The sequence below is a fragment of the Flavobacterium sp. genome (genome assembly GCF_046296355.1).
In the GTDB taxonomy this organism is placed as follows: domain Bacteria; phylum Bacteroidota; class Bacteroidia; order Flavobacteriales; family Flavobacteriaceae; genus Flavobacterium.
The window spans coordinates 292,724-408,066 of the sequence record NZ_JBKBLM010000001.1 but is presented as its reverse complement, the minus strand read 5'-3'; the positions used below and the strand labels follow the sequence as shown (position 1 = coordinate 408,066).

The 115,343-nt window shown below is 37.5% G+C and carries 100 protein-coding genes, 2 tRNA genes and 1 riboswitch (2 of these 103 running past the window's edge); of the genes, 49 read left to right on the top strand and 53 right to left on the bottom strand.

Going from position 1 to position 115,343, the window contains the following annotated elements:
- The 6 genes from ACK4HO_RS01905 to ACK4HO_RS01880 all read right to left on the bottom strand — a co-directional run.
- On the bottom strand, positions 1 to 399 hold the 5' portion of the coding sequence (locus tag ACK4HO_RS01905) for a TonB-dependent receptor (protein WP_409661767.1). Its footprint begins 1,788 nt before the window's first position; 399 of the gene's 2,187 nt are visible here — the first part of the coding sequence; its start codon is at positions 397 to 399; its stop codon lies beyond the left edge, outside the window.
- 78 nt (positions 400 to 477) lie between these two features.
- Positions 478 to 571: riboswitch (TPP riboswitch) on the bottom strand.
- Between the two features lie 35 nt (positions 572 to 606).
- A complete protein-coding gene (gene arfB / locus ACK4HO_RS01900) occupies positions 607 to 1,008 on the bottom strand; it encodes an alternative ribosome rescue aminoacyl-tRNA hydrolase ArfB (RefSeq protein WP_409661764.1) in 402 nt (133 codons plus the stop codon).
- A complete protein-coding gene (locus ACK4HO_RS01895; RefSeq protein ID WP_409661761.1) occupies positions 998 to 2,599 on the bottom strand; it encodes a DUF4301 family protein in 1,602 nt (533 codons plus the stop codon). Before ACK4HO_RS01895 ends, arfB begins: the two co-directional genes overlap by 11 nt.
- On the bottom strand, positions 2,566 to 3,183 hold the full coding sequence (pnuC, locus tag ACK4HO_RS01890) for a nicotinamide riboside transporter PnuC (RefSeq protein WP_409661758.1): 618 nt from the start codon (positions 3,181 to 3,183) through the stop codon (positions 2,566 to 2,568). The genes ACK4HO_RS01895 and pnuC overlap by 34 nt, the downstream gene beginning before the upstream one ends.
- Complete coding sequence (locus tag ACK4HO_RS01885) at positions 3,183 to 3,896, bottom strand: geranylgeranylglyceryl/heptaprenylglyceryl phosphate synthase (RefSeq protein WP_409661755.1); 714 nt, start codon at positions 3,894 to 3,896, stop codon at positions 3,183 to 3,185. The genes pnuC and ACK4HO_RS01885 overlap by 1 nt, the downstream gene beginning before the upstream one ends.
- Positions 3,896 to 4,555, bottom strand: coding sequence for a 4'-phosphopantetheinyl transferase family protein (locus ACK4HO_RS01880; protein ID WP_409661753.1), 660 nt, complete (start codon positions 4,553 to 4,555; stop codon positions 3,896 to 3,898). The genes ACK4HO_RS01885 and ACK4HO_RS01880 overlap by 1 nt, the downstream gene beginning before the upstream one ends.
- Positions 4,556 to 4,695: 140 nt before the next feature.
- Between ACK4HO_RS01880 and ahcY the strand changes: the two genes are divergently transcribed.
- Positions 4,696 to 6,012 (top strand): adenosylhomocysteinase, encoded by a 1,317-nt coding sequence (gene ahcY / locus ACK4HO_RS01875; RefSeq protein ID WP_409661750.1) that lies wholly within the window; start codon positions 4,696 to 4,698, stop codon positions 6,010 to 6,012.
- A gap of 520 nt (positions 6,013 to 6,532) precedes the next feature.
- On the opposite strand, the gene rpmA is transcribed toward ahcY, so the two are convergent.
- Together rpmA and rplU are read right to left on the bottom strand one after the other, a co-directional pair.
- Positions 6,533 to 6,793, bottom strand: coding sequence for a 50S ribosomal protein L27 (gene rpmA / locus ACK4HO_RS01870; protein WP_121311976.1), 261 nt, complete (start codon positions 6,791 to 6,793; stop codon positions 6,533 to 6,535).
- 19 nt (positions 6,794 to 6,812) lie between these two features.
- Positions 6,813 to 7,253: a 50S ribosomal protein L21 gene (gene rplU / locus ACK4HO_RS01865; RefSeq protein WP_121311977.1), complete on the bottom strand. Its 441-nt coding sequence runs from the start codon at positions 7,251 to 7,253 to the stop codon at positions 6,813 to 6,815.
- Between the two features lie 225 nt (positions 7,254 to 7,478).
- Here rplU and ACK4HO_RS01860 point away from each other — a divergent pair, with 225 nt between their 5' ends.
- Positions 7,479 to 8,804, top strand: a complete 1,326-nt coding sequence (locus tag ACK4HO_RS01860) for a M16 family metallopeptidase (RefSeq protein ID WP_409661746.1) — start codon at positions 7,479 to 7,481, stop codon at positions 8,802 to 8,804.
- Between the two features lie 13 nt (positions 8,805 to 8,817).
- Entirely contained in the window at positions 8,818 to 10,872 is a 2,055-nt protein-coding gene (locus ACK4HO_RS01855; RefSeq protein ID WP_409661743.1) for a M16 family metallopeptidase, read from the top strand.
- A gap of 50 nt (positions 10,873 to 10,922) precedes the next feature.
- Here ACK4HO_RS01855 and ACK4HO_RS01850 read toward each other — a convergent pair whose 3' ends face one another.
- Positions 10,923 to 11,789 (bottom strand): DMT family transporter, encoded by an 867-nt coding sequence (locus ACK4HO_RS01850; protein WP_409661741.1) that lies wholly within the window; start codon positions 11,787 to 11,789, stop codon positions 10,923 to 10,925.
- A gap of 111 nt (positions 11,790 to 11,900) precedes the next feature.
- On the opposite strand from ACK4HO_RS01850, the gene ACK4HO_RS01845 reads away from it, so the two are divergent.
- A complete protein-coding gene (locus ACK4HO_RS01845; protein ID WP_409661738.1) occupies positions 11,901 to 12,278 on the top strand; it encodes a heavy-metal-associated domain-containing protein in 378 nt (125 codons plus the stop codon).
- A gap of 97 nt (positions 12,279 to 12,375) precedes the next feature.
- Here ACK4HO_RS01845 and gldD read toward each other — a convergent pair whose 3' ends face one another.
- Genes gldD through mutY form a run of 4 tightly spaced genes read right to left on the bottom strand, consistent with a single transcriptional unit; the run spans position 12,376 to position 15,797 of the window.
- The gene (gldD, locus tag ACK4HO_RS01840) at positions 12,376 to 12,945 is read right to left on the bottom strand and encodes a gliding motility lipoprotein GldD (RefSeq protein ID WP_409661736.1); all 570 of its coding nucleotides are present in this window, start codon (positions 12,943 to 12,945) and stop codon (positions 12,376 to 12,378) included.
- A gap of 6 nt (positions 12,946 to 12,951) precedes the next feature.
- A complete protein-coding gene (locus ACK4HO_RS01835) occupies positions 12,952 to 14,247 on the bottom strand; it encodes a gliding motility-associated protein GldE (RefSeq protein WP_409661734.1) in 1,296 nt (431 codons plus the stop codon).
- Positions 14,248 to 14,272: 25 nt separating this feature from the next.
- Complete coding sequence (locus ACK4HO_RS01830) at positions 14,273 to 14,710, bottom strand: single-stranded DNA-binding protein (protein ID WP_409661732.1); 438 nt, start codon at positions 14,708 to 14,710, stop codon at positions 14,273 to 14,275.
- 46 nt (positions 14,711 to 14,756) lie between these two features.
- The gene (gene mutY, locus ACK4HO_RS01825; RefSeq protein WP_409661729.1) at positions 14,757 to 15,797 is read right to left on the bottom strand and encodes an A/G-specific adenine glycosylase; all 1,041 of its coding nucleotides are present in this window, start codon (positions 15,795 to 15,797) and stop codon (positions 14,757 to 14,759) included.
- A 103-nt stretch (positions 15,798 to 15,900) separates the two neighbouring features.
- Between mutY and ACK4HO_RS01820 the strand changes: the two genes are divergently transcribed.
- Positions 15,901 to 16,224, top strand: coding sequence for an HU family DNA-binding protein (locus ACK4HO_RS01820; protein WP_262886121.1), 324 nt, complete (start codon positions 15,901 to 15,903; stop codon positions 16,222 to 16,224).
- 388 nt (positions 16,225 to 16,612) lie between these two features.
- Positions 16,613 to 18,160: an Rne/Rng family ribonuclease gene (locus tag ACK4HO_RS01815; RefSeq protein WP_409661726.1), complete on the top strand. Its 1,548-nt coding sequence runs from the start codon at positions 16,613 to 16,615 to the stop codon at positions 18,158 to 18,160.
- A gap of 171 nt (positions 18,161 to 18,331) precedes the next feature.
- Here the strand turns inward: ACK4HO_RS01815 and ACK4HO_RS01810 are convergent, their stop codons facing one another.
- A complete protein-coding gene (locus ACK4HO_RS01810; RefSeq protein WP_409661723.1) occupies positions 18,332 to 19,084 on the bottom strand; it encodes an SIMPL domain-containing protein in 753 nt (250 codons plus the stop codon).
- Between the two features lie 48 nt (positions 19,085 to 19,132).
- Positions 19,133 to 19,576 carry a nucleoside deaminase gene (locus tag ACK4HO_RS01805; protein ID WP_409661720.1) on the bottom strand — a complete coding sequence of 148 codons (444 nt, stop codon included), beginning with the start codon at positions 19,574 to 19,576 and terminating at the stop codon, positions 19,133 to 19,135.
- 37 nt (positions 19,577 to 19,613) lie between these two features.
- On the opposite strand from ACK4HO_RS01805, the gene ACK4HO_RS01800 reads away from it, so the two are divergent.
- The gene (locus ACK4HO_RS01800) at positions 19,614 to 21,407 is read left to right on the top strand and encodes a 1-deoxy-D-xylulose-5-phosphate synthase (protein ID WP_409661842.1); all 1,794 of its coding nucleotides are present in this window, start codon (positions 19,614 to 19,616) and stop codon (positions 21,405 to 21,407) included.
- Here the strand turns inward: ACK4HO_RS01800 and ACK4HO_RS01795 are convergent.
- The 10 genes from ACK4HO_RS01795 to ACK4HO_RS01750 form a co-directional block, all read right to left on the bottom strand.
- Positions 21,404 to 22,738: a deoxyguanosinetriphosphate triphosphohydrolase gene (locus ACK4HO_RS01795; protein ID WP_409661717.1), complete on the bottom strand. Its 1,335-nt coding sequence runs from the start codon at positions 22,736 to 22,738 to the stop codon at positions 21,404 to 21,406. The genes ACK4HO_RS01800 and ACK4HO_RS01795 overlap by 4 nt on opposite strands.
- A 55-nt stretch (positions 22,739 to 22,793) precedes the next feature.
- Entirely contained in the window at positions 22,794 to 23,246 is a 453-nt protein-coding gene (locus ACK4HO_RS01790; protein WP_409661714.1) for a GNAT family N-acetyltransferase, read from the bottom strand.
- 1 nt (position 23,247) lies between these two features.
- On the bottom strand, positions 23,248 to 23,769 hold the full coding sequence (locus tag ACK4HO_RS01785; RefSeq protein ID WP_409661711.1) for an RDD family protein: 522 nt from the start codon (positions 23,767 to 23,769) through the stop codon (positions 23,248 to 23,250).
- Between the two features lie 5 nt (positions 23,770 to 23,774).
- The gene (locus ACK4HO_RS01780; RefSeq protein ID WP_409661709.1) at positions 23,775 to 23,999 is read right to left on the bottom strand and encodes a hypothetical protein; all 225 of its coding nucleotides are present in this window, start codon (positions 23,997 to 23,999) and stop codon (positions 23,775 to 23,777) included.
- A gap of 92 nt (positions 24,000 to 24,091) precedes the next feature.
- The gene (locus ACK4HO_RS01775; protein ID WP_409661706.1) at positions 24,092 to 26,524 is read right to left on the bottom strand and encodes a ribonucleoside-diphosphate reductase subunit alpha; all 2,433 of its coding nucleotides are present in this window, start codon (positions 26,522 to 26,524) and stop codon (positions 24,092 to 24,094) included.
- Between the two features lie 128 nt (positions 26,525 to 26,652).
- Positions 26,653 to 27,630 (bottom strand): ribonucleotide-diphosphate reductase subunit beta, encoded by a 978-nt coding sequence (locus ACK4HO_RS01770; protein ID WP_409661703.1) that lies wholly within the window; start codon positions 27,628 to 27,630, stop codon positions 26,653 to 26,655.
- Positions 27,631 to 27,974: 344 nt separating this feature from the next.
- Positions 27,975 to 28,490: a hypothetical protein gene (locus ACK4HO_RS01765; protein WP_409661701.1), complete on the bottom strand. Its 516-nt coding sequence runs from the start codon at positions 28,488 to 28,490 to the stop codon at positions 27,975 to 27,977.
- Positions 28,491 to 28,555: 65 nt separating this feature from the next.
- Positions 28,556 to 31,954: a hypothetical protein gene (locus ACK4HO_RS01760; RefSeq protein ID WP_409661698.1), complete on the bottom strand. Its 3,399-nt coding sequence runs from the start codon at positions 31,952 to 31,954 to the stop codon at positions 28,556 to 28,558.
- Positions 31,955 to 32,052: 98 nt separating this feature from the next.
- Positions 32,053 to 33,306: an aspartate kinase gene (locus tag ACK4HO_RS01755; protein ID WP_409661695.1), complete on the bottom strand. Its 1,254-nt coding sequence runs from the start codon at positions 33,304 to 33,306 to the stop codon at positions 32,053 to 32,055.
- The gene (locus ACK4HO_RS01750) at positions 33,306 to 33,779 is read right to left on the bottom strand and encodes an N-acetyltransferase family protein (protein ID WP_409661692.1); all 474 of its coding nucleotides are present in this window, start codon (positions 33,777 to 33,779) and stop codon (positions 33,306 to 33,308) included. The genes ACK4HO_RS01755 and ACK4HO_RS01750 overlap by 1 nt, the downstream gene beginning before the upstream one ends.
- Before the next feature lie 263 nt (positions 33,780 to 34,042).
- Between ACK4HO_RS01750 and fbp the strand changes: the two genes are divergently transcribed.
- Complete coding sequence (fbp, locus tag ACK4HO_RS01745; RefSeq protein ID WP_409661690.1) at positions 34,043 to 35,050, top strand: class 1 fructose-bisphosphatase; 1,008 nt, start codon at positions 34,043 to 34,045, stop codon at positions 35,048 to 35,050.
- 76 nt (positions 35,051 to 35,126) lie between these two features.
- Here fbp and ACK4HO_RS01740 read toward each other — a convergent pair whose 3' ends face one another.
- Positions 35,127 to 35,558 (bottom strand): TerB family tellurite resistance protein, encoded by a 432-nt coding sequence (locus ACK4HO_RS01740; protein WP_409661687.1) that lies wholly within the window; start codon positions 35,556 to 35,558, stop codon positions 35,127 to 35,129.
- Positions 35,559 to 35,719: 161 nt separating this feature from the next.
- Here ACK4HO_RS01740 and ACK4HO_RS01735 point away from each other — a divergent pair, with 161 nt between their 5' ends.
- From ACK4HO_RS01735 to ACK4HO_RS01725, 3 genes are all read left to right on the top strand, one after another.
- Entirely contained in the window at positions 35,720 to 36,313 is a 594-nt protein-coding gene (locus ACK4HO_RS01735) for a HupE/UreJ family protein (protein WP_409661685.1), read from the top strand.
- 132 nt (positions 36,314 to 36,445) lie between these two features.
- Positions 36,446 to 36,874: a deoxycytidylate deaminase gene (locus ACK4HO_RS01730; RefSeq protein ID WP_409661682.1), complete on the top strand. Its 429-nt coding sequence runs from the start codon at positions 36,446 to 36,448 to the stop codon at positions 36,872 to 36,874.
- 20 nt (positions 36,875 to 36,894) lie between these two features.
- The gene (locus tag ACK4HO_RS01725) at positions 36,895 to 38,463 is read left to right on the top strand and encodes a S41 family peptidase (RefSeq protein WP_409661679.1); all 1,569 of its coding nucleotides are present in this window, start codon (positions 36,895 to 36,897) and stop codon (positions 38,461 to 38,463) included.
- Positions 38,464 to 38,466: 3 nt separating this feature from the next.
- Here ACK4HO_RS01725 and ACK4HO_RS01720 read toward each other — a convergent pair whose 3' ends face one another.
- From ACK4HO_RS01720 to ACK4HO_RS01710, 3 genes are all read right to left on the bottom strand, one after another.
- Positions 38,467 to 39,075, bottom strand: coding sequence for an FAD-dependent oxidoreductase (locus ACK4HO_RS01720; RefSeq protein WP_409661677.1), 609 nt, complete (start codon positions 39,073 to 39,075; stop codon positions 38,467 to 38,469).
- A 113-nt stretch (positions 39,076 to 39,188) separates the two neighbouring features.
- Positions 39,189 to 39,386, bottom strand: coding sequence for a hypothetical protein (locus ACK4HO_RS01715; RefSeq protein WP_409661674.1), 198 nt, complete (start codon positions 39,384 to 39,386; stop codon positions 39,189 to 39,191).
- A gap of 38 nt (positions 39,387 to 39,424) precedes the next feature.
- A complete protein-coding gene (locus ACK4HO_RS01710; RefSeq protein WP_409661672.1) occupies positions 39,425 to 40,000 on the bottom strand; it encodes a MarC family protein in 576 nt (191 codons plus the stop codon).
- A gap of 85 nt (positions 40,001 to 40,085) precedes the next feature.
- On the opposite strand from ACK4HO_RS01710, the gene ACK4HO_RS01705 reads away from it, so the two are divergent.
- Positions 40,086 to 40,658 carry a DUF3109 family protein gene (locus ACK4HO_RS01705; RefSeq protein ID WP_409661669.1) on the top strand — a complete coding sequence of 191 codons (573 nt, stop codon included), beginning with the start codon at positions 40,086 to 40,088 and terminating at the stop codon, positions 40,656 to 40,658.
- Positions 40,659 to 40,692: 34 nt separating this feature from the next.
- Here the strand turns inward: ACK4HO_RS01705 and ACK4HO_RS01700 are convergent.
- The 3 genes from ACK4HO_RS01700 to ACK4HO_RS01690 form a co-directional block, all read right to left on the bottom strand.
- Positions 40,693 to 40,767 (bottom strand) — tRNA-Ala (locus ACK4HO_RS01700).
- On the bottom strand, positions 40,744 to 40,989 hold the full coding sequence (locus ACK4HO_RS01695) for a GIY-YIG nuclease family protein (RefSeq protein WP_409661666.1): 246 nt from the start codon (positions 40,987 to 40,989) through the stop codon (positions 40,744 to 40,746). Before ACK4HO_RS01695 ends, ACK4HO_RS01700 begins: the two co-directional genes overlap by 24 nt.
- Positions 40,990 to 41,026: 37 nt before the next feature.
- Positions 41,027 to 41,100: transfer RNA gene (locus ACK4HO_RS01690), tRNA-Ala, on the bottom strand.
- Positions 41,101 to 41,276: 176 nt separating this feature from the next.
- Here ACK4HO_RS01690 and ACK4HO_RS01685 point away from each other — a divergent pair.
- Genes ACK4HO_RS01685 through ACK4HO_RS01670 form a run of 4 tightly spaced genes read left to right on the top strand, consistent with a single transcriptional unit; the run spans position 41,277 to position 43,466 of the window.
- The gene (locus tag ACK4HO_RS01685) at positions 41,277 to 42,041 is read left to right on the top strand and encodes an enoyl-CoA hydratase/isomerase family protein (protein WP_409661663.1); all 765 of its coding nucleotides are present in this window, start codon (positions 41,277 to 41,279) and stop codon (positions 42,039 to 42,041) included.
- A 3-nt stretch (positions 42,042 to 42,044) separates the two neighbouring features.
- Complete coding sequence (locus tag ACK4HO_RS01680; RefSeq protein WP_409661660.1) at positions 42,045 to 42,218, top strand: hypothetical protein; 174 nt, start codon at positions 42,045 to 42,047, stop codon at positions 42,216 to 42,218.
- Positions 42,219 to 42,256: 38 nt separating this feature from the next.
- Positions 42,257 to 42,709 (top strand): 6-pyruvoyl trahydropterin synthase family protein, encoded by a 453-nt coding sequence (locus ACK4HO_RS01675; RefSeq protein ID WP_409661657.1) that lies wholly within the window; start codon positions 42,257 to 42,259, stop codon positions 42,707 to 42,709.
- 4 nt (positions 42,710 to 42,713) lie between these two features.
- Positions 42,714 to 43,466, top strand: coding sequence for a UDP-2,3-diacylglucosamine diphosphatase (locus ACK4HO_RS01670; RefSeq protein WP_409661654.1), 753 nt, complete (start codon positions 42,714 to 42,716; stop codon positions 43,464 to 43,466).
- Position 43,467: 1 nt separating this feature from the next.
- Here ACK4HO_RS01670 and recJ read toward each other — a convergent pair whose 3' ends face one another.
- From recJ to ACK4HO_RS01655, 3 genes are all read right to left on the bottom strand, one after another.
- Positions 43,468 to 45,156 (bottom strand): single-stranded-DNA-specific exonuclease RecJ, encoded by a 1,689-nt coding sequence (gene recJ, locus ACK4HO_RS01665; protein ID WP_409661651.1) that lies wholly within the window; start codon positions 45,154 to 45,156, stop codon positions 43,468 to 43,470.
- An 81-nt stretch (positions 45,157 to 45,237) separates the two neighbouring features.
- Entirely contained in the window at positions 45,238 to 45,915 is a 678-nt protein-coding gene (rsmI, locus tag ACK4HO_RS01660; protein ID WP_409661648.1) for a 16S rRNA (cytidine(1402)-2'-O)-methyltransferase, read from the bottom strand.
- Complete coding sequence (locus ACK4HO_RS01655) at positions 45,916 to 46,833, bottom strand: hypothetical protein (RefSeq protein ID WP_409661645.1); 918 nt, start codon at positions 46,831 to 46,833, stop codon at positions 45,916 to 45,918. It abuts the gene before it with no gap.
- 198 nt (positions 46,834 to 47,031) lie between these two features.
- Between ACK4HO_RS01655 and ACK4HO_RS01650 the strand changes: the two genes are divergently transcribed.
- From ACK4HO_RS01650 to ACK4HO_RS01620, 7 genes are all read left to right on the top strand, one after another.
- Positions 47,032 to 47,652, top strand: a complete 621-nt coding sequence (locus ACK4HO_RS01650; RefSeq protein ID WP_171221445.1) for a thymidine kinase — start codon at positions 47,032 to 47,034, stop codon at positions 47,650 to 47,652.
- 4 nt (positions 47,653 to 47,656) lie between these two features.
- Positions 47,657 to 50,101 (top strand): bifunctional UDP-N-acetylmuramoyl-tripeptide:D-alanyl-D-alanine ligase/alanine racemase, encoded by a 2,445-nt coding sequence (locus ACK4HO_RS01645; protein ID WP_409661641.1) that lies wholly within the window; start codon positions 47,657 to 47,659, stop codon positions 50,099 to 50,101.
- A gap of 75 nt (positions 50,102 to 50,176) precedes the next feature.
- Positions 50,177 to 50,593 carry a large conductance mechanosensitive channel protein MscL gene (mscL, locus tag ACK4HO_RS01640; RefSeq protein ID WP_409661638.1) on the top strand — a complete coding sequence of 139 codons (417 nt, stop codon included), beginning with the start codon at positions 50,177 to 50,179 and terminating at the stop codon, positions 50,591 to 50,593.
- Between the two features lie 168 nt (positions 50,594 to 50,761).
- Positions 50,762 to 51,751 carry an aspartate-semialdehyde dehydrogenase gene (locus ACK4HO_RS01635; protein ID WP_409661635.1) on the top strand — a complete coding sequence of 330 codons (990 nt, stop codon included), beginning with the start codon at positions 50,762 to 50,764 and terminating at the stop codon, positions 51,749 to 51,751.
- A 93-nt stretch (positions 51,752 to 51,844) separates the two neighbouring features.
- The gene (locus ACK4HO_RS01630) at positions 51,845 to 52,198 is read left to right on the top strand and encodes a hypothetical protein (protein WP_409661632.1); all 354 of its coding nucleotides are present in this window, start codon (positions 51,845 to 51,847) and stop codon (positions 52,196 to 52,198) included.
- A gap of 58 nt (positions 52,199 to 52,256) precedes the next feature.
- Complete coding sequence (locus tag ACK4HO_RS01625; protein WP_409661629.1) at positions 52,257 to 54,464, top strand: TonB-dependent receptor; 2,208 nt, start codon at positions 52,257 to 52,259, stop codon at positions 54,462 to 54,464.
- Positions 54,465 to 54,590: 126 nt separating this feature from the next.
- Positions 54,591 to 54,965, top strand: a complete 375-nt coding sequence (locus ACK4HO_RS01620; protein ID WP_409661626.1) for a DoxX family membrane protein — start codon at positions 54,591 to 54,593, stop codon at positions 54,963 to 54,965.
- A 52-nt stretch (positions 54,966 to 55,017) separates the two neighbouring features.
- Here ACK4HO_RS01620 and mtgA read toward each other — a convergent pair whose 3' ends face one another.
- Positions 55,018 to 55,698: a monofunctional biosynthetic peptidoglycan transglycosylase gene (gene mtgA / locus ACK4HO_RS01615; RefSeq protein ID WP_409661623.1), complete on the bottom strand. Its 681-nt coding sequence runs from the start codon at positions 55,696 to 55,698 to the stop codon at positions 55,018 to 55,020.
- A 3-nt stretch (positions 55,699 to 55,701) separates the two neighbouring features.
- Positions 55,702 to 56,817, bottom strand: coding sequence for an NAD(P)/FAD-dependent oxidoreductase (locus tag ACK4HO_RS01610; protein WP_409661620.1), 1,116 nt, complete (start codon positions 56,815 to 56,817; stop codon positions 55,702 to 55,704).
- Between the two features lie 215 nt (positions 56,818 to 57,032).
- Here ACK4HO_RS01610 and ACK4HO_RS01605 point away from each other — a divergent pair, with 215 nt between their 5' ends.
- Both ACK4HO_RS01605 and ACK4HO_RS01600 read left to right on the top strand, forming a co-directional pair.
- A complete protein-coding gene (locus ACK4HO_RS01605) occupies positions 57,033 to 60,206 on the top strand; it encodes a reprolysin-like metallopeptidase (RefSeq protein WP_409661617.1) in 3,174 nt (1,057 codons plus the stop codon).
- Positions 60,207 to 60,598: 392 nt separating this feature from the next.
- Positions 60,599 to 61,069 (top strand): DUF6252 family protein, encoded by a 471-nt coding sequence (locus ACK4HO_RS01600; RefSeq protein ID WP_409661614.1) that lies wholly within the window; start codon positions 60,599 to 60,601, stop codon positions 61,067 to 61,069.
- A gap of 108 nt (positions 61,070 to 61,177) precedes the next feature.
- Here ACK4HO_RS01600 and ACK4HO_RS01595 read toward each other — a convergent pair whose 3' ends face one another.
- From ACK4HO_RS01595 to ACK4HO_RS01585, 3 genes are read right to left on the bottom strand one after another with little or no spacing between them, the layout of a single operon-like run.
- On the bottom strand, positions 61,178 to 63,046 hold the full coding sequence (locus ACK4HO_RS01595; protein ID WP_409661612.1) for an OmpA family protein: 1,869 nt from the start codon (positions 63,044 to 63,046) through the stop codon (positions 61,178 to 61,180).
- A gap of 20 nt (positions 63,047 to 63,066) precedes the next feature.
- Positions 63,067 to 63,987, bottom strand: a complete 921-nt coding sequence (locus ACK4HO_RS01590; RefSeq protein ID WP_409661609.1) for a type IX secretion system membrane protein PorP/SprF — start codon at positions 63,985 to 63,987, stop codon at positions 63,067 to 63,069.
- 38 nt (positions 63,988 to 64,025) lie between these two features.
- Positions 64,026 to 70,598, bottom strand: coding sequence for a choice-of-anchor J domain-containing protein (locus tag ACK4HO_RS01585; RefSeq protein ID WP_409661606.1), 6,573 nt, complete (start codon positions 70,596 to 70,598; stop codon positions 64,026 to 64,028).
- A 190-nt stretch (positions 70,599 to 70,788) separates the two neighbouring features.
- On the opposite strand from ACK4HO_RS01585, the gene hflX reads away from it, so the two are divergent.
- A complete protein-coding gene (hflX, locus tag ACK4HO_RS01580; RefSeq protein WP_409661603.1) occupies positions 70,789 to 72,009 on the top strand; it encodes a GTPase HflX in 1,221 nt (406 codons plus the stop codon).
- Between the two features lie 3 nt (positions 72,010 to 72,012).
- Here the strand turns inward: hflX and ACK4HO_RS01575 are convergent, their stop codons facing one another.
- A complete protein-coding gene (locus ACK4HO_RS01575; RefSeq protein ID WP_409661600.1) occupies positions 72,013 to 72,795 on the bottom strand; it encodes a THC0290_0291 family protein in 783 nt (260 codons plus the stop codon).
- Positions 72,796 to 73,060: 265 nt separating this feature from the next.
- Between ACK4HO_RS01575 and gdhA the strand changes: the two genes are divergently transcribed.
- From gdhA to ACK4HO_RS01550, 5 genes are all read left to right on the top strand, one after another.
- A complete protein-coding gene (gene gdhA / locus ACK4HO_RS01570; protein WP_409661597.1) occupies positions 73,061 to 74,404 on the top strand; it encodes an NADP-specific glutamate dehydrogenase in 1,344 nt (447 codons plus the stop codon).
- A gap of 124 nt (positions 74,405 to 74,528) precedes the next feature.
- Positions 74,529 to 76,820: a two-component regulator propeller domain-containing protein gene (locus tag ACK4HO_RS01565; protein WP_409661594.1), complete on the top strand. Its 2,292-nt coding sequence runs from the start codon at positions 74,529 to 74,531 to the stop codon at positions 76,818 to 76,820.
- Between the two features lie 81 nt (positions 76,821 to 76,901).
- The gene (gene recO / locus ACK4HO_RS01560; protein ID WP_409661591.1) at positions 76,902 to 77,615 is read left to right on the top strand and encodes a DNA repair protein RecO; all 714 of its coding nucleotides are present in this window, start codon (positions 76,902 to 76,904) and stop codon (positions 77,613 to 77,615) included.
- A 130-nt stretch (positions 77,616 to 77,745) separates the two neighbouring features.
- The gene (ileS, locus tag ACK4HO_RS01555; RefSeq protein ID WP_409661588.1) at positions 77,746 to 81,147 is read left to right on the top strand and encodes an isoleucine--tRNA ligase; all 3,402 of its coding nucleotides are present in this window, start codon (positions 77,746 to 77,748) and stop codon (positions 81,145 to 81,147) included.
- Positions 81,148 to 81,159: 12 nt separating this feature from the next.
- On the top strand, positions 81,160 to 81,540 hold the full coding sequence (locus ACK4HO_RS01550; protein ID WP_121312043.1) for a TraR/DksA family transcriptional regulator: 381 nt from the start codon (positions 81,160 to 81,162) through the stop codon (positions 81,538 to 81,540).
- A 56-nt stretch (positions 81,541 to 81,596) separates the two neighbouring features.
- Here ACK4HO_RS01550 and ACK4HO_RS01545 read toward each other — a convergent pair whose 3' ends face one another.
- Positions 81,597 to 82,844, bottom strand: a complete 1,248-nt coding sequence (locus tag ACK4HO_RS01545) for an LVIVD repeat-containing protein (protein WP_409661585.1) — start codon at positions 82,842 to 82,844, stop codon at positions 81,597 to 81,599.
- A 186-nt stretch (positions 82,845 to 83,030) separates the two neighbouring features.
- On the opposite strand from ACK4HO_RS01545, the gene ACK4HO_RS01540 reads away from it, so the two are divergent.
- Entirely contained in the window at positions 83,031 to 83,660 is a 630-nt protein-coding gene (locus ACK4HO_RS01540) for a lipoprotein signal peptidase (protein WP_409661582.1), read from the top strand.
- Here the strand turns inward: ACK4HO_RS01540 and ACK4HO_RS01535 are convergent.
- Together ACK4HO_RS01535 and ACK4HO_RS01530 are read right to left on the bottom strand one after the other, a co-directional pair.
- Complete coding sequence (locus tag ACK4HO_RS01535) at positions 83,629 to 84,216, bottom strand: 5-formyltetrahydrofolate cyclo-ligase (protein ID WP_409661579.1); 588 nt, start codon at positions 84,214 to 84,216, stop codon at positions 83,629 to 83,631. The two genes, ACK4HO_RS01540 and ACK4HO_RS01535, sit on opposite strands and share 32 nt — an antisense overlap.
- Positions 84,194 to 85,447, bottom strand: coding sequence for a pyridoxal-dependent decarboxylase (locus ACK4HO_RS01530; RefSeq protein WP_409661576.1), 1,254 nt, complete (start codon positions 85,445 to 85,447; stop codon positions 84,194 to 84,196). Before ACK4HO_RS01530 ends, ACK4HO_RS01535 begins: the two co-directional genes overlap by 23 nt.
- Positions 85,448 to 85,552: 105 nt before the next feature.
- Here ACK4HO_RS01530 and uvrC point away from each other — a divergent pair, with 105 nt between their 5' ends.
- The 11 genes from uvrC (at position 85,553) to ACK4HO_RS01475 (ending at position 99,992) form a co-directional block, all read left to right on the top strand.
- Positions 85,553 to 87,352 carry an excinuclease ABC subunit UvrC gene (gene uvrC / locus ACK4HO_RS01525; protein WP_409661573.1) on the top strand — a complete coding sequence of 600 codons (1,800 nt, stop codon included), beginning with the start codon at positions 85,553 to 85,555 and terminating at the stop codon, positions 87,350 to 87,352.
- Between the two features lie 9 nt (positions 87,353 to 87,361).
- A complete protein-coding gene (locus ACK4HO_RS01520; protein ID WP_409661570.1) occupies positions 87,362 to 89,575 on the top strand; it encodes a patatin-like phospholipase family protein in 2,214 nt (737 codons plus the stop codon).
- Positions 89,576 to 89,664: 89 nt separating this feature from the next.
- The gene (locus tag ACK4HO_RS01515; protein ID WP_409661567.1) at positions 89,665 to 91,140 is read left to right on the top strand and encodes an amino acid permease; all 1,476 of its coding nucleotides are present in this window, start codon (positions 89,665 to 89,667) and stop codon (positions 91,138 to 91,140) included.
- Positions 91,141 to 91,498: 358 nt separating this feature from the next.
- On the top strand, positions 91,499 to 92,656 hold the full coding sequence (locus ACK4HO_RS01510) for a homogentisate 1,2-dioxygenase (RefSeq protein WP_409661564.1): 1,158 nt from the start codon (positions 91,499 to 91,501) through the stop codon (positions 92,654 to 92,656).
- A 53-nt stretch (positions 92,657 to 92,709) separates the two neighbouring features.
- Positions 92,710 to 93,870, top strand: a complete 1,161-nt coding sequence (hppD, locus tag ACK4HO_RS01505; RefSeq protein ID WP_409661561.1) for a 4-hydroxyphenylpyruvate dioxygenase — start codon at positions 92,710 to 92,712, stop codon at positions 93,868 to 93,870.
- Positions 93,871 to 94,156: 286 nt separating this feature from the next.
- Positions 94,157 to 94,933: a DUF3108 domain-containing protein gene (locus tag ACK4HO_RS01500; RefSeq protein WP_409661558.1), complete on the top strand. Its 777-nt coding sequence runs from the start codon at positions 94,157 to 94,159 to the stop codon at positions 94,931 to 94,933.
- Entirely contained in the window at positions 94,933 to 95,868 is a 936-nt protein-coding gene (locus tag ACK4HO_RS01495) for a tryptophan 2,3-dioxygenase family protein (protein ID WP_409661555.1), read from the top strand. Before ACK4HO_RS01500 ends, ACK4HO_RS01495 begins: the two co-directional genes overlap by 1 nt.
- A 9-nt stretch (positions 95,869 to 95,877) precedes the next feature.
- Entirely contained in the window at positions 95,878 to 97,116 is a 1,239-nt protein-coding gene (locus tag ACK4HO_RS01490; protein ID WP_409661552.1) for a peptidoglycan DD-metalloendopeptidase family protein, read from the top strand.
- A 94-nt stretch (positions 97,117 to 97,210) separates the two neighbouring features.
- Positions 97,211 to 98,854: a glucose-6-phosphate isomerase gene (gene pgi / locus ACK4HO_RS01485; RefSeq protein ID WP_409661549.1), complete on the top strand. Its 1,644-nt coding sequence runs from the start codon at positions 97,211 to 97,213 to the stop codon at positions 98,852 to 98,854.
- Positions 98,855 to 98,936: 82 nt separating this feature from the next.
- Complete coding sequence (locus tag ACK4HO_RS01480; protein ID WP_187659011.1) at positions 98,937 to 99,359, top strand: hypothetical protein; 423 nt, start codon at positions 98,937 to 98,939, stop codon at positions 99,357 to 99,359.
- Positions 99,360 to 99,443: 84 nt separating this feature from the next.
- Entirely contained in the window at positions 99,444 to 99,992 is a 549-nt protein-coding gene (locus ACK4HO_RS01475) for a septal ring lytic transglycosylase RlpA family protein (protein WP_409661546.1), read from the top strand.
- Here ACK4HO_RS01475 and ACK4HO_RS01470 read toward each other — a convergent pair whose 3' ends face one another.
- Positions 99,993 to 100,460, bottom strand: a complete 468-nt coding sequence (locus tag ACK4HO_RS01470; protein ID WP_409661839.1) for a CYTH domain-containing protein — start codon at positions 100,458 to 100,460, stop codon at positions 99,993 to 99,995.
- Between the two features lie 90 nt (positions 100,461 to 100,550).
- On the opposite strand from ACK4HO_RS01470, the gene ACK4HO_RS01465 reads away from it, so the two are divergent.
- On the top strand, positions 100,551 to 102,578 hold the full coding sequence (locus tag ACK4HO_RS01465; protein WP_409661543.1) for a recombinase: 2,028 nt from the start codon (positions 100,551 to 100,553) through the stop codon (positions 102,576 to 102,578).
- Position 102,579: 1 nt separating this feature from the next.
- Positions 102,580 to 103,662: a DNA polymerase IV gene (dinB, locus tag ACK4HO_RS01460; protein WP_409661540.1), complete on the top strand. Its 1,083-nt coding sequence runs from the start codon at positions 102,580 to 102,582 to the stop codon at positions 103,660 to 103,662.
- A 51-nt stretch (positions 103,663 to 103,713) separates the two neighbouring features.
- On the opposite strand, the gene ACK4HO_RS01455 is transcribed toward dinB, so the two are convergent.
- The 6 genes from ACK4HO_RS01455 to ACK4HO_RS01430 form a co-directional block, all read right to left on the bottom strand.
- The gene (locus ACK4HO_RS01455) at positions 103,714 to 104,478 is read right to left on the bottom strand and encodes a Bax inhibitor-1/YccA family protein (RefSeq protein WP_409661537.1); all 765 of its coding nucleotides are present in this window, start codon (positions 104,476 to 104,478) and stop codon (positions 103,714 to 103,716) included.
- 43 nt (positions 104,479 to 104,521) lie between these two features.
- Positions 104,522 to 105,952 carry a pyruvate kinase gene (pyk, locus tag ACK4HO_RS01450; protein ID WP_409661533.1) on the bottom strand — a complete coding sequence of 477 codons (1,431 nt, stop codon included), beginning with the start codon at positions 105,950 to 105,952 and terminating at the stop codon, positions 104,522 to 104,524.
- A 5-nt stretch (positions 105,953 to 105,957) separates the two neighbouring features.
- Positions 105,958 to 106,443, bottom strand: coding sequence for an IPExxxVDY family protein (locus tag ACK4HO_RS01445; RefSeq protein WP_409661530.1), 486 nt, complete (start codon positions 106,441 to 106,443; stop codon positions 105,958 to 105,960).
- Between the two features lie 114 nt (positions 106,444 to 106,557).
- Positions 106,558 to 107,301, bottom strand: coding sequence for a ribonuclease III (rnc, locus tag ACK4HO_RS01440; protein ID WP_409661527.1), 744 nt, complete (start codon positions 107,299 to 107,301; stop codon positions 106,558 to 106,560).
- A gap of 6 nt (positions 107,302 to 107,307) precedes the next feature.
- Positions 107,308 to 108,561: a beta-ketoacyl-ACP synthase II gene (fabF, locus tag ACK4HO_RS01435; RefSeq protein WP_409661524.1), complete on the bottom strand. Its 1,254-nt coding sequence runs from the start codon at positions 108,559 to 108,561 to the stop codon at positions 107,308 to 107,310.
- Between the two features lie 179 nt (positions 108,562 to 108,740).
- On the bottom strand, positions 108,741 to 108,977 hold the full coding sequence (locus ACK4HO_RS01430; protein WP_007137004.1) for an acyl carrier protein: 237 nt from the start codon (positions 108,975 to 108,977) through the stop codon (positions 108,741 to 108,743).
- A 175-nt stretch (positions 108,978 to 109,152) separates the two neighbouring features.
- On the opposite strand from ACK4HO_RS01430, the gene ACK4HO_RS01425 reads away from it, so the two are divergent.
- The 4 genes from ACK4HO_RS01425 to ACK4HO_RS01410 all read left to right on the top strand — a co-directional run bounded on the left by ACK4HO_RS01425 (position 109,153) and on the right by ACK4HO_RS01410 (position 113,329).
- Positions 109,153 to 109,722, top strand: a complete 570-nt coding sequence (locus ACK4HO_RS01425; RefSeq protein ID WP_409661520.1) for a phosphoribosylglycinamide formyltransferase — start codon at positions 109,153 to 109,155, stop codon at positions 109,720 to 109,722.
- 2 nt (positions 109,723 to 109,724) lie between these two features.
- Positions 109,725 to 110,207 carry a ribonuclease HI gene (gene rnhA, locus ACK4HO_RS01420; protein ID WP_409661517.1) on the top strand — a complete coding sequence of 161 codons (483 nt, stop codon included), beginning with the start codon at positions 109,725 to 109,727 and terminating at the stop codon, positions 110,205 to 110,207.
- A gap of 76 nt (positions 110,208 to 110,283) precedes the next feature.
- On the top strand, positions 110,284 to 111,210 hold the full coding sequence (locus tag ACK4HO_RS01415; RefSeq protein WP_409661514.1) for a PfkB family carbohydrate kinase: 927 nt from the start codon (positions 110,284 to 110,286) through the stop codon (positions 111,208 to 111,210).
- Between the two features lie 220 nt (positions 111,211 to 111,430).
- Positions 111,431 to 113,329: an amidophosphoribosyltransferase gene (locus ACK4HO_RS01410; RefSeq protein ID WP_409661512.1), complete on the top strand. Its 1,899-nt coding sequence runs from the start codon at positions 111,431 to 111,433 to the stop codon at positions 113,327 to 113,329.
- 602 nt (positions 113,330 to 113,931) lie between these two features.
- Here the strand turns inward: ACK4HO_RS01410 and ACK4HO_RS01405 are convergent.
- Together ACK4HO_RS01405 and ACK4HO_RS01400 are read right to left on the bottom strand one after the other, a co-directional pair.
- The gene (locus tag ACK4HO_RS01405; RefSeq protein ID WP_409661509.1) at positions 113,932 to 114,540 is read right to left on the bottom strand and encodes a superoxide dismutase; all 609 of its coding nucleotides are present in this window, start codon (positions 114,538 to 114,540) and stop codon (positions 113,932 to 113,934) included.
- A 101-nt stretch (positions 114,541 to 114,641) separates the two neighbouring features.
- On the bottom strand, positions 114,642 to 115,343 hold the 3' portion of the coding sequence (locus ACK4HO_RS01400; protein WP_409661506.1) for an MFS transporter. 504 nt of this gene lie beyond the right edge of the window; the window shows 702 of its 1,206 coding nt (coding positions 505-1,206); the start codon falls outside the window, past its right edge — the gene reads right to left on this strand; its stop codon occupies positions 114,642 to 114,644.

Below are 115,343 nucleotides of genomic sequence, written 5' to 3'. Positions count from 1 at the left end.
AGTGCCTTGACTTTCGCTGTCGTTAAACGGAATGCCGTTTAAAGTCACGTTGATTCGCGAACCATCAGCGCCACGAACCCTCATGTAAGTGTAGCCAACACCATTTCCGGCATCGGTAGTGGTTACTACTGACGGTAGATAATTGAGTAAAATGGGAATGTCTTGCCCTAAATTTCGAGGGGCGATTTCTTTCTTGGAAAGATTAGTAAAAGTAATTGGATTTTTGCCTTTCGCCCTAACCGCCGAAACCGTGACTTCTTCGAGCTGGTTGACTTTGGTGGTGTCTTGTTGCTTTTCCTGAGAGAAAGAGGCAATGGGCATTAGGCAATAGGCAATAGGAAAAATGATTTTACTGCGTACGTTGTACTTCGTAAATCGTAAATTGAATAAAATTTTCATTCGTAACATTTTACGAATAAAAGGGGTAATTATTCTTGGTTAAAAATTAAATTGATACTCTCGACAGGACAAACGTGCACTTTTGTCTTATCTAATCCCTAAACAGCATTACCTGTTCCAGGTTCGTTGGGTATAATCTCAGCTCGTTATTTAGAGCACCCCTTTGAGACGAGGCAAAGGTAAGAAAGATTATTAGAATATTAAATTTTAAAAATGTGGTTTCCTTCTGTTCTGCTTGATTTCGGAAAGATTGCGTTTGGCTTTGATTCTTTTTTCGATGACTGAACGCGGAATTTTAGTCGCTTTTCTTTTCTTCGGAACAATTAGAGATTTATTGATTAGTTCCAAAAAGCGTTTGGTCACTATGGTTTTGTTTTTGAGTTGGCTTCGGTCTTCGTCGCAGTTGAGGATTAAAATTTGTTCCGAAGTTAATCGGTTGTCCAATTTATCCAAAAGCCATTCTTTTTCTTCGACTGTAAGTGCTTGTGAATTTTTTAAATCAAAAGTCAACACCACTTTAGAAGAAACTTTATTGACGTTTTGTCCGCCTGCACCCGAACTTCTTACAGCCTTAAATTGAAGTTCTGTTAGGATTATATCAGTTTTCATATTGGGGTTGGTGTGCCGGTTTAAGCAAGTCATTGACTGTTTTCACAGGATTGAAAGTAACCAAAGGCACTTCGACAAAAACGGTTATCCATTTGGCCATGGCGCCATTCCACAATCCCGGTAATTCGTAGCCTTTGATGTCTTTGCCTCTGTTGTTTTTGTGCACAATAAAACCCGTGCTGTGGTCAACAAATTGGTTCAAATCAAACTTTTTTCCTTGATAGTTTTTGATGGCACAAACCAAATCCACCGGATTGAAATGAGTCGATTTGGCCATAATCTCATGTTGTTCTGCATTGTGGCTATCCACTTGAGAACTTTCAACAATTTGTAACGAAACATTGCCTTTAAAACTTCTTACCCAAAATGGTCCACCGCCGGGTTCGCCTTCGTTTTTTACCATACCACAAATGCGAATCGGTCGGTTTAATTTGTTTTTAATGAAGTCAATTTTATTGTCTAAAGTATATTTATAGAAGTCTTCCAACACATCAATATTCAGCTTTTGCTTCATGAAATCGATTGTAGTTGCTATATTTTCTTCTTTCAAATCTTTGTTATCAATAGCCTTTAGAATTTGGAAAACCTGCTCTTGTAAATCTAATAAAATGCCCGCTAAACCTTTTTTGTAAAGGGTAATTTCTTCGATGTGATTTTGAATTACATTGTCGATGTTTTTGATAAAAATGACATCAGCATCCAGATTATTCAAATTATTAATCAGTGCGCCATGTCCGCCCGGACGGAAAGTTAATTCTCCCTTTTCATCACGAAACGGTTGGTTGTCCTGATTGACCGCAATAGTATCCGTACTTTTATCCTGATACGAATAAGTGACATTTAACTCGGTATTCGATTTTGATTCGACTTTGGTTTTTACGGCATTAATAATCTTTTGAAACAAAACTTCATGATTTTCAGAAACCGTAAAATGCAAATGGGAAACCGAATTGGATGTGGCATAAAAAGCACATTCGTTCAAATGTTCCTCAACCGGTGTAGCGATATGATCAGCATATTTATGAAAATCCAGCACCGCTTTGGGTTTGTTGGCAAAATCAAAAGAATCGGTGGCCAACATCAATTTAATGAAGTGATAACTTTTCTCGTGGGTTTCCAGCGAATAGTAATTGGGATGAAGGGTTTTAAGTTTAGATTTTATTTCGTCGTAGAAAGCAAATTTTTCTATTCCGGCCAAAAAAATTGGTAAATTCTTGTCTTTTTTTCGGTTGATGTAAGCATTAATGGTTTCGTTTTCGTGGTCGAATTCGATTAAAAACTCGTTCAAAAATTTAAACATCCTACTGGCCGCACCGGAAGCCGGAACAAATTTTTTCAGCTTAAGATTGGATTTATTTTGGTCAAAAAAAGAAGCTTGTTTTTGGAATTCTTCGATTGTCAATTTTACAATTCCGTCGTCAATCATGGCAGGTCTTTCCAAGTAAATTTTAGGAATTCCGGATTGAAACAACAAAAGTTCGCCTTCAATTTTATCCAAAGAAATACCTTGCGCTTTGATTTGTTCAAAGTCGGTCGAGGTAAATCCGTATTTCTTGGCTAAGCTTTCTTTTCTTGTAAAGTTCTCTTCCATTCTAAATAGCCGTAAATGGCAATGATTGTAAAAATTAAATATTGGATACTGGTAAACGAATAGCCTTTGGCAAAATACATCGGGATAGAAATAACATCACCAATAATCCACAAAATCCAATTCTCTATTTTTCGTTTGGCCATCAGCCACATTCCCACAAAGAAAATTCCCGTTACGAATGTATCAGCATAGGATGTCCAGTGGGTAAATTTATCAAAAATTGTGTAAACGGTGACCACAAAAAGAATAGTTAACACAAATATGATGATTGACCATTTCTTTTCTGACAAAGTCATTCTTGAAATAGGATATTCCACTACGTTATCTTTTTTTCTTGTCCAATAATACCACCCGTAAATACTCATGATGTCATAGTAAAAATTAATCATCATATCGCCCAACAATGACCATTTCCACAATAAATAAACATAAATCGTCGTATTAATTATTCCGGTAGGAAATACCCAAACATTGTCTTTTTTGGCAAACCATACACTCAATAATCCGAAAAATATAGCTACCAACTCCAATACAATTTCGTGTGTTGGATAGCTTTTATATTGGGAAAATAAAAATTCGAGCATTAGTCAAAAAAGTTTAAGTCATTTTCAAATGCCGTTCCGATAACGACCATGTCGGCGCCGGCTGTAAAGGCTTCTTCGATTCCGTTTTTGGAACGAATACCGCCGCCAACAATCAACGGCACAGTAATTCTCTTTGAAACGGTTGCAATCATTTCTAAAGGAACGGCTTTTTGTGCACCGCTTCCGGCTTCGAGGTAAATTAATTTGTTTCCGATGTACTCTCCGGCTTTAGCGGTTTGTGCTGCGTAATCGAAGTTATTTCGGTCTAATGGTTTGGTTTTGCTGACTCTTTCTACAGCAGTTTCGTTTCCGCTTTCAATAAGAATATAGCCGGTTGAGATGATTTCTAAATTGGTTTTTTCTAAAAGGGGAACCGCGTCAATTTGGTGTTCAATTAAATACTCCGGATTTCTACCGGATAATAATTGCAAAAACAAAATACCATCGGCTTCGGCGGAAATTTGGGTTGAATTTCCGGGAAACAGCAGTATTGGCAAACTTGTTTTTTGTTTAAGCAAAATAACCAATTCGTCTAAATGATTGCCTTCAAACGAACTTCCACCAACTAAAATGTGGGTTGCCGGCGATTGATTGATTTTAGTCACTAAATCGGTCGCTTTTTCTAAATCCAATTTATCAGGATCGAGAAGAATGGCTAATAACTTTTGATTATCGGATTTAGCTTGGCGTATTTCTTGGTAAATGTTCTTCATTATTTCTTTTCACCCGAGGCAAAGCCGAACGGAACGGAGTTAAAAGCGCAGACAAAGACATAGTTTTCGATAAAATCAAAAAGGATGTCAAAGTTTTCTACTTTGTTATTGAACCGCAATTCGACGGTACATTTTTTATCCGCCAAGTTAAAATCACTTTCAAAGATATCGTCTTTAAAGCTGATGCCGATTTCGTTTTTAATTTTAAAAACCGATTCTTTGATGCCCCAAACTACGGTGGCTTTTCTCAACAAATCTTCTTCAGAAAGGTTTACCAAATGCGAAATATCCATAAATCTGGGTGCGAGTTTTGCAGTTTTGTCTTTTAGGATTTCCAAATCGGCACCGATATTGACATCACTGACTACAATCACAGAAAATTCATTAGAATGTGAGATGGAAATGTGTTTGCCATCTTTTAAGTGTGGCTTTCCAAATTCGTCGTAATACAAATCAAAATCATTGTAACCGGCTTCCATCAGCAATCTTCTTACGCTGAGAAAACCTTTTTGGTGGCTTTCGGCTTTCATGCCTTCTACTCTGGCTAAGGAAACATCTTTTAACGTTACACTGCGAAAAAGTTCATCGAAAGTTTCGGTGATTTTCCAAACGTATAAATCCGTGGTTTCGTTTAAAGCTTTGATTTTTAGTAGCGGCATGGGTAATTTTTAAATTATCTGTTTGTTTTTCAGAAAATTAAGTAGCTAAACAATTCACAAAAAAGTAAAAAACGTTTTTTTAATTCTATCCTATTATGTAATTTTGCACCACAATTTAAAAAAACAAATATACATAATAGATGAGTACACAAACATTACCTTTTGTAGCTTACAAAGTTAAGGATATTAACCTTGCAGCTTGGGGAAGAAAAGAAATTGAATTGGCGGAAGCTGAAATGCCGGGATTAATGGCACTTCGCGCTGAATATGGTGCAAGCCAACCTTTAAAAGGTGCTCGCATTGCCGGATGTCTTCACATGACTATCCAAACGGCTGTTTTAATTGAAACCTTAATTGCTTTGGGTGCAGAAGTTACTTGGTCATCTTGTAACATTTTCTCTACTCAAGATCAAGCTGCTGCGGCTATTGCTGCTGCGGGAATTCAAGTGTATGCTTGGAAAGGTTTGGATGAAGAGTCTTTTGACTGGTGTATTGAGCAAACTTTATTCTTTGGTGAAGACAGACAACCATTGAACATGATTTTGGATGATGGTGGAGATTTAACGAATATGGTATTCGACCGTTACCCTGAATTAATTCCGGGAATCAAAGGTTTATCAGAAGAAACTACTACAGGAGTTCACCGTTTGTACGAAAGAATGAAAAACGGAACGTTATTCATGCCGGCTATCAACGTAAATGACTCGGTTACTAAATCTAAATTTGACAACAAATATGGTTGTAAAGAATCAGCTGTAGATGCTGTTCGTCGTGCTACCGATATTATGTTGGCCGGAAAAAGAGTAATCGTTTGTGGTTACGGTGATGTTGGTAAAGGAACTGCGGCTTCTTTCAGAGGTGCAGGTTCTATTGTTACCGTTACTGAAATCGATCCAATCTGTGCTTTACAAGCGGCTATGGACGGTTTTGAAGTGAAAAAATTAAACACGGTTATCAAAACTGCCGATATCGTAATTACTACTACAGGAAATAAAGATATCGTTATGGGAAGCCACTTCGAGCAAATGAAAGACAAAACTATCGTTTGTAACATTGGTCACTTTGACAACGAAATTGACATGGCTTGGTTGAACTCAAACTATGGTAATACTAAAGTTGAAATCAAACCACAAGTAGACAAATATACCATCAACGGAAATGATATTATTATTTTGGCTGAAGGTCGTTTGGTAAACTTAGGTTGTGCAACCGGTCACCCAAGTTTTGTAATGAGTAATTCATTTACTAACCAAACTTTGGCACAAATTGAGTTGTGGACTAACAGCGAAGCTTACAACAACGAAGTGTATATGTTACCAAAACATTTAGATGAAAAAGTAGCGGCTTTACACTTGGCTAAATTAGGCGTAGAATTGGAAACTTTAAATGACGAGCAAGCAGCTTATATTGGCGTTGCGGTTGAAGGACCATACAAACCTGAGTATTATAGATACTAATCTGATATTAAATTTCAGATTTTAAATATTAGATATAAACCCTTGCTGAGAAGTGAGGGTTTTTTTATTGGCTGATGTAAAGAAAATATTTATACTGAACACAATTTATCCTTAATAATTCTGTGTCAAAAAATTTACTTTTAAAAATTTGACACAATATCTGTGGCAAAAAAAGAATTTTGGAAATTTTGACACAATTTGTGTTTCGAAATACATTCTGAAATTAAAATTAGAACAAAACCCTTGTAGTGATTTTTGGGACGATATTCCAGACACATAAGACAAATCCTAGTTAGCCCCGACCTGCATGCTGGCAGACAGGTTGTAGCTAACTAACATGTAGCGCGAAAAGCGGGAATATGGAAACCAAGAAAGCTCGAACGTTTCGCTCCTAAAACAAAAAACCCGACTCATATGAATCGGGTTTTGTATTTTGATAAGAGTTTGTTCTTATGCTTCGAAAGATTTGATATTAAGAGGAGGAAGCCCAGTGGGCTTCAGGTATACAAGCTTAGCTTGTTTACGCCTCAAAAGGGATCACAGAAACAAATGATTTGTTGTCTGATTTCTTTTGGAATTTCACTACTCCGGCAACCTTTGCATGTAAGGTATGATCTTTACCCATGTAAACGTTTTCTCCCGGATTGTGTTTAGAACCTCTTTGTCTAACGATGATATTCCCAGCAATAGCAGCTTGACCACCATAAATCTTAACACCTAAACGTTTCGATTCTGATTCTCTACCATTCTTAGAACTACCGACACCTTTCTTGTGAGCCATGACGTATAAGTTTTAAATATTAGTTGTTTTCTTCTGTTGCTGGAGCTTCAGTAGTTGCTTTTTTCGCTTTTGGCGCTTTTGGCTCTGCTGCTGCTTTTTCAGCTTTTGGTTCTGTAGCTTTCTCAGCTTTAGCCGCTTTTTTACCGCCGGTTGCGCTGATACCTTCAATTACAATTTGAGTAAGATACTGTCTGTGACCGTTTCTTTTCTTGAATCCTTTTCTTCTTTTCTTTTTGAAAACGATTACTTTGTCTCCTTTTAAGTGTTGTAACACTTTGGCTTCTACTGAAGCACCTTCTATAGCTGGGGCGCCTAAAGTAATGTTGCCATTGTCGTCTAATAAAAGAACTTTGTCAAAAGAAACTTTTGAACCTTCTTCATTAGCCAAACGGTGAACATAAACCTTTAAGTCTTTGCTAACTTTAAATTGTTGCCCTGCTATCTCTACGATTGCGTACATAACAATGATGTTTAATTAATTTTTTAAGTGTGCAAATATACTACTATTTCTTTTACACGCAACTGTATACTGAAAAAAGTTTGTCGCTATCCTTCAAGGAATTAGACTTGGCAACAGAAATTTGGATAATTCTAAAGATTTTAGAGAAAAAAAAGTATTTTTGGTGTAACAAAATTAAAGGTTAGTTAACTAACAAAACAATCAACGAAAAAATTTCAATTTTTTATGAAAAAATCATTAATTGCTTTAAGTTCATTGCTTATGCTTGGAGGAACAGCGCATGCTCAAAAGGTAGCTTTTGAAGAGTACGATTTGCCTAATGGGCTTCACGTAATTTTACACAATGACCCATCAGCACCCGTAGTAATTACCTCAGTAATGTACCACGTAGGATCTAAGGATGAAAACCCTGAAAGAACAGGATTTGCTCACTTTTTTGAACATTTATTATTCGAAGGAACCGAAAACATCAAAAGAGGCGAATGGTTCAAAATTGTAACTTCTAACGGAGGAACAAACAACGCCAACACTTCAGAAGACCGAACGTATTACTTTGAAGTTTTCCCTTCTAACAACACCGAATTGGGATTGTGGATGGAATCAGAAAGATTAATGCATCCGGTAATCAACCAAATTGGAGTTGACACCCAAAACGAAGTAGTAAAAGAAGAAAAAAGACTACGCGTTGACAACCAACCTTACGGGCAATTAATTGCCGAGGTGAAGAAAAACATGTTTAAAAATCACCCTTATCGTTGGGCGCCAATTGGCTCAATGGCTCATTTAGATGCTGCAACTTTAGAGGAATTTCAAGCCTTTAACAAAAAGTTCTATACCCCAAACAATGCGGTTTTAGTTGTTGCAGGCCAAATTGACATTGCGCAAACTAAAGCATGGATTGAAAAATATTTCGGCCCAATCCCAAGAGGTGTTGAAATCAAGAAAGAAACTTTCGTTGAAGCGCCAATTACTGAAACAATCAAGGCAAGATACGAAGACCCAAATATCCAAAAAGAAATGGTTGTGGCTTCTTACAGAACGCCATCAATGAAAACGCGTGAGGCCAGAGTTTTGGATATGATTTCTACTTATTTAAGCAACGGAAAAAGTTCAAAATTGTACAAGAAAATTGTTGACGATAAGAAAATGGCTTTGCAAGTAGGCGCTTTCAATTACTCTCAAGAAGATTACGGACAGTACATCCTTTTCGGAATGCCGCAAGGCGAAAATACTTCGGCTGATTTAATCCGTGAAATTGATGAAGAAATTGTAAAACTTCAAACTGAATTAATCACAGAGAAAGACTATCAAAAACTACAAAATATTTACGAAAGTAATTATGTAGACAATAATGCCAGCGTTGAAGGTGTAGCTGAAAACTTAGCCACATTCTACTTGTTGTATGGTGATGTGAATTTGATTAACACCGAAATTGAAATGTATCGCACTATCACTCGTGAAGAAATCAGAGATGCCGCCAAAAAATATTTAAATCCTAATCAACGTTTGATTTTGGATTATGTTCCGGCCAAAGACAAAGCTCAAAACTAAGACTCAAAGTATCATGAAAAAAACAATTATAGTATTATCAAGCTTGTTTTTAACTTTAACTATGCAAGCACAAGACAGAACGCAACCAAAACCAGGTCCGGCGCCGACTATCAATATCAAAAAACCTGAGACTTTCTCTTTGCCAAACGGCTTAAAAGTTTTGGTAGTTGAAAACCATAAGTTACCGAGAGTTTCTTTCAATTTAACTATTGACAACACACCTTATGCTGAAGGCAACAAAAAAGGGGTTGACGATTTAACCAGTAGCTTAATCGGAAACGGTTCTACTAAAACTCCTAAAGACGCTTTCAATGAAGAAATTGATTTTCTTGGCGCTAATATTAACTTCTTTTCTTCAGGAGCTTCGGCCAGTGGTTTGTCAAAACACTCCAAAAGAATTTTAGAATTGATGGCGGAAGGTGCTTTGATGCCTAACTTCACTCAAGAAGAATTTGACAAAGAAAGAGACAAATTAATCGAAGGTTTAAAAACCCAAGAAAAAAGCGTTACCGCTGTAGCCGGAAGAGTAGAAAGAGTTTTAGCTTATGGCAAAAACCATCCTGCCGGAGAATATTTATCAGAAGAAACCATCAACAATGTTTCATTGGCAGATGTTAAAACAAACTACAGTACTTATTTCGTTCCTGAAAATGCTTACCTAGTAGTAGTTGGTGATGTTAAAACCAAAGACGTAAAGAAAATGGTAACGAAATTATTCGGTTCTTGGACTAAAGCTATGGCGCCAAGATTGACTTATTCAAACCCAACTAACGTTCAATATTCTCAAATTAACTTTGTGGATATGCCTAACGCTGTTCAATCTGAAATCACTATTTTAAATACTGTGAATTTAAAAATGGGCGATCCTGATTTCTTCCCGGTAATCTTGGCTAACCAAGTTTTTGGTGGAGATTTCAACAGTTATTTGAACATGAATTTGAGAGAAAAACACGGCTGGACATACGGTGCACGCTCAAGTGTTGGTTTCGATAAAAATATATACAGCACTTTCAAAGCCAATACCCAAGTTAGAAATGCGGTGACTGACAGTGCCGTTGTAGAAGCTTTAAATGAGTTGAAAAAAATCAGAACCGAAAGAGTAGCTGATGATGTTTTAAGTAATGTAAAAGCAGGATATGTGGGTCGTTTTGTAATGCAGGTTGAAAAACCGGCTACTGTGGCTCGTTACGCTTTAAACATCGAAACAGAGGGTTTACCGGCTGATTTCTACGAAAACTATATCAAAAACATTAATGCCGTTACTCCTGAAGATATCCAAAGAGTAGCAAACAAATATTTCTTAGCCGATAACTTAAGAATATTAGTAGTTGGAAAAGCTTCTGAAGTACTAACGGGATTGGAAAGCTTAAAAATTCCAATTTTCTACTTTGATAAATTTGGTGTTCCTACTGAAAAACCGGCTATGAAAAAACCGATTCCTGCCGGCGTAACTGTAAAAACAGTAGTTGATGCTTATATCAATGCTATTGGTGGAGACAAAGCGGTTAAATCCGTAAAATCTATAGCTTCTGTTGGTTCTACTAAAATTCCTCAAGCGCCAATGCCTTTGTCTTACAATTCAAAAATTGATTCAAAAGGCAGAATGATGATTGAATTATCAATGGCTGGAATGGGCTCGTTAATGAAACAAGTCGTTAATGGCGATTCCGGTTACATGATGCAACAAGGACAGAAAAAAGTTTTAGAAGGTGAAGATTTAACTAAAATGAAAGAAAGTGCCGTGATGTTCAACGAAACATTATTGCCAACCAAAGCCGGCGTAACAGTTACCGGTATCGAACCAATGAACGGAAGCGATGCTTACACCGTTGTTGATGGTGATACAACTCATTACTTTGATGTGAAAACCGGTTTAAAAACAGGCGAAGCAACCACAGAAGATCAAGGTGGACAAAAAGTAACCAGAGTAACTTCTTATAACGATTACAGAGATGTAAAAGGCGTTAAAGTACCTTTCAACACTATTATGAATGTTGGTTTCGAATTAGACATCAAAATGTCTGAAGTAAAAATCAACGAAGGCGTTTCAGATGCCGATTTTCAATAGTTGAAATTTATATAGATTAAAAGAAAGACCGTTAGCAATAGCGGTCTTTTTTATTTCTTACTTGAAAGATAAACACCAATCAAAATAACAAAAGCTCCAATAAACTGAACCGGTGTCAACATTTCGTTGTCTAACAATCCCCAAAAGAAAGCCACTACCGGAATCAAATAAGTAACCGATGTAGCAAAAACCGGTGAAGAAATCTGTATCAATTTATAAAAAAGCACATTGGCAATTCCGGTTCCAATGATGCCCAAAATAGCGACAAATATCATAGCATGTTGGACTTCTTGCAAAGAAACTACCGAAAAGAAATCGGTAAAAGACAAAACGATTAAAGCCGGAAATAGCATCACTAAAAAGTTTCCAACCGTTATGGTTAAAGGTTTTAAATCGGATAAGTATTTTTTGATGAAATTTACATTCATTGCATAACAAATCGAAGCAATCAACACCAAAATCGTATACCAATAATTCTGATTCGGATGATGCGAAGCACCGTTAAAAATAAGCAACATCGTTCCGGAAAAACCAATCACAACGCCTATAATTTGGGTTCGCTTAAAGTCTAAACCGAAAACAATCGCTCCCAAAATCAAAGTGTTTAAAGGTGTCAACGAATTGAGTATCGAACTCACGGAACTACTGATTTGGGTTTGCGCCACGGCAAAAAGATACGCAGGTATAAACGTGCCGAATAGTGAAGTCAATGCTATAAACTTCCACTTGTGTAGCGGAATCGTCATCAGATTTTTAAACCCGATTATCAAAAGAAACAAAGCACAAAAAATAATTCGCAGCGAACCCAATTGAAACGGATTCAAACTTACCAATCCTTTTTTGATTAAAATAAATGAGCTTCCCCAAATTAGGGCAAGTACAATTAAAATAATCCATTTGAACTGTTGCGTCTTCATGTGTAAATATCAGACTTCAAATTTTGTAATTATTTTAAGAATAATAACTTTAATTTTTATTTATTTTTGTCCACACAAACAAGCAATTAAGAATTAAAAAATACAAACACCATGAATTTCACCAAATCATTAGTAACCTTGGGTATCGCCTCAACCATGCTTCTCAGTTGTAAAGATACCGCAAGTAAACCTGCCACTGATGACAACAAGGAAGAAGTTACCGCAACCGAACAAAAAGCTCCGGCTGTAGCAGCCAAACCCGAAACGGCAAGTTTTAAAATAGAAGGAATGACCTGTTCAATGGGTTGTGCCAAAACCATTGAAAAAGAATTAGCGGAAATGAACGGCGTACAAAAAGCAACGGTAGATTTTGACAAAAAAGAAGCCACTGTTGAATTTGATGCCGCGGTTTTAACTCCGGAAAAATTATTTGCAACGGTAGAAGCTACAGGCGACGGGACAACTTATAAAGTAGTTGCTGCAAAGTAAAACAGCAGCAGCATAAACAAAAAAGGAACTCAATTGAGTTCCTTTTTTTATTTAGTTTGCTTCGCCAGTTCGCTTCGCTCGTGCCGCTCCGTTCTGCCTAACGGCCTTGGGTCCATTGAATCGTTTCCATCAATTGCTGCATGTCGTTTTTGATGTAATCTGCGGCCGGCATAATCGAGTCAAAATTGGGCTTAGCATAAAAATAAACCGAACCGGTTACAAAATGCTTGAGACTGTCAGTAGCATAAAATTGCGCATTGGTTGCCGCATTTCCTCTAACTTGATAAAACATTCCGTATACTTTCTTATCTGGATTAATATAAGGTTGTTCCAAAATATCATCGGCTTTGATTACGTGTTCATAGGTTAATTTTTGTGCATCTCTCAACAATTTATTGATGTCGCCGTTTACCGTTTTATACGTCAAATAAATGGTCGCTTTCATTTTTGGATAATTGATAGAGAAACCACAATTTTTATCTTCTTTGATAATGGCATCTTCATTGATGTCAAAAGCAACCGGACAATGATTACTAAATGAGGCATATTGCGCTACCGGATAATCCAATCGCAATTGGCTGGCCGGTTTTGGTAACGCATCATCTTTGCAAGCTGTAAAACTTAATAGCAAAACCACCGTTAAAAAACCTATTATTTTATTTGTCATTATTTTTTATTCAAGCGTTACTTTTAGTTGTTTAATCCTTTTTTTGTCGACGGTTTCTATCGTAAATAGTACTCCTGAGAAATGAATTTTTTGCCCTTTTTTCGGAAAATTTCCGAGTATTTCCAAAATGAATCCGGCCAAGGTTTCCGCTTCTCCTTTTCGCTCTTCAAAAGCTTCTTCATCAACCGCTACAATTCGATAGAAGTCTTTGAGATTGATTTTGCCCTCAAAAAGGAAATTCTTATCGTCAATTTGGGAGAAATTAATGTTTTCATCATCAAACTCATCCGAAATATCACCCACAATTTCTTCGATTATATCTTCCAAAGAAACCAATCCTGAAGTGCCACCATATTCATCGACTACAATTGCTAAATGACTTTTCATGCGTTGGAAATCTTTGAGCAAATCGTCGAGTTTTTTATTCTCGGGCACAAAAAACGGCTCGCGCATTAATGCATTCCAATCAAATTCCTTTTTGTGAATATGCGGAATCAAATCTTTCACAAAGAGTATGCCTTCAATTTGGTCGATGCTTTCTCGGTAAATCGGAATTCTAGAATAGCCTTTGTCTACAATTTTAGGATAAATATCAATAAAGGTTTCTTCTATTTCGAGCGCAAATATATCAATTCTCGGGCTCATCACTTGCTTAGTATCAGTGTTTCCAAAAGAAACTATGCCTTCTAAAATTTTCTGTTCATCTGAAGTGGTGTCATCCGTTGAGGTCATTTCCAAGGCTTGCGACAATTGGTCAACCGAAATATTTGATTTTTGCCTTCCTAGTTTATCATGCAAGTAATTTGAAACTGAGCGCATCGGTAAACTAATTGGCGAAAGCAATTGATCTAAAATATACAAGGGTTGTGCCATGCAAATAGCAAACTTGACATTGTTACGACTGGCATAAACTTTGGGCAAAACTTCACCAAAAAGTAAGATTAAAAAAGTGATTAGAATAACCTCAACTACAAACTTAATCAAAGGAGATTCAATGGAGGCAAAGATTGAATTCCCTACAAATGAAAAAATAATTACCACACCAATATTGACAAAGTTATTGGCCAATAATAATGTAGCCAATAATTTTTTAGGTTTTTGTAAAAGTCGCGAAATTAAATTGGCTTTTTGTTGGTTTTCGTTGGCCAATTTGCTCAAATCTTTTGGCGAGAGCGAAAACAAAGCCACTTCAGCTGCCGAAACCATAGCCGAACAAAACAGCAGGAAAACAATTCCTAAACTTCCAAAAAGCAGGTTGACATCTAAAGTATCGAGAAAAGTTAAACCGGGCTCGGGGTCCAATGTTGTATAGGTTAGTTAAACAATATCAAAACGGCAAATCATTTTCAGGATTGGCTGAGTTAGGCGCTTCAAAAGCCGCCGGTTTTGAATCTAAATTTTGTGGAGGTTTCACGCCTTCTACTTCTTTTTTAGTGGTTAAAAAAGTAAATTCTGTCACTTGAATTTCCGTAGTGTACTTTGTAGTGCCGTCTTCAGCTTGCCATTGGCGCGATTTGATTCTTCCCTCAATGTAGATTTTATCGCCTTTGGATAAGTATTTTTCACAAATTTCCGCAGCCTTGTTTCGCACCACTAAATTGTGCCATTCGGTCGACGTTATTTTTTCGTTTGTTTGCTTGTTGATGTAAACCTCATTAGTAGCCAAAGGAAAACGCCCGATGCAATTACCACCTTCAAAATAGTGCATTTTCACTTCATCACCAAGGTGACCTATCAGCATCACTTTATTTAATGTCCCGTTCATCTTTCTACTAATTAGTTTCCCTCAAATTTACAATTTTTTTTAAAAACTAAAACCTTTCTTTTTCAATAAAATTAAAAATTACGATTGGAAATGGCATTTTCTTTACTGATTCCCAGTTAATTCCGTTTTCAAGTTTTCCTTTCACGCCTATTCTCCAAAAATTGATGTTTAAATGTTGGTGCGTCAATTTATGCACCGTCGTTTCCGAATTGTACCAATTAATATCCAGCACTTGATTGGTCACAAATTGTTGGTTTTGCATCAATTCCAATAACTCTCTCTCGGTTAATTCGCTTTCGGTTTCTAATAACGGAAACTCATATAAATTGTGCCAAATGCCTTTTTGAGTGCGTTTTTGTAGTAAAGTGTTCTCGCCTTCATCAGCAAAAACCAAGTAATTAAAATGACGTGTTCTCACTTTTACTTTTTTCGATTTCACCGGAAGCATCGCTACTTTCTTCTTTTGCAACGCCGCACAACTGCCATTAAAAATACAATTCCCGCAATCCGGATTTTTGGGTGTGCATTGTAATGCCCCGAATTCCATGATGGCTTGGTTGAACAAATTGGCTTGCCCTTTTGGCAATAATTCAGCGGCTAACAAGATGAACTCTTTTTTAGCACCAGACGAAGCAATATCGGTTTCCACGTCAAAGTAACGCGACAATACTCTATAAACATTCCCATCAACTACAGGAACGCTTTCATTATAAGAGAACGACGCAATCGCTGCGGCAGTGTATTCGCCAATGCCTTTTAGTTTTAACAATTCGGCATAGCTTTTCGGGAATTCTCCGTTGAATTCAAACGCAACTTGTTGGGCTGTTTTGTGCAAATTCCGTGCTCTCGAATAATAACCCAAACCTTGCCAGAGTTTCAGCACTTCTTCTTCGGAAGCATTTGCCAAATCAAAAACGGTCGGAAACGCATCGGTAAAACGCAAAAAATAAGGTAATCCTTGTGCGACTCTTGTTTGTTGCAACATGATTTCGGACAACCATATAAAGTAAGGATTGACGGTATTTCGCCAAGGCAAATCGCGCTTGTTTTGTAAATACCAAAGGATTAATGATTTAGAGAAATTCATAGCGGAATTTAGGTTTACAAAAATAAATCTTTATGTGATTAAATTTTAATAGATTATGCTTGAAATATTGTTTTTTTAATTCATATATTTGCAACCTCAAAAAATTACACATAATATTAAAATACGAAAGAAAATGACGAAAGCAGATATCGTAGCGAAGATTTCAGAAAAATTAGGTCTTGAAAAAGGAGATGTTCAAGCAACAGTTGAAGCATTTATGGAAGAAGTGAAAACTTCTTTAGAAACTGGTGACAATGTTTATTTAAGAGGTTTTGGTAGCTTCATCATCAAAACAAGAGCTGAAAAAACAGGAAGAAACATTTCCAAAAACACTACTATCAAAATTCCTGCTCACAACATTCCAGCATTCAAACCTGCTAAAGTATTTGTAGAATCAGTTAAAACAAACACTGAAGTAGCAGTATAAACTTATTTATTAATCACAAAAAGACGAACTTATGCCAAGTGGTAAAAAAAGAAAGAGACATAAGGTAGCTACTCACAAACGTAAAAAGAGAGCGAGAGCTAACCGACACAAAAAGAAAAAGTAGTTCTAAACTACTTTTCTTTTTTTAAAAAAAGTTCATTGAAATCGAAAATTAGTAATCAGTGGTCAGTATTCAGTAATCAGTTTTACTGCCTACTAAAAACTGCCAAGTGAACACTAATCTTTCACCGGGTAATAAACAATACCTGTTAAAATGTTTAATCCATCTGCGCAGAAGTTAAAAGTTAGAAGTTAGAAGTTGGGAGTATTATACCTACAACCGATAACAAACAACCGATAACCAAAAGTGCGGATAAAAATTTACAACATGAATAAAGAATTAATCATCCGTAGTGGTGAAGATGCTGTAGATTTTGCCTTATTAAAAGATGGAAAACTAATTGAATTACACAAACAGGAAGACACAAGCAACTTTCAGGTAGGTGATATTTTTATCGCCAAAATCAGAAAACCGGTTGCCGGTCTAAACGCGGCGTTTGTAAACGTAGGCTTTGAAAAAGATGCCTTTTTACATTACCACGATTTAGGACCAAACTTAGCTTCTTATTTAAAATTCATAAAACTTGTAAGCGCAGGTAAACTAAAAGATTTCTCCCTAAAAAACTTCCAGTTTGAGAAAGAGATTGATAAAGATGGTACGATATCAGACATTCTGAGTGCCAATCAATCGGTATTAGTTCAAGTAGTCAAAGAACCTATTTCTACCAAAGGACCAAGAATCAGCACGGAGCTGTCATTCGCGGGAAGATTTGTAGTGTTGGTTCCGTTTTCCGATCGCGTTTCTATTTCGCAAAAAATAGAATCCAAAGAAGAAAAAGACCGTTTGAAAAAACTAGTACAATCTATCAAACAAAGGGGTTTTGGTGTTATTGTGAGAACAGTAGCAGAAGGCAAAAGCATAGCCGAATTAGAAAAAGATTTGCAGAACTTAATGAATAGATGGACTGCAATGAGTAAAAAATTACCAACTGCTCATCATCCGTCCAAGATATTGGGAGAGCTTAACAAAGCGTCTTCTATATTACGAGATGTATTCAATGATACTTTCACGAGTATTCAAATTGATGATGAAGAGTTGTACCAAGAAACAAAGGACTATTTAGCCGAAATAGCTCCCGAGAAACAAAAAATAGTGAAGCTTTATCAGTCGAAAGACGTGCCATTGTTTGAGAAATACCATATTGAGCGACAAATCAAAACTTCATTTGGGCGCACCGTATCCATGAGTAAAGGAGCTTATTTAATTATAGAGCACACCGAAGCTTTACACGTTATCGACGTGAATAGCGGGAACCGTTCTAACAAAGCTTCTAACCAAGAAGATACCGCACTCGAAGTGAATATGATAGCCGCTGCCGAAATCGCCAGACAATTGCGTCTGAGAGATATGGGTGGTATTATTGTAGTCGATTTTATCGATATGCAAAATCCAGACAATCGCCAAGTGTTGTTCAACTTCCTTAGAGAAGAAATGAGCGACGACAAAGCCAAACACAAGATCTTACCGCCGAGTAAATTTGGATTAGTTCAAATCACTCGCCAACGCGTAAGACCTGAAGTTAATATAGAGACCAGAGAAGAAAATCCGAACAATTTGAGCGGCGATGTAGATGCGCCAATCCAAATTATCGATAAGATTAATTTCTCCCTCGAAAAGATTATCAAAGACCACAAAAATGTGAAACTTAACGTTCACCCTTTCGTGGCAGCATACCTTAAAAAAGGTTTTCCATCATTGCGTTCAAAATGGTTTTTTGAACACAAAAAATGGGTGAAAATCATACCTCGTGACGCTTACACGTATTTGGAATATCATTTCTTTGATGAAAAAGGAAAAGAGATTTCAGAAAAATAAAAGAAACCGCCTTTCGTGAGATTGGCGGTTTTTTTGTGTTTTATTTGGAGCTAATCCGGCTATACGTTGCAATCTTTTTCGTCAGCACTAAAGGGTCTCAATCATAAACCCGAAAGACGAAAAAGGATTTCAACTGCTATCCGGGCTAGGGGTTTTGCTTTTTTAAGAACTTTAATCTAATTCATATTCGAGTCGAACCGTAATACGAGCTGTTTTATTTTTACTGTAAGTGTCGTTGATGCCGCCATAACTATCATCTTCTGTGGAGCCTTGACCTGTAATTTGGAAAACACCCATACTGGCTCTTTTAAGTTTCCCTAAATCACCATCGGCTGTCTTAACAATTTTGGTGGCGCGTTCGTTGGCATCTTTGGTAGCTTTTTCAATTAAACTTTGCTTTAAACTTGGCAAATCAGAAAAAGTATACTGAATAGTATTAGAAGACAATTCGATTCCGGAGTTTACCAATTCAGAAGTTTTACTTGACACACTTTCTATCCTTTTCATTAAATCGGCATTCTTTTTGGCAGAAAACGAAATGGTTTGTGTTGCTTGATACCCATCGAAAACTTGTTCGTAACGGGTTTGGTTGTCAATGCCTTCGCTTCTAACTTCTCTGAATTTTTTTTGAAAATTTACAGCTCCAAAACTAAACTCATTCGATTTAAATCCTTTTCCCAAAAAGAAATCAGAGACAATTTTCTGGTCGGAAACAATTTTGTTGTAAGCCGTTTTAATATCAAAACTAGTGGTGGTAAAACTACCTGACCACAAAATTTCATCAGAGACAAAGTCTTTTGTCCCCAATCCGATTACGGTAATCGAATCTAAATTCTGGTTTCTGGTTTGGAATGATTTTCCTAAAATCCATGCGGTAATAATTATGGCTATTCCAATAATTATTGATGAGCTTACTTTATTCATTGGTTTGGTTTTATTAAGTAACGTAAAAAAGTGGTAATTATTATAAATCTATTTTCGCCTTTCTGCAAAAAAGCGTAACATCAAATCTGAAGCTTCTTGAGCCAAAACACCTTTAATCACCTCGGTCTTAGGATGAATGGTTGTTCCCAATGCCTGAAACCCTCGCTGCTCATCCGAAGCACCGAAAACCACTTTGGAAATTTGGCTCCAGTACAACGCACCGGCGCACATTTGACACGGCTCTAAAGTGACGTATAAAGTACAGCCTTTTAAGTATTTGCCACCGATAAAATTCGCCGCCGAAGTAATGGCTTGCATCTCGGCATGTGCGGTGACATCATGGAGCATTTCGGTGAGATTGTGCGTTCTGGCAATCACTTTATTATCGATTACAATGACGGCTCCGACCGGAATTTCGCCTTTTTCAAAAGCCAGTTCGGCTTCCTGTAAAGCTTTTTTCATAAAATACTCGTCGGTGAAAGGGTTTTCCATGAAACAAAAATACAATTTCAATTCGTACATTTGTCCCATGTCCAAAAAATTGCTCCAACATATTAATAATCCGGTTGATTTGCGAAAACTAGACGTCGCTCAATTGCCTGAAGTGGCGAAGGAGTTACGCGAGTTTATCATTGATATTGTTGCAGTAAAAGAAGGACATCTTGGTGCCAGTTTAGGTGTAGTCGAATTGACGATTGCTTTGCATTATGTTTTTGATACGCCCAATGATTTACTCGTTTGGGATGTTGGCCATCAAGCTTACGGACATAAAATTTTGACAGAACGCAGAAAAAAATTCGATACCAATAGACAGCTTGGCGGACTTTCAGGTTTCCCTAAACGCAGCGAAAGTGTTTATGATACTTTTGGCGTAGGCCATTCTTCTACGGCAATTTCTGCGGCTTTGGGCATGGCGATTGCGTCCCAATTGAAAGGCGAAAACAAACACCATATTGCGGTAGTTGGCGATGCTTCAATTGCGAGCGGAATGGCGTTTGAAGGTTTGAATCATGCCGGCGTGACCGATGTAGATTTGTTAGTGATTTTAAATGACAATGCTATCGGAATTGACCCAAGTGTCGGCGCTTTGAAAAACTATTTGACCACCGTTAAAGAAGGCAAAAACCCTAAGCAGAACAACATGATTAAATCGCTGAATTTTAATTATTCGGGTCCGATTGACGGTCATGATTTACCTGCCTTAATCAAAGAATTAGAACGACTCAAAAAAGTAAAAGGACCCAAGTTTTTACACATCATAACCACCAAAGGCAAAGGGTTACAAAAAGCCGAAGAAGACCAAGTAAAGTATCACGCACCGGGGAAATTTGATGCGGCTACTGGAGAAATTCACAAGAAATCAGAAGAGCATTTGCCTCCGAAATTCCAAGATGTATTTGGACTAACCTTAGTAGAATTGGCGAAAGCCAACCCAAAAATCATTGGTATCACGCCTGCAATGCCAAGCGGAAGCTCGATGAAATTTATGATGGACGCTTTTCCGAAACGCGCTTTTGATGTTGGTATTGCTGAGCAACATGCCGTTACGCTTTCCGCCGGAATGGCGACACAAGGCATGGTCGTTTTTTGCAACATTTATTCGACTTTTTTACAACGCGCTTATGACCAAGTGATCCACGATGTGGCTTTGCAAAACCTGCCGGTGATTTTTTGTTTGGACCGAGCGGGATTGGTTGGTGAAGACGGTGCGACACATCACGGGGTTTTTGACATTGCCTATTTGCGTTGTATTCCGAATATGATGATTTATGCGCCTAAAGATGAAATTGATTTACAAAACATACTTTATACCGCTTCATTAGGATTGAAGCATCCGATTGCGATTCGTTATCCACGTGGTCGTGGGAAAAATGCGGATTGGAAATTCCCTAGCGATTTTCAAAAAATGGAACTTCGGAAAGCGCAGAAGTTGAAAAAAGGCAAAAAAGTGGCGATTCTTTCAACAGGAACCATCGCTTATAATGTTACTGCAGCTTTGGCTGAAATAGAAGATGACGGTCATTTTGCACACTATCATTTTGGGTTTGTCAAACCTTTAGACGAAAAGAAACTACACAAAATCTGTGATAAATTCTCCACTATTATTACTGTGGAAGATGGCGTGACAACCGGAGGATTTGGTAGCTCAATCCTAGAATTTGCGGCCAAAAACGATTATGTCAACGAAATTTTCCTTTGTGGCGTTCCCGATTATTTTATCGAACACGGTACAGTGGATGAACTCCAACAATTTTGCAATATTGATGTGGATGGTTTGAAATCGCTTTTTTCTACTTTATTGGAAGAAGAGGAAGAGGATTAAGCCGTAACAATCTTATTCAACTCCACCGCTTTTCCGTCGGTTAGCATTGAGATGTAATGGCAAATGTGGAGCAATCTTTCGTAGAGACTTTCTTTTTCCAAATGGTGTTTTTCGGGTAGAATCTTCATTAATAACTTATCGTAATTTGTGGCTTTTCCGTCATAGGTATTGTTGTACGCCGTGATGAATTTGTCCAACAAATTATTGATGATTTGGTAACCCGACAATTCTTTTTCGATGACTTCTCGACTTTGGTAAATGTTCTTTACGCTGAGTTTGATGATATCGTCCATTTGGGCTTTGTACTTGCTTTTATCAGTCAGGGCAAAATGGAATTCGCCTTTAAGAATGGCTTCTTCGTTTTCGATAAACACGCGAACGGCATCGTTGATTAAGTTGCCAATCGCCAACGCACGCAAATAACTGATTCGGTCTTCTTTGGTGGTTAACGTTTGGTATTTCGCCGCATCGATGGTGTCTTTTACCAATTTGATTAAATATTCCAACGCATAATCTTCGGAAACTAAACCTAAATTAATGCCGTCTTCAAAATCGATAATCGTGTAGCAAATATCATCGGCAGCTTCGACTAAAAACGCTAACGGATGTCTTTCATAACCCACATCTTCATCGGTTTTATTTGAAATCATGCCTAATTCTTCGGCAACTTCTTTGAAAAAAGCGACATCTGATTGGAAGAAACCATATTTTTTATCGGCTATATTTTTAGTGGGTTTTTTAGGCAGACTTTCCTTTGGGTATTTGGTAAAAGCGCCAAGCGTGGCATAAGACAACCGCAAACTGCCTTCAATTCCGGGACGCGAACTTGTTAAGACCGAAAACCCATTGGCATTGCCTTCAAAATCGACTAAATCTTGCCATTGTTTTGGCGTTAACTGGTCTTTGTATTGTTGGCCTTTACCAATCGCAAAATACTCACCGATGGCTTTTTCACCTGAATGTCCGAATGGCGGATTGCCAATGTCGTGTGCCAAGGCTGCAGCGGCGACAATCGCTCCGAAATCGTTCATGTGGTACCCGTGGATTTCTTTGAGATATGGGTATTTTTCAATGATTTTTTTACCGACTAATCTTCCGATGGAACGACCAACGACTGAAACTTCTAAACTGTGCGTCAAACGTGTGTGAACGAAATCGGTTTTAGATAACGGAATGACTTGGGTTTTATCTTGTAAACTGCGGAAAGCCGACGAAAAGATAATACGGTCATAATCGACTTCAAAGCCCAGACGCGTGTCATCTTGTTCGATGCGCAATCTTTTGCCGGTATCGCCTTGGCGTTTTAGAGATAAAAGTTGTTCCCAGGTCATATAATATTAAATTTTAGATTTTAAATATCAGATATTAGTCTCTCAAAAATACAGTTTAATTTAGACTTTTCTTCATGCAGACACTGTTTTCCACGCCGATGTATTGCCCAAAGTTTTCTGTGATTTCGTAGCCTAGCTTTTGGTACAAACCGATAGCATCTTTTTGCAGGTAACCGGTTTCGAGTATAGAGAATTTATAGCCTTCTTCTTTGGCCCAAAGTTCCAGTTCGGTTAAAATGGTTTTGGCGATACCTTTGCCACGGTATTCAGGTAATGTGTACATGCGTTTGATTTCGGCGGTTTGGGAGTTGTATTCTTTGTAAGCACCAATGCCAACCGCTACATCATTTTCATAACAAATCAAGGCGTTTTTGAGCAAATTGCTTTTATTAAATTGGGCATAAAATTCGTGGTCATCGCCATCGAGAATTCGCAAATAAGCATCGAGTTGGATGACTAAATCCCCGAAATCTTTATTATCAGAAGTGGTTCTAACAATGGATGTCATCTTATTCTTCGTTAGGGTTTGATTTTGAACTATAAAACAATCGTTTTTCTTCTTCAAGCCTTCTTTTGTCTACCACAAAGGTTTTTGAAATACGGTCGTGCCAGCCTTGAGCTGACGATCCCATAAAGAATGATATTACGAATGGCAACCAAATAAGTGGAATCAATCGACTGAGTGAACGAACTAAAATTTTCTCATGATTAGGTTTTTCTCCGTTTTCATCGACAACCATGGTTTGGGTCACTAATTTGCCAACCGTACGCGCTGTAAATATTTCAAAAAAATTATAGTAAAATAGGGCAATACAAGCCGTAAAAGTATATTGCAGCAACATGCTTTTCTCAAAATTGACTATAAAATCCTTGTTCCCATTGGCTTCCGCATTGGCTACAAAGAAACCCAAAACAACAACCAACAAAGCAACCTGCATTATGGTGTCGACCAGCAAATTCAAAAACCTTTGTCCGTGAGAAGCCAAAATTTCTTCGGTTACCAAGAATGGTTTTCGTACATTTTGTTCCATAATGGTTACTCCTTTTGGTTGGCCAAAAAGAAATTTCTCGATTTCTTTGGGTATTGATTGTAACTCTTATCACTTGGGTTGGCAATCACCGTTTTGATATTGATTTCGTCTCCGAGTTTGAAACTCGCTTCGGTGTATTTATAATCCAATAAATATTCGCCACAGAAATAATTGCCGTTTTCGTCTTTTTCTATGATGCCGGTGTAAACCCCTTTTTTTTCTTTTGACATGATGCTTTTATTAATATTTCCAAAAGTAGTTAAAATGAAAACAGCTATCAAATTGACAGCTGCTTTTCTATATTCTTTATTCTATTCTCTAATTACGACCCACACATTTCGCAATCATCACCACCATTTGCGGCAGCGGCTCTGGCTTGTTCTACCATGGCGGCGAAATCTTCGGCGGTCATTTCTCCGGTTTCGTTTGGTGCTATTACTTCAACGCCTACTGCTTCCGGTTCAGATAAGATTGGTTCGGCTTTTTTGTCGTTGTTCAAAGTAAACTTGATTGCATCCACCGCAGCTTTAGTTCTTAGGTAATACATACCGGTTTTCAAGCCGCTTTTCCAAGCGTAGAAGTGCATTGACGTTAGTTTCGCATAGTTGGCATCTTGCATAAACAAGTTCAACGATTGTGACTGGTCAATAAAATAACCTCTGTGTCTTGACATATCGATAATGTCTTTCATTGACATTTCCCAAACGGTTTTGTACAGTTCTTTTAAGTCTTCCGGAATTCTGTCGATGCCTTGAACTGAACCATTGTTGCGCATGATTTCTTGTTTCAAGGTTTCGTCCCACAAACCTCTTTCTACTAAGTCCATCAACAAGTGTTTGTTGACTACGATGAATTCTCCCGACAATACACGACGCGTGTAAATGTTAGAAGTGTAAGGTTCGAATGCTTCGTTGTTTCCAAGGATTTGTGACGTAGAAGCGGTTGGCATTGGCGCTACCAATAATGAGTTTCTAACACCATGTTTTACCACTTCTTTGCGCAAGCTTGCCCAATCCCATCGGCCTGATAATTCTTCGTCTTTAATGTTCCAAAGGTTGTGTTGGAACAAACCTTCCGAAATTGGCGAGCCTTTAAAGCTTGAGTATGGTCCTTCTTCTTTGGCCATTTCCATAGATGCGGTTACGGCGGCGAAGTATAAGGTTTCGAATATTTCTTGGTTCAATTGTTTCGCCTCATCGCTGGTGAACGGCATTCTCAATAAGATGAAGGCATCGGCCAAACCTTGTACGCCTAATCCAACCGGACGGTGACGCATGTTAGAGTTTTCGGCTTCTTTTACCGGATAGTAATTTCGGTCGATTACTTTATTTAAGTTGCGGGTTACGCGTTTGGTTACGTTGAATAACAATTCGTGGTCGAATTTGTTGTTGTTGACAAACATTGGCAACGAGATTGAAGCCAAGTTACACACTGCAATTTCGTCTTCCGAAGTGAATTCCATGATTTCGGTACACAAGTTAGACGAACGAATGGTTCCCAAATTCTTTTGGTTCGATTTTCTGTTCGCGGCATCTTTGTACAACATGTATGGTGTTCCGGTTTCGATTTGTGATTCGAGAATTTTCTCCCAAAGTTCACGTGCTTTAACCGTTTTTCTTCCTTTTCCTTGTGCTTCGTAAGAAGTGTACATCGCTTCGAATTCGTCACCGTAAACGTCGCATAATCCCGGACATTCATTTGGACACATTAAGGTCCAATCCGCATTTTCTTCTACGCGTTTCATGAACAAATCGGATGTCCACATGGCGAAGAACAAATCACGCGCACGCATTTCTTCTTTTCCGGTGTTCTTTTTCAAGTCGAGGAATTCGAAGATATCGGCATGCCAAGTTTCTAAGTAAATGGCGAAACTTCCTTTTCTTTTTCCGCCGCCTTGGTCAACGTAACGCGCTGTGTCATTGAATACACGTAGCATTGGAACAATTCCGTTGGAAGTTCCGTTTGTGCCTCTGATATAAGAACCTGTGGCGCGAACATTGTGAATTGATAAACCGATTCCGCCTGCTGATTGCGAAATTTTCGCGGTGTTCTTTAACGTGTCGTAAATACCATCGATACTGTCATCTTTCATCGATAACAAGAAACAAGATGACATTTGTGGTTTTGGTGTTCCGGCGTTGAATAACGTTGGTGTGGCGTGGGTAAAGAATTTTTTCGACATTAAGTCGTAAGTTTCGATTACCGAATCTAAGTCGTTTAAGTGAATTCCAACCGACACACGCATTAACATGTGTTGCGGACGTTCTACGATTTTACCGTTAATTTTCAATAAATACGAACGCTCTAGGGTTTTGAACCCAAAGTAGTCGTAGTTGAAATCGCGGTTGTATATGATGTGTGAGTTTAAAAACTCGGCATTTTCCTGAATAACTTGGTGAACCTCATCTGAAAGCAATGGTGCTTGTTGGTTGGTTCTTGGATTAACGTAATGGTACATTTCATTCATCGTTTCCGAGAATGATTTGTTGGTGTTTTTATGTAAGTTGGAAATAGCAATACGAGCGGCTAATTGTGCATAATCCGGGTGCGTTACAGTCATAGAGGCAGCGGTTTCAGCGGCTAGGTTATCTAATTCTGAGGTGGTTACTCCGTCATACAAACCTTCGATAACTTTCATCGCTACTTTTACAGCGTCTACCAATTCATTTAAACCATAGCATAGTTTTTTAATTCTATCTGTGATTTTGTCAAACATTACCGGTTCTTTGTGACCGTCTCTTTTTACTACGTACATAAAATTTTGTTTTGTGAAATAGGGAATCCCTTCGCTACTTCGAGTTACTTGTTTTGTTTTTGTTAATCCCTTAACTTCCTATGAAACTTTCGCTTCACAGAAAATTTCAAAAAAAATTTGAAATATTTTTAAAAATCAGCGTCGAAGCTAATTTTTTGGTCATCGGTATCTTTTGACATTACGCCGGCTTTTTGGTATTCGGCCACGCGTTTTTCAAAGAAATTGGTTTTTCCTTGTAGCGAAATCATGTCCATGAAATCGAAAGGATTATTAGAATTGTAGACTCTTTTGCAACCTAATTCTACAAGTAATCTGTCGGCTACAAACTCTAAGTATTGCGTCATTAAATTGGCGTTCATCCCGATTAAACTTACCGGAAGTGATTCCGTAATAAATTCTCTTTCGATAGTCAAAGCGTCGGTGATAATTTCGGTGATTCTGGCTTTGGATACTTTGTTTACCAAATGGTGGTTGTGTAAATGCACGGCGAAATCACAGTGAACACCTTCATCACGCGAAATCAATTCGTTTGAGAAAGTCAAGCCCGGCATTAAACCGCGTTTTTTCAACCAGAAAATCGAACAGAATGCGCCTGAAAAGAAAATACCTTCTACGGCTGCAAAAGCGATTAATCTTTCGGCGAAGGAATCGGAACTAATCCATTTCATAGCCCAATCGGCTTTTTTCTTTACGGCCGGAAATACGTCAATGGCGTTGAACAATTGGTTTTTTTCGGCTTCGTCTTTTACGTAAGTATCAATTAAAAGCGAATAAGTTTCGCTGTGGATGTTTTCCATCATGATTTGGAAACCATAGAAAAACTTGGCTTCCGGATATTGTACTTCGTTTACGAAGTTTTCGGCTAAATTCTCGTTTACGATTCCGTCAGAAGCCGCAAAGAAAGCCAAAATGTGTTTAATGAAATACTTTTCATCACCACTCAATTTGTTATTCCAGTCTGATAAATCTTGGTGCAAGTCGATTTCCTCGGCTGTCCAAAAACTGGCTTCCATTTTTTTGTACCAATCCCAAATATCATGGTGTTTGATTGGGAAAATAACAAAGCGGTTTTTGTTTTCTTGTAATATTGGTTCGATAGCAGCCATTTTGAAATTATTATTTTGATTGTTGGGGAGATTTTATCTAAAATCTGTCTGTTACAAAGATTGTCAAACCAAACGGAAAATGAAAGTCAAACTTATTCACAATCGGCTCTAGTTTTTAACAAATCTGTGTTTTGTTTAACCTTTTTGGATAATTTTTAACTAATTGATTTACAGTTCTTTAATTTTTTAAAAAACGTCAAAAACCCCTAAAACAAAGGAAGTTAAGAATTTACTGATAGCGGTTTTTTAACATACAACCTCTTCTGAAAAATAATTTTTTGGCATAAAAAAAGAGCGGTTTTTCCGTTGAAAAAACCGCTCTCTGCAAAGTGTACATTTATTTCTTATTTGTCTTCCGAAATATAGGTTTTATTACCATTAGAGTTAATATAATACTTTCCTCCTCTTGGCCCGGTATACACTTTTTTACCGTTATAGGTTCCGGTTACCTTGTCTTTATTCTTTTTGGGTGCTTTTTCATTGGACACTCTTTCTTTTACCGTTTTTTTGGCTTTTGCCTCTGATTTATTGGCAGCGGCTTTGGCTTTTCCGGCGGCTGATCTTTCTTGTCCTCTTGCTGAAGCGTTATTCGATTTTGATTTATAGCGTTTGTCAACGGTACCATCTTTCTTTAATGGCGCATTGGCTTTTTTATAGCGTTCGTCAGGTGTTCCGTCTTTTTTCAATTTAACGCCTAAAGTTTCTTTTGCTTTGGTTGTTTTAACGGCTTCGGTGACTTTTGGCTTTGTTGTTTTTTCTTGCGCCTTGGTCTTTTTAACCGCATCGGTGATTTTTACTTCCTGAGCAAAAATGGTGTTGGAAAAAACAAACATCATACACAATAAAATTACTTTTTTCATAATGCTTAATTTATTAGTTTATTGATTTAAAATTACAAAAAAAATTAAAACAAAAACCGTTCCACTTAAAAAAAGGCTCTCAATTGCACATTCCCGGTATGGATGGTTTGACTGGTTTCTGTTTTTCTGCCTTGGTAGTTGATGTTGATGTCTAAAAATTGGGTCAAATTCTTTTGCAGCAACAATCTCCAGGTTAAATTCTTGCCCGGTTGTAATCCTTCTAACATTTGGAAAGCCACGGGCAATAAGGCATTACCAAGAAATTTATTGTCATATAAAGAAAACTCACCATTCATGGTAAACTTCTTTTCGCTGGCAAAAGAGAATGAAGTGCCGAAGCGACTTTGCTTCAATTGCTCTGAATTACCGATTTGATTTTCTTTGTTTTGGTATTCGAAGAAAATATCCCAACTGGCATTTTTATTGAACAGATAAGAGATTTTAGGATTGACTTGGTAAGCTTTGACTTCAAAATTTTTGGCGACATAATTTTCAGAGAAAAGTGCAGTCTTTGTAGTTTTGGTACCCAAATTAAACAACCAAGTTTTTTTGACCAGATGCGTGTACTGCAATTGATGCGATTTGTTTTCGCTTTCTTGCGAGCCTACTGAAAGCAAGGTTTGAAGCTCGTTTTGGGTAAAAGTATAAGTCGTTGAATGCCTTTGTTTGCCTCGATTGTAAAACAAACTATTTCGGAAACTAGTATTCAATCCCAATAAATTTTCATCGTCTTTGGAAAACGGATTTAAATCGAAATTGTCTCCGTTTCGGCGAATTTTTCGCTCTATTAAAAAAGAAGTTTGATTGTAGAAATGGGACAGCGCTTTTTTAAAACCCTTTGCATTTTGCCATTGTATCGGATTTAAAGTCAGTGATTGTGAAAATTTATTTTGGTGGGTTTTGACAAAAATCTGATTGGGTAAAAATATCCGAACATACCGCGCTTGGTCAGGAAACGGAGCGATTTCAAACTCTTGAAGTTCCTGAATGCCATTGCCGTTGTAGTCAATCCAAGTGTAAACGCCTTGTCCGGGTTCGACTTCCAGATAAGTGAATTCTTGTTGGGCAATCGTTCCCGAAGTAGTTTCATAAGCCGTTGTAACTTGGGCAAATTGTTTAAAAAATTGGTCGTTGTATAACAATCTTGAATTTAATGACGGTTCATTTCCGCGAATAGCATCTTCAAATTTTAAGTTTCTGTAGTTAACAAATAAAGACAAGTTGGTTTTGTCATTTTGAATCAATCTCGATTTCAAATAATAGGATTGTGAAGTGTTTACCTTTTGCAATAAACCATTTTGCAAACTGTCGTTCGCGCGTTGCAAATAGCCCAATTCGACAAAAACCTTAGTGCTATCGCCACGACCGACAAAAGCTCCATATTCGGTAAATCTTTGGCTTAAAGCTGACAATTGATTTGTTGTGACCAATCTTTCTTTGTTGTCTTCCAAACGCAAACTACCGCCAATCCAGTTCTTTTTGAAATGATAGCGCGCTTGTGATTGGTTTCGAATAAAAGTTGACTTCGCATAATCGCCATCGCTATTTAAAATACTGGTGTTTTGCAATAAATTCCAATCTTTGAGTTTAAAAAACCCATTCACCAAATGACGATTACCGACAAAGCTTTGGGAGAAATCCAATTTTTCAAATTGATAAGTCAGCTTTCCTTTTTCCGGTAATGTAAAGTCCAATCCGTTAATAATTAAACTCTGATTGCCTTTGAAAGTAGTCAAATTCCAATCTCGGTTAAACTCAATATTGAACAAACGCTCAATCGTTCTGAAATCTTCCTGTACAAATTGGTAATTGCCAAACGCATCGATTTGCCATTTTTTACTAAACAACCTTTGTTTAAAATTCAGTTTTCCGGCTACACCTTTATTATTAGCATCGTCAAGGGAAGAAAAAAGGTTTTGGTCGTTATTGCTTACGCCGATTTCAAAATCAACCAACGTTTTTTCATTCGGATTGTATTTTCCTAAAACCGTTGCAATTTGGATTTTCGTTGGAGCAACTAATCTTGTAATCGGTTCGTAATTTCCTTGTGGTATTCCGGCTATTGGCTCAACATATTGGTAAATTTTGCCAATGGCCGCCGTGTTACTTAAAATATAATTGCCCAAATTGTTTCCAACTAAAGTAAACCTGACATTGTACAATTCATCCTCGGGATTATTCGAATATTCAAAAACTTCAACTGTATTAACGAAGACTTTTTTGTACAAAATTTTATTCTCAGAATACGTATCCAAATACGCTGACGGCGCATTCATTAGGTTGACATTGTCGCCGGCATTCGCCAAAACACTGACTTGTTCGGGTGACAAGCTTTGTTGCAACGGTTGGTTTTTGACATCATTTTCAGAATAGAGATATCCGCCTAAACTCCAATTTTTCGAAGTATAATTGGCGCCGCCGTAAGTCACAAATCGGGTATAACTTCTATCGGAATATTGGTATTCGATGACGATTCGCATTTCGGAAGTAATCGGAAATAATGACGTAAACGTGATTTCTCCGGCATTGTAATCGATGATGTAATCGTTGTTTTCGCCGCGTTTTTTCAAAATACCGTTGACATAAACGCGTTCCGATCCCGAAATCACCAAGACATACAATTCGCCATTATTGCCTCTTAATTTATACGGACCTTGATTGCCTTCTTGTCCGGTGAACGCACTTTTGGCATATTGTCCGCGAACCAAGGCTGCGGCTGCAAAAATTTCGGTTTTGTTTTCTTCGCCGCCAAATGTGAATCTCGTAGACAATCCTTGTACTTTTTTGTTGAAATTCAGAAACCGCGATTGTCGGTTTTCAAGAAATAAATCTCCGGCGCGGATGTTCCATTTGTCGGTAAATAATTCGATGAAGATTTGGTCAAACTCATCCAGCTTTTGCGAATATCCATTGTCCTGTAAAGGAATATTTGAATCCTGAATCGAAGCCCGAAGCGAGACTCTATCTGAAATTTTTCCGGTGATTTGCAAATCGAGATTAGACGTTACTGAAGCATTTTGATTGTTGCCGACGGTGACGCCACGAGTGATACTTCCGGAAGTGTTTAAACCTTCAAACGGTACAAACTTTTTGACCGAACGATCAATTTTATAAAGATTGCCGGCTTCGTTGGGTACAATTTTACTTTGGTCATAAATGCTGTAAGTTTTGGTAAGATGCTCAGGATATTTAAAATACCGAATGGTCAAACTGTCTGTGGAAATGAAACCATTTTTGAAAAACAATTTCCCGGTTTTAAAATCGACTTTGTAGAAAGCAGTGTCTATTTCTTTGCCTTCACGATTCAGCAATTTGAAAAAACTCGGGCTGATGCTAACTTTTTCAATAGCAATCGTGTCTTTGGAAACGGCAACTTTTTTAGTTTGGTACAACGATTTGATTTCCTGAGCCGAAAGACAGGAAAAACCGAGAAGTATCAATAATAATAGCCCTTTTTTAAACATATCATTTATAACGTAAAAATAGGCTTTTTAATATAAAAAAACCGCGAACACACTATATTTTCGGCATTCGCGGTTTTTCATGTTTATTTTTTCTTTGCTTACTCTTTCGTTACCACTTGCATGGTTTCTCTTGAAATTTGTTTTAAAAGAACCGTTTTCCCTTTCTCCACCATTTCGGCTGCTTCTTTGTTGAAGTGACGAATCGTATATAAGGAAACATTTTCGTTATAAGCTACCTTGAATTTTTTAGACAAAATGGCTTTCAGCTCATTAAAGTTGCCGAATTTATCTTCGATACTTACCGAAAAACTGATGGCTGAATTCTGAATCAAACTCACTTTCATTTTATATTGATGAAACAAGGCGAAAATCTCGCTGATGTTTTCTTCCATGATAAAAGAGAAATCGATAGACGATAACGAAATCAACAATTGGTCTCTTTTTACAATATAACATGGCGTTTGCGGCTCTAAATCTTTTCCTTTGGAAACACTTGTGCCCGGCAATAGCGGATTGATAAACGATTTTACATGCAACGGAATTTCTTTTTTCTGAAGTGGTTGCAAAGTTTTCGGGTGAATAACGGTTGCGCCGTAAAACGCTAACTCGATGGCTTCGCGATAGGAAATTTGGTTTAACAATATCGCATTTTCAAAATATCTCGGATCGGCATTCATCACACCCGGAACGTCTTTCCAAATGGTTACACTTTCGGCATTTAGGCAATACGCAAAAATCGCAGCCGTATAATCGGAACCTTCTCGACCTAAAGTGGTAGTAAAATTATTCTCATCCGAACCTAGGAAACCTTGGGTAATATTGAGGGATTTTTTCTTTATCCCTTTTGAAATTAACTGTTGGGTTTTTTCCCAATCAACATTCGCATCGCGATAAGTATTGTCGGTTTTGATAAAATTTCTAACGTCAATCCAATTGTTTTTTAAACCGGCTTGCGCGAAATAGTAGCTTACAATCGTAGTCGAAAGAATCTCACCATAACTTACCACTTGGTCATAAACATAGTTATAATTCGGCGATTTGCTGCTTCGGATAAAATATTCTAAATCGGCAAAATGACTGTTTACCGCAAAGTAAACATCGTGTTCTTCATCTTCGAATAAATCCATCAAAATTTGGTAGTGGTACTTCTTGACTTCTTGTAGCGAAGAATGCAATTCATTCGACTTTTCGAAATAATTCTTGATAACTACTTCTAAAGCATTAGTGGTCTTTCCCATGGCAGAGATGACCAAAAGCGTGTCTTCGTGACCTACTTTTTCTAATACACTAAATACGTTTTTAATACCTTCAGCATCTTTAACGGATGCTCCCCCAAATTTGAAAATTCTCATTATAAATTAGTTAAATATTCATTTATTCCTTGTTCGTCCATTTGAACAACGTCCCAATCTTCTAAGACTTTCGCCCCCGATTTTTTATAAAATTCTACTGCCGGTGTGTTCCAGTCTAAAACATTCCATTCGATTCTTCGAACGTTATCTGCTTTGCCTTGTTCCATGATTTTGGCATACAAGGCTGAGCCCAAACCGGTACCGCGCATTTTTTCTTTGACAATCAAATCCTCCAAATGTATGGTTCTTCCTTTCCAAGTCGAATAGCGGTAATAATACAACGCCATCCCGACAATCTCGCCTTCAACCTCAGCTACAAAAGTGGAAAACAACGGATTTTCTCCAAAACCATCTCGCTCTAAATCGGCTACGGTTACTACAACCGCATCGGGTTCTTTTTCAAAAACGGCCAATTCTCGGATTAAATCCAATACAGCTTTCATGTCGGCTTTGGTTCCTTTTCGGATATTCATTTTTTATTTTTTAAGTATTTGGATTTTAACCACATAGAAACATAGCGTTTCCCGTTTTAAAATTATAAAGCTCCGCTTTTAACATAGTAAACAAACACTACGCATAAAAAAACTTAATCAAAATCAATCCAATTCCTATGACGCTATGTGCTGAAAAGTGCTTTTATTTTTTGCAAAAATACAATTTATAATTTCTTTGCGAAATAGATTTTTTCTTTGGCAAATTTAGCGATATTTGCAGCCACAACTACAACGATTTCGTAATGGAAGAACGCAACAAAACCTTAGGTGAATTTATCATCGAAAAACAAGAAGAATTCAAGTATTCTTCAGGAGAATTATCCCGTATCATCAACTCCATCCGATTGGCCGCCAAAGTGGTGAATTACAAAGTAAACAAAGCCGGTTTGGTCGATATCGTTGGTGCAGCCGGAGACCAAAATATCCAAGGCGAGGACCAACAAAAGTTGGATGTTTACGCCAATGACGTTTTTATCCAAACCTTAATCAACCGCGAAATTGTCTGCGGTATTGCTTCTGAAGAAAATGACGATTTTATTACCGTGGCCGGTTCCGATAAAACGCACAGCAATAAATATGTCGTTTTGATGGATCCATTAGATGGTTCTTCTAATATTGATGTGAATGTTTCGGTAGGAACTATTTTTTCGGTTTATCGAAGAGTAACGCCTGTTGGAACGCCTGTTACTTCAGCCGATTTTTTACAACCCGGAACACAACAAGTCGCTGCCGGTTATGTAATTTACGGAACCTCTACGATGTTAGTTTACACGACAGGTCACGGCGTTAACGGATTTACATTAAACCCGGCGATTGGAACGTTTTATTTATCGCATCCTAATATGCAGTTTTCTAAAGACGGCAATATCTATTCTATTAACGAAGGCAATTATGTGCATTTTCCTCAAGGCGTAAAAGATTATTTAAAATACTGTCAGCTCGAAGAAGGAGACCGTCCTTATACTTCGCGTTACATAGGAAGTTTGGTTTCCGATATTCACCGAAATATGATTAAAGGCGGCATTTATATTTATCCGACCAGTTCGAAATCTCCTAACGGGAAACTGCGTTTGCTATACGAATGCAACCCAATGGCATTCATCACCGAACAAGCCGGCGGAAAAGCCTCCGATGGTTTTGGCAGAATCATGGAAATCAGCCCGATAGAATTGCACCAACGCGTGCCTTTCTTTTGCGGAAGTTACAATATGGTAGAAAAGGCTGAGGAGTTTATGGCGAAATATGTTTAAGTAGCTGAGTGACTGAGTAAAAATAAGAAGCCTGAATCAATGATTCAGGCTTCTTATTTTTGTATTTACTAAATTATTACTTATTCATATGTGTCATTTCATATACAAATGTATCCGAATCCACATTCATCACTAATAATGACAAGGCTTTGTCAACAATGTAAGGTACATTTCCCGGAGTAAAACCTAAAGCCAAAGCAAACTTGGTCAAAATTTCTTTTTGTTTTGCTCCAATAACGTGGTCTGCATAAACCATACGCGATAAATCATACAAACGCTCTAATCTTTGCGAATGCAAATAAGGCGGATTGATTGGGTATTTTAAAGGATTTTCTAAAATCTCTTCATATTCTGCTGTGGATATTTCTAAACGCGAAGCCAATTTGTCTAAGAACTCTTTTTCTTCTTTGCTCATATCGCCATCGGCAATAGCTACTCGAACAATAGCCGAAAAATGCCCTTTGTTTCTGCTTTTAAACTCGCTATCAAATAAATCTGAAATTGACATAATGTTATTGGTTTTAATCCTGCAAATATAAGCCAATTTCCTTTTTTAGAAAACCAATTCTCAAAATGTTTTTCATCGATTTTAGGATTAATTTTTAAGGCTCAATTAAAATTAATTGTAAGTTTACGTTCCAAACCACTAAACAAAACAACCAAACTACAATGTCAGATTTCTGGATATACTTCAATCTCGGATTAAAACATGTGCTTGATATTTTTGCCTACGACCATGTTTTATTCCTTTTAGCCTTAACTGTTCCGTATGAATTCAAATCGTGGAAAAGAATTTTAATTCTCGTTTCCCTTTTCACTTTGGGCCATACTTTAGCGCTTTTCCTTTCAGTTTTTAACATCATAACCATAAAGTCCGAAATCGTCGAATTCCTTATTCCAATAACCATCTTAATTGCGGCTTTATATAACATTATCATTTCCGGAAAATCAAGCAAACAAAGCACCATCACTTTTATTGGCATATTGACCGTTTTCTTTGGAGTTATTCATGGCTTAGGCTTTTCAAATTATTTCAATACTATTTTATCGGGAAAACCAACGGACAAATTATTACCGCTTTTCGAATTCGCTCTCGGCATTGAAGTTGCGCAAATCATCGTCGTATTAGCCGCTTTACTTTTGGCTTACGTAGTTCAAACCCTTTTGAAATTCTCTAAACGCGACTGGATTTTAATCATTTCCGCCTTTATCGTCGGTGTCGTAATTCCGATGATTTTACAAAGTGAAATTTGGGTTAAATAATTGTTCAGAAGCGAAAGGTTTAGGTATATTTGCTATCCATTCCTGCCTGCCGGCAGGCAGGTTCCCGCTATTCGCGCTACACGGTAGCTAGCTTCTATCGGGGCTGGGAGAAAAACCATTTGATTTTCTGTTATGAAAGAAGCCAAACAAAAAAAATACGACGTTGCCTACCTCAGAATTGCTGCCGAATGGAGCAAATTGTCTTATTGCAAACGCAAACAAGTCGGCGCCATCATTGTCCGCGACAGAATGATTATTTCCGACGGTTACAACGGAACGCCATCCGGCTTTGAAAACTGTTGCGAAGACGACGAAGGGTTAACCAAATGGTACGTTTTACACGCCGAGGCCAATGCGATTTCTAAAGTCGCGCGTTCTACTCAAACTTGTGAAAACGCGACTTTATACATCACGCTTTCGCCCTGTAAAGAATGTAGTAAACTCATTCACCAATCGGGAATCAAACGTGTAGTTTTTAAAAACGGCTATCGCGATGAATCGGGTTTAGATTTCTTAAGAAAAGCCGGTATTGAAGTAACTCAAATCGAAAATTTAGACTAATTTTTATTATCATTCGTCCAATGAAATCTAAGGAAAAATACTTGCCTTTATTGCTGTTCTCTTGCGTGGCCTTGGGAATCATCATTGGTGGTATGCTCAATTTTCCGAAACGAACACTTTCCAAACAAAACGCCAGCAAAGCCAAGATCGAAAAACTAATCGACTTCATCAATGACGAATATGTAGATGATGTCAATTCCGATTCTATTGTTGACTTAACGGTGAACAGTATTTTGGCCAATCTTGATCCGCATTCGGTTTATATTCCGCCGAGCGAACAATCTTCGGAAGCCGAATTGATGAAAGGTGATTTTGTTGGGATTGGCGTCAATTTTTATATGTTTAACGACACGGTAACGATTGTGAAACCATTGGAAAACGGTCCGGCCGAAAAAGCAGGAATCTTAGCCGGTGACCGCATTTTATACGCCGATAAAGACAAACTTTTCGGAAGAAAATTACCAACCGATAGTTTGTTCAACAAATTAAAAGGCGAAGAAGGCTCGAGCGTTTTATTGACCATTTATCGAAAAAGCACCAACAAAAAACTAAAAATTCCGGTAATTCGCGACGTAGTTCCGATAAAAAGTGTGGACACTTATTTGAAACTTAACGCCACAACCGGTTACATCAAAATCAATCGCTTTGCCGAAAATACTTATGACGAATTCCGAGTAGGCTTGGAAAAACTGAAAAAGCAAGGCATGAAAACCTTGGTCATTGATTTGCGCGACAATGGCGGTGGTTATTTAGAAAAAGCCGTTGAAATAGCCGATGAATTATTGAAAGACAAAGAGCTAATCGTTTTTACCAAAAACAAAAGAGGTGAAATCAACAAAACTTTTGCCACCGAACAAGGCATTTTTGAAACCGGAAGAGTCTATGTTTTAATCGATGAAAACTCGGCTTCTGCCAGCGAAATTTTAGCCGGTGCAATTCAAGACAATGATAGAGGAACTATCGTAGGTCGTCGTTCTTTCGGAAAAGGCTTAGTGCAACGCGAAATGGATTTTGCCGACGGTTCGGCCGTTCGTTTAACCACTTCCAGATATTACACCCCAAGCGGTCGCTCAATTCAAAAACCTTATGTCAAAGGCCAAGGCGAAGCCTACAGCCACGATTATGAAGCGCGTTTTGAAAACGGGGAATTATACGCCAAAAGTAAAATCAAAGTCGCGGATTCTTTAAAATTCAAAACCAAAAAAGGGAGAATCGTTTATGGCGGCGGCGGCATCGTTCCGGATGTATTTGTGCCTTTGGAAGTGAAAAAAGGGGAGGAAAGTTTGGCCTACATTTTAAGTTCAGGCTTGGTGAGTCATTTTGTTTTTGAACAATTAGACAATAACAGAACTGCTTTTAAAGGCGTAAAATTTGAGGCTTTTTTGACCAAAATGCAACAAGACAACACCACTGTTTCTAAATTCGAAGGTTACTTAAAAGATGCCGGTTTGGAAATGTCTTTGGCTAACAATAAAGCTTTGGTGAAAAAATTCTTAACCGCTGAATATGCCCGACAACTTTTTGGTGAAGACCAATATTATCAAATCATTTTAAAAGATGATTCGATGTTAAAATCGATTTTGAAGTAAATTTTACTTTTTAATACTATCGTGCACTTGTACATGAATTCCACCATTCCATAAAGTTAGAATATCGGTTGCCACAGCCGCGCCACTTCCGGCAGCTATAGCTAATTGGCTTCTCCAACCGGCTAAAGTTCCGGTAACGAAGATTCCTTCAGCTACTCTATGGTCAGTATTTTTGAGTTGGATACGGTTTTTCTCTGGAATCACTTTTTGATGCGGTATTACAAATTTCTCTAAACCTTCAATCGTAAAAGGATTTCCGGCACCAATTCCGATGACAACGATTTTAGTGTGATAAGTATGTTTATTGGTGATAACGGTAAAATTTCCGGCTTCGCCTTCAATTTTCATTACTTTTTCGCCTGAAATTTGGTCGATATGCGGATACAATTGGTTTAAATGATCAACGCTTTCCTCAAGTAATTCTGAACCCAATTTTCCGGCGGAAATGCCATAAGCATTATTAAAAAGAGCATCTTGTAATGAGGAAGCTTTTTGATGAACGATGATGCCTATTTTTTTATCGGTAACAAAAGGTTTGTTTTGGGCCGAACCTAAAATCAAAGCACAAGACATGCCCGAAACGCCACCACCAATTATCAAAACATCATACATAACTTGGAAAATTTGAAATTAAAAATGGCAAATTCCAAAAAAGCTTCAAAATCAAAATGTAAAGTCCCGAACATTTGAATTTTGAAATTTCCTTTTTGGAATTTGAAAAACCCTTAGTTTTTTAGTTTGTCTTCGATTTTCTTGGACATTCTAAAAATCAAAAGAATTAAGACCGCACAAAATGAAGCGGCTATACCTATTAAAGCTACCATGCTGTCGCCATCAAAGGGATTGCTAAAATCAAGTAAATAAATATTGACCAATATCAGTGCAACGGCAAGAAATATAAGTATGTTGGTAAAAATTTTCATGTGATAAATTTATAGCGCAAAAATACTAATTTTTGGGGTTATGCAAATAATCCTTTAACATTAGCCGCAAATAATTTAACAGCAATCGCCAATAAAACCACGCCAAAAACCTTTCTAACGATGCTTAACCCGTTTTTACCCAACATTTTTTCAATTTTATAAGACGATTTTAACACGGCATAAACTAAAATGATGTTCAACAAAATGGCAATGATAATGTTAATCGATTGGAATTCGGCACGCAAAGAAAGTAAGGTTGTCATCGTTCCGGCTCCGGCGATTAAAGGAAAGGCAATCGGAACAATCGAAGCGGAAGTAGCAGCTTCATCTCGGTATAATCTTATGCCTAAAATCATTTCTAAAGCCAAAAAAAACAACACAAACGAACCGGCAACCGCAAACGAATTGACATCAATTCCGATTAATTTCAGAATTTCTTCTCCCACAAAAAGAAAGGCAATCATGATTCCGGCCGAAACCAAAGACGCTTTCTCCGATTGAATATGACCAAACTTTGTTCTCAAATCAATAATCACGGGAATACTTCCGACGATATCAATCACGGCAAAAAGTACCATGGTGGCAGTTGCTATTTCTCTAAAATCTAAATTCATAACGTTTATTTTTTGCAAAATTAGGTTTTTAATAATTCACTTAAGCCAATTTTCATTTGTACTTTTGCATTCTTAAAATCAGATCATGTTTCAATTAGGCAAAACCATAGTTTCAGAAGACATCCTAGAAAAAGATTTTGTGTGCAACCTTTCGGCTTGTCACGGCGCTTGTTGTGTGGATGGCGATGCCGGTGCGCCTTTGAGTAAAGAAGAAACCAAAATTTTGGAAGAAATCTATCCGAAAGTAAAACCGTTTCTGCGTAAAGAAGGTATCGAAGCCATAGAAAGATTAGGCACTTGGGTTGTCGGAACCGACCAAGATTTGGAAACCCCTTTGATTGACAATAAAGATTGTGCTTATGTAATTTTCGACGGAAAAACGGCACTTTGCGGTATCGAACAGGCCTACAACCAAGGCATCATCAATTGGAAAAAACCGGTTTCGTGTCATTTGTATCCAATCAGGGTTAAAGATTTTAGCGAATTTGCAGCAGTAAATTATGACCGTTGGGACATTTGCAGCGATGCTTGTACGCTTGGAAAAGAACTTCAAGTTCCGGTTTATAAATTCGTCAAAGAAGCATTGATTCGAAAATTTGGCGAAGATTGGTATGCTGAATTGGAAAAAGTAGCGGAAGACTTGAAAAATGGAAAATAAAAAAAGGCGAAATCAAATGATTTCGCCTTTTTCGTGGAGAATATCGGATTCGAACCGATCACCTTCCCGATGCAATCGGGACGCTCTAACTCTTGTCAATTAAATTTTCAATGTAAACCCTACTCTTCATCTTCTTAATTTGCATTTCTCGCTGATAAGCTTCACTTCTAGAAGAAAATGTTTCTGAATGTTTTAACGTCCAATCTTTAGCCGACTTTGTGTATTTACTTCTACTATTTAAATGGTCATCAAGTCGCTCCTCAATATTTTGACAAGAGCCAACGTAGTATTTATTTAATGATTCGGAATAAATGATATAGATGTAAAACATATTAAAAATAAAAAAGTCCCGATAAATCGGGACTTTGTGGAGAATATCGGATTCGAACCGATCACCTCTTGCCTGCCAGGCAAGCGCTCTAGCCAAATGAGCTAATCCCCCAATATTTTAAATTAACTAAAGTCACATTCCCGATTACCATCGGGACGCTCTAGCCAAATGAGCTAATCCCCCATTTTTTTTTGAGACGACAAATATATAATTTTATAGAAACAAAAAGCAATTCCAACCCTATCTTTTTTGAGATTTGTTGTAAATTTACCTTAAATATCTATTTTATGTCTGCCGAAAATACCAACGGGTTTATTGAAACCCAAATTGAGAATAAAATCGCGACGATTACCTTCAGTCATCCGGCGAGCAATTCTTTTCCTAGTGATTTATTGCAAAAACTCACGGAAGAATTAAACGCTTTGAGCAAAAACAATGAGGTTAATGTCATTATTCTGCAAAGCGAAGGCAAGACTTTTTGTGCCGGTGCTTCTTTTGACGAATTGCTTTCTATTACCGATTTTGAAACCGGAAAAAAATTCTTCTCAGGCTTTGCCAATGTGATTAATGCAATGCGCAAATGCTCGAAAATCATCATTGGAAAAATACAAGGAAAAGCGGTTGGCGGTGGCGTTGGTTTGGCTTCAGCCTGTGATTTTGCTTTTGCTTACCAAGATGCTTCAATTAAATTATCCGAAATAGGCATCGGAATCGGGCCGTTTGTGATTGAACCGGCGGTTTCGAGAAAAATAGGAAAAACAGCCATGACACAATTGACTTTGCAACCTAATAATTGGCAAACTGCCGATTGGGCTATTGAAAAAGGTTTGTATGCCGATATTTTTGATAGTTATGGGGATTTAGATGAAAATACTTTGGCTTTCGCCAAAAAATTAGCAAGTTATAATCCGGAAGCTTTGGCTGAAATGAAAAAAGTCTTTTGGGAAGGCACTGAAAATTGGGACCAACTTTTATATGAACGTTCGGCTATTTCAGGCAAATTAGTCCTTTCTGATTTTACCAAAAATGCTTTAAGCGAATTTAAAAAATAAATTATGACCCTTATTTCTCTTATTCAGCAAGTCAATATCGATGAAAAAATAAAAAATGCTCCGGATAATGGTTATTTAATCGGCATTTGGATTGGTTATGTTTTACCTTTTGTTGTTCTGGTAGGCGTTGCTTATTTGATGTACAGCCGAGCTAAAAAAAGACAAAACGACCTGTAGCAATATTTTACTAAATTTGCCCCGTAAAAATATCTTTCATGAGTAACATCAGAATCACTAAACAATTTTCTTTCGAAACCGGACACGCACTTTATGGCTATGACGGCAAATGCAAAAACGTGCACGGACACAGCTATAAATTGTCGGTGACAGTAATTGGCCAACCCATTACTGATACTTCCAATGTAAAATTCGGGATGGTAATTGACTTTTCTGATTTGAAAAAAATAGTGAAAGAAGAAATTGTAGATATTTTTGACCATGCCACCGTTTTCAATCAAAACACACCACATATCGAACTGGCGGCCGAATTAAAATCGCGCGGACATCATGTGATTTTGGTCGAATACCAACCAACGAGCGAAAATATGGTAACCGATTTTGCCCAAAAAATAAAAAGCCGTTTACCGAAAGACATTCTTTTGCATTCGCTTAAACTTCAAGAAACTGAAACTTCATTTGCCGAATGGTACGCTTCGGATAACGAATAAAAACATGACGATTTCACCTAACAAAAAAATATACTTCGCTTCCGACCAACACTTTGGTGCACCAACGCCCGAGTTGAGTTTTCCTCGTGAACAAAAGTTTGTCGCTTGGTTGGATGAAGTCAAGAAAGATGCTTATGCTATTTTTCTTTTGGGCGATTTGTTTGATTTTTGGTTCGAATATAAAACGGTTGTGCCCAAAGGCTTCGTTAGAGTTTTAGGAAAACTGGCCGAAATTCGTGACAGCGGCATTCCAATTTACTTTTTCGTAGGCAATCACGATTTGTGGATGAATGATTATTTTCAAAAAGAATTAAACATTCCGGTTTACCACGACAATCAAGAATATATTTTTAACGGAAAAACGTTTTTAATTGGTCACGGCGATGGAAAAGGTCCGGGCGATAAGGGTTACAAACGCATGAAAAAAGTCTTTACGAGTCCGTTTTCGAAATGGCTCTATCGTTGGTTACATCCGGATATTGGCGTGAAATTGGCCCAATATTTATCGGTAAAAAACAAACTGATTTCAGGCGAAGCCGATGTAAAATTCTTAGGCGAAGAAAACGAATGGCTGGTGCAATACGCCAAACGCAAACTCGAAACCAAACATTACAATTACCTCATCTTTGGCCACAGACATTTACCAATGGTTATCAAAGTAGGCGAAAACGCTGAATATGTAAATCTGGGCGATTGGATTGGGTACTTTACTTATGGAGTTTTTGACGGCGAGAATTTTGAGTTGAAGAAATATTAATTTACCTCAAATCCTTCAATCTCAACTGAACCGAAACCTTTCCATTGAATTCATTTTCATCAATACAATAAACGGCATCAAACGGATTTTGATTTTTAACCAAGTTTAATTTTTTGCCTAAACCAAAACCAATTGCTCCAAAACCTTGGCTTCCGTTTTGTTTTACGAATAGTTTTAAATGGTCGTCATCTGCACCGATTCCTTTGGCGTAACCCGAATCTTTTAATCCTTTGGACATAAAAACTGGCGTCATATTTTGCGGACCAAAAGGTTCAAACTGATTCAGAATTCTAATTAGTTTTTCACTGATATCGGTCAGGTTTATTTCCGCATCAACCGAAATCTCTGGTGTCAATAAATCGGGAGGAATGGTTTGTTCTACAGTTCGCTCAAACGCTTCTTTGAAAGCGGCATAATTTTCTTCTTTCAAGGTCATTCCTGCGGCGTACATGTGTCCGCCAAATTGTTCCAAATGTTCTGCACACGCTTCTAAGGCATTATAAATATCAAAATCTTTTACCGAACGCGCTGAGGCTGCGAGTTTGTCACCGCTTTTGGTAAAAACAACCGTCGGGCGATAGTAAGTTTCGGTCAATCGCGAAGCCACTATTCCAATTACGCCTTTGTGCCAACTTTTGTTGTAAACCACGGTTGTAAATTTTTCTGTTTCCTGATTTATTTCTATTTGATCCAGCGCTTCAGTAGTAATTTGTTTGTCTAGATCCTTTCGGTCACTGTTGTGTTGTTCAATTTCTGAAGCGAAAATTTCTGCCTGATCTAAATCATATTCCGTCAGTAAAGCCACGGCTTCATTGCCATGCTTAATTCTTCCGGCTGCGTTAATTCTCGGTGCAATGATAAAAACGACATCGGTAATCGTCAACACTTTTTTCTTTACATTCTGAATTAATGCTTTAATTCCCGGACGAGGATTTGCATTAATCACTTCCAAACCAAACTTAGCTAAAGTGCGGTTTTCACCGGTCATTGGAACGATATCGGCAGCAATCGCTGTGGCTACCAAATCCAAATAAGGAATCAAATCTTCCATCGTTTGGTTTCTGTTTTGTGCCAAGGCTTGAATTAATTTAAACCCAACACCACAACCACACAATTCGTCATAAGGATAATGGCAATCTTGTCGTTTTGGGTCTAAAATCGCAAAGGCTTCGGGCAGAAATTCACCCGGACGATGGTGATCACAAATGATAAAATCGATGCTTTTTGCTTTGGCATAAGCCACATGATCAATAGATTTAATGCCACAATCCAAAGCGATAATCAATGAAAAACCATTGTCATCGGCAAAATCAATCCCTTTATACGAAATGCCATAACCTTCCTCATAACGATCGGGAATGTAAGTTGCCACATTAGGATAATAGCTTTTTAAATAACTCGACACCAACGAAACCGCCGTCGTACCATCAACATCATAATCTCCAAAGATCAAAATATTTTCGCCATTCGCAATCGCTGTTTCAATTCGGTTCACGGCTTTGTCCATGTCTTTCATCAAATATGGATTATGCAAATCCTCTAAACTCGGTCGGAAAAATTGACGCGCAGCTTCATAAGTTTCCACGCCTCTTTGAACCAAAAGGGTTGCGACAAGTTCGTCCACTTTTAATTCAGTAGCCAATGCTTTTACTTTATTGAGAGAAGGTTTTGGTTTTAAAGTCCAGCGCATGTTTAATTATGAATTGAAAATTATGAATCATCAAACAAATATATAAAAAATACTACAAAAAAAATTTAAATGTAAGAAAAATTACTTTAAACTTTTACCGCCAACTACCGTTACGATTTCTCCTTTTGGTGGTTTATTTTCAAAGTGTTTTAAAACCTCAGCGGCTGTACCGCGAATGGTTTCTTCGTGTAGTTTTGATAATTCTCTGGAAACGGAAACCGGTCGGTCTGCGCCAAAATATTGTACAAATTCGGCCAAAGTTTTGACTAATTTGTGCGGTGAAACATAAAAAATCATCGTTCGGGTTTCTTCGGCTAGCGCCAAATATCGAGTTTGTCTGCCTTTCTTTTCAGGTAAAAACCCTTCGAAAACGAATCGGTCATTGGGCAAACCACTATTGACCAATGCCGGTACAAAAGCTGTTGCGCCGGGCAAACAATCGACTTCAATATTATTTTCAACGCAAGCTCTTGTCAATAAAAATCCGGGGTCAGAAATCGCCGGCGTTCCGGCATCGCTAATCAAAGCAATAGATTCTCCGGCTTGCAAACGCTTGACCAAATTTTCTACCGTTTTGTGTTCGTTATGCATATGATGACTGTGCATATGCGTTGAAATGTCAAAATGCTTGAGGAGTTTTCCGCTGGTGCGTGTGTCTTCGGCCAAAATTAAATCGACTTCCTTCAAAACTTTAATCGCTCTGAAAGTCATGTCTTCTAAATTGCCAATTGGCGTTGGAACGATGTAAAGTTTGGACATTTACGCGAATTTTTTCTCCACAATAGCCATAAAACGCTCGACATACTCTTCTTTACCGGTCCAAAAATCATAGTCGGGAATGATCATTTCATTCAAGAAATCTTTGGCTTCTTCTAAATTGTCAAAGGTATTCAATTGCGAAATTACGCGGTTAAAGTCTTCGTTGCTTTCGCCAAAAAGATTGTTGACAAACGCGACTCTGTCATTCAACCCGATTTCCATGGTTTTGCCAAAAGCGCTGTTTAAAGATGTGGCTTTAGGCTCGGTTGCTTCTTTGGTTTCTGTAACACTTTCTGTAGAGAAAAGCGAAACTTCATTGGGTTTAACAAAAACAGGGTCGACATAATTTTCGCCCAATAAATCTTCCAACGCTACATGTTTGGTTTCGGGTTTTACTTCAGAAGCTATTTCTGCTGGCTCAATCTCTTCTTCCGTTTCGTCTTCCGCCAATTCAAAAATAGGTTTGAAAACCGGTTCTTCTTCGTCAGTTTCCGTCACAACTTCTTCCTCCATTTCTTCCTCCAAAATAGGTTCCACTTCTTCTTCGGCTTCTTCTGAAACTACTGCTTCTTCCACTTCTTCAATGTCTTCCTCAGAAACCACTTCCGCCTCTTCTTCAGTTGCCACAGTAGCTTCCGGTTCCGCTTGTATTTCAACAACCGGTTCTTCAACAGGTTTTACTTCCAAAACCGCTTCTTGTGGCATTTCGTCTAAGTGTTGCTCTAATTTTTCTTCCAAAACCGCAGCGTCAACCTCGTTTTTTACCGAATCGAAATTGTCTTGGTAAAACTTTAAAACGGTTAGTGTTTCGTATAATTTTTGGGTTTCTTTATACAATTGATCAACTTCCGATTTGTTTTTCAGTTTCAAAATTCGGTGGGCAATGCTGATTAATTCGGATTCTAATCTTTTTTTCATCTTTTAGAAATTATTTGGAACAAGCTAGAGTTTTCTTTAAATTTTCTTCCGTTTCATTTATTTAACCTTGGGAAGAAGTAACCTTAATTAAAATTTTTCTACATTTGAATCGACGTAAAAATAGAAAAAAATGATGTCGGTTTGTTTTCGTTACAAAGTAATAAAAACTATTCATTTTTAGCGCAAGAAAAATACAAAATGTTTCTCGAAAATACAGTAAATCATAAAGAACAATTTGGTTGGATTGAAGTCATCTGCGGATCGATGTTTTCGGGTAAAACAGAAGAGCTCATTCGCCGATTGAAAAGGGCTCAATTTGCCAAACAAAAAGTCGAAATTTTCAAACCTTCCATCGATACGCGCTACGATGAGGAAATGGTTGTTTCCCACAATAAAAATGAAATTCGTTCGACTCCGGTTCCGGCTGCCGCCAATATTAGAATTTTGGCACAAGGTTGTGATGTAGTCGGGATTGACGAAGCGCAGTTTTTTGATGACGAAATTATATCGGTTTGTAACGATTTAGCCAATTCGGGAATCAGAGTGATTGTTGCCGGATTAGACATGGATTTTAAAGGCAACCCTTTCGGGCCAATGCCTGCTTTGATGGCGACTGCCGAATATGTGACCAAAGTCCACGCCGTTTGCACCCGAACGGGCAATTTAGCCCATTACAGTTTCAGAAAAAATGACAACGAAAAATTGGTCATGCTTGGTGAAACCGAAGAATACGAACCTTTGAGCCGCGCTGCTTATTTCAATGCCATGCGCGAAAACATGGTGGTAAAAGACGCCGAAAACCTATCTAAAGAAGAATAACTCCTTGATACAAACCTTACGAAATATCATTCCCATCATCAAGGCCAATTGGATCGGCCAAAATGATGTAGCCGTTATTGACGCGATTTCTATTGACAGTCGCTCATTGCAAAATGGCGAAAACACTTTGTTTTTTGCCATTTCCGGACCCAATAATGACGGTCATTCTTATATAGAAGAATTGATTGAAAAAGGCGTAAAACATTTTGTGGTAACCCATATTCCCGAAAATGTAAGCGGAAAAGCTAACTTTTTGGTAGTTGAAAATACACTGGAAGCTTTGCAGAAATTCGCTTCTTATTACCGAAGTTTATTCGATTTTCCAATTATCGGAATCACCGGTAGCAACGGCAAAACCATCATCAAAGAATGGCTGAATTTTCTATTAAGTCCGGATTATAACATCATCCGCAGTCCGAAAAGTTACAACTCACAGGTAGGTGTTCCATTATCGATTTTAGGCATCAATGAAAAACACAATCTCGGAATTTTTGAAGCCGGTATTTCGACGACCAATGAAATGGAAAAACTCCAAAAAATCATTCGCCCAACGATTGGTATTTTGTCCAATATCGGTTCGGCACACGATGAAGGTTTTCCCAGCGTAGCTGAAAAAATTAAAGAGAAATTAAAGCTTTTTACTTCGGTAAATGTTTTGATTTTGAACAAGAATAAAACCATTAATGCGTTTGTAAACCAAAAAATAAAAACTTTCAGTTGGTGTTCAGACGATAAAAGTGCGGATGTTTATATTACCAAAAAAAACATCGGCGATTTAACCGAATTGCAAGTCACTTATAAAGAAGATACTTTCCCGATTGTCATTCCTTTTCAAGACCAAGCTTCGGTGGAAAATGCGATTCATTGTATGATGGTGATGTTGTATTTTGGGTACAACCAAAAAGTCATCCAAACCCGAATGGCGCAATTGTATCCGGTAGAAATGCGTTTGAAAGTCAAAAACGGAATTTACAATTGTACGATAATCGATGACAGTTACAGTTCCGATTTTCAGTCGTTGAAGATTGCTTTAGACTTTTTGGAACACCAAAAACAACACAAAAAGAAAACCCTAATTCTTTCCGATATTTTCCAAAGCGGATTGAATAATGAAGAATTATATTCTCAAGTTTCGCAATTGATCATTTCGAACAAAATTACCCGTGTGATTGGCATTGGCGAGACCATTTCTCAATACAAAAGCAAGTTTATCAACAGTGTTACTTTCAAAAATGTAGTCGAATTTGCTCAGTCATTTGACCGATTGAATTTTGAAAACGAAACCATATTGGTTAAAGGCGCGCGTGATTTTCATTTTGAAGAAATCGTCTCGATGCTCGAAGAGAAAACGCATGAAACCGTTTTGGAAATCAACCTCAACGCAGTCAGTCACAATCTTAATTTCTTTAAATCGAAATTGGCTCCGAAGACTAAAATGATGGTCATGGTGAAAGCTTTTGGTTATGGCAATGGCGGATTTGAAATTGCGAAATTATTAGAGCATCACAAAGTCGATTATCTCGGTGTGGCTTTCGCTGATGAAGGAATTTCATTGAAAAGTGCCGGAATTTCGGTGCCGATTATGGTGATGAATCCTGAGACGACGAGTTTTTCGGCTATCATTCAACACAACTTAGAACCTGAAATTTATTCGATTAAAGGGTTGAAAGCTTTCCTGAAAATTGCCGAGCAAAAGAAATTAAAGAACTACCCCATTCATATTAAAATCGATACCGGAATGCACCGTCTGGGTTTTGAAGAAGAAAATTTAGCCGAATTGATTTCGATTTTAAAAAGCAACGAAACCGTTCAAATTAAAAGTGTCTTGTCTCACATGGCAACGAGTGATGATTTGAAACATGATGCCTTTGCTAAATCTCAAATTGCTTTGTTTGAAAAACTGTCTGCTCAATTGCTTTCGGAACTTAAAATTAAACCGATTCGTCATATTTTAAATACTTCCGGCATTTCCAATTATCCCGATGCACAATACGACATGGTTCGTTTAGGCATTGGTTTGTATGGGATTTCCAACGATGAAGAAGAACAAAAATACTTGGAGAATGTGGGTACTTTAAAATCGGTTATTTCTCAAATCAGAACGATTGACCAAGGTGAAAGCGTCGGTTATGGCAGAAGATTTATCGCGAATGACACAACCAAAATCGCCACAATTCCTATTGGTTACGCCGATGGCATTCGCAGAAGTTGGGGCAATGGTGTTGGTTATGTAGTTATCAATAACAAACAAGCCAAAATCATAGGCAGTATTTGTATGGACATGCTAATGGTTGATGTTACTAACATCGATTGTAAGGAAGGTAATTCGGTGATTATTTTTGGCGAAAATCCACCTGTGAATCATATGGCTAATCAATTAAATACGATTCCGTATGAAATTCTGACCAGCATTTCTCAAAGGGTTAAGCGAATGTTTTTTCGAGAATAGTTTTTAAAAAAAATTAGAATATGATATTTTTTTAACTAATTTAGTATCACTATAACCATTTAAAACAAATTAATTATGGGATTTTTTAGCGATTTCAAAGCGTCTTTGATGAAAGGCGACGTATTGAGTTTAGCCACTGCAGTTGTTATTGGAGCTGCTTTCGGAAAAATTGTAGGTTCTGCTGTTGATGATGTCATCATGCCAATTGTTGGTTTAATTACTGGTGGTGTTGATTTTACAACCAAGTTCATCACACTAGACGGTAACAGTTATGAAACTTTAGCCAAAGCCAAAGAAGCCGGTGCTGCTGTGATTACTTATGGTAATTTAGTCCAAGCCATTATCAATTTTATCATTATTTCGTTGTTCATTTTTGTGATTTTAAGAGCTGCTGAAAAAGCCAAAAAGAAAGAAGAAGCCGCTGTTGCTGCTCCTGCCGGACCAACACAAGAAGAATTGCTTACTCAAATTAGAGATTTGCTTAAAAAGTAGTACCGCTACATTATATATTCTAATTAAACCGCTTCTTAATAGAGGCGGTTTTTCTTTTGGAAAACAACTGCTTTTAGAATTCAGTAATTTTTATAGTAAAAACTAAAGCAGAAGTGGTTTTCTGATTACTTTTGTACTTCAAATTTTATTAAATCTAAAATATTTATTATGAAAGTTGCTGTAGTAGGCGCAACCGGTATGGTTGGCGAAGTGATGCTTCAAGTATTAGCGGAAAGAAATTTTCCCGTAACCGAATTAATTCCCGTAGCTTCTGAGAAATCAGTGGGTAAGGAAATCGAATTTAAGGGTAAGAAGTATAAAGTAGTGGGTTTACAAACAGCAGTAGACATGAAGGCAGACATCGCTTTGTTTTCGGCTGGTGGCGAAACTTCTTTAGCTTGGGCACCCAAATTTGCTGAAGCAGGAACCACGGTAATCGACAACTCATCTGCTTGGAGAATGGATCCGACTAAAAAACTAGTCGTACCTGAAATCAACGCTTCTGAATTGACCAAAGAAGATAAAATCATTGCCAATCCAAACTGTTCGACTATTCAAATGGTAATGGTTTTAGCGCCATTACATAAAAAATACAACATCAAACGTGTCATTGTTTCTACTTACCAATCCATTACCGGAACCGGTGTGAAAGCAGTGCAACAATTGGAAAATGAATACGCAGGCATTAAAGGCGAAATGGCTTATAAATACCAAATTCACCGCAATGCGATTCCACAATGCGACAGTTTTGAAGACAATGGTTACACCAAAGAAGAAATGAAATTGGTGCGCGAAACCCAAAAAATCATCGGTGATAAATCTATTGCAGTTACCGCAACAGCGATTAGAATTCCGGTAGTTGGCGGTCATAGTGAAGCGGTGAATGTTGAGTTTTCAAATGATTTTGAATTGAATGAAGTGCGTAACATTTTACACCACACGGATGGCGTAACTGTTCAAGACAACAACGACACTTATACTTATCCGATGCCTTTGTACGCTCAAGGAAAAGACGATGTGTTTGTAGGTAGAATTCGCCGTGATGAAAGCCAACCGAACTCTTTAAACATGTGGATTGTAGCCGACAACTTAAGAAAAGGCGCAGCAACCAATACGGTTCAAATTGCTGAGTATTTGGTAGCGAATAATCTAGTATAATTTATACTTCTCAATAATCCGTCCGATTTTACAAATCCTAAAGTTTGTTAAAATCGGGCGGTTTTTCTTTAGCAATGTTTTACATTTGCGATGATGAAAAGAAAACTACTTTTATCTAATGCATTGATGGGATTGATGATATTGTTCGCAATATTCTTTCAGTCTATTCACTCTTTTGAGCATTTGGTAAAACAATTTTCTGAGAAACAATGCCAACACGTTTATAACCATCACAAAACAGAAATCGGACATGGTCATGACGGTTTAGAAAAGTGTTTTGTCTGTGAATTTGCCTTTAGTAGTTATACCCCAACACCTTTAAAATCTTTTGAATTCCAAAAAACAGAAGCGCCAACTGCTTACACTGTTTTTTATTCCAAAGAAATCACTCAGAAGTTTCGAGGCTCACTCTTTGCGCTTCGGGCACCACCGAGTTTTATTGTATAAATAGTTTTTAAGCCGAAATTATCTTTGGCCATTATTCATTTACAATAAAATCATTCACATGAAATCATTATATCTAATCCTAACCTTAGGATTATCACTCATTGCTACGGCACAAAATAAAATCAGCGGAACGGTTTCCGATAAAGATCAAAAACCGTTAGCCAATATCATCGTTTCTATTCCCGAAATTCACAAAGAAACCATTACGGATGACAACGGGAATTATACCCTGAACAATATTCCTGTGGGGAATTTTAAAATCGTTTTTTCCGCTGTCGGATTTGAAAGACAAACCGTTTCGGTCACTATTTCTACCCAAGAAATTACACAAAACATCACTTTAGAAGAAAGCATCACCCACATGGATGAAGTGATTGTTTCCACGGTTTTTAACAAATTACAATCGCAAAATGTGATGAAAGTCGAGCACCAAAACGTAAAAGCGCTACAACAAAAAGGTGCAGCCACACTTATTGAAGGTTTGGCGACAATTCCCGGCGTTTCGCAAGTTTCCACCGGAACCTCTATTGGGAAACCGGTGATTCGCGGTTTAAGTGGCAATCGTGTTTTGGTTTACACCCAAGGCGTTCGTTTAGAGAATCAGCAATTTGGGGAAGAACACGGTTTGGGTTTGAATGATGCCGGTGTCGAAAGTGTTGAAGTAATCAAAGGTCCGGCATCGTTGCTTTACGGTTCGGATGCGTTGGGTGGTGTTTTGTATTTTAATCCGGAAAAATTTGCCAATGCCGGAGATTTTAAAGCCGATTTTGGACAAAGAATTTTTTCAAATACTTTGGGAAGCAATACTATTTTGGGTCTAAAAACTTCGGGTGAACATTGGAAATTCTTGGCGCGTGGCAGTTATAATTCTCATGCGGATTACAAGATAGCCGATGGCGACCGAGTAACCAATACGCGGTTTAACGAAACCGATTTGAAAGCAGGAATCGGCTATAACAATTCAAATTTTTCCAGTGTGTTGCGTTATAATTTCAACCAATTAAATTTAGGAATTCCGGAAGAAGGTATTGCTGAACAATCAACCGGTCGAGACGTTTTATATCCAAGACAAGGCGTTGACAGTCATATCTTGAGTTTGCACAATACTTTTTATTTTAAAAACTCCAAATTGGATGCCGATTTGGGTTACATCTTTAATGACCGAAGCGAATTTGAAGATAGTAACGTAGCGGTTTTGCACATGGAATTGCAAACTTTGAACTACGATGTCAAATATTATTTGCCAAAATTTGGAAAGATTGAAACTATCGTTGGTGTTCAAGGCATGAACCAAACCAACAGTAATTTTGGTGAAGAATTATTAATTCCGAATGCAGTAACCAATGACTTTGGCATTTTCGGAACCGTAAATTATGAATGGAAAAACAATGTGATTCAAGCCGGATTGCGTTTTGACAACCGAAATGTAACTACCGAAAATCATGGCGTTATTGGCGAAGAAGGTTATTTTCAAGCCATCGACAAAAGCTTCGACAGTTTTAATGCTTCTTTGGGTTACAAAACTGATTTGGCCAAAGATTTCACGATGCGTTTGAATATCGCTTCTGGTTTTCGTGCACCGAATTTGGCCGAATTGACTTCGAACGGCGTGCATGAAGGCAGCAATCGTTACGAAATTGGAAATCCTAATTTGAATAACGAGCAAAACTTGCAAACCGATTTGAATTTGGAATACAAAAGTTCACACTTTGAATTGTTTGTCAATGGATTTTACAATCATATTAATGATTATATTTTTATTTCACCAAATGGCAACGTGATTGACGGCAATAATGTTTATGATTACGTTCAAGCAAATGCTCGTTTGTATGGTGGTGAAACCGGAATTCACTTTCATCCGCATCCTTTGGACTGGTTGCATTTGTACAGTAGTTTTGAAACCGTAATCGGCGAAAAAGATAATGGAGACAACTTGCCTCTGATTCCGGCTAACAAATGGAATAATACTTTCCGTGGCGAATTTGAAGTCAAAAATTGGTGGAAAGAAGGTTTCGCTACAGTAAATATAGAAAGCACTTTGGCCCAAAATAATGCCGGTGAATTTGAAACCAAAACCAATGATTATACTTTAGTGAATTTGAGTTTAGGCGGAAAAATAATTTTAGGCAAAACCATTTTCAATGCCAATTTAAATGCCAATAATGTTTTTGACAAAACCTATGTTTCCCATTTGTCTAGACTAAAAGCAGAAGGCATTCCGAATATTGGCCGAAATATTGTTTTGGGAATTAATTTCAATATCTAAAATATCTGATGTTTACTTTTTTCGATAATTGTTTATAAATAAGGTAAATTTTTAAGTAATTAGGTGTATATACTATAAACAATTAGTGTTATTTTTACTTTATTACTAATCCAAAACCATCTGCTTATGAATTCAATGTTTACTAAAATTATCCGAATAGCTTTAGGATTGGCACTAGTTGTTTTTGGCGCCAACAAATTATTTCATTTCATTCCAATGGAAGCGCCGACCGGTTCAGCCGGTGATTTTATGAATTCATTAGGGGCAACCGGATATATATTCCCGGTATTAGGGGTTTTGGAAATTATAATTGGCGCTATGCTTTTGTTGAAAAAATGGGTGGCTTTTGCCTTAATATTATTGGCCCCGATATCCATCAACATTTTACTGTTTCATTTATTTTTAGGAATTTCAGGATTACCGGTTGCTATCGTTATTTTATTATTCAATGCGATTTTGATTTACAAACATTGGCAACAATACAAACCGCTTTTTTACTAGAGGATTTTGACTATAAAACGAAAAAGCCGTCCCGATTATCGAGACGGCTTTTTTAATATTCTATTTTACCGATGTGTCGCATGTTGCGCATGATTCTGTCTTTTCTGCGTTCGATATAAGATGACGAATTTGACGCTTTATATTTTCTCGGATTAGGTAAAATCGCTGCGATTCCTGCGGCTTCTCTTTTGGTCAGATTTTCTGCCGAAGTTCGGTACCAAACCCGTGCCGCTTCTTCTGCACCATAAACGCCATTACCCATTTCGATACTATTCAAGTAAACTTCCATAATCCGTTCTTTGCCCCAAATAAGTTCGATTAAAACGGTGAAATAAGCTTCTAAACCTTTGCGGAGGTAACTTCTGCCTTGCCACAAGAAAACATTTTTGGCAGTTTGTTGCGAAATAGTACTGCCTCCTTTTAACCTTCTGCCTTTTTGGTTGTTTTTAAATGCTTTTTGCATCGCTGCAAAATCAAAGCCATTATGCTTTAGAAAATTGCCGTCTTCGCTGGCAATCACCGCTTTTTGAAGATTGGGTGAAATTTCTTCTAACGGCACCCAATCATGGCTGAGCACCGCATCGTTTCCGTCTATTTTATTTTCAATCGCACGGGTTATCATCAAAGGCGTAATTGGTATTGGTACCCATTTAAAAATAATAACTGTGAGTATTGAAAGTCCAATAAACCAATAAAATGCTTTTTTGAGCCAGTGAAAAATTTTCTTTATCATACTTTATTTGACTAAATCTGCTAATTCTTGACCAATTAAACTACCTATCGCTACGCCCATTCCGCCTAATCTCACTCCGCAATAAACATTCTCGGACAACTGTTCTACTATCGGTCTTTTGCTGGAACCCAATCCCATAATACCGCTCCAACGATGGGCAATTTTAAAATCGGTATTTGGTAAAATTACTTCTTTTAGCAATTCTTCCAATCGATTTTGGACTAAATCGGTTTGACTTAAATCGGTAGTGGTTTCTCCTTCAAAATCTAAATTTCGGCCGCCGCCAAAAAGAATGCGGTCATCAATATTTCTGAAATAATAATAGCCTTTATCGAGATGGAATGTTCCTTTGATGTCTAAATTCGGAATTGGTTCGGTGATTAAAACCTGTGCTCTGGCCGGTTTTACTTGGTTATCCGTTAACTTTCCGGCGAAACCGTTTGTGGCAAACAGTAACTTCTTGGTCTTAAAACTAAAATCACCAAGCGCTATTTCCACGCTATCATTTTGCTCTTGAAACGAAGTCACTTCGACTTGATTTAGAATCATAATATTATTGGTTACTGCTTTTCGCAATAAAGCGTGCATCATTTTTCCGGTATCGATTTGGGCTTCGTAAGGATTAAAAATCAAATATTCTTGTATGCCTTTAAAGTCAAAACGATCTACTTCTTTGGCAAAAACATCGTTTCTGAAAATCGGTTTTAAAATATCGTTTACAAATGGCAACTTCTGCAAACACTCATTATAACTGCTCTCATCGTCGTTGAGAAACAACTCGTAGCCACCAAAAGGTTTGAAATCAATGGCAGTATCGCTTAAATTTTTTCGTAGCAATTGCAAACCGCTCCAACGTTTTTGGATTAATTGAATAACTTCTTCTTCACTGTGTGATTTTAAATCGTCTAAAATTTCTGAAAGACTACCAAAGCAAGCAAAACCGGCGTTCTTCGTACTGGCGCCTTGGGGTAAAATGCCCTTTTCCAGGACCAATATTTTACTTTCCGGAAATCTTTCGCGCAAGGACAAAGCACAGTGTAGTCCAACGATTCCACTACCGACAATAGTGAAATCGACATTTGTAAACCAATTTTTAAGTTCCCAGTAACTAAAATGCATCCTTAATTTTTTTTAAAAATACTTTTTTTCAGGATTGTGTGGTACCGTTTGCGGCAGTTTTTTCGAATTCACTATCATTTTAATTAATTTTTTACTCATTTATCAGCAACTTAATGTGCAGTTTGTCGATTTGTTAACAGATTTGCCATTTTATTTATGGTGATGTGAAAAATAATTATAATTTTGAATTTATAATTTAACCCAATTAAATGATTATGAAGTACAAATTACTCACCGTTGCTTTGTTGACTATCAGTAGTGTAGCTTTTTCACAAACAGGAAACTCGCTATGGAACTCAACTACCAAGAAAAGTGATATGATTCCGTTAGAAACCGGAATGTTATTACCGGAAAACCAACTTTTAACCTTAAATCTGGACGGACTAAGAAATGTTTTAGCCAATGCGCCTCAACGATTCGCAAGTGCAAAAAGCGCAGATCTTATCGTATCTATTCCTAATGAAAATGGTGTTTTAGAAAGATTTAAAGTCTATCAAAACTCGGCATTAGAACCGGCATTAGCCGCTCGTTATCCTGAAATCAAGTCTTATATAGGAATTGGTCTTGACAATCCTACTTCGACTACTTATTTCAGTGTTACACCACTTGGGTTTAAGTCGATGACTTTAAATGCAGACAAAGCCGCTGTATTTATTGAGCCGATTTCACAAGATTTGACTACTTACACCGTTTTTAGAAAAGCCGACAGAAAACAGTCTTTAAGTGCTTTCGAATGTTCGGTTATTGATGAAGTAGCACAAGCTGACGGTACTAATTTAAGACCTAATGCTGATGATGCTACTTTGAGAACTTTCCGTTTAGCCTTGTCATGTACCGGTGAATATGCTACTTATTTTGGTGGCACAAAAGCACTGGCATTGGCGGCAATGAACAATTCAATGACCCGTGTTAATGGTGTTTTTGAAAATGATTTTGCCATCAGAATGGTTTTAATTGCCAATAACGACCTAGTAATTTACACCAATGCTTCTACCGATCCTTATACTACAAGCTATAACAGTCAACTTCAAAGCACGCTAACTTCAGTAATTGGAGATGCTAATTATGACGTTGGGCATTTATTTGTAAGAGCTTCAAACAACGGAAATGCTGGATGTATTGGTTGTGTGTGTAATTCAGGTAAAGGAAGTGGATTTACTTCCGGAACAATTCCACAAGGAGACATCTTTGATATAGATTATGTGGCTCACGAAATTGGACACCAATTTGGAGGTAACCATACTTTCTCTATGAGTAATGAAGGTACAGGCGTTAATATGGAACCTGGAAGTGGCTCAACCATTATGGGTTATGCCGGTATTACCGCTCAGGATGTTCAACCTAATTCTGATGCTTATTTTCACGCGGTTAGTATCCAACAAATAACCAACAACGTAAAAGGTAAAACTTGTCAAACCAATACACCAACCGGAAATGCTATTCCAACTGCTAGTGCCGGTTTAGACTATACCATTCCTAAAAGCACACCATTCATGCTAACCGGTTCGGGAAGCGATGCTGACGGAGATGCTATAACTTACAACTGGGAACAATTTGACAGCGCAGCAAGTACTGCTACTGGTGCAAGTTCAGCAGCAAGTGCTACTCGTACTACCGGACCAACTTTCCGATCTTACAATTCATCTACTTCACCGGTTAGATATTTTCCTAGAATTCAATCGGTTTTAACTGGTGCTACAACAACTTCTGGAACTGAAATCCTTGTGGAAGCGTTACCATCTGTTGCCAGAACCATGAATTTCAGATTAACCGTTCGCGACAATAGAGCTGGTGGTGCTGCCAACAATAGTGATGACATGATTGTTACCGTTAACGCAACAGCCGGTCCATTTACAGTAAGTGTACCAAATACTGCCGTTACTTATGCAGGAAACAGTTCTCAAACCGTAACTTGGAACGTGGCTGGAACAACTGCCAACAATGTGAATTGTGCCAATGTAGATATTTTATTATCAACTGATGGCGGATTTACTTATCCAATTACTTTATTGGCTGCCACGCCAAATGACGGATCTCAAGCAGTTACTATTCCGAATCTTGCCGGAACTACTAACCGTATTATGGTAAAAGGAACTAATCATATTTTCTTTGATGTTTCTAATGCTAACTTTACGATTACCAATTCGGCTCCGGATACCACAGCTCCAACTGCAGCCTCTTTAAGTGCTTCAGGAACTACCGCCAACTCAACCAACTTATCTTGGTCGGGTGCAACAGATAACATTGGCGTAACAGGATATGATGTTTACCAAGATGGTGTTTTCAGAGCTTCTACTACAGCTACTACTTTCGCAGCTACAGGATTGGCTTCTTCAACCGCTTATAGCTTCTATGTTGTTGCCAAAGATGCCGCAGGAAATGTTTCTCCGGAAAGTAACACTGTTAATGTAACTACACTTACCCCTGATACAACTGCACCAACAGCAGCTACATTAAGCGCTTCGGGAACTACAACAACTTCAACCAATTTATCTTGGTCAGGTGCAACAGACGATGTAGCCGTAACTTCTTATGATGTATACAGAAACGGTTCGTTCTTAGCTTCAACCGCAGCAACTACATATGCAGCTACAGGTTTAACCGCTTCAACCGCTTATACTTTCTATGTGATTGCTAAAGATGCCGCAGGCAATGCTTCTCCGGCCAGTAACACAGTGAATGTAACCACGCTTACACCATCTGTGACTTACTGTACTTCAAGAGGAAATAGTACTACTAGAGAATACATCAACAGAGTACAACTAGGCACCATCAATAACCTATCAGGTAACAATGGTGGTTATGGCAACTTCACAGCTATTTCAACAAACTTAGTTCGTGGAACCGCTAATACAGTTACCATCACTCCGGCTTGGACAGCTACTGTTTACAGCGAAGCTTACAGAGTATGGATTGATTACAACCGTGATGGTGATTTCCTTGACTCAGGAGAACAAGTATACAACAGAACTAAAACCAAAAGCACACCTGTTTCAGGAAGCTTTACCGTTCCGGCGACGGCTTTGTTAGGCCAAACCAGAATGCGTGTTTCTATGAAGTACAATGCTTCGCCAACGTCTTGTGAAACTTTCGCAGATGGTGAAGTAGAAGACTACACTGTAAACATCACGGCAACGGCTCGTTTCGAAGACAACACTACCAGAGTTGCTTTCAACTTATATCCAAACCCGGTAAAAGGAGATGTTTTAAACATTGCTAACCTTGAAGGTGAAGCGTCATTTAGAATTTTCAACCTAATGGGTCAAGAATTAGGAAAAGGTAAAATCGAAAACAACAATGTATTCGTAGGTTCACTGAAAGCCGGTACTTACTTAATCGAAGTAAGCAACGGAACTTCAACCACTACCAAACGTTTTATTAAGGAATAAAGCCAATAGTAATTAGGCATTAGCCAATAGTTTAAAAACCACTCTCAAAAGGAGTGGTTTTTTTTGGGTAATTTTAAGAGCGAAAGGCTTGGGCGTTCTTGGCATCCCTATTCCCGCTTTTTGCACTGCATGGCAGTTGCTTCAATCGGGGCTAGTTAGGTTTTGTCTTTTGTGAAATCAAGAATTTTAATAACCTATTTTCTCCAAAATCTGTAATCTTATAATATAAGTAAAAAGACACCTCTTGACTATTAAAATCTTTTGGCTACTCTATATTCCCATTTCCAAAATAAATAAACACAACTTTCTAATAAATAATTTCACCTTCCTATTCAGGCTAAGATTATTTCCAATACTTTTGGAATCAATTTATTAAAAACAAAAATTAAATTATGAAAACATTCAAAAAAGCAGCTATGCTGATTGTATTGACAATTGCCGGTGCTATTTCTTTTAACTGTAGTTCTGATAGCGACAGCAGTTCTTCTACAAACTTTTACTTAAAATGTAAAGTAAACGGAACTTGGGTAGAATTTGCTGATCCGATGGTTATCAATTCTTTGGCCAAATCAATCACAGGTAATGATACTGAAACAGGTCAAGTTGTAACCTTATTTACACCTTTAAATGTTCCTACAGGTACGCACACAATTACTGACGAACCTTCTAATGTTGATTCCTATGCAGGAAGTTTCAGTGATTTTAACCAAGATATATACACTGATAACGAAACAGGAACAATGATTATTACAGAAGTGAATGCAGACGTTATTAGAGGTACTTTTTCTTTTACAGGCGATGACGGAAACGGTGGCACAATTACCGTAACAGAAGGAAGCTTTAGAGCTGAAAATATAGAATAAGTATTTTATACTGCAAAAACCCGATGGCGCGGATTTCAAATCCGTGCCCATTAAAACAAAAACCCCGAACATTGCTGTTCGGGGTTTTTTATATTCAGTTGTAAATAATTACTTCACAATCAAGAATTCTGAACGTCTGTTTTGAGCGTGTTGCTCTTCAGTACAGTCTTTACCACAATCAACTTTAGGCTCTAACTCACCCATTCCTTTAGCAGAAATTCTGCTGGCATCAATGCCTTTAGAAATGATGTACTGAGCGGTTGATTTAGCTCTACGGTCAGACAATCTTTCGTTATATCTGTCAGTTCCTCTGTTGTCTGTATGCGATTTAGCCATGATAACCAACTTGTCGTTGTTCTTCATCACCTGAACCAATTTGTCTAACTCAAAAGCACCTTCTTGAGTGATGTTGCTTTTGTCGTATTCAAAGAAGATTGGTTTTAATACAATTTCCGTTTCAGTAACAATTACGTCAATTGGTTGTAAGGCTGCATCAACTTTAGCAGTTGGCCCTTTACTTGGCGTAACAGCAAAAGTATTGCCTTCATAACCATCTTTTGAAGCTTGTACAACGTATGGTTTATCACACTCTACTCTGTATTTTACTTCTCCATTAGCATTTGACATTTCAGTCGCAATAACGTTTTTCTTATCGTCTAGGATAGCCACGCTAGCATTGGCCAAGATAGCACCTGTTTTAGCGTCAGTAACCACAATAGTTACATCAACTCCACAAATTGGGTTTACTACTAAGATATCGTCATTTCCGCCACGGTTACTCGACAAGAATCCAACATTTTTAGTCCCGTTGAAAGAGAAAGCAAAATCGTCTTTTTCTGTATTCACCGGTTTTCCTAGGTTGGTCGCTTCTGCACCGCTTGATAAATCAGCTTGATAAACATCATATCCTCCTAGACCTTGTTTTCCGGCTGAAGCAAAGTATAATGTTTTGTTGTCATCTGCTATGAATGGGAAACTTTCGTTGCCTTCAGTATTTATTTTACTGCCTAAGTTTTGAGGCTCGCCATAAGTACCATCAGCATTTATTGCTACTTTCCAAATATCAACACCACCTAAACTGCCTGGTCTGTTAGAAGAGAAGTATAAAGTTTTACCGTCTCTACTCAAAGAAGGGTTACTGCTTGAATAGGTTTTGTCATTGAAAGGCAAAGCGGTAAGCTCACCCCAAGTGTCTCCACTTTTAGTGGCTTTAAACAAATATACTTGACTGAAACGGGCATTGTTCTTTTTGTCCTTTTCGTAGTCTTTCTCTTTGTAGCTTTCGCTGGCAAAATAAGCCGTATTTCCATCAGCACTGATAGTCACAGGACCATCATGCCATTTAGAATTTAAGGAAACTACAACACCTGCATTGGTAATTGTACCATCAGTATTATAATCTGCTTTATAAATATCTAAGAAAGGCTCTTCTGTCCAACCATAAGTTTTACGAGCTCCGTTTCGGGCACTGGCAAAATACAAACTGTTGTCATAAAGCACCGCTCCAAAATCAGATTTATCACTACTAATGTCAGATGCGTTAACATTGTACAATTTCGTTTTGTCTAATAATCTCGGAACATAATTAGGGTTTTCTTTGAAAGCTTTGGCACGTTGATCGTTAGGCGCAGCAGCGGCAAATTTTTGCATTTGCTTGTTGGCTTCTTCATATTTACCATTGGCTTTTAACATCTGAGCATAACGGTAGTAAGTCTCGGAATCCTGATTGGTTTCAGTAGCTCTGGCGTACCATTTTACGGCTTCAGTAGAGTTAAACATGTTGTAATAAGTATCGGCCAATTGCTTATACACATAAGCATCCCCTTTATCATTCTCAACAAGTTTCAGATAAGCTTTGGCTGCATCGACATATTCGTATCTAGCGAATAATTTATCGGCAGCTTTGGTATCTTTATTTTGCGCCGATAGTGTAAAACTGAAGGCTACAAAACTTAAGGCTATATATAGATTTTTCATTTTTTAGGTTTCTTTATAGGTTAGAAATATCTTGGTGAACGTGATACTTTTTTCGGGAAGTTCAAATCGAACAACAACATTACCTCGTGTGAAGATGGTGTTACCGTATTTAAGTCTGAAACGATGTGGTCGTAAGCATACCCAATTCTTAAGCTTGGAGTAATTGCAAAGTTAACCATCGCCCCGAAAGAGTCTTCTACTCTATACGTAGCTCCTAATTCTAACTTATCATAAAACATAAAATTAGTCGATAAATCAAAAGATGTTGGCGCATTCAACGATGATTTAACCATCGCGAAAGGTTTGAATTTCAAGTTCGGATTAATGTCAAAAACATAACCTCCTGTTAAGAAATAGTGCATTTCTTCAGTTCCGTATTGTCTTCCGTCAAAATCTAAATATTTTGTCTTTAGCATGTTCGGCACAGAGAAAGCAACATAGTACTTATCGGTGTAATAGAAAACCCCAGAACCAACATTTAAGAAGGTATTGTTAGGATTCCCTGCACTAAACGGATCTTCCGCAACCGGTTGTGGTAAGGTTTCGAAAATATAGTTAAAATCGATTTTGTGCATGGTAAGACCGGCTTTTAAACCAAAAGCCAATCTCTTTTCACCACCTAAATTTAAAGTATAGGAGAAGTCAGCGTAGAAGTTATTTTCTTCTACCGGACCGATTTTATCTGATATAACAGAAAGACCTAATCCAACATTTCTACCTACAGGGCTGTGTATAAAAAACGTTCCTGTAGTCGGAGCATCTTCTATTTCAACCCATTGCTTACGATAAAGTAAACCGCCTGAAACAGCTTCTTTAGACCCTGCGTAGGCCGGATTCATAACACTCATGTTATACATGTATTGCGTGTAATGAGGATCTTGCTGTGCTCTTAACTCTGTTACTGCTAAAGCTAATACTGCAATGAAATATAGTTTCTTCATTTTGTTTTGTTTTATTTTGAATGCAAATTTATATTGTCCTATTGTACTCTGTTGATGTAAATCCAACCTGTTCTGTTTTCTCCATTATCTCTTTCAATTACGAAATAATAGGTTCCGTCAGGAAGTTCGTCTCCATCATCAGATTGACCTTTCCATTGATTAGTATAATTTCCTTTGGTATATACTTTCATTCCATATCTGTTAAAAATAGACAATTTTTTAACATTGAAACCTCTAAGGTCAAAATAGTCATTATAGCCATCATTATTAGCAGAAATACCTTTTTGAATCACACAAGTAATTGCGTCAACCGGTAATGAAGCAGAATCAGGACATCCGTTAGAAGTCACAGTAACTGTATAAGTATCTAATTCTGTAACCACAATACTTTGTGTATTTCCTACGTTTAAGCCTGAACTGTCTTCCCATACAAAAGTAACATTAGAATCAAAAGTTCCTTCTATTGGAGATACCGTAAGCACAAATTCAACACCTTCACAATTCCCTGCTACACTAACTTGTATGGGTGATGAAATCACTACTTGAGCAGTACTTGACCCCGGAACTCTACAAGTATCCGCATCAGCATCTACAGTATAAGTTACAGTATAAGTACCTGCCGGTGAAGTTAAATCGACTAAACCTGTTGAAGAGTTTATAACCAATCCGGCAGAGGCTGTATATAAACCACCAATAGTAAATCCTGCAATACTAGTATTAGGTAGCGGATTTTCTCCACCTGAACAATATAGAGCATCATACCCTATAGTAGTTACCGGTGTGATAATTGGATTAATCACAACTTCAAATTCAAAGAATCCACCCACTAAACAAATGTTGTTATTAGGTAATACAGTATATCTAACGGTATAAGTTCCCGGCAATGAAGCAGAGCCACCAACCCCTAGAGTAATTACACCAGTTCCTGAATTAATATTTAATCCTGCAGGTTGAGCAGTGAATTGACCAGGAGTTGTAAATCCGGCCGGTAAAATTGGAGACATTGTCGCCGCCGCATTTTGACAAATTGTTGCTGGATTATATGAAAAATCTACTACTGTTGGTGTAAACGGCACTGGATTAATGACAATAGTAAGTGCTGGAGAATAACATCCTGAAGTTAAATCATGAGCTGTTAGGTTATAAGTTCCAGGCGCTAATAAGCCAAAAGTGGTAGCTGCTTGATAAGTTGTACCATCTATACTGTACTCATAATTGGTTCCTAACGGAGCAGTAACTACTATCGCTCCTGTTTGAACGGTACAAGTTGTTTGAGTAACATTTGCTGTTGGCGTAGGTACTGTAGTAATATTTACTGTAAATGAAACTTCATTGGTACAACCCAAATTACTAACGGCATAAATATAAAATGTTTGTGTTGCGGTTACTAAATAACCTGCACTCAATTGATTTCCTGTTCCACCAGGTGCATCAAAATAATTACCAACTGCTAAAGCCGGTAGCGCATAACTATTACAAGCTTGAACATTCGCAGGTTGAACAATATTTGGCAATGGAGCAATCTCAACTTGAGTTGACGGATTAGCACCTACACAAACCCCAGAACCAGGTAAAGAGTAAGATACGGTATAAACACCCGGCGAACTTAAACTTGGATTGATAGCACCAGTATTAACATCAATAAACAAACCACCATTTGGCAATGCTGAGTAGGTACCTCCAGTCGTTCCGGTTTGGTTTACGTTATGCACTGTAGCATCACTTTCACAATAGAATGCGGCATCATAGTCAATGGTTGCTGCAGCTGGGAGCACAAGGCTTATCGTAAATGTATATTGAGTTTCCGGACAAGTTACGTTTCCTGCTAATGTATTAACAACAACATAATTTCCTGGCAAACTGGCTTGTAAATCAATCTCTCCAGTTGTTGTATTAGCGAATACTAATCCTGTTGGCGTATTTGGCAACAATGAGAATACCCCGGCAACCGAACCTTGAGCAAGAGTTGGAATCGGATTGGCAACACTCGGATCAATACAATAAGTTGATGACGAATAAACAAAGTCAGCTTCCGGACAACAAAGTGTTGCTCCCGAAGTAGGGCTGAAATTTGTCTGTGTTAAAGTAATATATCCCGGTTGATTAGAGAAGTTCGTAATTAAAATTACATAAAACTGTCCTGCCACAGCATTGGCTATATTAAAGTTTTCAGTTGGTGCTGCCGAATAACTACATCCGGTAGTCAAACCGGTTAAAGGTGGCTGACCTCCTGCAATTGCAGCACAAACTTGAGCTTGAGTAGTAAAAGGACCCCATGCTGCATAATCAACGTCCAAATTCGGTGTTCCTCCAGGTGTTGTTGATTGCGTTAACAGGTAATTGATAGGGCCTGAACTAACTACTTGAATAGTAAAGAAAGTAGGGTTAGGAGATGTAAACAAACAACCTATCTGTCCCAAACTTGTTACCCCTGTAGTGTTACCATAATCTAAACCATCCTCACTACATATTGATGAACTGTTAGTACATGTTGAAGGAGTTGAGATACATAAATTAAAGTTGGCCGACTGTGGTGTAGCTGCATTAGAAAATACTCTAATATAATAAGTATCACCAACAATTAAGTTATTCAATACACCCGCTAAATTTGTACTACAGAATACTTGTGTCAAAGTCCCACATAGTCCTGAATATACTGCAAAATTTAAGTTAGTCGTTGATCCAACAACACTTTGTATTGAAACGTTTAAGTATTGGTTTGTTGCTATAAACTGGAACCAAACATCATCATCAGGAGTTCCAACACAAGGTGCTACAATTCCTGGCGCTACTGAAGCAGTTGCTCCGGTTATAGTCCCTGGGGTAACTAATTGACAAACTGCATCAGAATTTACCGGAGCAAATATTGCACCATCACAATTGTCATTTTCTATTAAAGTATTGAAATTAAATCCTGTCGACCACAAACTTGTTCCGGTTGTTGGACAAATACCTCTAACATAAAAAGTATATTGTGTACCTGAGTCTAAACCGGTAAATAATGCCGGATTAGTCGAAACTATTGTTCCTGTTGCTGTTGGTAATGGGAAAGGAGAACCTAAAGGCAATATGATAACTTCCCATTGTGTTACTGCAGGATTGGTTTCTGTCCATCCTAAATAAGCAGAAGTCGTTGTAATACTTGTTGCTGTTAATGTATTTGGTCTTTGACACTCAGGTGCCGGACCACAAGTCACATCGGCTACCCAACCTGCAAGATTGGTAAAACCATTACTTCTGAATCTGAAAGTCAAACATCCATCAGGACTTGACGAGGTAAAAGGACCAGGCAATGCAGTTCCCCAAAATCCACCTGCCAAACCACCTGGAACGGTACCAGGACCATTTAAACTGGTAATTTGAGGTGAGGCAATTGAATTACCATCAAAAACATATAATGCATCACTATTAGCTCCAACATTAAAAGATGAAAAAGTCACAGTTACCGTGTCTCCTGGGTTAATAGGGCAAACAGTAACGGTTGAATCTGAGTTAGCCGGATAATTTGCCGGTCCACCTTCGTCAACAAATGTACCACCACATACTGGTGGAGCCACTTGTGTTGTAATTGGAAGCGGTCCTGACCAGATACTGCTATCTGTAGGGTTACAAACCGCTCTTATGTATATATCATAACATGTTGAAGAATTCAATCCCGTCAATGTGTAAGGCGAAGCAGTAGTTACATCAACAAAACCGGTTGCATCAGCTGCCGGAGCAGGAGAACCACATGGTAAAGCCAACACTTGCCATGCTGAAGCCACACTATTATCAGGATTAGTTGGTTGTCCCCAACTTATTATAACTGAATCTGATGTAACTGTTGAAGTTGTAACGGCAGTTGGTCTTCTACACGTTGGTGGTGGACCACAAGTTACATTGGCAACCCATCCCGGATCTTGAACAGAAGTATCACTTCTAAATCTGAAAGTTAAACATCCGTCCGCACTTGATGAAGTAAAAGGACCAGGTATTGCGGTACCCCAGTATCCTCCTGCTAAACCACCAGGAACGTTTGCTGCTGGATTGTTGCTGGCTATTTGAGTGGCACCAATTGAATTACCGTCAAAAACGTATAACGCATCCCAATTGGCCTCTGTTTCAAAAGAATTAAAGGTTACGGTAACAACATCTCCCGGGTTAACCGGACAAATCGTTACTGTTGAATCTGTACTTGGTGCGTAGTCTGCTCCAGCTCCTCCAGGGTCAGTAAATGTACCCCCACAAACCGGTGGTGCTACTTGAGTAGTGAACGAAGCAGGTCCTGTCCAAGGGCTACTATCTGTAGGCGAACATACTGATCTAACATAAATATCATAACAAGTTGTTGGTGATAAACCAGTAAGGGTATAAGGATTTCCTGTTACATCAATAAATCCGGTTGATCCAGCAGTTGGTGCTGGAGAACCACAAGGCAAAGCTAAAACTTGCCAAGCCGTTTCTGAACCACCGTTGGTCCATGAAACAGTAGCAGAAGTTGACAATACTGCACTTGAAGTTAACAAAGTTGGTTCAGGACAAGTTGGTATATCTTCGATGATTACATTATCAATGTAAATTCTCCATCCATCTAAACCACCATTTGGAACGTGCCAAGCAATATTTACCGGACCAGTGATTCCAGCCAAAGTTTGAATTCTTTGAACATAAGTAGTATTACTATATGTTGCTAAAGGAATTAAAGTAGTTGTAAAATCTACCGGACTTGGTCCGTTAGTAGACAACATTACTCTAAAATCATTAGGTTCACCAGTTGATTGAACTCTGTAATGGAATTTCAATCTTTGGTTACCGTTTAATATAATTTGTGGAGAAATCAACCAATCATTATTAGCACCGGCATTAAAGTCGGTGTTAATAGCGGCACATTGATTTCCTTCAAATGGAGCTGTTGCGTAATTCATATTCCAAGCATCTGCATCCCCATTTGAATTCAACACTGTCCAACAGTTTTCAGTTGGCGATCCCGTATTGAAACCTTCCTGGAAAGGAACAGGAAACGCATCACACAAAGTATTGAATAAGAACGGACCTGCCCAAGCACTGAAAGTACCATTGTTACAATCTGCTCTTACGTAATACTGATAAGCCGTATTCACAGTAAGTCCTGGCACAGGGTAATTTGTATTAACGTTAGTTTGTGTTCCAGGTCCTGCAGGTATTGGTGAACCTGCCGGTTGAACAGCAACTTCCCATGAAGTGGCGCCTCCTGGGTTAGCCCAAGATAAATTGGCAGATGTTTGTGTTAAACCACTAACCGACAATGTGGTTGGTTCAGCACAGTTTACAGTTTGAATTACCAAAGTGTAACCAAACGTTTGAGGCGCTGCATTAGTTGAAATGACAATAATATATTCTTGTCCGGCAGTCACTGCTATACTTGGAATAACTCTGGGAGCATTTCCTGTATTGGCAACTCCTGCTAAACAGTTAACCCCTACGTTAGCACAACCTTCGTAAACAAAAATACCGGACCATGTTCCCGCAGGTGTCATAGTCACACTAATAGCACCACTGGTAGTTGGAGTATAGGAATAGAATACATCGTTTCCTGTCATGTAATTGGTTGCTGTACCGGCACAAGCTGCAGGTTGCGCCACATCCGTGGTGTCTCCGTAGTTGCCCGTATTATCTGTCGTACTGTAAGGAACTGATCCAATTACAATTGGAGCACCGCAAGTGAATCCTGGAGACGTCGTGGAGAAATTAAAAGGTCCAACCCAAACACTGTTAGCTCCATTTGAACACAAAGCTCTTACATAGTATTTGTAATCTGTTGAAGGGGTAAAAGGTGTTCCTGTTGCGGTAGCAGTTGCATTAAATGGTAAAGCACCATTGTAAACCACACCAACTCCTGTAAAGGTCCCCGCTAAAGGTAAAACTTCAATTTCCCAAGAAGTCGCCCCACTTGGATTCCCCCAGCTTAAGTTAGCCGAAGTCTGAGTTATTCCATTTGCAGCAAGGTTTATAGGATCTAAACATCTTTCAAGGATACTCACGTTGTCAATTAACCAACGATCTCCGTCTAAAACTGTTAGAGGTTGCGTGTACACTTTTACAAACGAAACATAAACTTGTTGACCTGCATAAGCAGATAAGTCAACTAGTTTTTCTTCATAAACATTGTAAGTAAGTGTTAAATCAACTTCAGTCCATTGCTGCACCAAAGTATAGGCAGCAGGATCGGTTTGTGTTGCAGTTGATGGAGCGACCTTTATTTGATACAAAGTTCCTTGATTACCCGTTGAAAAAGTACGAGTATAGAAACGAAGTTGTCCATTTGCCGGTATATTGACTAGTGGCGTTGACAAATAATCTTCAGAGGTGTTTCCTTGGCCAATATTCTCTCTATTGACATAAGCAGAATTTGCCCCTTGATAAACAAGAGGTGGAGTTGGTGGCGCAACAACGGTAGAGTTAATTCCCCAACGTTGATTGACTCCAACACCATTGTCAAATACCGCCCAGTTCCCCGTTGTTAAAGCCCATGTAGTCGATGGTAACGGAGTAGGCCCTGTGGTTGACTCAAATCCTTCAACAGTTGGTGTTAATTGAGAATAACCAACCATAGAAAAAAATAAGGTCACCAGTAGTAAAGTAATTTTTTTCATGAAATGAAAATTTTAGTTGTTTAATTGAGTTTTTTTTGGATTTTGAGTTCCAAATTTAGTAAAAATTATGAAAAAAATAACATTTATATTTTTTTTGGCAAAATAATTGAAGTTTATATTACCATTTGGTAAACAAATTGTATCCGAACTTAAATTTCTTATCACTATTTTTGTAGTTCAATAAAACCTAATGTTAGAAAAAGAAGTAATCAATTTTGAGCGAACAATAATTGTTGGAATCATTACTCAAAACCAAAGTGAAGAAAAGTTAAATGAATATCTCGACGAGTTAGAATTTTTAACGTATACTGCAGGAGGAGAAGTAATTAAAAGATTTTCACAAAAATTGGAAAGACCTAATCCCAAAACATTTTTAGGAACAGGAAAAATAGATGAAATCCATTTATACATCAAAGAAAATAATATTTCAACTGTTATTTTTGACGATGAATTGTCTCCTTCACAACAAAAAAACATCTCTAAAATTTTAGACTGTAAGATTTTAGACCGAACCCACTTGATTTTAGACATTTTTGCCCAAAGAGCAGAGACTTCCTATGCAAGAACCCAAGTTGAATTAGCGCAATGCCAATACTTACTTCCACGCCTATCCGGAATGTGGACACACTTAGAACGTCAAAAAGGAGGAATTGGACTTCGTGGACCTGGTGAAACTGAAATTGAAACCGACCGACGAATTGTACGCGACAGAATTGCATTACTAAAAGAAAAAATAAGAACCATCGACAAGCAAATGTCTGTCCAAAGAAGCAATCGTGGCGCTATGGTTCGTGTCGCTTTAGTTGGTTATACCAATGTTGGAAAATCAACTTTAATGAATGTAATCAGTAAAAGCGAGGTTTTTGTAGAAAACAAATTATTCGCTACCCTTGATACAACCGTTCGTAAAGTGGTTATCAAAAATTTACCTTTTTTACTATCCGACACTGTAGGTTTTATTAGAAAATTACCAACGCAATTAGTAGAATCCTTTAAAAGCACTTTGGATGAAGTCCGAGAGGCCGACTTACTGCTGCATGTAGTAGATATATCTCATCCCGATTTTGAAGAGCATATTCAATCCGTAAATCAAATTTTACAAGACATCAAAAGCTATGGTAAACCTACGATTATGGTTTTCAACAAAATTGATGCTTACAAACATTTACAAATTGAAGCCGATGATTTAATTACAGAAAAAACCACCAAACATTACACTTTGGAAGAATGGAAAGCCACTTGGATGAGTAATGTGGGAGAAAAGAATGCCTTATTTATTTCGGCAACCAATAAAGAAAACTTTGAAGAATTCAGAGAAAAAGTATATGAAGCTGTGAGAGAAATTCACATCACGCGCTTTCCCTACAATAAATTCTTATATCCGGATTATAAAGATGTAATTGAGGAATAAATCTTATTGAAGATAATAGATATAACCAAAGTTTATCCAAACATTCCAATCGTTAGCTCTATTTTCAACATAAACAGCAGGGTCAGGATTTAAACCATCAACCCAATTGGAAAAATAATACTGCCAACGTAAATCCAACATCAAGTCGGATAGTTCCGTAAGCTTATAACGAGTTCCTATACTTCCAACTATCGACCAAACGGTTCCTCCTTGATTGGTTGTAGCGTCGTAATATTTAATAGGGGTTGAAATAGGCGTATTCAAAGCACCTAAAGTAGAATAAGCTTCCGGGTCATAAAAACTAAATTGACCTCCCATACTCATGAACGGCGCCCATGCTCCAATGGTAGAACTAAACTCTCTAATACTCAAAGGGAAAAATTCCAACTGCATTCCAACATTAGTAACAGCTGTACTTCCTCGCATAGCTCTTAATTGATCTGCTATCAAAGATGTTTTACTCTTATCGACCCATCTTCCAAAATGTTGCAATTCAGTTTTATTGTATGACAATTCACTTCTTAATTTAAAGTGGTCATTAAAATAAGTTTCAGGAGTATAACAGTTACACTCTGCTCTATAAGAAAAATTCAAGTAGTGTATAATCCCAATACCATATCCGGTATTACCCGCATTGGTAGAAAAATCATGTCGCTCTCCATAATCGGATTGAAAAGCAACAGGACCAACAATAGCTCCTATTTCATGTGAAAAACCAAATTGAGCAAAAGTGCTATTTGAAAATGCAAATAACAACAGCGAGGTTATGATAAATTTTTTGGGCATTTGCATACTAATAAGTTCAATTCTCGACAAATATATAAAAACATCATTCAGTTATAAAATAAAATAAAAAATTGTTCATATATATACGAAAAAAAGCAACAAAAGTTTTAAAAGACAACATTTATTACAACTATCTTTAAATTTTCTTACCATAACCGCAAAAATTCTGAGAATTTAAAAAAACTTATACCCATATTTTTAATAAAATGTATATTTGTCTGAATTTACGAAAACGTTTTCTTAAAAAAATTTAACAGTATATTTTATGTCACAAAGTATTAACGAATTTATCGAATTGGTTGCTAAAAGAAATGCCAATGAGCCTGAATTTATGCAAGCTGTAAAGGAAGTTGCAGAAACTGTAATTCCTTTTATTGAACAAAATAAAAAATACCAAAACAAAATGCTTTTGGAAAGAATGGTAGAGCCTGAAAGAGTTATCATGTTCCGTGTGACTTGGATTGATGATGCCGGAAATACTCAAGTGAATCGTGGTTACAGAATCCAAATGAACTCTGCTATTGGACCTTATAAGGGAGGAATTCGTTTCCATCCTTCTGTAAATTTAAGCATCCTTAAATTCTTAGCTTTTGAACAAACATTCAAAAATAGCTTAACTACATTGCCAATGGGCGGTGGAAAAGGTGGTGCTGATTTTGACCCTAAAGGAAAATCAGATATCGAAATCATGAGATTCTGTCAAGCCTTTATGACTGAATTGTCTAAACACATCGGTGCTGACACTGACGTTCCTGCAGGCGATATTGGTGTTGGAGGAAGAGAAGTAGGATATATGTTTGGCCAATACAAAAGATTAAGAAACGAATTTACCGGCGTTTTAACCGGAAAAGGAATCTCTTTCGGAGGTTCATTAATCCGTCCAGAAGCTACAGGCTACGGCGATGTATATTTCGCTCAAAACATGTTGGCTACCAAAGGCGATAGTTTCACAGGGAAAACTGTAGTAGTTTCTGGTTCTGGAAACGTTGCCCAATACGCTATCCAAAAAGCAACTGAATTAGGTGGGAAAGTAGTTACAGCTTCTGACTCTTCAGGATATATTTTAGATACTGACGGAATTGACGCAGAGAAATTGGCCTACATCATGGAAATCAAAAACGTAAACTACGGTAGGATTTCTGATTATGTTGCCAAATATCCAAACGCCAAATTCGTAGCCGGAAAACGTCCATGGGAAGTAAAATGTGATATCGCTTTACCTTGTGCAACCCAAAACGAATTAAATGGTGACGAAGCCAAAACACTTGTAGCTAACGGCTGTATCTGTGTAGCTGAAGGTGCTAACATGCCTTCTACTCCGGAAGCTATCGAAGTTTTCACAAATGCTAAAATTCTTTTCGCTCCCGGAAAAGCTTCTAATGCCGGTGGTGTGGCCACTTCAGGACTTGAAATGTCACAAAACTCTTTGCGTTTGAGCTGGACTTCAGAAGAAGTTGATCAAAGATTAAAAGACATTATGGCTAATATTCACGCCGCTTGTGTGAAATATGGTACAGATGCTAATGGTTATACAGACTACGTAAAAGGCGCAAACGTTGCCGGTTTCGTGAAAGTTGCCGATGCCATGTTAGCACAAGGAATTGTATAAATTTAAATACAACCAACCATAAACCCAAAAAAAAAATGCTCTCTTTATGAGGGCATTTTTTTTGGCAAATACCAAAACAATATTTTTTGCGTTTATACTATATTTGTATGCTAATTGTTCTCCAATGAAAAAGTGCCTACTATATTTACTACTACTTGTTTTCCAAATTGGCTTTTCTCAACAAAACCAAAATTGGAAAGGCTATTTTTCATACAACCAAATCAAAGATGTTACTGAATCTGCCAATAAGTTGTATGCTGCCGCAGAAAATGCCTTATTTATTAAAAATACCATTAGCAATGACCTCCAAACCATAAACTCTATCGATGGTCTTTCCGGTCAAACCATTTCTGCTATCTATCACAGTGATACTTTTAATAAAACCATTGTAGGTTATGAAAACGGATTATTGATTGTAATCAATGACGCCGACGGTTCAATGCTGAATGTGGTTGATATTATTAACAAAAACATCCCGGCTAACATTAAAAAAGTAAACCACTTTATGGAACATGACGGAATTGTTTATGTTTCCTGCGACTTTGGAATCGTGCAATACAAACTCGCTACTTTAGAGTTTGGCGACACTTATTTTATTGGCCCGACCGGTGAAGAAATAAGAGTCTATCAAACCACAGTTTATAATGGCGAAATCTACGCTGATACTCAAAATAACGGCATCAGAAAGGCTTTAATCACCAATCCAAACCTTAACGATTATGCTCAATGGCAAGTTTTTGACGGTGGATATTGGACCGGTTTAGTTACCTTCAACAACCAATTGATTGGATTGAGCACCAATAACAAAGCCTACAAATACAACGGAAGTTTTTTTGAAGAATTCAGCGACATTGGACAACCCGGATTAGACATTAGGGCCACGCCAAATTATTTAATCATTACCGCTCCTAACCACGTATTTGTTTACAACACCGATTTAACCCAAATAGCCCACATCCAGAGTTCACAAGTAACCCCAACATCAGTCAATTTTACCTGTGGTACTGTGATTAATAACAATATATACATTGGAACCCTAGAGAACGGAATAGTAGCTTCAACAATAAGTAATCCAACCGCTTTCGAATTTATAATGCCCGACGGACCTCTCAGAAACTATATGTTTTCTATAGATAGCTCGTCTTCTAATCTATGGGCAACATATGGTGGTTACAACATATTTTACAATCCGTATACTTTTATCGGGTTTAATTTAACCTCTTTCGGAATAAGTAAATACAGTGAAACCGGCTGGTTAAACATTCCTTATACCGATGTTTTAGGGGCCAAATCTTTAACTAAAATAACCATAAACCCCAATGATGAAACTAAAGTCTACGTAGGTTCTTACCACAACGGACTGTTAGAAGTTGTCAATGACATTCCCACTACCCTATACAATGTTTCCAACAGCACTTTGCAATCCTTAGATAATGCAACTACAACCGGCATCAGGGTAAATGAATCTGTTTTTGACAGATCTGGAAACCTTTGGGTGACCAACAGTAACGTACAAAAGCAACTCAATGTTCTAAAAACGAATGGTCAATGGCAATCCTATGATATGCAAGACATCTTGGATAATTTTGGCTCCAGCCATTTAAATAAAATAGCCATTGACAACAGCGGAACCAAATGGATTGCTTCTTACCTTGATGGGGTGATTGCCTTCAATGAAAACACCAATATCTTTAAAAAAATAACCGAAGGTGCTGAAGTGGGCAACCTTCCCTCTAAAGACGTAAGAGCCATTGCTATTGACAACCGAAATCAAGTTTGGATCGGCACCAACAAAGGGCTGCGAGTATTACCAAGTACCAGCAGTTATAATGGTACGACGCAAATGAGAGCGAACGCCATCATTATTTTAGAAGATGATTTAGCACAAGAACTTTTGTACGAACAATTCATTACTGATATCGCAGTCAATGGTTCCAATGAAAAGTGGATTGGCACAGCTGACTCAGGTGTTTTTCTTTTTTCTCCTAACGGTCAAGAAACGATTTATCATTTTACCAAAGACAATTCTCCTTTACCCAGCAATGTCATCAACGACATCGATATCAATCCCGAAACTGGTGAAGTTTTTTTTGCTACCGATAAAGGCTTGGTCTCTTTTCAAGGCACAGCTACCAAACCCGCAGAAGATTTAAAAGATGTATACGTTTACCCAAATCCGGTAAGGCCTGAATTTGTCGGCACCGTAAAAATCGCCGGACTCATTTCCAATGCCAATGTCAAAATCACCGATATCGAAGGCAATTTGGTTTACGAAACCACTTCAGAAGGCGGAACCATTGAATGGGACACGACTGCTTTTGGCAAATACAAAGTCACATCAGGCGTTTATATGATTTTTATCGCCGCCGAAGATGCCTCGGAAACTACTGTTAAAAAAGTGATGATTATTAGATAAAAGTTCTATGTTGTATGTTCTAAGTTGTATGTTAAAAATAATGCGACAACTTACAACTCACAACCTACAACCTACAACCTTATGCAAGTCAAAACAAAAGCCATCGTAATTTCTTCCCTAAAATATCAGGAAAAAAGCCTGATAGTGAAATGCTTTACACTAAGTGATGGCTTAAAAAGTTATTTTGTGCAAAGTGCTTTTTCGAGTAAAAAATCGAACCAAAAAATTGCCTATTTCCAACCGTTGACGCTCCTCGAAATCGAAGCCAATCACAAAAACAAAGGCACTTTGGAACATTTCAAAGAAATCAAATTGGCACACGCTTACCACACTATCAACACCGACGTCATCAAAAGTACTATCGTTATTTTTCTCTCAGAAATGCTCCACCACAGTATCCAAGAAGAAGAAAAAAACGAAAACTTATTTCTCTTTTTAGAATCAGCTTTACTTTGGCTCGACAATCACGAAGAAACGGCCAACTTTCACCTGATTTTACTTTTGGAAGTGACCAAATTCCTAGGCTTTTATCCGGACACAACCGATATAGACGGCAAACATTTTGAAATGAAAGACGGTGTTTTTTCCCCATTTTTGGGAACGAGTTGCCTCACCGAACATGAAACCCATTTGTTCAAAAAACTAATCGACCTAAAATTTGACAGCAATCAAAAGGTTTTTGCCGGTATCGAACGCCAAATTTTACTCAAAATCCTACTCGATTATTACACCATTCACCTCGACGGTTTCAAAAAACCAAAATCTCTGGAGGTTTTAAAGGAAGTTTTTGCTTAATATTTCAAAAACAAAGGCTGTTTTTAATTTTTCTTAAAAAACACTTCTGTTCCCTCTTTTTTCTTGCTTCTTTTCTCTCATTTATTCAAAATTCCTTACTTTCGCAACCTGATTTAAGAAAACGACAAAAATGAGTACTAAGTTTACTGAATACAAAGGACTTGACTTGCCTACCGTAGCCTCGGAAGTTCTTGATTTTTGGAAAAAAAATAACGTCTTTGAGCAAAGTGTAACTTCGCGTGAAGGTGCCACGCCGTATGTGTTTTTTGAAGGGCCGCCGTCTGCGAATGGTTTACCCGGGATTCACCACGTAATGGCCCGTGCGATTAAAGATATTTTTTGTCGTTATAAAACCCAAAAAGGGTTCCAAGTTAAGCGTAAAGCGGGCTGGGACACTCACGGTTTGCCTGTTGAATTGGGTACCGAAAAAGAATTGGGCATCACCAAAGAAGACATCGGGAAAACCATTTCCATCGAAGAATACAACGAAGCGTGTAAAAGAACCGTTATGCGCTACACGGACGTATGGAATGACCTAACCGAAAAAATGGGTTATTGGGTTGATATGGAAGATCCGTATGTGACTTACAAATCCAAATACATGGAAAGCGTTTGGTGGCTATTGAAACAAATCTACGATAAAGGTTTGTTGTACAAAGGCTACACCATCCAACCGTATTCTCCAAAAGCCGGAACCGGATTGTCTTCACACGAAGTCAACCAACCGGGAAGTTACCGCGATGTGACTGATACCACAGTGGTAGCACAATTCAAAACAAAACAGGAAACATTACCTTCTTTCCTTCAAGGATTTGGTGATATTCACATATTAGCTTGGACGACCACGCCATGGACGTTGCCCAGCAACACCGCTTTGACGGTCGGACCAAAAATCGAGTATGTTTTGGTGAAAACGTTTAACCAATACACTTTCGAACCGGTGAATGTTATTTTGGCTAAAAATTTAGTCGGAAAACAATTCGCAGGAAAATTTGTTTTGGCAGAAAGCGATGCCGATTTTGCCAATTACAAAGCCGAAGACAAAAAAATTCCATACCAAATTTTAGCCGAATGTAAAGGAAAAGATTTAATCGAAATCCGTTACGAACAGTTGATGCCATTGGTTTTACCATATCAAAATGCTGAAAATGCTTTTAGAGTAATTTCAGGAGATTTCGTTACTACAGAAGACGGAACCGGAATTGTACACACCGCGCCGACTTTTGGTGCCGATGATGCTAAAGTAGCCAAAGAAGCCACACCGGAAGTACCGCCAATGTTGGTTTTAGATGAAATCGGAAATCCTGTACCATTGGTAGATTTACAAGGAAAATTCATCCAAGGTTTGGGCGAATACTCCGGAAAATATGTAAAAAACGAATATTACGATGCCAATGATGTACCGGAACGTTCAGCTGATGTGGAAATTGCCATTCAGCTAAAAGAAGAAAACAAAGCTTTCAAAGTTGAAAAATACGTTCACAGTTATCCGCACAGTTGGAGAACCGACGAACCATTGTTATATTATCCGTTAGATTCTTGGTTCATCAAAGTAACTGACGTTAAAGACAGAATGTTCGACTTAAACGACACCATCAACTGGAAACCAAAAGCCACCGGTGAAGGCCGTTTCGGAAATTGGTTGAAAAATGCCAACGACTGGAACTTGTCGCGTTCCAGATATTGGGGAATTCCGTTACCTATTTGGAGAACTGAAGACAAACAAGAAGAAGTGCTTATCGGTTCAGTTGAAGAACTGTATAACGCTATAGAAAAAGCAATCCAAGCCGGTGTTGAAACCGTAAATCCTTTCAAAGGTTTTGAAATTGGAAACATGAGCGAGGAGAATTATGATTTGGTGGATTTACACAAAAATGTGGTCGATAACATCACCTTAGTTTCTCCATCAGGCAAACCAATGAAACGCGAAAGCGATTTGATTGACGTTTGGTTCGATTCGGGCGCCATGCCTTATGCACAATGGCATTATCCATTCGAAAACAAAGACAAAATTGACGAAAACAAAGATTTTCCGGCCGATTTCATCGCCGAAGGTGTTGACCAAACGCGTGGTTGGTTCTATACTTTACACGCTATCGGAACGTTGGTTTTTGACAAAGTAGCCTATAAAAATGTAGTGTCAAACGGACTAGTGCTAGACAAAAACGGACAAAAAATGTCCAAACGTTTGGGTAACGCCGTTGATCCATTCACCACATTAGCAGAATACGGTCCGGATGCTACTCGTTGGTACATGATTGCCAATGCGAATCCTTGGGACAACTTAAAATTTGACATTGAAGGTGTGGCTGAAGTGCGTCGTAAATTCTTCGGAACGCTATATAATACTTATTCGTTCTTTAGTTTATATGCGAACATCGACGGATTCAAATACGCAGAGGCGGAAATTCCGTTAAACGAAAGACCTGAAATTGACCGCTGGATTTTATCCGAATTGCATACGTTGATTAAAGTCGTGGATGAAGCTTACGCCGATTACGAACCAACAAAAGCTGCCAGAGCTATTTCTGATTTCGTTCAAGAAAATTTGAGCAACTGGTATGTTCGTTTGTGCCGAAGAAGATTCTGGAAAGGCGAATACGGCACCGATAAAATTGCGGCTTACCAAACCTTGTACACTTGTTTGTTAAACGTAGCGAAATTGTCTGCGCCAATCGCGCCATTCTTTATGGACAAACTTTACAGAGACTTAACGCAGGCAACACATACAGAGGAATTTGAGTCAGTACATTTGGCAAAATTTCCAAATTCAGTTGAAAACTTTGTTGATAAATCGTTAGAGAGTAAAATGATGAAAGCACAGACGGTTTCGTCACTGGTTTTATCACTCCGTAAAAAGGAGATGATCAAGGTGCGTCAACCGTTGCAAAAGGTAATGATACCAATACTTGACGAGCATCAACGTGCTGAAATCGAGGCGGTTTCCGACCTGATAAAAGCCGAAGTAAACGTCAAAGAAATCGAACTTTTAGACGATGCATCGGGCGTTTTGGTGAAGCAAATTAAGCCGAATTTTAAAACACTCGGACCTCGTTTTGGAAAAGACATGGGGCTGATTTCCAAAGAGATACAAAGCTTTACACCGGAGCAAATCAACGAGCTAGATGCCAAAGGTGAGCTAACGCTTGTTATTTCAGGAAAAAGTATAATTTTATCCTTAGAAGATGTTGAGATTTCTTCGCAAGATATTCCGGGTTGGTTGGTAGCCAATGCAAATGGCATAACTGTTGCGTTAGATATTACGCTGACCGAGGAATTGAAGAACGAAGGTATTGCCAGAGAATTGGTCAACCGAATCCAAAACCTAAGAAAAGACAGCGGATTTGAAGTTACTGATAAAATAAAAGTTCATTTACAACATAATGAGATATTGGCGAAAGCCATACAAGAAAACGAAAACTATATCAAATCTGAGACCTTAACCGAAACACTAGTTTTAGAGAATGAAGTTCCCAATGGTACTGAAATAGAATTCGATGAGATAAAAACACGAATATTAATTTCTAAATAATTAAGACAGATTATGGTAGAAGAAAAATTAAGATACTCAGATGCTGATTTAGCAGAGTTCAAAGAAATTATTTTAGCGAAAATTGAAAAAGCCAAAGCCGATTTAGACTTGATAAAAAGCGCGTACATGAACGATTTAAACAATGGTACCGATGATACATCACCAACGTTTAAAGCCTTCGAAGAAGGAAGCGAAACCATGTCTAAAGAAGCGAACTCTCAATTGGCCATACGCCAAGAGAAGTTTATCCGCGATTTAAAAAATGCCCTTTTCCGTGTGGAAAACAAAACTTACGGCGTTTGCAAAGTAACCGGTAAATTAATTTCTAAAGAAAGACTAAAAATCGTTCCTCATGCGACTATGAGTATAGAAGCCAAAAATTTACAACGATAATATACAATTTACTTTACTAAGTATAAAAAAGCCTCGATTTCTCGAGGCTTTTTTAATTATAAATTGATTTCACTTATCAGGGTCAAAGTGAAATTCGGTCCGTAATTGTATTGCTTAATATGATTATCCCCAACTACAATCAAGTGACTGTCTAACGGAATAATGTCTTTTACATTTCCGGCATAAGTGTTTTCCAAAGACAGGTTAGCACTATTGGTCGCATCAAAAATCTTTAATCCATTCGCCCCGCAACCCACATACAATACGTTATTCTTAATGCCTAAACCATACGGCTCATCCAGTAAATAAGTGGAAAGCAAAGTTGGATTGGCAATGTCTGTAACATCGATAACATTGATTTGATCGTCAATGGCGCCACAAGTTGAACCGCCGCGAACCGTAATATAAGCGGTATTTAGATAAACCACCACAGGATCACAAGCCGTAGCATGAGAAAACCCGGAAACAAAGTAAGGATTGAATTCATCTTCTGCATTTACCGTATACATTCCAGTGGTTGAGCCTACGAATAAAAAATCTTTCTGAATAAATAAGGTTTCAAACTCTCCTCCACCAAACCATTGGGTCATATAAATTTCTTTGTCAAAAAAGGCGTTAATCGGATCGGAAATATTGAAAACGTTCAACTTATAAGAGTCTATGGTATAAAGTGCGTCATTGTTGATTTGGAAACGAGCATACGAACCACCGGTTCCTATAGAGCCTGCGCTTGCGCTTTCAAATGCACCAAAAGCATCATTGGCTAAAATCAATTCTTGTCCTTCCAATCGGTCTTTCATTTCAATGGTAAATCCGGTTATGATTTCATTACCGGTCGGATAAACCGTATAATCATAAAACTCTGCGTCTTCAGGATACGTTGGAAAAAAAGCCACCGAATTTTCGATGGTTCTAACCAAAGTAATATTTTGAATATCGGTTATATCAAAAACCAGTAAATCCACAAAGTTGTCAGCATAAAGGTAATTGCCTTTTACAGAAATATCATGAACACCGGCCAAATTGATGAAAGCAATATTCACAGGCAAAGCCGGATTTGAATTGTTAAAAACATGCACGCCGGATTCTTGGGCAATGTAAAAAAGATAGTTTTCTGCTACATAAATCTTCCCGTCTGATTGGGTTTGTCTGGCGGCGGTTACAGCCACATCACCTCTGATTTCAGCCAATGATTTTATTACAGGAACGGCAAACCTTGCTTGCTCTGCATTATTATTGTCATTATCACAGGACAATGCCAATACAGAAAAAACAAAAATGGTGAGCAAATAAATTTTTTTCATATCAATAGTTTTATTGGTTACTGTTTCTCAAGGATGAAGAAAAACAGTTTGGGTTGCTTGTAACAGTAAAATTACTAATTCTTTTGTTAACTGCGGTAAATTGTATTGGATGAGAATTATAACTATAAAAATATTATGTTTTTTGTATAATAATATTGTTATTTTTGCGCCATTAAAACCCGAAGAATGTCATTACGCAATTCCATTTTAATCATCGCGATTATTTTATTGATAGATCAATTTTCCAAGATATATATCAAAACTAATTTTATCCTTGGTGATGAATATAAAGTTTATGATTGGTTTAAGATTTATTTCATAGAAAATGACGGAATGGCTTGGGGAACAAAAATTCCGGGAACACACGGTAAATTAATTTTGACCATTTTCCGACTATTGGCCATTACCGGAATCGGTTATTGGTTGTATGATGCCAGTACCAAACATTCTTCCAGGTATTTAATGGTAGCCATTTCACTCATATTTGCCGGAGCAGTAGGCAACATTATAGATTCTGTTTTTTACGGCCAACTTTTTAGCGACAGTCACCATCAATTGGCCGAAATGTTTACCGACAAACCTTATCAAAAATGGTTTCACGGTGAAGTGGTAGACATGTTGTATTTTCCAATCTTCGAAGGTCATTTTCCAGATTGGATGCCTATTTGGGGCGGACAACCTTTCAAATTCTTCAATGCCATTTTTAACGTAGCCGATGTAGCAATATCGACAGGCGTTGGGATTTTGATTGTTTTCAACAAAAAGGCTTTCGCAAAAAAAACGGTTATCGAAAGCTATAAAGAGTCAAAGGAGTAATACAATAATCCAAACGAATATCGGTAGCAGAAACATCTTCAATCAAATCTTCCGGTTCAAAGAAAGACAAACCTATTTTAATAACATCTTCTTTGCACTTGGACAAAAAGGTATCATAGAATCCTTTGCCATAACCCACTCGATTGCCCTTTGTATCATAAGCTAAAAGCGGCACAAAAACGACGTCGATTTTTGAAGTTGGGACTTCTATTCCATCTACGGGTTCGTAGATATTGTACTCGTTTTTTTGGAACTTAGTATTGTCGGTAAGCAAATAATGGGTCATTTCGAGTGTTTCAAAATTACTTTTGGCCACTACAATTTCTTTGTCTTTTCCGGCTAAGATTTGCAAAACAAACTCGGTGTCTACTTCCCTTTGTTCTTCAATGGTCAGGAACAAATGAAAATAGGTTTGTTCCCAAATTTCAACTCCTTCTGCGGTAGTGCCCAATTGTAATAATCTATTAGCAATGGCCAAACTTTTATCTTCCAATTCTTCCTCAGAAAATGCCTGTCGGAGCTCTTTATACTTTTTACGTAAGTCTTTTTTCAACATAATTAATAGCCATCAAATCTTCCATAAAAGTAGTCAAATGTTCAACTTCTACGTGATCCATCAACACAATTTTGTACCATTGGTTGTTTCCGTCATGTTGTTGCGGCACCAAATCGTATTTCTCTGCTATTTTTTCGGGTATAAACTCCGCTTTAATCGTCACTATATTCATAAAAGGCTCTCGGAAATACTGAATATTCATCGCGTCCAATTGGTTACATAAAAACTGCGTCCGCATTTGCAAAACACTCACTTTTTCAAACCAACCATTAGGTCCATAAGTAAATAATATCATCCAAACCGCCACGGCATTGGCACCACTTCTGCTGCCGCACAACGTTAAATCCATTCCTTCAACGTATTCTGCTTCTTTGGTTAAGACGTTTTCGATATAGCCTTTTCGGCAAATAAAAACGCCGGTTCCGTATGGTGCTTGTAACATTTTGTGCGCATCAATGGTGATAGAACTAATCTTCGGATTGCTGAAATTAATCGCCGATTCTTGGTTGCTAAAAGGATAAACAAAACCGCCGTAAGCACCGTCAATATGCAATTTATAGGGTAACTGATGCTTCTCTAAAACCTCGATATAATCTTCAGGATTGTCTACTGAGCCAAACATCGTTGTGCCCAAATTGGAAACCGCTATAAAATATTTCTTGCCTGCTTTTTGAGCCTCTAGAATGATTTGTTCCAATTGCTTTTTGTCAATCGCACGCGTATCAAAATCAACCGGAATCTTCAGCCAATCGAGTTGTAACAAATTAGACGCTTTCGGAATCGAATAATGCGTATCTTCTGAAGCTACAATGACAATTTCTTCTCCTTTGGCGTCAAAATTATTCATAAAATAATTGCGGAACATCCAAATGGCTTGGATATTGGCTTCAGTGCCGCCGGGCGAAATGTAACCATCAAAACCATTCGGCTCTGCCTTAAAAATATCAACCGCAATAACATTCAATACTTCTCGTTCTATGTCATGTGTACCATTAAAGGCTTTCTCAGAAGTGCCAAAAGTGTGACAACCAATGTTATTCGGATTGGCCACATAAGTTTGTAAAACGGGTGCATCTTTTAAAAATGGCGCGTCATCGTTAAATACTCTACTGTCCAATTTTGACGCAGGATAACCCAATGAAATGTCTCTTGAAAAATTGACATTAGCCCGCAATATCTTCTCTATACAATCTTTTCTTCGGTCGTTGGTGAGTTTTTTCCAGAATTTCATACCTAAATTTTTGACAAAACTAAGGTTTCGCCTCAGCAAAAAACATGATAAATGTTAGGCTTTACTCCTCTTGTATTTAATCAGATTTCCGTTAACTTTGTTTTTATGGAAATCCCTTCTATAGAACTCCAACTCCAAACCTTACCCGACAGTCCGGGCGTTTATCAGTATTATGATAAAGAGGCGAAGATTTTATATGTAGGCAAAGCCAAAAACCTAAAGAAAAGGGTTACTTCCTATTTTAATAAACTCCACGACAACGCTAAAACAAATGTGTTGGTCAAGAAGATAGTTGAAATCAAACACATAGTCGTTTCCTCAGAAGCCGATGCGCTTTTGTTGGAAAACAACCTCATCAAAAAACTACAGCCACGCTATAATGTTTTGCTCAAAGACGACAAAACCTATCCGTGGATTTGCATCAAAAAAGAACCGTTTTCAAGGATATTCCCCACACGCAGAATGGTCAAAGACGGCTCGGAATATTTTGGTCCGTACACCAATTTCAAAACGGTCAACACGATTTTAGATTTAATTAAAGAATTGTATCCGCTGCGTACTTGCAACTACGATTTAAATGACGCCAATATCAAATCGGGTAAATACAAAGTGTGTTTGGAATACCATATTGGCAACTGTAAAGGCCCATGTGAAGGCTATGAAACTTTGGAACATTACCAAAAGCAAGTCGATGCCATTCGCGAAATACTAAAAGGCAATTTCAAAGACAGTTTGCGCGATTTTAAAAAACTGATGCAGGAATTGGCCATTGAAATGAAATTCGAAGCCGCACAGAAAATCAAAGAAAAAATTGAAGTCCTCGAAAATTACCAATCGCGTTCAACCATTTTAAATCCGAAAATTTCGAATGTAGATGTGTTTTCTATTGTTTCCGATGAAACTATGGCTTATGTCAATTTCTTGCAAATAGCCCACGGTGCGATTATCCGTTCGCACACGATGGAAATCAAAAAGAAGCTCGACGAAACTGACGAAGAATTACTAGAATTGGCTGTTGTGGAATTGAGAGAACGTTTTCATTTGACTACCAAAGAAATTATTTTGCCGTTCGAACTCGATTTTGGCGATAAAATAAAAGTCACCGTACCACAACTCGGCGACAAAAAACAAATCTTAGAATTGTCGCAACGCAATGCCAAATACCAGCGTTTGGAACAACTCAAACAAATTCAGATTGTCGACCCTGAAAGGCATACGACCCGAATTATGGCACAAATGCAGAAAGATTTACGCCTTTCGACTGAACCAAGACATATTGAATGTTTTGACAACTCGAATATTCAGGGAACGAATCCGGTTTCGGCTTGTGTGGTTTTTAAAGACGGCAAACCTAGCAAAAAAGATTATCGTCATTTCAACATCAAAACCGTCGAAGGTCCGAATGACTTTGCCTCTATGGAAGAAGTCGTTTACCGAAGATACAAACGAATGCTTGATGAAAACCAACCTTTACCTCAACTGATTATCATTGATGGCGGCAAAGGACAATTGTCTTCGGCACTAAAAAGTATCGATGATTTAGGATTGCGTGGTAAAGTCGCCATCATTGGCATTGCCAAAAGACTGGAAGAGTTATTTTATCCCGGCGATTCGGTGCCACTTTATTTGGACAAAAAATCGGAAACTTTAAAAATCATCCAACATTTGCGCAACGAAGCACACCGTTTCGGAATTACGCACCATCGTCACAAACGCAGCAAATCGGCTTTGCAAACTTCGATGGAAACCATTCCGGGAATTGGTGAAAAAACCATGCTGACTTTAATAAAACATTTTAAAAGTGTTAAAAGATTGCAATTGGCCACAGAAAAAGAAATTTCTGAGGTTGTTGGTGCCTCAAAAGCCAAAAAAATTTCCGAATTTTACGCAATCGGTAAATCCTAGTCTCAATTTATGAAAAAAACTATACTACTTCTTGTTGGACTCTTTTTTCTTCAAGTGGTTGTGGCACAAGATTCGACTAAAACCAAAAGACCTAAAATCGGATTGGTACTTAGTGGCGGTGGTGCCAAAGGTTTTGCTCATATTGGTGTTTTGAAAGTTTTAGAAGAAAACGGAATCAAAGTAGATTATATTGGCGGCACCAGTATGGGCGCGGTGGTTGGTGGCTTGTATGCTTCAGGTTACAGCGCTACGCAAATAGATTCTATTTTTTACAACACTAACTTTGACGAATTGCTGCAAGATTACATTCCGCGTTCCTCCAAAAATTTTTATGAGAAGCGAAATGACGAAATGTATGCGATTTCCTTACCGTTTCACAAATTTAAAATCGGGATTCCCATTGCGCTTTCTAAGGGAATGTATAACTATAATTTGTTGTCAAAACTGACGCATAAAGTAAGACACGTTAGAAAATTTGACCAACTCCCAATTCCGTTTTTATGTGTAGCAACAGATATTGAAACAGGGGAAGCCATTATCTTGAAAGATGGTTATTTGGCCCAAGCTTTGTTGGCCAGTTCTGCTTTTCCTTCATTATTTTCTCCGGTAGAAATTGACGGCAGGGTTTTAATTGACGGTGGTGTGGTCAATAACTATCCTGCAGAAGAAGTACGTAAAATGGGTGCCGATATTATCATTGGCGTTGATGTTCAAGACGATTTAAAAAATCGAGATGCATTGAAAGATGCTACTCGGATTTTGGTTCAAATCACCAATTTGGACATGATTAAAAGCATGAATGAAAAAAAGAGAATTACGGATATTTACATCAAACCCGACATTTCCAACTATGGTGTGATTTCCTTTGACCAAGGCAGGGAAATTATTAAAAAAGGGGAAATCGCCGCATTGCTCGAATTGGAAAAAATAAAACGGTTGGCTAATCAGAATAGCTCTTTTAAGTTGAATAATCATTCCCGAAGCACTGACTCCTTGTTTATTAAAAGTATCAGCCTTAACAAATTAGACAATTACACCAGAGCCTACGTATTGGGGAAACTGCGTTTTAAAAACGGCAAAAAAATCAGTTACGATGATTTAAAAACCGGAATTAACAATATCAATGCTACGCAAAACTTCAGTAGAATAAGTTATACTATTGAACCTTATCAAGGTGCCGATGAGTTAAAATTAAACCTTACTGAAAATGCCACCAAAACCTTTTTAAAATTTGGTTTACACTATGACGGCTTATATAAAAGTGCACTTTTAACCAACATCACTCAAAAAAAATCACTCTTTAAAAACGATGTCGTTTCGCTCGATATTGGTCTTGGTGATAATATTCGTTATAATTTAGACTATTATATTGACAATGGTTTTTACTGGAGTTTCGGACTCAAATCTCGTTTCAATCAATTCAATCGAAATGTCGCCACCGATTTTAGAGACGGAGAAGTTTTGGGGCAATTGGGTTTAAGTACGCTCAATATTGACTTTTCAGATTTTACCAACCAAGCTTACATGCAAACGGTTTTCATACAAAAGTTTCTCATTGGTGCCGGAGTAGAATGGAAATATTTAAAAATAAGAACTGACAACCTAAGCGAAGTCAATCCAACCTTTGAAAAAAGTTCCTACGCAAGTGTTTTTGGGTATATGAAATATGACTCTTTTGATAATAAATTATTTCCAAAAAAAGGCTGGTTTTTTTCCGGGGATATTCAATCATTTCTTTATTCATCAGATTATACAAGGGAATTTAACCGATACTCGATAGCCAAAGGAGAAATCGGAATAGTCAAAACATTTTACAAAAAAGCCACCATCAAATTGCAATCTGATTTAGGATTTGTTTTTGGAAATGACAGTGTACATTTTTTTGATTTTGTACTTGGTGGTTATGGTTATAATACCATTAATAACTTTAAACATTTTTATGGTTATGACTTTTTAAGTCTCTCTGCCGATAGTTATATCAAGTCATGTATTACTTTTGATTACGAATTTTTCAAAAAAAACCACGTCAATTTTGCCGCTAACTTTGCCAATGTAGAAGATGATTTGTTCCGAACCGGAAATTGGCTTTCGAAACCAACTTACAACGGTTACGCCATTGGATACGCTTTAGAATCCGTCATCGGTCCGGTAGAAGTCAAATACAGTTGGTCACCTGAACTCACCCGAGGCTATACTTTTATCAGTATCGGATTTTGGTTCTAAAATTTTAATTGAATCGCAAAATATATATTTTTGCCGTACATGAAACATAAAAAACTATATTTGAAAGCTATTAACTAAACTAACTATTTATGTCGATTTGGAAAAGAAAACCCATGGCGCTACTATTAGCAGAAGCGTCAGAATCTGAAAAAGGATTAAAAAGAACACTAACCGCTTGGTCTTTGGTTGCTTTAGGAATTGGTGCTATTATTGGTGCCGGTTTATTCGTTAGAACTGCCACTGCTGCCGCTCAAAATGCCGGACCATCTGTAACCATTGGTTTTATTGTAGCCGCTATCGGTTGTGCTTTAGCCGGATTGTGTTACGCTGAATTATCTTCTTCTATTCCTATAGCCGGAAGTGCTTATACCTATACTTATGCCACAATGGGAGAATTCCTTGCGTGGATTATTGGATGGGATTTAATTTTAGAATACGCTGTAGGTGCTGCTACTGTTGGTATCGCTTGGAGTGAATACCTCAACAACCTGCTGGTCAATGTGCTCCATGTGAGCCCAATTCCGTATGAATTTTGTCATTCGCCGTTCCAAACTTCTTTAGATGGCGTTAACGGAATCATCAATTTACCGGCTTTATTCATTGTTGGGGCAATCAGTTTGCTTTTAATCAAAGGAACGCAAGAATCCGCTTTTGTAAACGGAATTATTGTAGTGGTGAAAGTAGCCATTGTGGTAATGATTATTGTTTTTGGATGGAGTTTTATCAACGATGCCAATCACACACCATATATTCCGGAACCGGGAATCTTTACAGACGAACATGGTATTGGTCATAGTTATGGCGGTATTATGGGAATTCTCGGTGCAGCAGGAACAGTTTTCTTCGCTTTCATCGGATTTGATGCCGTGAGTACAGCCGCTCAAGAAACTAAAAATCCGAAACGCGATATGCCGATAGGAATTTTAGGGTCATTGGCTATTTGTACCGTTTTATACATCTTGTTCGCTCACGTTTTAACCGGTGTGGCTACTGTTGAAGATTTCAGAACCGGCGGAAAAGAAGCTTCAGTTTCTTTTGCTATTCAAAAATATATGGTTGGCTACGAATGGTTGGCACAGTTTGTTACTGTGGCAATTTTAGCCGGATTCTCTTCGGTGATTTTGGTAATGTTATTAGGTCAATCCAGAGTTTTCTACTCTATGGGTAAAGATGGTTTGTTACCAAAAGCTTTCAGTGAAGTACATCCAAAATACAAAACACCATACAAAGCTAATTTAGCTATCTTAGTAATTGTTGGCCTTTTCGCCGCTTTTGTTCCCGGTGACATTGTAGGTGATATGACTAGTATCGGAACCTTATTCGCTTTTATTTTAGTTTGTATTTCTGTAATTGTGTTGAGAAAAACCGAGCCCGATATGAAACGCGAATTCAAAACGCCTTTTGTTCCATTGGTACCAATATTAGGAATAGTAGTTTGTTTGGCTATGATTTATGGTTTAGGTTGGACAAACTGGTTAAGATTGCTTGGTTGGTTGGCCTTAGGTTTTATAGTTTACTTTGGTTACAGTAAAAAAAGAAGCAAACTAAACAATCCTAAAGAATAATTCAATCCTAAAATTTAAATCCAAAGGATTAAAGAGTCTATCAAAACTCTTTAATCCTTTTTTGTTTTTTAAAAAATTGACAATTATCATTTTTAGAATTCATATTATTACGATATTTGTATAGCAAAAAATCATGATATGATAATATTATTAGCCATTATTGCCGCTTTTGGAATGGGAATCGTTGTAGGTAAAAATCTAAAAGATAAATAATCTCAAAACATGACGTTAGCTTGGCAAGATTTATTGGCGCATTTAAAATTCCTCATCAAGAGAAATCCTGAGTGAGCATTCTTTCTTTTAGCTGAAAATCTCAGCCTAATTTATTTCGAATTAATAAATTTCAAATTAAAAGATTATGCCATTATATCATAAACTGGGAAACATTCCCCCTAAAAGACACACCATCTTTCGCAAACCTAACGGCGACTTGTATTACGAACAATTGTTCGGTACTGTAGGTTTTGACGGTATGTCAACCAACTCTTATCACGAGCATCGACCAACACAAGTAAAGGAAATCAGAAGTCAATACAGTGTTGCACCCAAAATTTCTAAAGCCAATAATATTCAATCGTATCGCCTACGCGGATTTCAGGTAAATCCGGAAAACGACTTTTTGGAAAGCCGAAAAATTGTCTTAACCAACTCGGATTGCCACATAGTGTTGGCCGCACCCAAAAAATCGACCACCGAGTATTTCTATAAAAATACCGATTCCGATGAAATGATTTTTATCCACAAAGGTTCCGGAAAATTGAGAACCATGTTGGGCAACATCGATTTCAAATACGGAGATTATTTAATCATTCCTCGTGGAATCATCTACAAAATAGATTTTGATACCGAAGACAATCGTTTGTTCATTGTTGAATCTCACCGACCAATTTATACGCCAAAACGCTACAGAAACTGGTTCGGACAATTGTTAGAACATTCTCCTTTTTGCGAACGCGATATTCGTCGACCATACGAATTAGAAACCCATGACGAAAAAGGGGAATTTGTAATCAAAGTCAAAAAGAAAGACGAAATTTTTGATATGGTTTATGCCACGCATCCTTTTGATGTTATTGGTTATGACGGTTATAATTATCCGTATGCCTTCTCTATTCATGACTTTGAGCCGATAACGGGAAGAATTCACCAACCGCCACCAGTGCACCAAACTTTTGAAACCGATGCGTTTGTAGTTTGTTCTTTCGTACCGCGTTTATACGACTACCATCCTGATGCCATTCCGGCACCATACAACCACAGCAACATCGATTCTGATGAAGTATTGTACTATGTAGACGGAGATTTCATGAGCCGAAACGACATCGAAGCCGGACACATTTCATTGCACCCGGCCGGAATTCCGCATGGCCCGCATCCGGGAGCTGCAGAGAGAAGTATTGGTAAAAAAGACACCCAAGAATTGGCAGTAATGGTAGATACTTTCAAACCTTTAATGGTAACTGAAGAAGCCATGAAAATTGCCGATGACAAGTATTTCCAATCTTGGTTAGAGTAAAAAATTAAACACAACTTTCGGGGAATGACATTCCCTTTTAAATAGATTTGATTATGTCAAAAGAAATAAAATCCGTAGAATACGGACTCGAAAAAATATTTGAAGGCGCACAGGATTTTCTGCCGCTTTTAGGAACAGACTATGTAGAGTTTTACGTGGGTAATGCTAAACAAGCAGCGCATTTTTACAAAACTGCCTTTGGTTTTCAATCTCATGCCTACGCAGGTTTAGAAACCGGAATGAGAGACCGAGCGTCTTATGTTTTGAAACAAGACAAAATTCGTTTGGTATTAACTACAGCCTTAAACAGCGATTCGCCTATAGGTGAACACGTAAAAAAACATGGCGATGGTGTGAAAATAATAGCATTATGGGTAGAAGATGCTCGTTCGGCTTTTGAAGAAACTACCAAACGCGGAGCAAAAGTTTATATGGAACCTACAGTAGAAAAAGATGAACACGGAGAAGTAGTTCGTGCCGGAATTTATACTTACGGAGAAACCGTTCACATGTTTGTAGAACGCAAAAATTACAAAGGTGCATTTTTACCTGGCTACAAAGAATGGAAATCCGATTACAATCCGAAACCGGTTGGTTTGAAATATGTTGACCATATGGTTGGTAATGTAGGTTGGAACGAAATGAATACTTGGGTAAAATGGTACGAAGATGTAATGGGATTTGTAAACTTCCTTTCCTTTGACGACAAACAAATTACCACCGAATATTCTGCCTTGATGTCAAAAGTAATGAGTAACGGTAACGGAAGAATTAAATTCCCAATCAATGAACCGGCTGAAGGAAAAAAACGCTCGCAAATTGAAGAATATCTAGATTTCTATGAAGGTTCAGGTGTGCAACACATTGCTGTAGCGACAGACGACATCATCACTACGGTGGCCGATATGCGCGCCAGAGGAATTGAATTTTTAACAACGCCACCTCAAGCCTATTACGATGCTATTCCGGAAAGGTTGAAAGACCACATGAATAAATTCAAAGAAGACATTAATGAACTTCAAAAACTGGGGATTATGATTGATGCTGATGAGGAAGGCTATTTGCTGCAAATTTTTACTCGACCGGTTGAAGACCGACCAACTTTATTTTTTGAAATTATTCAAAGAATGGGCGCAAGAGGATTTGGTGCCGGAAATTTCAAAGCTTTGTTTGAGTCTATCGAAAGAGAACAAATGTTACGAGGAACACTGTAAAAACTAAAATTTGTTAAACATAATTTAAAAAATGACCTTAAAAAAGCCTATGTTTTATTAAATTATTGTTAAAGTTGATTTTATTCTTGCAATAACGCAACAGGTTGAATTATCTTTGCAGCATCAAAAAAGAGGGGTGGTTCCCTCAACTTTTGGATAAATTTTCATAATTTATAGTTTTTTGGTTGGTTAATAGCATAAAAACTCAGTCATTAATTTGATTGGGTTTTTTTGTTTTGGTACTTTTGGAACGGATATTGCACTTACAGTAGAAAATTCATAAAAAATGAAAAAATACCTATTTTTATTATTGCTCTTTGCCACTGTAAGTTTTGAAACTCAAAAACCTGAAGCCTATGATACCGGTGAATGGTTCAAGTTCAGAATTCACTACGGCTTCATCAATGCAGGATTTGCAACCCTGGAAGTCAAAGAAGCGGTAAAGGAACACAAAAAAGTCTATCACGTTATTGGTAAAGGATATACTGTCGGAATGTCACGCTTCTTCTTTAAAGTAGATGACACCTACGAAAGTTATTTTGATAAAGTTACTAACAAGCCCTATCAATTCGTTAGAAAGATTGATGAAGGCGGTTATACTAAAAATCAAGAGGGCTTTTTCAACCAAGCCAACAACAAGGTTTTGGTGAAAAATTATAAAAACAACACCGAAAAAACATTTTCCGTAACCGAAAACGTTCAAGACATCTTATCTACTTTTTATTACTTGAGAAATCATCCTAATATTGATAAACTAAAAGTAGGTGAATCTATCGTTGTTGATATGTTTTTTGATGACGAAGTTTTTAAATTCAAATTAAAATTCACCGGTAGAGAACAATTAAAAACTAAATTCGGAACAGCATCAACTATGGTTTTTAGACCATTGGTACAATCGGGAAGAGTTTTCAAAGAAGAAGAAAGTCTGACGGTTTGGATATCAGATGACGAAAATAAAATACCTTTGCGAATTAAGGCCAGTTTAGCCGTTGGTTCCATCAAGGCAGATTTAGACGGCTTTAAAGGATTGAAAAGTCCTTTTATGGTTAAATTAAAAAAATAATGAACAACAAAACAACTAACTACAACCCAATCTTAGACGCATTAGAACAAAAGTTTGAAGCTATAAATCAAAAAACCGAAACCCATCTTGAAGGATTGCTTTGGGCCAAACCAATTACTTATTGGGATTATATTCAAACCGATGCCTTATTGAACCTTCAAACCCAAAGAACCGTTTTGCCTGACGAAATGGTTTTTATCATGTACCATCAAGTCAACGAATTGTTGTTTAAGATGATCCTATGGGAAATCGACCAACTATGTCATACCGAAAATCCGAAAACCGCTTTTTTCACTGAAAAACTTCGAAGAATCAGTCGCTATTTCGACATGCTGACCACTTCTTTCGACATTATGGGCGACGGAATGGAAGTGGAACAATACATGAAATTCAGAAACACTTTGACGCCGGCAAGTGGATTTCAAAGTGCACAATATAGAATGATTGAATTCTCCTCAACCGATTTAATCAACTTAATTGATTATCGTTTCAGAGCCAATATTGACCGAAATACACCTTACTCTCATGCTTTTGAACATTTATATTGGCAAGCTGCCGGAAAAGATTATCACACAGGAGAAAAAAGTGCACTGTTGATCAATTTTGAAAAAAAGTATCGTGAAGAATTTCTACGATACATGGAAGAATACAACACTATTAATATTTGGCAAAAATTTAAGCAACTCCCATTAGAAGACCAAAAAGATGCAGCTTTAATAAATGCCATGCGCCACTACGATTACACCGTAAACATCACTTGGGTAATGGGCCATTTAAATGCCGCCAAAAAATACATTGAAAGTGGACAAGGTTCAGGCGAAGCCACCGGCGGAAGCGATTGGAAAAAATACATGCATCCCAAATACCAACGCCGTATATTTTTCCCGGAATTGTGGAGCGAAGACGAATTAAAAAATTGGGGCGAAGGATTATAAGCTAGCATGATGTCAAAACTGTTTCGAATAATTTTCTTGGCTTTGGTAGTCACTTCTTTTGTAATCTCTTGTGATAAAACAAAAGAAGAAGAATTTGTTGTAGAAAAACCCAAACCTAAATTAGTTGATTTTGGATTCAATCTGCACGATTTTAATGTGGTTAATGACACCGTGAAATCAGGAGATACTTTCGGAAGTATTATTGACAAACAAAATTTAGGCGACAAAGGTGTTTTTGATATCGCAGCCAAAGTGAAAGACAGTTTTGATGTTAGAAACATTAGAAAAGGCAAACCTTACACCATTCTTCGCAGCAAAGGAAAAACGAATAAAATCCAGTATTTTATCTACCAACCGGATAAAATCAATTATTATGTAATCGATTTCAGAGATTCGGTAACGGCTCGAAAAAAAACCAGACCGTTAACTTTCAAAACCCGAACAATTGCCGGTGCTTTGAATGGTTCTTTATCAGAAACTTTAGCCCAAGAGAATGTTGATCCGGCATTGGCTTCCAAAATTGCCAAAATATACGCTTGGTCTATTGACTTCTTTAAACTGCAAAAAGGAGACAAATTTGGGTTAACCTTCACCGAACGATACATAAACGATACTGTTTACGACGGCGTTGACAGTTTGAAAGCTTCTTTTTTTGAATACAAAGGCAAAAACATCTACGCTTTCCCATTCTCGCCAAATGAAAATTCAAAAAGACAAGAATACTACGATGAAGAAGGAAAAACATTGAAAAATTTCTTCCTGAAAGCACCACTGAAATTTGTGAACATTACTTCCAAATACACCAAAAACCGATTTCATCCCGTACAAAAAAGATGGAAAGCACATAATGGAACTGATTATGCAGCACCAACCGGAACGCCAATCATGTCAACTGCTGCAGGAGTTGTTGAACAATCAGGATATACCGCAGGAAACGGAAATTTCGTCAAAGTAAAACACGACCGAACTTATTCAACCCAATACTTACACATGTCCAAAATCTTGGTCCGTCGCGGCCAAAGAGTAACCCAAGGACAAGTCATTGGTAAAGTCGGAAGCACCGGTTTAGCAACAGGACCACACGTATGCTATCGTTTCTGGAAAAATGGGGTTCAAGTGGATGCTTTGCGCTTAAAACTGCCTACTTCAACGCCTATGGATTCTAAATACAAACAGAAATTCCTGGAAGTCATTACACCGCTAAAAAAAGTATTGGACAGCACAGCTGAAGCCAAATTCAGAAAGTAATTTCAACTTTTTTTGTTACTACAACGTTCGCGTAAAATATTCTCCCTTTTTTTACCAATCAATATTTGTAAATTTGTCGCTCAAATGTAAAAGAATGGCCTTAACACAAATAAACCCGACAAGCACAAACGCTTGGGAGAAATTAAACCAACATTACGCTCAAATGAAAAACGTTTCCATGAAGGAAATGTTTGCCAATGATACTGCAAGAGCATCAAAATTTCATATCCAATGGAATGATTTTTTAGTCGATTATTCTAAAAACATCATCAACCAAGATACTTTAAATTTACTACAGGAGTTGGCCCAAGAAGCCAATCTGAAAGAAGCTATTGCTCAATATTTTAATGGTGATGTCATCAACCAAACCGAAAACAGAGCCGTTTTACACACCGCTTTGCGTTCACCGAAAACTGCTAACGTTTTAGTAGATGGAGAAAATGTGATGCCTGAAATTTATGCCGTAAAGAACAAAATCAAAGCCTTCTCCAACGAAGTCATTTCGGGACAAAGAAAAGGTTTCACCGGCAAAGCTTTTACCGATGTAGTGAATATCGGAATCGGTGGTTCTGACCTTGGTCCGGCCATGGTAGTTGAGGCTTTACAGTTTTATAAAAACCATTTGACGGTTCATTTTGTATCCAATGTGGATGGCGATCACGTGAACGAAGTCATAAAAAAATTAAATCCGGAAACGACCCTTTTTGTAATCGCTTCAAAAACTTTTACTACGCAAGAAACACTTTCGAACGCCGAAACCATTCGCGCTTGGTTTTTGAAATCAGCAAAGCAAGAAGATGTAGCTAAACATTTCGTTGCCGTTTCTACCAACATTCAAAAAGTAACCGAATTCGGTATTAATCCTGACAATATTTTCCCAATGTGGGATTGGGTTGGCGGCCGTTTTTCGCTTTGGAGTGCGGTTGGTTTGTCCATCAGTTTAGCGGTTGGTTTCGACAATTTTGATGATTTACTAAAAGGGGCAAACGAAATGGACGACCATTTCAAAACTGAATCTTTCGATAAAAATATTCCGGTAGTTTTAGCCTTATTAAGCATTTGGTACAACAATTTTTTTGGAGCTGAAAGTGAAGCTTTGATTCCTTACACGCAGTATTTACAGAAGTTAGCTCCATACTTGCAACAAGGCATTATGGAAAGCAACGGAAAAAGTGTTGGTCGCGATGGAAAACAGGTTAATTATCAAACCGGAACTATTATTTGGGGCGAACCGGGAACCAATTCCCAACATGCTTTTTTCCAGTTAATACACCAAGGAACTAAAATGATTCCGACTGATTTTATTGGTTACGTTCAACCTTTATATGGCAATCAAGACCATCATGACAAATTAATGTCGAACTTTTTTGCCCAAACTGAAGCTTTGTTAAATGGTAAAACCGAAGCACAAGTCAAAGCTGAGTTTGAAAAACAAAACGTAACCGGAGCAAAAGCCGATTATCTTTTACCGTTTAAAGTTTTCACGGGAAACAAGCCTACAAATACACTTTTAATTGAAAAATTAACCCCAAAATCATTGGGTTCGTTAGTGGCTTTATATGAACACAAGATCTTTGTGCAAGGGATTATTTGGAATATTTTCAGTTATGACCAATGGGGTGTTGAATTGGGAAAACAGTTGGCCAATTCTATTTTAGAAGAGATTTATTCTGGTGACGTAAAACAGCATGACAGTTCAACAACATTTTTATTAAAACATTTTTTAGACCACAAATAGTTTAAACATAACTTAAAACCTCGCTAATCTGTGTCGTTTTTTTATCCCTTTTCTCTATATTTGTTATTCTAAAAACAAAACTATGTACCACTTCATTCAAAAATTCCATTCGGGTTGGGCTTATTTAGCGTTATTATTATTGGTTGTCGCCGTTGTTAATTCGTTTATTGGAATGTCTTCCAAAAAAGAATTTACTGCTAAAGACCGAAAAATTGCCTTGTTTGGTTTGATTGCAACACACATACAGTTATTAGTCGGGTTGATTCTTTATTTTGTTTCTCCTCTTGGCTCTGCTGTTTTTGGCCAAATGAAAGATGCCGCACTAAGACTTACTTCTTTGGAGCATCCATTAACAAATATTATTGCAATTGTTTTGATTACCGTTGGTTGGTCTAAACACAAAAAAGCATCAACAAGTACAGGAAAATTTAGATCAATCGCTGTTTTTTACGGTTTAGGTTTACTTCTTATCTTGAGTCGAATTCCTTGGAAACTTTGGTTCTAACCCATAAAATTTAAGTCCTGAAAAGGACTTTTTTTATCAAGGTACGGTTTTTGCAAAACCCTTTTATTAATTAAAAAGCTCCTTATGAATACCAAAATAGTCGTCCTTTTTATTTCTATATTAAGCGCCATTTTTACTCTTAGTTCTTTTGTTAAAAATCCGCAACAGAAAGAAAAACCCCAACAAGAAAAGGGTAAAGAGAAACCTGCTACAGTTAAAGAGAGCAAAGACAAAACTAAAGTGGTTGCCGATACGCTAAAAAGTAGAGTTGCTGTTGATTTTCAAGAAACTGACACCCTACAAATTGATCCCAATTCAAAACTAAAAGTTTACAAAAAAAACGCTCACGCTTCTTATTACCACAATAAATTCAATGGGAGAAGAACCGCTAGCGGGAGAAGATTTGACAACAATAAATACACCGCCGCACACAAAAAACTGCCTTTTGGCACCATAGTAAAAGTAACCAACGAAGCCAACGGAAAATCGGTTGTGGTAGAAATTACCGATCGCGGACCATTTTCTAAAGTACGTGAAATTGATTTAAGCCGTCGCGCTTTCATGGATATTACTTCCAATAAAAATTCGGGGGTTGTGATTGTAAAAATTGAAGTCGTAGAAGAGAAAAAATAATTACCAAGCGGCAAACGGCTTTTTACTCAAATAAGCATTATAATAACGTTCATCATTGGTGACTTCTTCGCCAAGCCAAATTGGTTTTTCAAAAGATTCTTCTTCTGATTCCAATTCGATTTCAGCCATAATTAAGCCTTCATTTTCCCCGGAAAAGATATCCACTTCATAAACATGATTCCCTACTTTGATTTCGTAGCGAATCTTGTCAATGGTTCCGCTTTCACAAATAGACAAAAGTGTTTCTGCATCCATTAAACTGATTTCTCTTTCCCATTCCAAGCGAGTCGTACCGTTGGCATTGCTTTTGCCTTTTATCGTAATAAACCCTTTGTCCCCTTTAATTCTGACACGAACCGTTCTGTCGGGATTCGAACTTAAATAAGCTTGCACAATTCTTTTTTTCGAGAAAGCTTCGTTTATAAAATCATTCGAAAGCACTAAAAACTTTCGTTCTATTTCTACCATTTTTCTTTTGATATTTACCGGCAAGTTAAGAAATATATAACTTTGAAATTGTATTTTTACCATAATCTTAATTGTTATACTATTGTATAGATGAAATTCTACCGTCACAAAAAAAACATCAATTCTATTGAAAGTCTGTTCGATTTATACTTCGACAACGACGGTTATTTGTCAAATGATATATTGCTTTTTCTTGTCGATTTGACTAACTTTTTTCGGCCAAACAATCCAAAAGCGGAAAGCATTGTCTCTATAGAATCCCTTTTACAATTCTTGCAGAACAATCCTCAGAAGAATAAATTATTAAAAGACCATTTAGCCGATTTACTCCAGCAAAGAAAGTTCAGCCGAATGTTATCAGATGCCGGAATTTTAAGAGATTCAGATTTTATTTATGAAGTAAGACAGCGATTATTTGCCAAGATTTTGCCTTTTCAACCCGAAAAAGACACTTTAGAATTTGTTTTGAATCAGGTGTTTTTCAAAAGCTCTGACCCCATTTGGATTTCCCGAATTCCATTTGAAGAATTGCAAAAACTCTATGAAATTATTGGCTTTGAAGACATCTACAATAGCATTCAAGAGAAAACTATTCTTTCCGAAGTGATGAATGCCATGGGTTTGATTTCGCAGCGAATGAGCGGTCGTGCCATGGAAAACGATGTAATCAAAATGGTTCCTGAATATGATGATTTGGTGAGTCCGTTTGTGGCTTTTGAAAACGAGCTCAACTTCATTCAAAACAGAATCAGACAAGGAGAATTGCATTTTATCTCCTCTGAAGACATCAATTATAAGCAACTGATGATTCTTCATAAACAATGTGAAGAGTATGTTGACAAAGCCTTTGCTAACAGCTCCAAATTTGGTATTTCACTAAAAGTAAACCAGAGTTTGCTTCGCATCAGGCAACAGTTACACCGGATCAAAGTTTTAATTTCGAACTTAGTGGTCAATAAGAATATCGATAAGAAAAACAATTCCATTCATTTGGCCTTGAGATTGATTAAATACAATTGTCATAAAAACAATGTTCGCCAACTGATTAATGAAAGCACCCAATTGATTTCTTACGAAATTACCCAACACACCGCCAGAACCGGCGAACACTATATCACAGAAAGCAAATCGGAATATTTTTCAATGCTTAAAGCGGCCATTGGTGGCGGATTTATTGTTGGGCTTCTTTGTATTTTTAAGTTATTGTTGTCTAAAATGGAATCGAGTGGCTTTGGCCATGCTTTTTATTATAGTCTGAATTATTCTTTAGGTTTTATTGCCATTTATTTGATGGGTTATACTTTGGCTACCAAACAGCCGGCAATGACTGCGGCTACTTTGATTAAAGCTTTGGAAAGTGGGATGAAAAAAAATGCCAAAAACGAAAACAAACACAGTTCATTTGCCCAACTCTTTGCGCGTTTATTCCGATCGCAGTTTATTGCTTTTGTGGGTAATATTTTCATGGCATTCCCGGTGGCTTTGCTTGGCATTTGGTTGATTGACTATTGCTTTGACTACAATATTGCCTTTGAAAAATCGGCGAAACTGTTGAATGACTTGTCTCCAATAACTTCTGCAGCTCTATTTCATGCGGCGATTGCCGGTGTGTTTTTATTTCTATCGGGTATTATTTCGGGGAATATTTCCAACCGGAATAAACACAATCAATTTTATTTCCGCATTAAAGAACATCCGGTTTTAAAACAAAATTTAGGAATTGTGAGAACAAACGCAATAGCCAAATGGTTTGAGAACAATTGGCCCGGTGTCGTTTCTAATGGTTGGTTTGGTGTCTTTTTAGGCAGCACGGCTTCTATCGGAGTTTTTCTTGGGTTAAATCTAGATATTCGCCACATTACTTTTGCCAGTGGTAATTTTGCCTTAGGCTTGTATGGTGCCAATTTCTTTGTGGATTTACCAACCATCATTTGGGGAATCATTGGTATTGGTCTCATCGGATTTGTCAATTTTATCGTGAGTTTCTCCCTTTCTCTTGGCTTGGCTTTTCGCTCTCGAAATATTCCTTTGTTGGAATTGCGTTTCTTGTTTAGCGCTACTTGGGCTTATTTTAAAAAACGTCCGGTTGCTTTTTTCTTTCCGGTAAAAGACAAATAAAGTGGAACCCGAGGTAACTTACCGAAAAATTATCCACATCGATATGGATGCTTTTTATGCTTCTGTAGAGCAAATGGACAATCCTGAACTCAAAGGAAAACCATTAGCTGTTGGAGGAAGCGAAGTGCGTGGTGTGGTTTCGGCAGCGAGTTATGAAGCTCGGAAATTTGGTGTTCGTTCCGCCATGAGTGGGATTCAAGCCAAACGAAATTGTCCCGATTTGATTTTTGTCCGTCCCAGATTTGACCGCTACAAAGAAATCTCCAAACAAATCCGAAAAATATTTCACGAGTACACCGATTTGGTAGAACCGTTGTCATTAGACGAAGCTTATTTGGATGTTACCCAAAACAAAAAAGGCAATCCAAGCGCATCATTAATCGCACAGGAAATCAGAAAACGCATATTTGAAGAAGTTGGTTTAACCGCTTCTGCGGGAATTTCGGTGAATAAATTTGTGGCCAAAATTGCTAGCGATTACAATAAACCTAACGGTCAAAAAACGGTCAATCCTGAAGAAGTAGAATCCTTTTTGGAAAACTTAGACATCAAAAAGTTCTATGGCATTGGCAAAGTGACGACTGACAGAATGTATCATTTAGGCATTTTTACAGGAAAGGATTTAAAATCAAAATCAGCCGAATTTCTGGAAGAACATTTCAGCAAAAGTGGTTTGCATTTTTACAATATTGTTCGCGGCATTCACAACAGCGCGGTAAAACCCAATCGGATTGCGAAATCGGTCGCGGCCGAACATACTTTTAACGAAAACCTGACTTCGGAAATCTTTATGGTGGAAAAGTTGGAACGCATCGCCGGTGAACTCGAAAACCGATTAAAAAAATACAACATCTCAGGCAAAACCGTGACCCTCAAAATCAAATACAGCGATTTTACGACCCAAACTCGGAGCAAGACTTTGCCTTACTTTATTTCTGATAAAGGATTGCTCTTAGAGACGGCAAAAGAGCTTTTGTTTCAGGAACGAATGAAAGAATCCGTACGACTGCTTGGCATTTCTTTGAATAATTTAAATACCGAAATTAAAAAGACGGTTGTGGTACAATTGAAGTTTGAGTTTTAGCCATAAAAAAACCAGCCCGAAAGCTGGTTTGTTTTTTATATCAACGGAGCATTAATCTCTACTCGACAATTTAGATAACAATCTCAAGAATTCAATGTACAACCAAACTAAGGTAATCATCAATCCCATGGCGCCGTACCATTCCATGTATTTCGGCATTTTTTGTTCAACACCTTTTTCTATTTGGTCAAAGTCTAAGAACAAATTCAACGCGGCAATTACAATTACAAATACACTAATTCCGATGCTGATCATAGAATTGCCGTGGTGAACCGGTGTAAAACTGGTAAACATCGACAACAACCACGAAATTAAATAATAAGTCGCAATGGCTAAAGTCGCTGCCAAAACAACCGATCTGAATTTGTCATTCACTTTTACGATTCCGTATTTGTATAATCCGAAACAAACCATAAACGTAACAAACGTACAACTCACGGCTTGAATCACAATTCCGGGATACATCACCTCAAAAATAGCGGAAATACCACCAATGAAAAGACCTTCAAATATTGCATAACCCGGCGCTAAATAAGTTGAATATTGCGGCTTAAATGTAGCAATCAAGACTAAAACTAATCCAACGATAGCACCGCCAATGGTTAAGACAATAGGATTTTGACCATCAAAAGTCATCATCCAAGTAACCGCAGCACTGGCAATTAATAAAATCAGCATCAGGAAACTTTTGTTAATGGTTCCCGAAACCGTCATCGTTTGGCTGTAATCAATAACCGTTGCTTCATGCACTACTTCATTGGCACGAGAAGTATTTGAAAAAGTTTTGTTTTTAAAAAACGGATTGTTTGAATTCATTTTGTTTGTATTTAAAGAGAAATAATGTCTAAAAATAATAAAATTATTCTATTTCAGAAACTCTCAAAGTATTTACCATTCCTTTGTCGGCTACCGGCATGGCGGCTAAGTTGATTAGCATATCGCCTTTTTTCACGTAACCATTAGCTTTGGCAATGTCATTCACATCGCCAACAGTATCATCGGTGCTTACAAATTTGTCATAGTAAAAAGCATTTACACCCCAAAGTAAGTTCAATTGGGTCAAAATTCTTTTATTCGAAGTATACACCAAAATGTGTGCTTTGGGTCTCCAAGCCGAAATTTGGAAAGCCGTATAACCACTATTAGTCAAAGTTGAAATCGCTTTTGCTTTGATTTCATTCGCCATAATCGCTGCGTGATAACAAATTGATTTTGTGATAAATCTTTTAGTTCTAACGTGAGGCGGATTTTGTGGCACATTGATTAATGGTGAATCTTCTACTGCTTCAATGATTTGTGTCATTTTTTCGATAACCTCAACCGGATAATTTCCAACAGAAGTTTCTCCTGAAAGCATAACGGCATCAGCTCCATCCATAACCGAATTCGCAACGTCATTTACCTCAGCACGTGTTGGTGTTAAACTGGTAATCATCGTTTCCATCATTTGAGTAGCTACAATTACAGGAATTCTGGCTGTTTTCGCTCTGTGAATTAATTTCTTTTGAATCAATGGTACTTCATGTGCCGGAATTTCTACTCCAAGGTCACCACGAGCCACCATCAAACCATCACAAAAAGCAACGATTTTATCAATGTTCTCCACCGCTTCCGGTTTTTCAATTTTGGCAACAATAGGAATTTTATATTTGGAATGTTTCGCAATTAAGTCTTGCAATTCTTCTAAATCGGCTGGTGTTCTAACAAATGAAAGCGCAATCCAATCAACTTCTTGTTCGATAGCAAATAGCGCATCTTTAATGTCTTTTTTGGTCAATGCCGGTAAAGACACTTTGGTATTCGGAAGGTTTACCCCTTTTTTAGATTTCAATGGTCCGCCTTGAATTACTTTACAAACTACTTCGGTAGTTCCATTAGTTTCAAGTGCTTCAAACATCAATTTTCCATCATCCAAAAGAATTTTTTCTCCCGGATTTACATCTCTTGGGAATTCTTTGTAGTTCATGTAAACGCGCTCTTTCGTTCCTGGAACATCTTCGGCGGTTTGGAAAGTAATAATATCTCCCGGATTTACCACTACATCTTCTTTCATCACTCCTACGCGAAGTTTCGGTCCTTGTAAATCGGCTAAAATTGCGGTGGTATAACCAAACTCATCGTTCAACCCTCTGATAATATCGATTCTTTCTTTTACATCTTCATAATCGGCATGGGAAAAATTGATACGAAATACGTTCACTCCGGCATCAATCATTTTTTTAATCACTTCTTTCGAACTACATGCAGGTCCTAATGTGGCTACAATTTTAGTTTTTTTTCTTGTTGGCATTTTAATTAAAAAATTAAATTATTTTTTGACTTTATTTTTTCTACTTCTACAGCGTAAACCGTACTGACTCTATCTATTTTTTTGATGCTTTTGATAATTTTAGAAACATCAATAGCCACTTCATCATTTTCAATTTTTAAAAAGTAATCTACTTTTTTAAACTCAGGTATCAAATAGATTTTGGGCGAAAACGCATTATTGCTGTTAGCAAACAACCCTTGATTGTTATTTTCCGTGGTAAGAATCGCATCATTTTGATTTTGCACCAAATTCCATGCGATGTCTTTATCATCTTCAAAAATAAATCTCGTAAACTGGGTTTCGCCGTCTTTATTGCTGATTTGAATGTTGCAATTGCTTTTTTTGAGATTGACAGGTAAATTTTGATTGATATAATACGCTAATCTATAATCCTCTAAAGGCGAATGTATAGCGATTAATTGATAATCTATTTCATCAAACTCTTCAATATGCAATTTGTGAACAGCCATAATATTGCAATTTAAGTTGTAAATATAGTATATCTGACACAGATTATAACCAACTCAATATTGAGTTAACGATATTTTATGAACGAAAACGTTATAGTTTTTTGAGAATCTGTATTATTTTTTGTTAATTTTTTCTTGAAATGCAAAATAAGCTCTTTGAGACGCCTTTTCTTCTGCTTTCTTTTTCGAAGTAGCTCTGGCTTTGGCGATGACTTTGTCGTCAATACTCAACTTTACACCAAAGTATTTTTGACCATCAATACCATTGTCATCAAAGACATCATAATGAAAGGATTTCTTTTCTTTTTGGCACCATTCTATGAGCAAACTTTTGTAGCTGATGACTTTACCTTCCAGTTTGGCAATGTCAACATAAGGAATAATTACGCTTCTTTGGATAAATTTTTGACAAAATTCATAGCCTTTATCCAAAAAAATAGCGCCAACTAAAGCTTCAAAAATATTCCCGTGAATGTTTTCTCCAAAATGTTGGGTTGGCACTTTACTTTCTACAAATCGGATTAAGTTTAAGTCTCTTCCCAATTCGTTTAAATGTTCTCTACTGACAATTTTAGAACGCATTTTAGTCAAATAGCCTTCATCTCCTGCCGGTGCTTCGTTGTATAAATAAGCTGCAATTACAGCACTTAACATCGCATCGCCAAGGAATTCCAGGCGTTCATAATTCATTGGATTACCTTTCAAATCCATGCGATTTGTTGACCGATGTGTAAAAGCTTTTTCGTAATAAATGATGGATTGGGGTTTAAAACCTATTACTTTTTGAATTTCATTAAAAAAAATCCCGTCCTCTGACGAACGGGATTTTTTATTAAATATATTTTTTAGAATTTTCATCTAATATTAGTCTTCAATTTTTTTGAATAAAACGCAAGCGTTGTGTCCGCCAAAACCAAAAGTATTACTCATGGCTACCTTAACTTCTCTTTTTTGGGCTTTGTTTAAAGTCAGGTTCAAAGAAGGATCAATATTTTCATCCACAACCGTATGGTTAATCGTTGGAGGAACAATGCCGTGTTTCATAGCTAAAATCGAGGCAATTGCTTCAATCGCACCGGCAGCTCCCAATAAGTGACCCGTCATCGATTTGGTTGAATTGATGTTGATGTTTTTCGCATGAGCACCAAAAACAGCGCTGATTGCTTTTAACTCAGCTACATCACCAAGCGGTGTTGAAGTTCCGTGTGTATTGATGTGATCAACTTGATTTGGTGTCATTCCGGCATCGCGCAAGGTGTTTTCCATAACCGCTATTACGCCAATTCCTTCCGGATGTGGAGCTGTTAAGTGATACGCATCTGATGACATTCCGCCACCACCGATTTCGCAATATATTTTCGCGCCACGTGCTTTGGCGTGTTCGTATTCTTCTAAAACCAAAGCTCCGGCACCTTCACCTAAAACGAATCCGTCACGGGTAGCATCGAATGGTCTTGAAGCCGTTTCCGGACTGTCATTTCTGGTGGATAAAGCTTGCATAGAGTTAAATCCGCCCATCCCTGCAATAGTAACTGCAGCTTCTGAACCACCTGAAATGATAACATCACACATTCCTAAACGAATGTAGTTGAAAGCATCAATCAAAGCATTGGCCGAAGAAGCGCATGCAGAAACGGTAGTATAATTTGGACCCATAAAACCATTTCGCATCGAAATGTGTGCAGGGGCAATATCGGCAATCATTTTTGGAATAAAGAAAGGGTTGAACCTAGGCGTTCCGTCTCCGGCCGCATAACTCATCACTTCCTCTTGGAAAGTTTCTAATCCACCAATTCCGGCACCCCAAATTACCCCAACTCTGTGTTTGTTTACATTTTCATTGGTAATTCCGGCATCCTTAATGGCTTCTTCACTGGCAGCCACGGCGTATTGTGCAAATTTGTCCATTCTGCGAGCTTCCTTACGGTCCATAAAATCTTCGATATTGAAGTTTTTGACTTCGCAGGCAAATTTTGTTTTGTGTTTTTCAGTATCGTAATAGGTGATCGGAGCAGCGCCACTTTTACCATTAACTAGGGCATTCCAATACTCTTCAATGGAATTCCCGATTGGTGTTAATGCACCCAAACCTGTTACTACAACTCGCTTTAATGCCATAATATGTTTTTTACAATTGTATTTAAACAAATAATACCCATGTTTTCTTCAAAGTTAATCATTAAAGAGACAAGGGTATTTCAATATTTTAAGATTGAATATCAATCAAGATTTATTCTTTTGAGTAAAAATAATAAAAACCCGTGAAAAATATAGATTCTCCACGGGTGATTTATTTATTATTTTTTTGCTTCTTCGATGTAAGAAATAGCTTGACCTACAGTAGCAATGTTTTCTGCTTGGTCGTCCGGAATTTGGATATCAAATTCTTTTTCGAACTCCATAATAAGCTCAACAGTGTCTAATGAATCAGCGCCTAAATCATTTGTGAAGCTTGCTTCTGTTACAACTTCGTTTTCGTCAACGCCTAATTTGTCTACAATAATCGCTTTTACTCTTGATGCAATGTCTGACATAATTTCTAGATTTTTAATTTAAATTGTTGGCAAAAATAAAAAACTTTATTTTAAAACAACCTTTTTGTTACTAAATGTGACCACGAAAATAAAAAAATTATTTCAGAATCTTACATTATGATGGTTTTAATTCAAGTAATTATTCTTTTTTTTGTGCTACCAAATTTGATTTTCCGTGAAAAAGATTTTACTTTTTGCTTCAGGCGCTGGTTCCAATGTGGAGAATATCATACAGTATTTCAAAAACAACGATAACATAAGTGTAGTCGGCATCTTCACTAACAATCTACATGCCAAAGTTTTAGAAAAAGCAAAACACCACAATATACCTTCTTTAGTGTTTAATAAAACGGAGTTAAACGATGGCTTTGTTTTAGAAAAAATTAATGAACACCAACCCGATTTGATTGTCTTAGCAGGTTTTCTCTTAAAGTTCCCTGAGCACATCGTTGCCGCATATCCGAATAAAATAATCAATATTCATCCTGCGTTGTTACCTAAATATGGTGGAAAAGGCATGTATGGCATGAATGTACACCAAGCAATTTTAGAAAATAAAGAAAAAGAAACCGGAATCACCATCCATTATGTAAACGAACATTACGATGAAGGTGAATTCATTTTTCAACATAATATAAACATAGAAGAATGTGATTCTCCGGAAGCTATTGCGGCAAAAGTTCAATCATTGGAACATGAACATTTTCCAAAAGTAATTGCCCAACTCATAACGCCTAACTCCTAACTTTGAACTCACACCAAGTCCATATCTACACTGACGGCGCTGCCAAAGGAAATCCCGGAAACGGTGGTTATGGCGTGGTCATGGAAATGGTTGGCACACCTTACAAAAAAGAATTCTATGAAGGTTTTCGCCATACCACCAATAATAGAATGGAATTGTTAGCGGTAATCGTTGGTTTGGAAAAACTCAAAAATCCCAACATGACGGTTTTGGTCGTTTCCGATTCTAAATATGTAGTCGATGCCGTGGAGAAAAAATGGGTTTTTGGTTGGGAAAAGAAAAACTTCACCGGTAAAAAGAATCCCGATTTGTGGATGCGATTTCTCAAAATTTACCGCCAACACCAAGTCGATTTCAAATGGATTAAAGGCCACAATAACCATCCGCAAAACGAGCGCTGTGATGAATTGGCGGTTTATGCTTCGGGATTAGAAAAACTTTCGATTGATACTTTTTATGAGAGAGAAGAAGGAAAATTGCTTTAAAAGACGAAACGTTAAAGCCAGTTGCATCTCTAAAACTTATAAACTATCTTTGCGCCTTTAATTTGAAATGCAAATAATGAACAAACTTTTAATAGTAGGAACGGTTGCTTTTGACGCTATCGAAACACCTTTTGGAAAAACAGATAAAATCTTAGGTGGTGCTGGAACTTTCATCGGTTTATCGGCTTCGCATTTTAACTTACAATCGGCTATAGTTTCGGTTGTGGGTGACGATTTTCCACAAGAATATATTGATTTATTGACAGCGAGAAACATTGATGTTTCAGGTTTGGAAATTGTAAAAGGCGGAAAAACCTTCTTTTGGAGCGGTCGTTACCACAACGACATGAACTCTAGAGACACCTTGGCTACAGAGTTAAATGTATTGGCTGATTTCAACCCAATTGTTCCGGAGCATTTTAAAAATGCCGATGTAGTGATGTTAGGTAACTTACACCCTATTGTGCAAAGCGGCGTTTTAAACCAAATGTCCCAAAAACCTAAATTGGTGGTTTTAGATACTATGAACTTTTGGATGGATTGTGCCTTACCTGAATTATTAGACGTAATCAAACGTGTGGATGTGATTACTATTAATGATGAAGAAGCACGTCAATTATCGGGAGAATATTCTTTGGTAAAAGCAGCGGCTAAAATTCATACCATGGGACCAAAATATGTCGTAATTAAAAAAGGAGAACACGGTGCCTTAATTTTCCATGACGAACATATCTTCTTTGCTCCGGCATTGCCATTGGCTGATGTATTTGATCCAACCGGCGCAGGAGATACTTTTGCAGGAGGATTTGCAGGATTTATCACCCAACAAGGAGATATTTCTTTTGAAACCATGAAAACCGCTATTATTCATGGTTCTAACTTAGCCTCATTCTGCGTGGAGCAATTCGGAACCGAAAGAATGCTGTCATTGAAAAAGGAAGAAGTGAACGAGCGCTTGAAACAATTCAAAGCTTTAACACAATTTGAAATAGAATTACAATAACTTTATGCCTCGAAATTTCGGGGCATTTTTTATTCTAAAATAATGATTAAACCACATAGAAACATAGTTTATATTCTGAAAAATAAGTAAATAGAAATTATATTTTTCTCATAGCTATGATTTTTGAAATATAGCGAAGCGACTTTATTATTCATTTTTTTCTATGTTTCTATGTGGTGAAAATACACGGAACAAACAACTTACAACAACACAACAGACTATGAGCGACGCAATAAAACACGAATGTGGAATTGCCCTTCTAAGATTAAAAAAACCGTTAGCATTCTATAAAGAAAAATACGGGACGGCTTTTTACGGCATACAAAAAATGTATTTGCTGATGGAAAAGCAACACAACCGCGGACAAGACGGCGCCGGATTTGCCTCAATCAAATTTGATGTCGAAGCTGGCGAAAGATACATCAGTCGCGTACGTTCGAACCAAGCACAACCGATTCAGGATATTTTTGCACAAATCAATGAAAGAATTAATGAAGAATTGACTTTGCACCCGGAATACCAAGACAACGTACAATTGCAAAAAGACAACATTCCTTATATAGGCGAATTGTTTTTAGGACACGTACGTTACGGAACTTTTGGGAAAAACAGTATCGAAAGCGTTCACCCTTTTTTACGTCAGAACAATTGGATGCACCGAAACCTCATCGTTGCCGGAAATTTCAATATGACCAATGTAACCGAGCTTTTCAATAGCTTAGTAGAATTAGGCCAACACCCAAAAGAAATGGCGGATACGGTAACCGTAATGGAAAAAATAGGTCATTTCCTGGATGATGAAGTGACTGATTTGTACCAAGAATGTAAAAACAACGGATTGTCTAAAAGAGAAGCTTCTCCGGTAATTGCCGAAAAATTAGACATTGCTAAAATATTAAAACGTGCTTCCAAAGGTTGGGACGGCGGTTATGCCATGGCCGGTTTATTAGGTCACGGCGATAGTTTTGTGTTCCGTGATCCGGCCGGAATTCGTCCGGCTTATTTTTATGAAGATGACGAAATTGTAGTTGTCGCTTCGGAAAGACCTGTGATTCAAACTTCCTTCAATGTGCCTTTTGAGAAAGTACAAGAGTTACAACCCGGACATGCTTTAATCATTAAGAAAAACGGAACGGTTTCCCAACAGGAAATTATAACACCAACGGTTAAAAAAGCTTGTTCGTTTGAACGCATCTATTTTTCTCGTGGCAGCGATGCCGAAATTTATCAGGAAAGAAAACAATTAGGTAAATTAATTTTGCCTGCCGTTTTAGAATCGATTGAAGATGATACTGATAATACGGTTTTCTCTTTTATACCAAACACGGCCGAAACGTCTTTCTATGGTATGGTGGAAGCGGCGAATGACTTTTTGAACCAAAGAAAAAACCAGTTTATTTTAAACAACCGTAAAACGTTGACCAAAGAAAAACTAGAAGAAATCCTTTCGGTAAAAATCAGAACCGAAAAAATTGCCATCAAAGACGCCAAACTAAGAACTTTCATTACCGAAGACAGCAGTCGCGATGATTTGGTCGCTCATGTTTATGATGTGACTTATGGTGTGATCAAGCCAACAGACAATTTAGTGATTATTGATGATAGTATTGTTCGCGGCACGACTTTGAAAAAAAGCATTTTAAAGATGATGGATCGATTGAATCCAAAAAGAATAGTCGTTGTTTCTTCTGCACCGCAAATTCGTTATCCGGATTGTTATGGAATCGATATGGCGAAGTTAGAAGGCTTAATTGCTTTCCAAGCCGCGATTGAATTATTGAAAGAAAGAAATCTGTACAAAATTGTAGACGATGTCTATAAAAAATGCAAATCACAAGAGAAATTAAAAGATGCTGATGTGGTAAATTTTGTAACCGAAATTTATGCCCCGTTCAGCGATACCGAAATATCCAACAAAATAGCGGAATTGCTTCATCCGGAAGATATTAATGCCGAAGTAAAAATTATTTTCCAAACGGTTGACAATTTACACATCGCTTGTCCGAAAAACCTTGGCGATTGGTACTTCACCGGTGACTATCCAACCGCAGGAGGTAACCGTGTTGTAAACAAGGCGTTTATGAATTTTTATGAAGGAAAAGATGCACGCGCTTACTAAAATTTTAACATTTTTTGTCTTTAAACGATTTTTGATGCCGTTCGTCTAAATTTTTTGTTTTCAAATTGTTAATCAACTTACATTTGACCTTACCATAGCATTAGTAGGTTAAGTTTATGGTAGATTTGGGGCAAAAAGGGTGAAAAGAAATTTTCACCTTTTTTATTTTCTACCAACCTGAAAATCAACAAAAAAATTTCAACGATTATACTTGCCGTTTGTCTGATTTATTTTTTTCAAAACATTAATATGTAATACATTTGACTTTACCATAGCATTAGTAGGTTAAGTTTATGGTAGATTTGGGGCAAAAAGGGCGAAAAGAAATTTTCGCCTTTTTTATTTTACCAAAAAAATCGTCATAAAAACAGATTTCACTCTCATTTGCCTATCATTCCAATATAATTTCATTAAAAAAGTACAATATTCTGTTTGATGTTATTAGATTTGCGTTACCATAGTATTTAGTGTAGGTTAAGTTTATGGTAGATTTGGGGCAAACAGGTGGAAGCAATTCCGCCTGTTTATTTTTTATACCTCGGCCAAATAAAAAAACCGACTGCTTTCACAACCGGTTTATCTTATCAAAAAGAGTTTTGATTTTATTTTTCTGTAGCGAACAACCTCGCCACTTCTGTCCAGTTAATCACATTGAAGAAAGCCTCAATATAATCCGGACGACGGTTTTGATAATTTAAATAATAAGCATGTTCCCAAACATCCATTCCTAAAATCGGGAAACCGCCACAAGCCGTATCGGGCATTAACGGATTATCTTGGTTTGGTGTAGAACATACTTCCAGCTTTCCGCCTTTGTGTACGCAAAGCCATGCCCAACCCGAACCAAAACGCGTTGCTCCTGCTTTGGCAAACAAGGCTTTAAATTCTTCAAATGATTTAAAATCTCTTTCAATAGCTTCAGCTAAATCACCGGTTGGCAATCCGCCACCATTTGGTGACATTACTCTCCAAAATAAATTGTGGTTGTAAAATCCGCCACCGTTATTTCTAACTGCTGCGTTTTTCATATCCAAATTGATTAAAATATTTTCTATCGTTAATCCTTCCAAATCCGTTCCGGCAATAGCTGCGTTTAGATTAGTTGTGTAAGCATTGTGATGTTTTGAATGGTGGATTTCCATCGTTCTGGCATCAATATGTGGTTCTAATGCATCGTATGCATAGGGTAATTGCGGTAATTCAAAAGCCATGGTTATTGTATTTAAAGATTAATATTTGCTGTTCAAATTTATAAATTATAAATCGTTTTTAATTATAAAATTCACACAATCATTTATAACATTTCAAAAAATCATACTTCAACATATTGTAGTTTTCGCTCCAATTGATAGGACAATAAAACACACAATAAAATCAAACTGATACTTATATACCCTAAATAATTGTAATTGTGAATAGAGAATTTAGCATCGCTATAAGTAATCCAACCGCTCATTAACGAAGCAAAACCCGTTCCGAGTGATTGCACACAAGAATTCAGACTCATAAAACTACCTCGTGTTTGACTAGTAACGGCTTGGGTAATCATTGCTTGTCCGGGAACGGTTCTTCCGGTTGAAGAACTAAACCAAAATCCGAAAACCCCCAACACGATGAAAAGTTGCCAATGCGGCATATTGGTGATCAAAACAACAAAGAACACTGAAACTAAGGCAGCCCAAACAAACACTGTTCTTTTACCATAACTGTCGGCTAATTTTCCTATGATTTGTGCCGAAATTAGAGAACAAATTCCACCAACCAGATAAATTAAAGGTGTATATTCTTGAGGAACACCAACATTGTAAACCAAATACGGATTAATTAATGGTACAATTATAAAATGACCTGTGATAAGCAAGAAACTAAATAACAACGCTGTAATCTGAGCTTGGTTACTAAAGATATCATAGAAGTTTGAAATACGTTCTTTCAATTTTATCGGAGAGGATAAATGCGCATTGACATTAGGCACAAATCGAAACAAAAACGGCAATAGTAACAAGCCAAAAAT

Coding starts and splice junctions, on each gene's coding strand:
- arfB (WP_409661764.1), bottom strand. CDS start 1,008: ATGAAAACTGATATAATCCTAACAGAACTTCAATTTAAGGCTGTAAGA.
- ACK4HO_RS01895 (WP_409661761.1), bottom strand. CDS start 2,599: ATGGAAGAGAACTTTACAAGAAAAGAAAGCTTAGCCAAGAAATACGGA.
- pnuC (WP_409661758.1), bottom strand. CDS start 3,183: ATGCTCGAATTTTTATTTTCCCAATATAAAAGCTATCCAACACACGAA.
- ACK4HO_RS01885 (WP_409661755.1), bottom strand. CDS start 3,896: ATGAAGAACATTTACCAAGAAATACGCCAAGCTAAATCCGATAATCAA.
- ACK4HO_RS01880 (WP_409661753.1), bottom strand. CDS start 4,555: ATGCCGCTACTAAAAATCAAAGCTTTAAACGAAACCACGGATTTATAC.
- ahcY (WP_409661750.1), top strand. CDS start 4,696: ATGAGTACACAAACATTACCTTTTGTAGCTTACAAAGTTAAGGATATT.
- rpmA (WP_121311976.1), bottom strand. CDS start 6,793: ATGGCTCACAAGAAAGGTGTCGGTAGTTCTAAGAATGGTAGAGAATCA.
- rplU (WP_121311977.1), bottom strand. CDS start 7,253: ATGTACGCAATCGTAGAGATAGCAGGGCAACAATTTAAAGTTAGCAAA.
- ACK4HO_RS01860 (WP_409661746.1), top strand. CDS start 7,479: ATGAAAAAATCATTAATTGCTTTAAGTTCATTGCTTATGCTTGGAGGA.
- ACK4HO_RS01855 (WP_409661743.1), top strand. CDS start 8,818: ATGAAAAAAACAATTATAGTATTATCAAGCTTGTTTTTAACTTTAACT.
- ACK4HO_RS01850 (WP_409661741.1), bottom strand. CDS start 11,789: ATGAAGACGCAACAGTTCAAATGGATTATTTTAATTGTACTTGCCCTA.
- ACK4HO_RS01845 (WP_409661738.1), top strand. CDS start 11,901: ATGAATTTCACCAAATCATTAGTAACCTTGGGTATCGCCTCAACCATG.
- gldD (WP_409661736.1), bottom strand. CDS start 12,945: ATGACAAATAAAATAATAGGTTTTTTAACGGTGGTTTTGCTATTAAGT.
- ACK4HO_RS01830 (WP_409661732.1), bottom strand. CDS start 14,710: ATGAACGGGACATTAAATAAAGTGATGCTGATAGGTCACCTTGGTGAT.
- mutY (WP_409661729.1), bottom strand. CDS start 15,797: ATGAATTTCTCTAAATCATTAATCCTTTGGTATTTACAAAACAAGCGC.
- ACK4HO_RS01815 (WP_409661726.1), top strand. CDS start 16,613: ATGAATAAAGAATTAATCATCCGTAGTGGTGAAGATGCTGTAGATTTT.
- ACK4HO_RS01810 (WP_409661723.1), bottom strand. CDS start 19,084: ATGAATAAAGTAAGCTCATCAATAATTATTGGAATAGCCATAATTATT.
- ACK4HO_RS01805 (WP_409661720.1), bottom strand. CDS start 19,576: ATGGAAAACCCTTTCACCGACGAGTATTTTATGAAAAAAGCTTTACAG.
- ACK4HO_RS01800 (WP_409661842.1), top strand. CDS start 19,614: ATGTCCAAAAAATTGCTCCAACATATTAATAATCCGGTTGATTTGCGA.
- ACK4HO_RS01795 (WP_409661717.1), bottom strand. CDS start 22,738: ATGACCTGGGAACAACTTTTATCTCTAAAACGCCAAGGCGATACCGGC.
- ACK4HO_RS01790 (WP_409661714.1), bottom strand. CDS start 23,246: ATGACATCCATTGTTAGAACCACTTCTGATAATAAAGATTTCGGGGAT.
- ACK4HO_RS01785 (WP_409661711.1), bottom strand. CDS start 23,769: ATGGAACAAAATGTACGAAAACCATTCTTGGTAACCGAAGAAATTTTG.
- ACK4HO_RS01780 (WP_409661709.1), bottom strand. CDS start 23,999: ATGTCAAAAGAAAAAAAAGGGGTTTACACCGGCATCATAGAAAAAGAC.
- ACK4HO_RS01775 (WP_409661706.1), bottom strand. CDS start 26,524: ATGTACGTAGTAAAAAGAGACGGTCACAAAGAACCGGTAATGTTTGAC.
- ACK4HO_RS01770 (WP_409661703.1), bottom strand. CDS start 27,630: ATGGCTGCTATCGAACCAATATTACAAGAAAACAAAAACCGCTTTGTT.
- ACK4HO_RS01765 (WP_409661701.1), bottom strand. CDS start 28,490: ATGAAAAAAGTAATTTTATTGTGTATGATGTTTGTTTTTTCCAACACC.
- ACK4HO_RS01760 (WP_409661698.1), bottom strand. CDS start 31,954: ATGTTTAAAAAAGGGCTATTATTATTGATACTTCTCGGTTTTTCCTGT.
- ACK4HO_RS01755 (WP_409661695.1), bottom strand. CDS start 33,306: ATGAGAATTTTCAAATTTGGGGGAGCATCCGTTAAAGATGCTGAAGGT.
- ACK4HO_RS01750 (WP_409661692.1), bottom strand. CDS start 33,779: ATGAATATCCGAAAAGGAACCAAAGCCGACATGAAAGCTGTATTGGAT.
- fbp (WP_409661690.1), top strand. CDS start 34,043: ATGGAAGAACGCAACAAAACCTTAGGTGAATTTATCATCGAAAAACAA.
- ACK4HO_RS01740 (WP_409661687.1), bottom strand. CDS start 35,558: ATGTCAATTTCAGATTTATTTGATAGCGAGTTTAAAAGCAGAAACAAA.
- ACK4HO_RS01735 (WP_409661685.1), top strand. CDS start 35,720: ATGTCAGATTTCTGGATATACTTCAATCTCGGATTAAAACATGTGCTT.
- ACK4HO_RS01730 (WP_409661682.1), top strand. CDS start 36,446: ATGAAAGAAGCCAAACAAAAAAAATACGACGTTGCCTACCTCAGAATT.
- ACK4HO_RS01725 (WP_409661679.1), top strand. CDS start 36,895: ATGAAATCTAAGGAAAAATACTTGCCTTTATTGCTGTTCTCTTGCGTG.
- ACK4HO_RS01720 (WP_409661677.1), bottom strand. CDS start 39,075: ATGTATGATGTTTTGATAATTGGTGGTGGCGTTTCGGGCATGTCTTGT.
- ACK4HO_RS01715 (WP_409661674.1), bottom strand. CDS start 39,386: ATGAAAATTTTTACCAACATACTTATATTTCTTGCCGTTGCACTGATA.
- ACK4HO_RS01710 (WP_409661672.1), bottom strand. CDS start 40,000: ATGAATTTAGATTTTAGAGAAATAGCAACTGCCACCATGGTACTTTTT.
- ACK4HO_RS01705 (WP_409661669.1), top strand. CDS start 40,086: ATGTTTCAATTAGGCAAAACCATAGTTTCAGAAGACATCCTAGAAAAA.
- ACK4HO_RS01695 (WP_409661666.1), bottom strand. CDS start 40,989: ATGTTTTACATCTATATCATTTATTCCGAATCATTAAATAAATACTAC.
- ACK4HO_RS01685 (WP_409661663.1), top strand. CDS start 41,277: ATGTCTGCCGAAAATACCAACGGGTTTATTGAAACCCAAATTGAGAAT.
- ACK4HO_RS01680 (WP_409661660.1), top strand. CDS start 42,045: ATGACCCTTATTTCTCTTATTCAGCAAGTCAATATCGATGAAAAAATA.
- ACK4HO_RS01675 (WP_409661657.1), top strand. CDS start 42,257: ATGAGTAACATCAGAATCACTAAACAATTTTCTTTCGAAACCGGACAC.
- ACK4HO_RS01670 (WP_409661654.1), top strand. CDS start 42,714: ATGACGATTTCACCTAACAAAAAAATATACTTCGCTTCCGACCAACAC.
- recJ (WP_409661651.1), bottom strand. CDS start 45,156: ATGCGCTGGACTTTAAAACCAAAACCTTCTCTCAATAAAGTAAAAGCA.
- rsmI (WP_409661648.1), bottom strand. CDS start 45,915: ATGTCCAAACTTTACATCGTTCCAACGCCAATTGGCAATTTAGAAGAC.
- ACK4HO_RS01655 (WP_409661645.1), bottom strand. CDS start 46,833: ATGAAAAAAAGATTAGAATCCGAATTAATCAGCATTGCCCACCGAATT.
- ACK4HO_RS01650 (WP_171221445.1), top strand. CDS start 47,032: ATGTTTCTCGAAAATACAGTAAATCATAAAGAACAATTTGGTTGGATT.
- mscL (WP_409661638.1), top strand. CDS start 50,177: ATGGGATTTTTTAGCGATTTCAAAGCGTCTTTGATGAAAGGCGACGTA.
- ACK4HO_RS01635 (WP_409661635.1), top strand. CDS start 50,762: ATGAAAGTTGCTGTAGTAGGCGCAACCGGTATGGTTGGCGAAGTGATG.
- ACK4HO_RS01630 (WP_409661632.1), top strand. CDS start 51,845: ATGAAAAGAAAACTACTTTTATCTAATGCATTGATGGGATTGATGATA.
- ACK4HO_RS01625 (WP_409661629.1), top strand. CDS start 52,257: ATGAAATCATTATATCTAATCCTAACCTTAGGATTATCACTCATTGCT.
- ACK4HO_RS01620 (WP_409661626.1), top strand. CDS start 54,591: ATGAATTCAATGTTTACTAAAATTATCCGAATAGCTTTAGGATTGGCA.
- mtgA (WP_409661623.1), bottom strand. CDS start 55,698: ATGATAAAGAAAATTTTTCACTGGCTCAAAAAAGCATTTTATTGGTTT.
- ACK4HO_RS01610 (WP_409661620.1), bottom strand. CDS start 56,817: ATGCATTTTAGTTACTGGGAACTTAAAAATTGGTTTACAAATGTCGAT.
- ACK4HO_RS01605 (WP_409661617.1), top strand. CDS start 57,033: ATGAAGTACAAATTACTCACCGTTGCTTTGTTGACTATCAGTAGTGTA.
- ACK4HO_RS01600 (WP_409661614.1), top strand. CDS start 60,599: ATGAAAACATTCAAAAAAGCAGCTATGCTGATTGTATTGACAATTGCC.
- ACK4HO_RS01595 (WP_409661612.1), bottom strand. CDS start 63,046: ATGAAAAATCTATATATAGCCTTAAGTTTTGTAGCCTTCAGTTTTACA.
- ACK4HO_RS01590 (WP_409661609.1), bottom strand. CDS start 63,987: ATGAAGAAACTATATTTCATTGCAGTATTAGCTTTAGCAGTAACAGAG.
- ACK4HO_RS01585 (WP_409661606.1), bottom strand. CDS start 70,598: ATGAAAAAAATTACTTTACTACTGGTGACCTTATTTTTTTCTATGGTT.
- hflX (WP_409661603.1), top strand. CDS start 70,789: ATGTTAGAAAAAGAAGTAATCAATTTTGAGCGAACAATAATTGTTGGA.
- ACK4HO_RS01575 (WP_409661600.1), bottom strand. CDS start 72,795: ATGCCCAAAAAATTTATCATAACCTCGCTGTTGTTATTTGCATTTTCA.
- gdhA (WP_409661597.1), top strand. CDS start 73,061: ATGTCACAAAGTATTAACGAATTTATCGAATTGGTTGCTAAAAGAAAT.
- ACK4HO_RS01565 (WP_409661594.1), top strand. CDS start 74,529: ATGAAAAAGTGCCTACTATATTTACTACTACTTGTTTTCCAAATTGGC.
- recO (WP_409661591.1), top strand. CDS start 76,902: ATGCAAGTCAAAACAAAAGCCATCGTAATTTCTTCCCTAAAATATCAG.
- ileS (WP_409661588.1), top strand. CDS start 77,746: ATGAGTACTAAGTTTACTGAATACAAAGGACTTGACTTGCCTACCGTA.
- ACK4HO_RS01550 (WP_121312043.1), top strand. CDS start 81,160: ATGGTAGAAGAAAAATTAAGATACTCAGATGCTGATTTAGCAGAGTTC.
- ACK4HO_RS01545 (WP_409661585.1), bottom strand. CDS start 82,844: ATGAAAAAAATTTATTTGCTCACCATTTTTGTTTTTTCTGTATTGGCA.
- ACK4HO_RS01540 (WP_409661582.1), top strand. CDS start 83,031: ATGTCATTACGCAATTCCATTTTAATCATCGCGATTATTTTATTGATA.
- ACK4HO_RS01535 (WP_409661579.1), bottom strand. CDS start 84,216: ATGTTGAAAAAAGACTTACGTAAAAAGTATAAAGAGCTCCGACAGGCA.
- ACK4HO_RS01530 (WP_409661576.1), bottom strand. CDS start 85,447: ATGAAATTCTGGAAAAAACTCACCAACGACCGAAGAAAAGATTGTATA.
- uvrC (WP_409661573.1), top strand. CDS start 85,553: ATGGAAATCCCTTCTATAGAACTCCAACTCCAAACCTTACCCGACAGT.
- ACK4HO_RS01520 (WP_409661570.1), top strand. CDS start 87,362: ATGAAAAAAACTATACTACTTCTTGTTGGACTCTTTTTTCTTCAAGTG.
- ACK4HO_RS01515 (WP_409661567.1), top strand. CDS start 89,665: ATGTCGATTTGGAAAAGAAAACCCATGGCGCTACTATTAGCAGAAGCG.
- ACK4HO_RS01510 (WP_409661564.1), top strand. CDS start 91,499: ATGCCATTATATCATAAACTGGGAAACATTCCCCCTAAAAGACACACC.
- hppD (WP_409661561.1), top strand. CDS start 92,710: ATGTCAAAAGAAATAAAATCCGTAGAATACGGACTCGAAAAAATATTT.
- ACK4HO_RS01500 (WP_409661558.1), top strand. CDS start 94,157: ATGAAAAAATACCTATTTTTATTATTGCTCTTTGCCACTGTAAGTTTT.
- ACK4HO_RS01495 (WP_409661555.1), top strand. CDS start 94,933: ATGAACAACAAAACAACTAACTACAACCCAATCTTAGACGCATTAGAA.
- ACK4HO_RS01490 (WP_409661552.1), top strand. CDS start 95,878: ATGTCAAAACTGTTTCGAATAATTTTCTTGGCTTTGGTAGTCACTTCT.
- pgi (WP_409661549.1), top strand. CDS start 97,211: ATGGCCTTAACACAAATAAACCCGACAAGCACAAACGCTTGGGAGAAA.
- ACK4HO_RS01480 (WP_187659011.1), top strand. CDS start 98,937: ATGTACCACTTCATTCAAAAATTCCATTCGGGTTGGGCTTATTTAGCG.
- ACK4HO_RS01475 (WP_409661546.1), top strand. CDS start 99,444: ATGAATACCAAAATAGTCGTCCTTTTTATTTCTATATTAAGCGCCATT.
- ACK4HO_RS01470 (WP_409661839.1), bottom strand. CDS start 100,460: ATGGTAGAAATAGAACGAAAGTTTTTAGTGCTTTCGAATGATTTTATA.
- ACK4HO_RS01465 (WP_409661543.1), top strand. CDS start 100,551: ATGAAATTCTACCGTCACAAAAAAAACATCAATTCTATTGAAAGTCTG.
- ACK4HO_RS01455 (WP_409661537.1), bottom strand. CDS start 104,478: ATGAATTCAAACAATCCGTTTTTTAAAAACAAAACTTTTTCAAATACT.
- pyk (WP_409661533.1), bottom strand. CDS start 105,952: ATGCCAACAAGAAAAAAAACTAAAATTGTAGCCACATTAGGACCTGCA.
- ACK4HO_RS01445 (WP_409661530.1), bottom strand. CDS start 106,443: ATGGCTGTTCACAAATTGCATATTGAAGAGTTTGATGAAATAGATTAT.
- rnc (WP_409661527.1), bottom strand. CDS start 107,301: ATGAAAATTCTAAAAAATATATTTAATAAAAAATCCCGTTCGTCAGAG.
- fabF (WP_409661524.1), bottom strand. CDS start 108,561: ATGGCATTAAAGCGAGTTGTAGTAACAGGTTTGGGTGCATTAACACCA.
- ACK4HO_RS01430 (WP_007137004.1), bottom strand. CDS start 108,977: ATGTCAGACATTGCATCAAGAGTAAAAGCGATTATTGTAGACAAATTA.
- ACK4HO_RS01415 (WP_409661514.1), top strand. CDS start 110,284: ATGAACAAACTTTTAATAGTAGGAACGGTTGCTTTTGACGCTATCGAA.
- ACK4HO_RS01410 (WP_409661512.1), top strand. CDS start 111,431: ATGAGCGACGCAATAAAACACGAATGTGGAATTGCCCTTCTAAGATTA.
- ACK4HO_RS01405 (WP_409661509.1), bottom strand. CDS start 114,540: ATGGCTTTTGAATTACCGCAATTACCCTATGCATACGATGCATTAGAA.